87 protein-coding genes and 3 pseudogenes (2 of these 90 only partly in view) are annotated in these 115,343 nt (G+C 69.2%); 37 read left to right on the top strand and 53 right to left on the bottom strand.

Annotated elements, in window-relative coordinates; genetic code table 11:
• The 3 genes in view from ACYU7G_RS03490 to ACYU7G_RS03480 are tightly spaced (at most 7 nt apart) and all read left to right on the top strand, a layout consistent with a single transcriptional unit that may run on beyond the window.
• Nucleotides 1–591, top strand: the 3' portion of a protein-coding gene (locus ACYU7G_RS03490) for an ABC transporter permease (RefSeq protein ID WP_461104802.1). Its footprint begins 426 nt before the window's first position; the window shows 591 of its 1,017 coding nt (coding positions 427–1,017); its start codon lies off the left edge, out of view; the stop codon is at nt 589–591.
• 7 nt (nt 592–598) lie between these two features.
• Nucleotides 599–1,819, top strand: coding sequence for an iron chelate uptake ABC transporter family permease subunit (locus tag ACYU7G_RS03485; protein WP_461104800.1), 1,221 nt, complete (start codon nt 599–601; stop codon nt 1,817–1,819).
• On the top strand, nt 1,816–2,574 hold the full coding sequence (locus ACYU7G_RS03480; RefSeq protein WP_461104798.1) for an iron ABC transporter ATP-binding protein: 759 nt from the start codon (nt 1,816–1,818) through the stop codon (nt 2,572–2,574). The genes ACYU7G_RS03485 and ACYU7G_RS03480 overlap by 4 nt, the downstream gene beginning before the upstream one ends.
• Nucleotides 2,575–2,736: 162 nt before the next feature.
• Here the strand turns inward: ACYU7G_RS03480 and ACYU7G_RS03475 are convergent, their stop codons facing one another.
• From ACYU7G_RS03475 to ACYU7G_RS03465, 3 genes and pseudogenes are all read right to left on the bottom strand, one after another.
• Nucleotides 2,737–2,868, bottom strand: coding sequence for a putative transporter small subunit (locus ACYU7G_RS03475; RefSeq protein ID WP_461104796.1), 132 nt, complete (start codon nt 2,866–2,868; stop codon nt 2,737–2,739).
• Nucleotides 2,868–4,580 carry a sodium:solute symporter family protein gene (locus ACYU7G_RS03470; protein WP_461104794.1) on the bottom strand — a complete coding sequence of 571 codons (1,713 nt, stop codon included), beginning with the start codon at nt 4,578–4,580 and terminating at the stop codon, nt 2,868–2,870. Before ACYU7G_RS03470 ends, ACYU7G_RS03475 begins: the two co-directional genes overlap by 1 nt.
• Before the next feature lie 351 nt (nt 4,581–4,931).
• Nucleotides 4,932–6,010: pseudogene (locus ACYU7G_RS03465) on the bottom strand (MFS transporter).
• A gap of 195 nt (nt 6,011–6,205) precedes the next feature.
• Here ACYU7G_RS03465 and eccD point away from each other — a divergent pair.
• The 3 genes from eccD to ACYU7G_RS03450 are packed head-to-tail and all read left to right on the top strand — an operon-like array spanning nt 6,206 to nt 8,775.
• Nucleotides 6,206–7,612 (top strand): type VII secretion integral membrane protein EccD, encoded by a 1,407-nt coding sequence (gene eccD / locus ACYU7G_RS03460; RefSeq protein ID WP_461104792.1) that lies wholly within the window; start codon nt 6,206–6,208, stop codon nt 7,610–7,612.
• A gap of 31 nt (nt 7,613–7,643) precedes the next feature.
• Nucleotides 7,644–8,261, top strand: a complete 618-nt coding sequence (locus ACYU7G_RS03455) for a hypothetical protein (RefSeq protein ID WP_461104790.1) — start codon at nt 7,644–7,646, stop codon at nt 8,259–8,261.
• Nucleotides 8,254–8,775, top strand: a complete 522-nt coding sequence (locus ACYU7G_RS03450; protein ID WP_461104788.1) for a hypothetical protein — start codon at nt 8,254–8,256, stop codon at nt 8,773–8,775. The genes ACYU7G_RS03455 and ACYU7G_RS03450 overlap by 8 nt, the downstream gene beginning before the upstream one ends.
• 9 nt (nt 8,776–8,784) lie before the next feature.
• Here the strand turns inward: ACYU7G_RS03450 and ACYU7G_RS03445 are convergent, their stop codons facing one another.
• Nucleotides 8,785–9,717: a sugar-binding transcriptional regulator gene (locus ACYU7G_RS03445; protein WP_461104786.1), complete on the bottom strand. Its 933-nt coding sequence runs from the start codon at nt 9,715–9,717 to the stop codon at nt 8,785–8,787.
• A 195-nt stretch (nt 9,718–9,912) separates the two neighbouring features.
• Between ACYU7G_RS03445 and ACYU7G_RS03440 the strand changes: the two genes are divergently transcribed.
• Nucleotides 9,913–11,529 (top strand): alcohol dehydrogenase catalytic domain-containing protein, encoded by a 1,617-nt coding sequence (locus tag ACYU7G_RS03440; RefSeq protein ID WP_461104784.1) that lies wholly within the window; start codon nt 9,913–9,915, stop codon nt 11,527–11,529.
• Nucleotides 11,530–11,739: 210 nt separating this feature from the next.
• On the opposite strand, the gene ACYU7G_RS03435 is transcribed toward ACYU7G_RS03440, so the two are convergent.
• A complete protein-coding gene (locus ACYU7G_RS03435) occupies nt 11,740–16,398 on the bottom strand; it encodes a lamin tail domain-containing protein (protein WP_461104782.1) in 4,659 nt (1,552 codons plus the stop codon).
• Between the two features lie 175 nt (nt 16,399–16,573).
• Here ACYU7G_RS03435 and ACYU7G_RS03430 point away from each other — a divergent pair, with 175 nt between their 5' ends.
• Nucleotides 16,574–16,759 (top strand): DUF5302 domain-containing protein, encoded by a 186-nt coding sequence (locus tag ACYU7G_RS03430; protein ID WP_461104780.1) that lies wholly within the window; start codon nt 16,574–16,576, stop codon nt 16,757–16,759.
• Between the two features lie 229 nt (nt 16,760–16,988).
• Nucleotides 16,989–18,008: a methylmalonyl Co-A mutase-associated GTPase MeaB gene (meaB, locus tag ACYU7G_RS03425; protein ID WP_461104778.1), complete on the top strand. Its 1,020-nt coding sequence runs from the start codon at nt 16,989–16,991 to the stop codon at nt 18,006–18,008.
• A 364-nt stretch (nt 18,009–18,372) separates the two neighbouring features.
• Here meaB and pfkB read toward each other — a convergent pair whose 3' ends face one another.
• From pfkB to ACYU7G_RS03405, 4 genes and pseudogenes are all read right to left on the bottom strand, one after another.
• Entirely contained in the window at nt 18,373–19,299 is a 927-nt protein-coding gene (gene pfkB, locus ACYU7G_RS03420; protein WP_461104776.1) for a 1-phosphofructokinase, read from the bottom strand.
• Entirely contained in the window at nt 19,296–20,084 is a 789-nt protein-coding gene (locus ACYU7G_RS03415) for a DeoR/GlpR family DNA-binding transcription regulator (protein WP_461104774.1), read from the bottom strand. The genes pfkB and ACYU7G_RS03415 overlap by 4 nt, the downstream gene beginning before the upstream one ends.
• 18 nt (nt 20,085–20,102) lie before the next feature.
• Nucleotides 20,103–21,149, bottom strand: a complete 1,047-nt coding sequence (locus tag ACYU7G_RS03410) for a zinc-dependent dehydrogenase (protein ID WP_461104772.1) — start codon at nt 21,147–21,149, stop codon at nt 20,103–20,105.
• Between the two features lie 3 nt (nt 21,150–21,152).
• A pseudogene (locus tag ACYU7G_RS03405) lies at nt 21,153–23,070 on the bottom strand (PTS mannitol transporter subunit IICBA).
• Nucleotides 23,071–23,625: 555 nt separating this feature from the next.
• Here ACYU7G_RS03405 and ACYU7G_RS03400 point away from each other — a divergent pair.
• From ACYU7G_RS03400 to ACYU7G_RS03370, 7 genes are all read left to right on the top strand, one after another.
• The gene (locus ACYU7G_RS03400) at nt 23,626–24,354 is read left to right on the top strand and encodes an FhaA domain-containing protein (RefSeq protein ID WP_461104770.1); all 729 of its coding nucleotides are present in this window, start codon (nt 23,626–23,628) and stop codon (nt 24,352–24,354) included.
• Nucleotides 24,355–24,816, top strand: coding sequence for an FHA domain-containing protein FhaB/FipA (locus ACYU7G_RS03395; protein WP_461104768.1), 462 nt, complete (start codon nt 24,355–24,357; stop codon nt 24,814–24,816).
• A gap of 4 nt (nt 24,817–24,820) precedes the next feature.
• The gene (locus tag ACYU7G_RS03390) at nt 24,821–26,221 is read left to right on the top strand and encodes a PP2C family protein-serine/threonine phosphatase (RefSeq protein WP_461104766.1); all 1,401 of its coding nucleotides are present in this window, start codon (nt 24,821–24,823) and stop codon (nt 26,219–26,221) included.
• Nucleotides 26,221–27,612, top strand: a complete 1,392-nt coding sequence (locus ACYU7G_RS03385) for an FtsW/RodA/SpoVE family cell cycle protein (RefSeq protein WP_461104764.1) — start codon at nt 26,221–26,223, stop codon at nt 27,610–27,612. The genes ACYU7G_RS03390 and ACYU7G_RS03385 overlap by 1 nt, the downstream gene beginning before the upstream one ends.
• Nucleotides 27,609–29,039, top strand: coding sequence for a peptidoglycan D,D-transpeptidase FtsI family protein (locus ACYU7G_RS03380; RefSeq protein ID WP_461104762.1), 1,431 nt, complete (start codon nt 27,609–27,611; stop codon nt 29,037–29,039). Before ACYU7G_RS03385 ends, ACYU7G_RS03380 begins: the two co-directional genes overlap by 4 nt.
• A gap of 66 nt (nt 29,040–29,105) precedes the next feature.
• A complete protein-coding gene (pknB, locus tag ACYU7G_RS03375) occupies nt 29,106–31,301 on the top strand; it encodes a Stk1 family PASTA domain-containing Ser/Thr kinase (RefSeq protein WP_461104760.1) in 2,196 nt (731 codons plus the stop codon).
• Between the two features lie 183 nt (nt 31,302–31,484).
• On the top strand, nt 31,485–32,129 hold the full coding sequence (locus ACYU7G_RS03370) for an aminodeoxychorismate/anthranilate synthase component II (RefSeq protein ID WP_461104758.1): 645 nt from the start codon (nt 31,485–31,487) through the stop codon (nt 32,127–32,129).
• 122 nt (nt 32,130–32,251) lie between these two features.
• Here the strand turns inward: ACYU7G_RS03370 and ACYU7G_RS03365 are convergent, their stop codons facing one another.
• A complete protein-coding gene (locus ACYU7G_RS03365; protein WP_461104756.1) occupies nt 32,252–32,995 on the bottom strand; it encodes a DUF881 domain-containing protein in 744 nt (247 codons plus the stop codon).
• Between the two features lie 102 nt (nt 32,996–33,097).
• Here ACYU7G_RS03365 and ACYU7G_RS03360 point away from each other — a divergent pair, with 102 nt between their 5' ends.
• Both ACYU7G_RS03360 and ACYU7G_RS03355 read left to right on the top strand, forming a co-directional pair.
• Nucleotides 33,098–33,379: a cell division protein CrgA gene (locus ACYU7G_RS03360; protein ID WP_461104754.1), complete on the top strand. Its 282-nt coding sequence runs from the start codon at nt 33,098–33,100 to the stop codon at nt 33,377–33,379.
• Complete coding sequence (locus ACYU7G_RS03355; protein ID WP_461104752.1) at nt 33,376–34,029, top strand: HAD-IA family hydrolase; 654 nt, start codon at nt 33,376–33,378, stop codon at nt 34,027–34,029. Before ACYU7G_RS03360 ends, ACYU7G_RS03355 begins: the two co-directional genes overlap by 4 nt.
• 97 nt (nt 34,030–34,126) lie before the next feature.
• On the opposite strand, the gene ACYU7G_RS03350 is transcribed toward ACYU7G_RS03355, so the two are convergent.
• From ACYU7G_RS03350 to ACYU7G_RS03335, 4 genes are all read right to left on the bottom strand, one after another.
• Complete coding sequence (locus ACYU7G_RS03350) at nt 34,127–35,032, bottom strand: NADP-dependent oxidoreductase (protein WP_461104750.1); 906 nt, start codon at nt 35,030–35,032, stop codon at nt 34,127–34,129.
• Between the two features lie 71 nt (nt 35,033–35,103).
• On the bottom strand, nt 35,104–37,107 hold the full coding sequence (locus ACYU7G_RS03345) for a heavy metal translocating P-type ATPase (protein WP_461104748.1): 2,004 nt from the start codon (nt 37,105–37,107) through the stop codon (nt 35,104–35,106).
• Between the two features lie 70 nt (nt 37,108–37,177).
• Nucleotides 37,178–37,414, bottom strand: coding sequence for a heavy-metal-associated domain-containing protein (locus ACYU7G_RS03340; protein ID WP_461104746.1), 237 nt, complete (start codon nt 37,412–37,414; stop codon nt 37,178–37,180).
• A 106-nt stretch (nt 37,415–37,520) separates the two neighbouring features.
• Nucleotides 37,521–38,219 (bottom strand): Crp/Fnr family transcriptional regulator, encoded by a 699-nt coding sequence (locus tag ACYU7G_RS03335; RefSeq protein ID WP_461104744.1) that lies wholly within the window; start codon nt 38,217–38,219, stop codon nt 37,521–37,523.
• A 105-nt stretch (nt 38,220–38,324) separates the two neighbouring features.
• On the opposite strand from ACYU7G_RS03335, the gene tal reads away from it, so the two are divergent.
• Nucleotides 38,325–39,431: a transaldolase gene (tal, locus tag ACYU7G_RS03330; RefSeq protein WP_461104742.1), complete on the top strand. Its 1,107-nt coding sequence runs from the start codon at nt 38,325–38,327 to the stop codon at nt 39,429–39,431.
• 29 nt (nt 39,432–39,460) lie between these two features.
• Here the strand turns inward: tal and ACYU7G_RS03325 are convergent, their stop codons facing one another.
• Complete coding sequence (locus tag ACYU7G_RS03325) at nt 39,461–40,030, bottom strand: YbjQ family protein (RefSeq protein ID WP_461104740.1); 570 nt, start codon at nt 40,028–40,030, stop codon at nt 39,461–39,463.
• A 59-nt stretch (nt 40,031–40,089) separates the two neighbouring features.
• Here ACYU7G_RS03325 and lysS point away from each other — a divergent pair, with 59 nt between their 5' ends.
• Entirely contained in the window at nt 40,090–41,601 is a 1,512-nt protein-coding gene (gene lysS, locus ACYU7G_RS03320; RefSeq protein ID WP_461104738.1) for a lysine--tRNA ligase, read from the top strand.
• A 244-nt stretch (nt 41,602–41,845) separates the two neighbouring features.
• On the opposite strand, the gene ACYU7G_RS03315 is transcribed toward lysS, so the two are convergent.
• Complete coding sequence (locus tag ACYU7G_RS03315; protein WP_461104736.1) at nt 41,846–46,864, bottom strand: Ig-like domain-containing protein; 5,019 nt, start codon at nt 46,862–46,864, stop codon at nt 41,846–41,848.
• A 241-nt stretch (nt 46,865–47,105) separates the two neighbouring features.
• Here ACYU7G_RS03315 and ACYU7G_RS03310 point away from each other — a divergent pair, with 241 nt between their 5' ends.
• Genes ACYU7G_RS03310 through ACYU7G_RS03300 form a run of 3 tightly spaced genes read left to right on the top strand, consistent with a single transcriptional unit; the run spans nt 47,106 to nt 51,426 of the window.
• Nucleotides 47,106–47,687 (top strand): TetR/AcrR family transcriptional regulator, encoded by a 582-nt coding sequence (locus ACYU7G_RS03310; RefSeq protein WP_461105140.1) that lies wholly within the window; start codon nt 47,106–47,108, stop codon nt 47,685–47,687.
• Nucleotides 47,684–49,426, top strand: a complete 1,743-nt coding sequence (locus ACYU7G_RS03305) for an ABC transporter ATP-binding protein (protein ID WP_461104734.1) — start codon at nt 47,684–47,686, stop codon at nt 49,424–49,426. Before ACYU7G_RS03310 ends, ACYU7G_RS03305 begins: the two co-directional genes overlap by 4 nt.
• Nucleotides 49,423–51,426, top strand: a complete 2,004-nt coding sequence (locus tag ACYU7G_RS03300) for an ABC transporter ATP-binding protein (RefSeq protein ID WP_461104732.1) — start codon at nt 49,423–49,425, stop codon at nt 51,424–51,426. The genes ACYU7G_RS03305 and ACYU7G_RS03300 overlap by 4 nt, the downstream gene beginning before the upstream one ends.
• Before the next feature lie 246 nt (nt 51,427–51,672).
• Here the strand turns inward: ACYU7G_RS03300 and ACYU7G_RS03295 are convergent, their stop codons facing one another.
• On the bottom strand, nt 51,673–52,485 hold the full coding sequence (locus tag ACYU7G_RS03295) for a hypothetical protein (RefSeq protein WP_461104730.1): 813 nt from the start codon (nt 52,483–52,485) through the stop codon (nt 51,673–51,675).
• Nucleotides 52,486–52,567: 82 nt separating this feature from the next.
• On the bottom strand, nt 52,568–53,485 hold the full coding sequence (locus ACYU7G_RS03290; RefSeq protein WP_461104728.1) for a hypothetical protein: 918 nt from the start codon (nt 53,483–53,485) through the stop codon (nt 52,568–52,570).
• Nucleotides 53,486–53,627: 142 nt separating this feature from the next.
• Here ACYU7G_RS03290 and ACYU7G_RS03285 point away from each other — a divergent pair, with 142 nt between their 5' ends.
• The 3 genes from ACYU7G_RS03285 to ACYU7G_RS03275 all read left to right on the top strand — a co-directional run bounded on the left by ACYU7G_RS03285 (nt 53,628) and on the right by ACYU7G_RS03275 (nt 55,564).
• Nucleotides 53,628–53,873: an AbrB/MazE/SpoVT family DNA-binding domain-containing protein gene (locus tag ACYU7G_RS03285; protein ID WP_461104726.1), complete on the top strand. Its 246-nt coding sequence runs from the start codon at nt 53,628–53,630 to the stop codon at nt 53,871–53,873.
• A complete protein-coding gene (locus tag ACYU7G_RS03280) occupies nt 53,870–54,250 on the top strand; it encodes a type II toxin-antitoxin system VapC family toxin (protein WP_461104724.1) in 381 nt (126 codons plus the stop codon). The genes ACYU7G_RS03285 and ACYU7G_RS03280 overlap by 4 nt, the downstream gene beginning before the upstream one ends.
• Nucleotides 54,251–54,373: 123 nt before the next feature.
• Nucleotides 54,374–55,564: a PPK2 family polyphosphate kinase gene (locus tag ACYU7G_RS03275; RefSeq protein ID WP_461104722.1), complete on the top strand. Its 1,191-nt coding sequence runs from the start codon at nt 54,374–54,376 to the stop codon at nt 55,562–55,564.
• 57 nt (nt 55,565–55,621) lie between these two features.
• On the opposite strand, the gene ACYU7G_RS03270 is transcribed toward ACYU7G_RS03275, so the two are convergent.
• Nucleotides 55,622–56,686: an LLM class flavin-dependent oxidoreductase gene (locus ACYU7G_RS03270; RefSeq protein ID WP_461104720.1), complete on the bottom strand. Its 1,065-nt coding sequence runs from the start codon at nt 56,684–56,686 to the stop codon at nt 55,622–55,624.
• A gap of 123 nt (nt 56,687–56,809) precedes the next feature.
• On the opposite strand from ACYU7G_RS03270, the gene ACYU7G_RS03265 reads away from it, so the two are divergent.
• The 3 genes from ACYU7G_RS03265 to ACYU7G_RS03255 all read left to right on the top strand — a co-directional run bounded on the left by ACYU7G_RS03265 (nt 56,810) and on the right by ACYU7G_RS03255 (nt 63,270).
• Entirely contained in the window at nt 56,810–58,102 is a 1,293-nt protein-coding gene (locus ACYU7G_RS03265; protein ID WP_461104718.1) for a glycosyltransferase, read from the top strand.
• A 159-nt stretch (nt 58,103–58,261) separates the two neighbouring features.
• Nucleotides 58,262–61,408: a beta-N-acetylglucosaminidase domain-containing protein gene (locus ACYU7G_RS03260; protein ID WP_461104716.1), complete on the top strand. Its 3,147-nt coding sequence runs from the start codon at nt 58,262–58,264 to the stop codon at nt 61,406–61,408.
• 845 nt (nt 61,409–62,253) lie between these two features.
• Nucleotides 62,254–63,270: a Gfo/Idh/MocA family protein gene (locus ACYU7G_RS03255; RefSeq protein WP_461104714.1), complete on the top strand. Its 1,017-nt coding sequence runs from the start codon at nt 62,254–62,256 to the stop codon at nt 63,268–63,270.
• Nucleotides 63,271–63,424: 154 nt separating this feature from the next.
• Here the strand turns inward: ACYU7G_RS03255 and ACYU7G_RS03250 are convergent, their stop codons facing one another.
• The 3 genes from ACYU7G_RS03250 to ACYU7G_RS03240 form a co-directional block, all read right to left on the bottom strand.
• Nucleotides 63,425–64,552 (bottom strand): transglycosylase family protein, encoded by a 1,128-nt coding sequence (locus tag ACYU7G_RS03250; protein ID WP_461104712.1) that lies wholly within the window; start codon nt 64,550–64,552, stop codon nt 63,425–63,427.
• A 164-nt stretch (nt 64,553–64,716) separates the two neighbouring features.
• The gene (locus ACYU7G_RS03245; protein WP_461104710.1) at nt 64,717–66,927 is read right to left on the bottom strand and encodes a heavy metal translocating P-type ATPase; all 2,211 of its coding nucleotides are present in this window, start codon (nt 66,925–66,927) and stop codon (nt 64,717–64,719) included.
• A 45-nt stretch (nt 66,928–66,972) separates the two neighbouring features.
• Nucleotides 66,973–67,182 (bottom strand): heavy-metal-associated domain-containing protein, encoded by a 210-nt coding sequence (locus ACYU7G_RS03240; RefSeq protein WP_461104708.1) that lies wholly within the window; start codon nt 67,180–67,182, stop codon nt 66,973–66,975.
• A 493-nt stretch (nt 67,183–67,675) separates the two neighbouring features.
• Between ACYU7G_RS03240 and dnaB the strand changes: the two genes are divergently transcribed.
• Nucleotides 67,676–69,046 (top strand): replicative DNA helicase, encoded by a 1,371-nt coding sequence (gene dnaB, locus ACYU7G_RS03235; protein ID WP_461104706.1) that lies wholly within the window; start codon nt 67,676–67,678, stop codon nt 69,044–69,046.
• Nucleotides 69,047–69,120: 74 nt separating this feature from the next.
• Nucleotides 69,121–70,455 carry a Fic family protein gene (locus ACYU7G_RS03230; protein ID WP_461104704.1) on the top strand — a complete coding sequence of 445 codons (1,335 nt, stop codon included), beginning with the start codon at nt 69,121–69,123 and terminating at the stop codon, nt 70,453–70,455.
• 8 nt (nt 70,456–70,463) lie between these two features.
• On the opposite strand, the gene ACYU7G_RS03225 is transcribed toward ACYU7G_RS03230, so the two are convergent.
• Nucleotides 70,464–72,179 (bottom strand): cation:proton antiporter, encoded by a 1,716-nt coding sequence (locus ACYU7G_RS03225; RefSeq protein ID WP_461104702.1) that lies wholly within the window; start codon nt 72,177–72,179, stop codon nt 70,464–70,466.
• 111 nt (nt 72,180–72,290) lie between these two features.
• On the opposite strand from ACYU7G_RS03225, the gene ACYU7G_RS03220 reads away from it, so the two are divergent.
• Nucleotides 72,291–72,572, top strand: coding sequence for a DUF2277 domain-containing protein (locus ACYU7G_RS03220; protein WP_461104700.1), 282 nt, complete (start codon nt 72,291–72,293; stop codon nt 72,570–72,572).
• Here ACYU7G_RS03220 and ACYU7G_RS03215 read toward each other — a convergent pair.
• The 11 genes from ACYU7G_RS03215 to ACYU7G_RS03165 form a co-directional block, all read right to left on the bottom strand.
• Nucleotides 72,554–73,003, bottom strand: a complete 450-nt coding sequence (locus ACYU7G_RS03215; protein ID WP_461104698.1) for an NUDIX hydrolase — start codon at nt 73,001–73,003, stop codon at nt 72,554–72,556. The genes ACYU7G_RS03220 and ACYU7G_RS03215 overlap by 19 nt on opposite strands.
• Nucleotides 73,004–73,012: 9 nt before the next feature.
• Entirely contained in the window at nt 73,013–75,643 is a 2,631-nt protein-coding gene (locus ACYU7G_RS03210; RefSeq protein WP_461104696.1) for a DEAD/DEAH box helicase, read from the bottom strand.
• 147 nt (nt 75,644–75,790) lie between these two features.
• Nucleotides 75,791–76,762 (bottom strand): sugar-binding transcriptional regulator, encoded by a 972-nt coding sequence (locus ACYU7G_RS03205; RefSeq protein ID WP_461104694.1) that lies wholly within the window; start codon nt 76,760–76,762, stop codon nt 75,791–75,793.
• A 55-nt stretch (nt 76,763–76,817) separates the two neighbouring features.
• On the bottom strand, nt 76,818–77,795 hold the full coding sequence (locus ACYU7G_RS03200; RefSeq protein WP_461104692.1) for a TIM barrel protein: 978 nt from the start codon (nt 77,793–77,795) through the stop codon (nt 76,818–76,820).
• A gap of 1 nt (nt 77,796) precedes the next feature.
• The gene (locus tag ACYU7G_RS03195; protein WP_461104690.1) at nt 77,797–79,194 is read right to left on the bottom strand and encodes an FGGY-family carbohydrate kinase; all 1,398 of its coding nucleotides are present in this window, start codon (nt 79,192–79,194) and stop codon (nt 77,797–77,799) included.
• Entirely contained in the window at nt 79,191–80,120 is a 930-nt protein-coding gene (locus ACYU7G_RS03190; RefSeq protein ID WP_461104688.1) for a transketolase family protein, read from the bottom strand. Before ACYU7G_RS03190 ends, ACYU7G_RS03195 begins: the two co-directional genes overlap by 4 nt.
• Nucleotides 80,117–80,995, bottom strand: coding sequence for a transketolase (locus ACYU7G_RS03185; protein ID WP_461104686.1), 879 nt, complete (start codon nt 80,993–80,995; stop codon nt 80,117–80,119). Before ACYU7G_RS03185 ends, ACYU7G_RS03190 begins: the two co-directional genes overlap by 4 nt.
• Nucleotides 80,996–81,144: 149 nt before the next feature.
• The gene (locus ACYU7G_RS03180; protein ID WP_461104684.1) at nt 81,145–82,197 is read right to left on the bottom strand and encodes a substrate-binding domain-containing protein; all 1,053 of its coding nucleotides are present in this window, start codon (nt 82,195–82,197) and stop codon (nt 81,145–81,147) included.
• A gap of 73 nt (nt 82,198–82,270) precedes the next feature.
• Complete coding sequence (locus tag ACYU7G_RS03175; RefSeq protein WP_461104682.1) at nt 82,271–83,392, bottom strand: ABC transporter permease; 1,122 nt, start codon at nt 83,390–83,392, stop codon at nt 82,271–82,273.
• Nucleotides 83,389–84,969, bottom strand: a complete 1,581-nt coding sequence (locus ACYU7G_RS03170; protein WP_461104680.1) for a sugar ABC transporter ATP-binding protein — start codon at nt 84,967–84,969, stop codon at nt 83,389–83,391. The genes ACYU7G_RS03175 and ACYU7G_RS03170 overlap by 4 nt, the downstream gene beginning before the upstream one ends.
• Complete coding sequence (locus tag ACYU7G_RS03165; RefSeq protein WP_461104678.1) at nt 84,966–85,628, bottom strand: DUF2291 family protein; 663 nt, start codon at nt 85,626–85,628, stop codon at nt 84,966–84,968. The genes ACYU7G_RS03170 and ACYU7G_RS03165 overlap by 4 nt, the downstream gene beginning before the upstream one ends.
• A gap of 313 nt (nt 85,629–85,941) precedes the next feature.
• On the opposite strand from ACYU7G_RS03165, the gene ACYU7G_RS03160 reads away from it, so the two are divergent.
• Nucleotides 85,942–87,093, top strand: a complete 1,152-nt coding sequence (locus tag ACYU7G_RS03160; protein ID WP_461104676.1) for a baeRF3 domain-containing protein — start codon at nt 85,942–85,944, stop codon at nt 87,091–87,093.
• A 115-nt stretch (nt 87,094–87,208) separates the two neighbouring features.
• Here ACYU7G_RS03160 and ACYU7G_RS03155 read toward each other — a convergent pair whose 3' ends face one another.
• The gene (locus tag ACYU7G_RS03155) at nt 87,209–89,104 is read right to left on the bottom strand and encodes a DUF1593 domain-containing protein (RefSeq protein WP_461104674.1); all 1,896 of its coding nucleotides are present in this window, start codon (nt 89,102–89,104) and stop codon (nt 87,209–87,211) included.
• Nucleotides 89,105–89,447: 343 nt separating this feature from the next.
• Here ACYU7G_RS03155 and ACYU7G_RS03150 point away from each other — a divergent pair, with 343 nt between their 5' ends.
• Entirely contained in the window at nt 89,448–89,912 is a 465-nt protein-coding gene (locus ACYU7G_RS03150; protein ID WP_461104672.1) for an aminoacyl-tRNA deacylase, read from the top strand.
• 296 nt (nt 89,913–90,208) lie between these two features.
• Here ACYU7G_RS03150 and ACYU7G_RS03145 read toward each other — a convergent pair whose 3' ends face one another.
• The 7 genes from ACYU7G_RS03145 to ACYU7G_RS03115 are packed head-to-tail and all read right to left on the bottom strand — an operon-like array spanning nt 90,209 to nt 101,266.
• Nucleotides 90,209–93,655: a GH36-type glycosyl hydrolase domain-containing protein gene (locus ACYU7G_RS03145; protein ID WP_461104670.1), complete on the bottom strand. Its 3,447-nt coding sequence runs from the start codon at nt 93,653–93,655 to the stop codon at nt 90,209–90,211.
• Nucleotides 93,656–93,665: 10 nt separating this feature from the next.
• Nucleotides 93,666–95,597 (bottom strand): glycoside hydrolase family 3 protein, encoded by a 1,932-nt coding sequence (locus ACYU7G_RS03140; protein WP_461104668.1) that lies wholly within the window; start codon nt 95,595–95,597, stop codon nt 93,666–93,668.
• Between the two features lies 1 nt (nt 95,598).
• Entirely contained in the window at nt 95,599–97,161 is a 1,563-nt protein-coding gene (locus ACYU7G_RS03135; protein ID WP_461104666.1) for a glucoamylase family protein, read from the bottom strand.
• A 44-nt stretch (nt 97,162–97,205) separates the two neighbouring features.
• Nucleotides 97,206–98,027, bottom strand: a complete 822-nt coding sequence (locus tag ACYU7G_RS03130; protein ID WP_461104664.1) for a carbohydrate ABC transporter permease — start codon at nt 98,025–98,027, stop codon at nt 97,206–97,208.
• Nucleotides 98,027–98,953: a carbohydrate ABC transporter permease gene (locus ACYU7G_RS03125; protein WP_461104662.1), complete on the bottom strand. Its 927-nt coding sequence runs from the start codon at nt 98,951–98,953 to the stop codon at nt 98,027–98,029. Before ACYU7G_RS03125 ends, ACYU7G_RS03130 begins: the two co-directional genes overlap by 1 nt.
• Nucleotides 98,954–98,957: 4 nt before the next feature.
• Nucleotides 98,958–100,238, bottom strand: coding sequence for a sugar ABC transporter substrate-binding protein (locus ACYU7G_RS03120; protein WP_461104660.1), 1,281 nt, complete (start codon nt 100,236–100,238; stop codon nt 98,958–98,960).
• A gap of 8 nt (nt 100,239–100,246) precedes the next feature.
• Entirely contained in the window at nt 100,247–101,266 is a 1,020-nt protein-coding gene (locus tag ACYU7G_RS03115; protein ID WP_461104658.1) for a LacI family DNA-binding transcriptional regulator, read from the bottom strand.
• Nucleotides 101,267–101,683: 417 nt separating this feature from the next.
• Here ACYU7G_RS03115 and ACYU7G_RS03110 point away from each other — a divergent pair, with 417 nt between their 5' ends.
• A complete protein-coding gene (locus ACYU7G_RS03110) occupies nt 101,684–102,430 on the top strand; it encodes a sulfite exporter TauE/SafE family protein (protein WP_461104656.1) in 747 nt (248 codons plus the stop codon).
• Nucleotides 102,431–102,555: 125 nt separating this feature from the next.
• Here the strand turns inward: ACYU7G_RS03110 and ACYU7G_RS03105 are convergent, their stop codons facing one another.
• From ACYU7G_RS03105 to ACYU7G_RS03095, 3 genes are read right to left on the bottom strand one after another with little or no spacing between them, the layout of a single operon-like run.
• Nucleotides 102,556–102,939, bottom strand: coding sequence for a hypothetical protein (locus ACYU7G_RS03105; RefSeq protein ID WP_461104654.1), 384 nt, complete (start codon nt 102,937–102,939; stop codon nt 102,556–102,558).
• Nucleotides 102,940–102,987: 48 nt separating this feature from the next.
• Nucleotides 102,988–104,043 (bottom strand): non-homologous end-joining DNA ligase, encoded by a 1,056-nt coding sequence (gene ligD / locus ACYU7G_RS03100; protein ID WP_461104652.1) that lies wholly within the window; start codon nt 104,041–104,043, stop codon nt 102,988–102,990.
• Between the two features lie 25 nt (nt 104,044–104,068).
• A complete protein-coding gene (locus ACYU7G_RS03095; RefSeq protein WP_461104650.1) occupies nt 104,069–105,058 on the bottom strand; it encodes a sugar ABC transporter substrate-binding protein in 990 nt (329 codons plus the stop codon).
• Between the two features lie 119 nt (nt 105,059–105,177).
• Between ACYU7G_RS03095 and ACYU7G_RS03090 the strand changes: the two genes are divergently transcribed.
• Complete coding sequence (locus tag ACYU7G_RS03090) at nt 105,178–107,493, top strand: RecQ family ATP-dependent DNA helicase (RefSeq protein ID WP_461104648.1); 2,316 nt, start codon at nt 105,178–105,180, stop codon at nt 107,491–107,493.
• 332 nt (nt 107,494–107,825) lie between these two features.
• Here ACYU7G_RS03090 and ACYU7G_RS03085 read toward each other — a convergent pair.
• The 7 genes and pseudogenes from ACYU7G_RS03085 to ACYU7G_RS03055 all read right to left on the bottom strand — a co-directional run bounded on the left by ACYU7G_RS03085 (nt 107,826) and on the right by ACYU7G_RS03055 (nt 114,312).
• A pseudogene (locus ACYU7G_RS03085) lies at nt 107,826–108,569 on the bottom strand (FUSC family protein).
• 358 nt (nt 108,570–108,927) lie between these two features.
• Entirely contained in the window at nt 108,928–109,371 is a 444-nt protein-coding gene (locus ACYU7G_RS03080) for a hypothetical protein (protein WP_461104646.1), read from the bottom strand.
• A 51-nt stretch (nt 109,372–109,422) separates the two neighbouring features.
• Nucleotides 109,423–111,783: an alpha-amylase family glycosyl hydrolase gene (locus ACYU7G_RS03075; protein ID WP_461104644.1), complete on the bottom strand. Its 2,361-nt coding sequence runs from the start codon at nt 111,781–111,783 to the stop codon at nt 109,423–109,425.
• Nucleotides 111,784–111,845: 62 nt separating this feature from the next.
• Nucleotides 111,846–112,580, bottom strand: a complete 735-nt coding sequence (locus ACYU7G_RS03070) for an early set domain-containing protein (RefSeq protein WP_461104642.1) — start codon at nt 112,578–112,580, stop codon at nt 111,846–111,848.
• Complete coding sequence (locus tag ACYU7G_RS03065) at nt 112,577–113,176, bottom strand: signal peptidase I (protein ID WP_461104640.1); 600 nt, start codon at nt 113,174–113,176, stop codon at nt 112,577–112,579. The genes ACYU7G_RS03070 and ACYU7G_RS03065 overlap by 4 nt, the downstream gene beginning before the upstream one ends.
• A gap of 9 nt (nt 113,177–113,185) precedes the next feature.
• Nucleotides 113,186–113,740: a hypothetical protein gene (locus tag ACYU7G_RS03060; protein WP_461104638.1), complete on the bottom strand. Its 555-nt coding sequence runs from the start codon at nt 113,738–113,740 to the stop codon at nt 113,186–113,188.
• A 38-nt stretch (nt 113,741–113,778) separates the two neighbouring features.
• The gene (locus tag ACYU7G_RS03055) at nt 113,779–114,312 is read right to left on the bottom strand and encodes an alternate-type signal peptide domain-containing protein (RefSeq protein WP_461104636.1); all 534 of its coding nucleotides are present in this window, start codon (nt 114,310–114,312) and stop codon (nt 113,779–113,781) included.
• A gap of 558 nt (nt 114,313–114,870) precedes the next feature.
• Between ACYU7G_RS03055 and ACYU7G_RS03050 the strand changes: the two genes are divergently transcribed.
• Nucleotides 114,871–115,293: a hypothetical protein gene (locus tag ACYU7G_RS03050; RefSeq protein WP_461104634.1), complete on the top strand. Its 423-nt coding sequence runs from the start codon at nt 114,871–114,873 to the stop codon at nt 115,291–115,293.
• Here ACYU7G_RS03050 and ACYU7G_RS03045 read toward each other — a convergent pair.
• Nucleotides 115,269–115,343, bottom strand: the 3' end of a protein-coding gene (locus tag ACYU7G_RS03045) for a response regulator transcription factor (RefSeq protein ID WP_461104632.1). It continues 828 nt past the right edge of the window; 75 of the gene's 903 nt are visible here — the last part of the coding sequence; the start codon falls outside the window, past its right edge — the gene reads right to left on this strand; its stop codon occupies nt 115,269–115,271. The genes ACYU7G_RS03050 and ACYU7G_RS03045 overlap by 25 nt on opposite strands.

Raw genomic sequence — 115,343 nt, 5'->3', positions numbered from 1 at the left:
TTCCTGCAGCGCGTCACGCTGCGCTCGTCGCTGATCGTGCCCATCGTCGGCATCATGCTCGGCGCCGTGGTCGGGTCCGTGTCCACCTACATCGCACTCGCCACCGATGCGCTGCAGAACCTGGGGGTCTGGTTCGCCGGCAGCTTCATCTCGGTCATCAAGGGCCAGTACGAGGTGCTGTGGATCGTGCTCATCGTCGTGGTGGCCATCTTCCTGGTGGCCGACCGGCTCACCGTCGCCGGCCTCGGCGAGGACATCGCCACCAACGTCGGGCTCAACTACCGCCGGGTGGTGCTGCTGGGCACCGGCCTGATCGCCGTCGCCACCGGCGTGGTCACCGTCGTGGTGGGCAACCTGCCGTTCCTCGGCCTGATCGTGCCGAACATCGTCTCGATGTTCCGCGGCGACAACCTGCGCAGCAATCTGCCCTGGGTGTGCCTGCTGGGCATCGCGATCGTCACCATCTGCGACCTGATCAGCCGCACCATCATCATGCCGTTCGAGGTGCCCGTGTCCCTGATCCTGGGCATCGTCGGCGCCACGGTGTTCATCATCCTGCTGCTGAGGCAGCGTCGTCGCGGGAGCATGTGAGGAAGCCATGACCTACACCCCGAACCGCCCCAGGACCATCCGGCTCACCGTCGACGAGGACGCCTACGCCCTCGTCGACGACACCTCGCCCGAGGTCCAGTTCAGCCCTGCGGAGCCCCTCGAGGCGGCGACTGCGTCCCCGCACCTCGGGGAAGGTTCGACCGGCCCCAGTCGCCCTGAGGTGCGAGGAACGAGCCTCGACGGGCCGCCCTCCCACATCGCCGGGGAACGCCGCTCCGGCTCGTTCCACACGCGCAAGTCCCGCCGTCGCTACTGGATCATCCTCACTGTGCTGGTGGCGCTGGCCGTGTTGTTCTCGGCCGGTCTGCTCGCCTACGGCAACCCGATGGAGTTCGGCACCAAGGGGTTCTGGTTGATCGCGGAGCGCCGCGCCAACAGCGTGTTCGTGATGCTGCTGGTGGCAGTGGCACAAGCCATGGCCACCGTCGCGTTCCAGACGGTCACCCACAACCGCATCATCACGCCGTCGATCATGGGATTCGAGGCCCTGTACCGGGCCATCCAGACCACCACCGTCTACCTGTTCGGGCTGGGCGGGCTGGTGGCGTTCACGGGGATCGGGGCGTTCGGGCTCCAGACCGCGCTCATGATCGGACTGTCGCTGGCCCTGTTCGGCTGGCTGCTGTCCGGCAAGTACGCCAACCTGCAGATCATGCTGCTCGTGGGCATCATCATCGGCGGCGGGCTGAGCTCCGTGTCCTCCTTCATGCAGCGCCTCCTGACCCCCAGCGAGTTCGACGTGCTCGCGGCACGCACGTTCGGCTCGGTCAACAACGCGGACCCGAGCTACTTCCCGCTCGCCGTGCCCATCGTCGTGGTGGCCGCGGCGCTGCTGTGGCTGCGCTCGCGCCAGCTGAACACCATCGCGCTCGGCCGTGAGGCCTGCACCAACCTGGGCGTGAACCACAAGCGCAACGTGGTGATCGTGCTGATCCTGGCCTCGGCCCTGATCGCCGTGTCGACGGCGCTGGTGGGGCCGATGACCTTCCTCGGTTTCCTCGTCGCGACGCTGGCCTACCAACTGGCCGACACCTACGACCACCGCTACGTCTTCCCGATGGCGATGCTGATCGGCTTCGTGGTGCTCACCGGCGCCTACTTCGTCATGAACCACATCTTCTACGCCCAGGGCGTGGTCTCCATCGTCATCGAGCTGGTCGGCGGCAGCCTGTTCCTGTTCGTCATCCTCAGAAAGGGTCGCCTGTGATCACGCTCAGCGACGTCAAGAAGGCCTACAGCGACGAGGTCGCGATCGGGCCCATCGACCTCGAGATCCCGCAGGGCGGCATCACCGCACTTGTCGGCCCCAACGGCGCCGGCAAGTCCACGATGCTGACGATGGTGGGGCGCCTGCTCGGCATGGACCAGGGCGCGATCGAGGTGGCCGGCATGGACGTCGCCTCCACCAAGTCGCGCGACCTCGCCAAGGTGCTTTCCATCCTGCGCCAGGAGAACCACTTCATCACGCGGCTGACCGTGCGCCAACTGGTGGGCTTCGGCCGCTTCCCACACTCCCAGGGCCGCCTGACCGCCAAGGACGAGGAGGTCATCAGCCGCTACATCGACTTCCTGGACCTGCGGGAGCTCGAGGACCGCTATCTGGACCAGCTCTCCGGCGGGCAGCGACAGCGCGCCTACGTGGCCATGGTGCTGTGCCAGGACACGGAGTACGTGCTGCTGGACGAGCCGCTGAACAACCTGGACATCGCCCACTCGGTGCGGATGATGAAGCACCTGAAGCGGGCCGCCGAGGAGTTGGGCCGCACCATCATCATCGTGCTGCACGACATCAACTTCGCCGCCGCCTACTCCGACTACATCTGCGCCGTGAAGAACGGCCGGATCGCCCGGTTCGGCTCGCCGTCGGAGATCATGCGCGACGACGTGCTCACGGAGATCTTCAACACCGAGATCACCGTGGTCGAGACCCCCGGGCGGCGCCCGGTGGCGGTCTACTTCTGAGGCCCCTCCCCGCTGAACGGCACGGACCCCTGCGCGATCGGCTCGCGCAGGGGTCCCTTGCGTCGGGGTACTTGCCCCCTGGTGACCAGCGTGAACGACACGCCGCGTTCAGGCTCTGGAGAGCCGCGACGAGGCGTGTCGTTCACGCCTGTCACCACCGGGTCAGATGATGTCCTCGCCACGACGGCGGGCGTCGCGCCACTCCTTGTAGAACGCCCGGCTGATCACGGCCAGGACGATCGCCACGAGGACGGGCCACACCAGTACGTAGATGGTCATTGCGGTGGTTGTCATCATGACTCCTTGCTGGTTTCGGAGGTGGACTCGTCGAGAGCGGCCTCGGCCTCCCGGACGACGTCGGCCTCGTCGGAGGCCTCGTCGAAGTTTCCGGTGACGTCCTTGACGATGCTGAAGTCGAAGCGCTCCTTGTTGCCCACGGACATGGAGAAGCACACGATGGTGCTGACCGCGTAGGCCACCAGAGAGGCGCTCAGCGTTTCGTAGTCGTGCAGGAACCCGATCACGAACGGTGCCGACGCCAGTGCGGCCACCACGCCGACGATCCGGGCGACCTTCAGCCCGAAGAACCCGAAGCTCATCAGGCCGAGCACTACACCGATGCCCACCACCGACAGCACGTCGACGACGATCCCGACCGGGCCCACCATGGGGATCAGACCGAAGCGGACGGGGATGAACAGCGCGACGGCGGCGATCACGGCAGTGGTGAAGGCCTTGTTGGTGACCTTGTCCCAGTAGAAGCTGGCGAGCACCGGGAACACCAGCGCACCCCACAGCGCCCCGACGAACACCAGCAGGTCGAGGATGTTGAGCTGCAGGCTGGCGAACGCGATGGCGATCGCAGTCGCCACCACCATCGTGATGCGCCCCACGAGCAGCATCGTCTTGGGGTTGGCGTCCTCCTTGGTGGAGACGTTCTGGCCGTAGATGTCGGCCATCGCGATGGACGACAGCGCGGACAGGTCAGAGTCCGCGGTCGAGGAGAGCGCACCGATGATCATGACGAAGAACAGAGCCAGCAGCACGGGCGGCAGGTAGGTGGCCGCCATCTCCGGGATCAGGTTGTTCAGGTCGCCGCCGGTGGGCTCGAAGCCCAGGTAGAGGGCCAGCACGCCGAGCATGCCGACGCCGATCACCATTGCGCCGTAGCCGACGGTGGCGGTGATGAAGGTAGGCTTGATCAGGTCCTCGCGCACCGCGAACAGGCGCTGGGCGATGGTCTGGTTGCCGATGGCGTAGGCGAGGACGGCCGCGATGTAGGGGGCGCCCTGGCCGAGGAAGGCCTCGCTGGAGAAGAAGTTGCCCTGCTGCGGGGTCAGGTTGGCGGCACCGGTCTCGAACGCGGCGGGGAACCCGGCGGCGAAGAAGATGAACGGCACGATCACCGCGACGGCGCCCAGCATGGCCACCACCTGCACGAAGTCGGTGAGGACGGAGGCGCGGAACCCGGACCACAGCGTGTACAGCAGCACGCCGCCGGCCACGCAGAACACGCCTTGGATGAACGTGAACGGCGAGAGCATGGAGATCAGCACCCCCCCGGCGATGAAGTTGGACATCAGGGAGATGACCGAGCCGACGACGTTGGAGCCGGCCAGCATCAGCTGGCTGGAGCGGCCGTGGCGGGCGAACATCACCTCCGCGAGGGTGTGCGCGCGGGGCGCCACCTCACGGATCCGCTTCCCGAAGGGGTAGATGAACAGGATCATCAGCGCGCCCCACAGGCCGTAGTGGATGGGGCCGGAGATGCCGTAGGTGTAGCCGGAGGTAGCCGACGCGTACATGGACGAGGCCCAGATCCACGTGGCGGTCATGCTGGCCGCCGAGATCCCGAACCCGATGTTGTTGCCGGCAGTCATGTAGCCGTCGGCGTTCTCCTCCTTCTTCCCGATGCGGGTTGAGATGAGGAATGTGCCTCCATAGAAGAGGACGAGTAGAAGTACAACAACGACGGCGCTGAACTGTGCCGTGTCAAGGTCACCCATGGCGCCACCTCCCTTTCGACGTAGTCAAAGAAATCGCAGCGACACCGTCGTCGGTGTGCGCATGCTTTTGTCCTGCACGTCTGGCACCGCGGGGGCATTGCTCCACGGGCAATCAGATTTGACGCGCTCGAGCCCTCAGCCCAGCGACCACCCAACCTTCCTCACTCGGGCACCCGCGCCACGTCGGCCCTCCTGGGTGCGATTGGCGCACGCGGGCCCGTCGGTCAGAGATCGGGGTGCCGTCCCACACCGTTCGGGCGGGACAATCCTCGTCGCAGGCCAAGGGGCCCGGCAAACGGTTCCAGACCTTAACAGATCGACGCGGCGAATTCAGGTCGGAGGAGGCTGCGCTCAGCCCTCCTGAGCGATCCGACGGCGCGCGTGGCGGCCGTGCACGAGGTGGTAGAACACGCCGCTGAGCAAGGCCAACGCGGCCAGAACGGCGTACATCGTGCGGTAGTCGACGTGGCCCAGCAGCCAGCCCAGGATGATGGGCCCGGTGCCCATCCCGATGTCCACGAGCAGGAAGTAGGTGGCGACGCTGCGGCCCACCTGCGAGATGTTGGCACGGGACACGACGATGGCCTGGCCCGCGGACATGATGGTGCCCCAGCCCGCGCCGAGCAGCGCCGCGGCGAGCAGCAGCACCGCCCCGTGCCCCGCGAGCGACATGGCCAGGTAGCCACCCGCGCACAGCAGGACCGCGGGAAGGATGACCAGGTTGTCGCCGCGCAGGTCCTGCAGCCGCCCCACAGCCGGGCGGGTCGCCAGCACCACCACCGCGTAGACGAGGAAGAACACGGCGGCAGCGGCCGACAGCCCGATCTCGGCGGCATACGAGTTCAGGAACGCGACGACGCCCGAGTAGGCGATGGCGCACAGGGCCACGAAGCTGCCCATCGGGATGGCCGTGGGCTCGATCGGGGAGCGCGACGGCGTCACGGCCGGCTGCGACGAACGGGGCGGGAGGCGCAGGAAGAACGCCGCCCCCAGCGCCACCACCGAGAACACCAGTGCAGCGACGAACAGCCACACGTACTGGCCCGTGTTGAGCACCAGGACGGCCAGGAACGGGCCGAGCGCCGTCGCCAGGGTGGTGCTCGCGCCGTAGTAGCCGGTGCCCTCCGCTCGGCGGGACGCGGGGATCAGGGACTGGACGATCGCACTGGAGGCGGTGTGGCGGTACCGAAGGAGATTCCGTGGCAGAGCCGCACCACGAGCAGCATGCCCAGCCCGTCGACGGGCAGGTAGGCCAGGGCGGCGAGCAGCGAGACCACGAGCGCCACCAGCAGCACCCGGCGCTTGCCGAGGCGGTCGACGGCGATGCCCGCCCCCAGCCGCGCCACCACGGCGCCGATCACGAAGATCGACGAGGCCATGCCCGCCATCAGCTCGCCGGCGCCGAACTCGGTGGCCGCGTACAGGGCCATGGAGGTCATCAGCAGGTAGAACACCGTGGACAGCAGGAACCCGACGGCCAGCCCGAGGGCGTAGGTCCGGGTCCACAACCTGTCCTTCAAGGGGGTTCCTCTCCGTGTTCGGGGCCGCCCTGCGACGATACCTTTCATCCGTCCGGGCGATGGATTCCTTGGTCGGTGACCGCGTGGCCCATTACGGTAGGGGCCGTGAGCAGCACCACCGAGGAGGACCTGTCCCGGGTCACGATCATCTCGCAGTCCCGACGGGTGGACCTCGCGCTACCCGGATCCGTCAGCCTAAGTGAGTTGCTCCCGAGCATCCTGAGGTTCTCCGGGCTCGAGGCCAACACCCCCACCGACGCCGTCCACGCGTGGGTGCTGCAGCGGTTCGGGTCAGACCCGTTCGACCTCTACACCCCAGTCTCCAAGCTGAACATCCGCGACGGCGAGACGCTCCACCTGCGCCAGCGCGAGAACGCCATCCCCGACGCAGCCTTCGACGACGTCGTCGACGCCGTCGCCGGCGCCACCAACTCCCGTCCCTCCTGGGCCGCCCGCCACAGCCGCACCATGGGCCTGGTCCTGATGATGGTGCTGATGATCGGCGCTCCCCTGCTGACCGTCCAGGGTGCGATGGACGTGCAGGGGCTCCCGCTGCTGCTGGCGATCGCGCTCAGCGGCTTCCTCAGCTTCGCCGCCTTCATCGCTTCCGTGTCGCTGGCTCGCGCCGCCGGCGAGGCCCCGACTGCCACGTGCCTGGCCTGGGCCTCCGTCGCGCTGGGCGGCATCACCGGTTGGTACCTGCCCAACCTGATCAGTGTCGAGCCGATTCCCCTGCCCATCCGGATCCTGATCGCGGGAGCGTTGGTGCTGGTGACGTCGGCCGCCTGTGCGCTGGCCGCGCGGGTGCAGCCCATGGCCCTGTTCGCCGTCGCGCTCACGGCCGGGTTCATGCTGATCAGCGCCAGCGCCATGGCCCTGAACTACGGCATGGAGATCGAGGTGGCCGCCATCACCATGGGTGTGATGGCCGTCCTGACCGGCTTCCTGCCGGCGTTCAGCTACCGGCTGGCCGGGATCGCGATGCCCAACCTGCCCGTAACCACCGAGGCGATCCTCGCCGACGAGACGCCCGTCCAGTCCGACATCGTCGCCCGTGCGCTCCTCGCCGACAAGATCCTCGGCGCCCTGCTGGCCTCCACCACCGCCACCGCCGTGCTGTGCTCCCTGATGGTGCTGCAGCAGGGCAGCCTGTGGGCGCTCGGACTGTGCATCTGCACCGGCCTCGCGTTCCTCCTGCGGGCCCGCGCCTTCGTCGGCCTCGCCCAACGGATGGCGCTGCTTCTGGGCGGCACCCTCGTGACCGCGTTCGCGCTGTTCGCACTGGGGATCAGCGCCACCCAGTCCATCACCGGTGTCCTGGTGCTGTTCGGCTGCGTCCTCGGTATCGGGTACGTGTTCGCCCACTACTCCGCCGCCACCTACACCAAGATCATCTCCCCCACCTGGGGACGCTGGGGCGACATCTTCGAGTGGCTGGCCATCATGGGCATCGTCCCGTCCCTGCTGGGTGTCCTGGACCTGTACTCGTACTTCCGCTCGCTGTTCGGCTGACCACCCGCTCCCACCTCGCTAGGGTCTGGGCATGGAGGACATCGAGGTCGACATCCCGGAGGTCCCGCAGCAGCCACCCAACCCGGTACTGCGGGCAGGTTTGTTGGCCGCCTTGTTGATCGTCGTGGGTCTGGTGGGCTGGCTCGCAAGGCTGCAACTCCCCAGGTCGGACAGTTCGCTGTTGTGGTTCCTCTGGGCGGAGCTGGTATTTCAGGTGATGCTCTTCACGGGTGGCGTGTTCGGGGCCTTGGCCATCTGGGCGCGCCTCGCCACCGGGCGACGCGCCGGCCTGGGAGCAGCTCGGGGATTGATCTGGACCGGCCTCGTACTCGTGGCCTTCTACATCGCCTTCATCGGGACGATCCAGGCCATCGTGCACCAGCTGACCTTCGACGCCGTCTCCTACTCGCCACCGCCCTACCTCGTCACCATCATCCACACGATCGGCCAGCCGCTCGCACTGGCGATTCTGGGACTCGGGGCGGCCCTGTTGGCATTCGGGTCCTGGACACGGTGGACGAGCGCCGCGCACGTCCTCACCGGCGGGTCCGACGACGCCACCCCCGGTGACGAGGCGGGCGAGGTCCCCGAGCAAGACCCCCTGGACCCGGAGCAGAGCTTCCGTCCCGAAGGAGCACGGCATGGCTGACGACATCGACACGCGCTTCAACGACATCGTCGCCGATCGTCGGGACGGCTCGCTGGCCGCCGGCATCGCGGCGGTGGTCTGCATCCTGCTCGCTGCTGCCCTGCACGTCTGGCAGGGCTCCTTCGTGTCGACGCCCAGCGCCGCAGGACTGCAGGTCTGGGTGGCGCCGCTCACTTCAGCGCTGGTCATCGCGGGCGGTGTTCTCGGTGGTCTGGCCGTGTGGGAGAGGACAACGGGTGCGCGGGCCGCGGGATCACCCGCACGGCGTCGTAGTAGCGCCCGCCGACTGCTGTGGGTGGGGCTGGCGCTCGTGGCTGTGTTCGTAGCCTGGCAGGTGGTGGACTTCCTGCTCGTGGTCGCAGCGATGCAGGACCTGGGCAACCCTGCCGGGATCCACCCGGCGCTGCAGTGGCTGTCGCTGCTCACTATGTGGCTGCCGACGGTGGTGCTCCAGTTGGGGCTCACACTCGTTGCGCTCAGTCTGTGGGCGCGCTGGTCCACGTCGCTCCCCTGAGCGCTCCAGTCATACGAGGAGGCGCTCGGCGGTGGGCTCGTCGGTGACCAGCACGTTCAGGTAGCCACCCGCGACGGCGCCGCGGATGGCATCCACCTTCTCCTGGCCGGCGGCGACGGCGACGACGTTGGGCAGCGCGCGCATCTCTTCGAGGCGCAGGCTGACGGTGCGCTCGGACACGTCGCCGCGCACCACGTCGCCCCGGATGTCGAACCACTGGCCCAGCATGTCGCCCACGGCGCCGCGCCGGCCGAACTCGGCCACCTCGTCGTCGGTCACCATGCCGGTGCGCACCGCCGACGACCCGGGTCGCACGGCACCGACGCCGGTGAGGGTGATGGAGGCGCCTCTGGCAAGGTCGAACACGCTCGCGACGGGGTCCTCGGCCAGCAGGGCCGCCGCCGTCTCGGCGCTGGAGACGAACAGCGGCGCGGGGACGGTGCGCAGCCGTCGCACCGCCTCGGGGTTCTCGGAGACGAGGGTGGCGACGTTGTCGATGGTGCCGGCTGCGGAGGCGAGGGTGACGCCGTCGAGGGATTCGGCGGACAGCATGGTGAGCGCGCGGGCGACGCTGTCGGCCCAGCTCACGCCCACGACGACGCCGGGGTGCAGGTGGCGGCGGACGTAGGCGGCGGTGGCGGCGGCGACGCGTTCGTTGGTGCGCTCGCGGGACAGGGGGCCGTCGGAGGTGGGGACGACGACGGCGTCGTCGAGGCCGAGCCGCTCCCGCAGCCGGGTGGCCAGACCCATGGCGGTCAGGTAGCGCGCGTCCATCTCGATGCGCACGATGCCGTGCTGGCGGGCGGACTCGAGTAGCCGCCCGACGCTCTGCCGCGAGACGAACAGCCGCTTGGCCACCTGCGCCTGCGTGAGCCCGTCCTCGTAGTAGAGCCAGGCGGCGCGCACGACGATGTCGAAGTCGTCGCCCTGCGGTGTCAGCACCTCACGCCCTCCTCCCGACACCTGCCTTGTCCCCCGTCACCTGCGTTACAACGCAGCTGTCCGTGGACGACGCAGGTGTTCCGCGTCAACGTCTCGTGGGCCGATGCCCAGAGTTCTCCCGCCACCTTCTCACGCCGCAACCCCCGGGCCAGAATGGAGCCACGAACAACCGCAGGCATCGATGAAGGAGTCAAAGTGGCCGAGATCCCCACCACCCAGCACGCAATCCAGATCACCGGGGTCGACGAGATCCTCCACAACAAGTCCAAGCCCGTGGACCCGGTGGGCCCGACCCAGCTGCTGCTGCAGGTGGAGGCCTGCGGCATCTGCTTCTCCGACACCAAGCTGCTGCACGCCTTCGACTCCCACCCGCGCAAGGCCGAGGTGGTGGCCGGGATGGATCTGGGCGCGCTGCCCGAGATCCCCGGCTACAAGCCCGGCGCAGAACCGACGGTTCCCGGCCACGAGCCGGTCGGCCGCATCGTCGCGGTGGGTGACCAGGTCTCGCACTTCAAGGTGGGCGACCGTGTCCTCGTGCAGGCTGACTGGAAGCACCTGCGCACACCCAAGTCCAACGGCGCCTTCGGCTACAACTTCGAGGGCGCGCTGCAGGAGTACGTCGTCATCGACGAGCGCTGCGTCGTGTCACCGTCGGGCGAGGAGTTCCTGATCCACGTCTCCGACGGCCCGTCCGCGGCGGCCATCGGCCTGATCGAGCCCTGGGCCACCGTCGAGGGCTCCTACGCGTGGGCCGAGCGCAACCACCTCGCCGACGGCGGCCGCCTCCTGGTGGTCACCGACGGCGACGCCAACGGCCTCTCCGCCCTCACGGCCCAGCACCGGCCGGGCGAGACCGTCACCGTCGCTCCCGGCGACGTGGCCACCCTCGAGGGCACGTTCGACGACATCATCTACTACGGCGCCGACGCCGACGTCGTCGAGGCCCTCGCGCCCCTGCTCGGCACGCGCGCGACGTTCGCCGTCGTCCTGGACGGCAAGTCCATCCAGCGCAACGTGAAGCTGGACATCGGCCGCGTGCACTACGACTTCATCCGCTTCATCGGCACCGTCGGCTCCGACCCCGCCGACGCCTACGCCTGGGTGCCCGCCACCGGTGAACTGCGCAACGACGACAAGGTGGCCATCATCGGCGCCGCCGGCCCCATGGGGCAGATGCACACCATGCGCGCCGTGACCTCCGGCTTCGACGGGATCACCGTCGCCGCCACCGACCTGAGCGACGAGCGGCTGGAGCACCTGCGCTCCATCGTCGGCCCGGTGGCCGAGGAGAACGGGGTGCCGCTCGAGGTGATCAACACCGGCAACGAGGAACTGCAGCCCGGCTACACCCACATCAGCTGCATGGTGCCGGTGCCGGCGCTGGTAGCGCAGGCCGTCGACCTCGCCGCCGAGGACGCCATCATCAACGCGTTCGCCGGCATCCCGGCGGGCACCCTGGGCGAGTTCGACCTGCAGGGCATCGTCGAGCGCCGCGTCTTCATGCTCGGCACCTCCGGCTCCGACGTCTCCGACATGCGCACCGTGCTGGACAAGATCGAGAAGGGCATCATCGACACCCACATCTCGCTCGACGCCGTCACCGGCATGGCGGGGTTCCAGGACGCGATCGACTCCGTGATCAACCGCACCTCCGGCGGCAAGATCATGGTCTTCCCCATGCTGCACGACCTGCCGCTGACGAGGCTCTCCGAGATGCCCGAGAAGTTGCCCCACGTGGCCGCCAAGCTGGCCGACGGCGTGTGGACCAAGGAGGCCGAGGCCGCGCTGCTGGCCGGACCCACCGCCGGTTGAACAACCGGGCCGGGTCTCGACACGGGCGCCGGGCGCCCTACCCGACCAACGGTGGGACCTATCCGAAACCGCTGGTCGACGGTGGAGGGCAAGCCGAAACCGCTGGTCGAGTAGCTCGCCCAGCGAGCGTGTCGAGACCGGGCCAGCGACGTCACGACCGGTCTCGACACGGGCGCCGGGCGCCCTACTCGACCAACGGTTGAGTGAGCCTCAGCCCTTGAAGCGGACCATGTTGTTGAACACCCACTGGGTGGTCCAGCGGTAGGTGCGCTGGCCGTCGACCACGTCCGAGGTGACCACCGACGCCTCCACCCAGGTGCGGCAACCGCCCCGGCCGGTGGCCGCGGTGTCGCACTCGGTGCGCCAGCGGCGTCCGTCGGCGGCGGTCCACTCACCGGCGTGGCCGAGCGGGTTGGACGCCCACGCGGCACGCGACTGGTACGGCAGGTAGGTCATGTTGTTGAAGACCCACTGGTTGGCCTGCTGGAAGCCGTCCTCGCCCTGGACCACGGTGGTGGCCCAGATGCTGGTGGTGCAGCGGATGGTCTGCGAGTAGGGCTCGCACTCGGTGAACCAGCGCCGACCGTTCAGCTCGTGGAATCCCGGCACCTCGTAGGGTGCCTCGAGACCGCTGTCCGGAACACCCGGCCGCGACGGCGACGTGGTGGGCGCGGCCGTGGGCGACGCCGTCGCCGTCGGGGTGGGTGACGCGCTGGGTGTCGGCGACGGGGAGGCAGCCGTGACGCTCACGGTGCGGACCTCGCTGATGGCCTCGCCACCGAACCCGTCCCGGACGACGACGTACCAGCCGGCGTCGGCCGCGGGCTCGGCCCAGGTGGCGGTCACGGTGGATCCGGCGGCCACCTCTTCGAAGAAACCGATGACCTCGGTGGTGAGGATGTCCGCGGTGAACGAGGTGGTGCTCAGCGACTTCTCGGCCGGCTCGATCCCGAGGGTCTCGTAGCTGATCTCGAAGCTCTGGTGCTCGTCGTCCAACGTGGGGTCCTCCGCGTTGAAGTCGGACAGCGACGGCGAGTAGGTGCGGATCCGCAGCTCCCCGGCCTCGTGGTCGTAGTGCTGCAGACGCAGGTAACCGAGGCCGCCCTCGGGCAGGCCCTGGTAGTCGAACAGCATGGACACCACGGTGCGCTCGTCGACGCCGTCGCCGTCGTCGTCGAAGTTGTCGATGCGGGTGAAGGCGTCGTGGTAGTGCCCGGACTGCACCATCCGCACGTTGGGGTTGGTGGCGACCACCTCGTCGAGGATGCGCTGCGGCAGCGCCCCGAGGCCTCCGGTGGTGAGCATGTACTCGTGCAGGTCGACGACGGCGATGCGCTCCGGGTACGCCCCGAGCACGTCGTTCATCCACTGGATCTGCTCGTCGCCGGCGCCCCATCCCATGAACACGTGGATGAAGTCGATGCCGCCGGCGGAGAACAGGTCGTAGTGGCCGCGGTTGTCCAGGTGCGAGCCGCCGTACCAGGGGTTGTCGGCGAACCGCGCCTCGCCGAAGTGCTGCGAGTACTGCGTGTAGTCGTTGGTGGCCTGCGAGACGTCATGGTTTCCGGCGAGCACGCCGTAGGGCAGGCCCGCGTCGTCGAACAGTCCGTAGGCCGGGTTGGCGCGTTCCCACTGCACGGGGATCTCGTTGTTGTCCACGATGTCGCCGGTGTGCGCCACGAACTGCAGGTTCAGGTTCTCCCGCTGCGCCATCAGGAACTCGTTGATGGCCAGCTGGTGCGGGTGGTAGTCGCCGTTGGCGTTGTAGTACTGGGTGTCGCTGATGTGCGCGACGGTGAAGTCGTAGGAGGAACGGGCCTCCGCCTCGTCGTGGAACGCCTCGACGTCGTCGCCGCGCTGGGTGAGGTTGCCGCCGGCCCAGCCGTCGGTGTGCTGGATGAGCACCTCGATGCTGCCGTCGACGGCGTGCTCGGCCGCCGGGACCAGCGCCTCCAGCGCCACCTCCACCAGGCCGTCGCCGGCCGGGGCCACCTGCTCCGCCACGCGGTCCCAGGTGCCGTCGGTGGTGAGCACACTCATGCTGACCCGCTGGCCGGCGTTGAGCTCGCCGACCCACGCGAGGCGGGCACGGTAGTCGTCACCGGCGCCCTCGGGCACCTCGACGCTCACGATCTCGTAGGGCAGGAACTCGTCGCTGGTGACGGCCTCGCCGAGCTCGACGGCATCGGCGCTGCGGTCGGTGGCAGCGGCGTCGGAGGTGACGCCGCCGGTGAGGGCCACCTCGCCGTCGGCCGCGGTGAGGCGGTGCCCGACGTTGAAGGAGCCGGACAGGACGTCACTGGTGGGGTCGGTGACCAAGGCGGAGAGCTCGACGCCCGCTGCCACCTCCGCGCCGTCGGCCGGGCCCTCGAGCCCGATGCCCGGTTGCTCGTCGGGCGTGGTGAAGGAGACGGTGGTGACCGAGGTGTTGCCGAGCGCGTCGGCCGCGGTCACCTCGAGCACGTGCGAGCCCGCGGGCTGCAGCAGCGACGAGGTCTCGTACGGCGTGGTGATGACCGTGCCGTCGAGGGTGACGGTGACGTCGGCCACCCCGGAGCCCGCGTCGGTGACGGTGGCGTCGACGGTGAACTCGCCCTTCTGGTCCGAGCCGTCGGCGATGCTGGTGGTCACCTCGGGTGCGGTGTTGTCCACCACCACCTCGGCGGCGGCGCTGTCGTCCCCGAGGGTGGCGACGACGTCGTGGGCGCCGTCGGCCACGGCGGTGGTGTCCCAGGTGTGGCCGAGCCCGGAGAAGGCGTCGGCGGGAACGTCGTAGGTGGCCTCGTAGAACTCGTACTTGCCGGCGGAGTCCCCCATGCGCAGGACGGTTGCCGGGTCGACGAAGCCGGCGTCACGCAGGGTGCGGCCGTCGGGCAGGACCAGGCGCAGGTTGCGGACCTCGAAGTCGTCGTTGTTCTCGTCCGGGTCGATCTCCGGGGCCTTCTTGGTGCCCGCCCAGATCTCGACGGTGAGGTCCTCGCCCTGGGTGAGGTAGGCCTCGTCGACGGGGACCGAGACGGTCACCCACTCGCCGTAGAAGCCCTCGTCGAAGATGTGCAGGACGTCGCCGTCGACCAGGACGCCGTTCTGGAAGTACGCGTCGGTCTGACTGGCCTCGAACACGAAAACGGGCTCGCCCTCGAGGGCGGGTACCAGGGTTGCGGTGACGTCCTCACCGGCGACGGACAGGGCGACGCCGTCGGTGCCGTCCTCGGCCCCCACCACGATCGGGGTGGCGCCGGAGACGAACTGGCCGTCGGTGACGTTGAGGCGCACCGGATCCGTGTTGACCCCGTCGAGCGCCACGCGGGTGGGCTCGGTGGTGGCGGTGTTGGTGCCGTCGGTGGTGGTCAGCCAGTAGTCGTAGTGGCGCTTGCCGGTGAGGTCGGCGGCGGGGATGGTGAAGGTGTAGGTGTCCTCGGCGCCCAGCAGCAGGTTGTAGACCAGCGGCGCCGCGTCCACGTTGCTCTGTACGTGCAGCTCGGCAGTGCGCACGAGGGTGTCGTCGGTGATGGTGTGGACGATGTCGAAGTCCACGCCGGGTGCGATGACGTCGGCGGTCTCGTCGGTGACCTGCGGCGCGACGGTGTCCGCGGCCACGGGCATCAGGCCGGCGGGCACCTGCGTGCCGAACTCGACGCGGCCGGGCGTGGCGGCGGAGATCTCGAGGATGTCCTGGACGGCCTTGTCATCGGTGCCCGTGTAGTGGATGCCCAGGTCCGGCTGCGTGTGGTCGATGCCGGCGACGTGGTTGTAGAAGCTGCGGCTGATGGTGACGCCCGTGTTGGTGATCACGTCGACGCCACGGAGGCTGCCGTTGGCCATGCCGCCGGAGCTGATCTCCACCAGGTCGGTGCCGGCCACCAGGGAGGTGCCGAACTTGGCGTTGAAGTCGTCGGCGGTCAGGGCGTCGTTGGCGCCGTTCTTGATCCAGAGCACCAGCGTGCCGCCGGCCGGGACCACGACGTCGGCGGGCTCGGAGGGCCACAGCGCGGAGCTGCCGATGCTGAGGTCCGCGTTCGGGTAGAGGTAGTTGATCTTGAAGTCGGAGAAGTCGACGTCGGCGGTGGTGGGGTTGTAGAGCTCGATGAACTCGTACGCGTCCGAGCCGCCGACGTTGCTGCTGTCGGGCAGCAGTTCGGTCACCTGCAGCAACGCCACGTCGAGCGCGGGGTCCGGGGTCGGCGAGGGCTGCGGCGACGGCTCTTGGGTGGGTTCCTCGCTGGGCTCCGTCGACGGGTCCGGGGACGGCGCGGGAGCGCCGAGCTGGGCCGGGTCCACGACCCCGGGAGTACCGGGCGCGTCCGAGGCGAACAGTGCCTGCGACTGCCCGTCGGTGACCGCGAAGTGGGCGGTGCCGGAGGTGGAGACCGAACCGGGCGGGTAGTGCGACCACACCATGGAGCCGTCGGGCGCGGTCAGCCGGATGCCCCGGTCGCCGCCGTTGGCCATGCCGTTCTGTCCGGTGGCGTCGAGGATGGTGTAGGTGCTTTCCGCGTCGCCCCACTGGGCGCGGAAGTCCGCGTCGTCGAAGACGGAGGTGTCCACGTTTCCGTTGGTGTAGCGCAGCCAGACCGCGACGGTGCCGCCGACGGGGATGACGGCGTCCTCGACGGTGAGGGCGACGTCGCGGCTGGTGTCGTCGGAGTCGGAGTAGGTGTAGGCGACGTCGTAGCCGGCCAGGTCCACGGGGGCGTCGGTGGTGTTGGTGATCTCGAAGAACTCGAAGTTGTCATAGCTCGGGTGGTCGGACGCGATCTCGGTCACCACCAGCGCCGGCACCTCCGCGGCGCTCGCCGGGACCACCATCGCCGCCACTGAACCGACGAGCATCGCCGATACTGCGGCGATGACACCTGTCTTCCTCATCCTGTTCCTCCATGATCTGACCCCGGACACCGATGGTCGGGTCACATCCAACGCCTCCCCGGTGACGGATCGGGCAACTGTGGGCCAACAACGGGTTAACGGGAACTGAACGTGGGTCGTCGGAGTTTGCGCTCCCAGCCCTTGTCCGGCCCAGGAGCGAAGTACGCTTGCTGGCATGAGTGATTCCAACGACACAGCAGCGCCGCTGGACCCGAAGGAGGCCATGCGTCAGGCTCTGGAGCGCAAGAAGGCTGCAGAGCACGAGGGACGGGCCCGGGTCGACGCGGAACGTGAGACCGGTGGTCACGCCCACGGACCGGCGGGCGCCAAGCGCGTCTTCCGCCGCAAGTCCGGGGGCTGACCGCACAACCTGGAAGGGACTCGCGGGCCCGGTTCGTCGCCAGACGGCCGGGCCCGCGTCGCGTCTCCGGGAGGGGTGGTCCCGGGCGACCTTGACGGGAGGGGTGGTGACTAATTCCGGCGACACGCCGAGTGGCTGGCCTCCAGTGCAGCTCCCGAGGCGTGTCGCCGGAGCTGGTCACCACCCACCCCGGGCCCCTCGCCAGAAGTGCCGACGATAGGCTGGCCACGTGCGCAATCTCAGTGTGGAAGAGCTGGCGGAGAAGGTGGCGGAGGGGTCACGCGGACACGTGGCGCGCGCCATCACGCTCGTGGAGTCCACCAAGCCCGAGCACCGGGAGCGGGCACACCAACTGCTGAAGCTGCTGGCACCGCGCACGGGCGGCGCGTTCCGCGTCGGCATCTCCGGTGTCCCGGGCGCGGGCAAGTCAACGTTCATCGACGCCATGGGCGTGAAGCTGATCACCGAGCACGACCACCAGGTGGCGGTGCTGGCAGTGGACCCGTCGTCGTCGCGGACCGGCGGTTCCATCCTTGGCGACCGCACCCGGATGGCGGACCTCGCCAACCGCCCCGAGGCGTTCGTGCGGCCCTCGCCGTCCGCGGGACACCTGGGTGGCGTCGCCCGGGCCACGCGGGAGTCGATGCTGGTGCTGGAGGCCGCGGGCTACGACGTCGTGCTGGTGGAGACCGTCGGGGTCGGGCAGTCCGAGGTGGCGGTGTCCGGGATGGTGGACACGTTCCTGATGCTGCAGGTGGCCCGCACCGGCGACCAGTTGCAGGGCATCAAGCGCGGCATCCTCGAACTCGCCGACGTGATCGCCATCACCAAGGCCGACGGCGACAACGAGACCGCCGCCCGCGTGGCGGCGCGCGAGCTGAGCATCGCGATGAAGCTGGTCACCTCGGACAACGAGAAGCGCCGCGCCCCGGTGCTGACCTGCTCGTCCTACACCGGTGCCGGGCTCGACGAGGTGTGGGACGCCGTCGTCAAACACCGTGACGAGCTCGACGCCGACGGCGGGCTGGCCGAGCGTCGCCTCGCACAGCAGCGCGACTGGCTGTGGAACATGGTGCGGGAGGAACTGCTCGAGTCCCTGCGGACCTCGCCCGAGGTGCGCGGGGTGGCGGCCAAGGTCGAGGCCCGCGTGGCCGACGAGTCGTTGAGTGCACTGGAGGGGTCGCAGGAGATCCTCGCCGCCTATGCGCGCGCCATACATGACTTCCCTTGGGCGACGCTCAACGCCTGAGCTGCTCGCCCTTCCGGCGGAAGTCGGCGAGCGGTCTACTCGGTGATTCCCTGCTGGTGCCGCATTCTCTCCCTTAGAGAGCGCTCTCTTCGCGATCAGGTCCAACGAGTGCTCTGATATCAGGGAAACGTCGTTTCCCTTGGTGCGGTCCGACAGGCCGGAGTGTCCGAAGCAGTATGAGCCGGCGGATGGGCCACCGGAGCTGGACACCGCGCCGCCGTGGCGGGATGACCGCCCACGCAACACTTCCCTGATATCAGAGCGCTCATTGGACTTGACGCCACCGAAAGCGTTTGCGGAGCCGCGAGATTGCGCCATAAGCAGGGAATCGCCAAGTAGAGCCATCCGACGAACAGCGGGGGGCTCAGTCCGTCAGGGGCAACGCGTCGTCGATCTCCAGGGCCGCGACGGCGATCCGCTCGATGTCGGCGGGACCCGGGACCTGGCTCCCCGGCAGGGAGACGGCGGCCGACCCCCACGCCACTCCGCGGGCGATCACCTCGGCTGGAGGCAGGTCCGCCGCCAGCGCGGAGAGCACCCCGGCCAGCAGGCAATCACCGGCACCGACGGTGGACAGCGGGTTCTCGACGGGCGCTTTGGCCAGCCAGGCGCCGTCGGCGGTGGTCAGGAGTGCACCGTCGGCTCCGAGGCTGGCCACCACGACGGCGATGCCACCGGCCACCAGTTCCCGGCACGCCGCCCGGACGTCGCCGAGTGTGGCCAGGCTCCGCCCGACCAATTCCTCGAGCTCCTCCCGGTTCGGCTTGACCAGGTAAGGGGAGGCGGCCACGGTGGCGGCCAGCGGCGGTCCTGAGGTGTCCACCACCACCCGGCCCCGATGACCGGCCACCAGGTCGGTGAACAGCGTCACGTCGGTGCCGCGCGGCAGGCTCCCGCACAGCACCACCCACTCGGCGTCACTGGGGATGGCGGCGCGCAGCGCGGCCACCTCCACCTCGCTGAGCTCTGGCCCCGGCTCGTTGACCTTGGTGGTGCGGCCGCGCGGGTCGACGATCGCGACGTTGGTGCGGGTGTTGCCGTCGATCCCGACCGCCGCGTGGGCCAGGCCCGCGGCGTCGAGAAGGGAGCTGTGGAGATCGCCGTCGGGACCTCCCAGGGGGAGGATGGCCAAGGTCTCGGCCCCGTTGGCGGCCAGGGCGCGCGAGACGTTGACGCCCTTGCCGCCCGGGTCGATCAGGACGGAGTGGGCGCGGTTGACCTCGCCGACTTCGAGGTGGTCGACGGCGATGGTGCGGTCGATGCTGGGGTTGGGGGTGAGGGTGACGATCATGCTCTGAGCACCTCCGCGCCGGCGTCCTCGAACGCGTCGACCGTTTCGTCGTCGAGGCGTTCATCGGTGATCAGGAGTTCGATGTCCGACGGCGTGGCGAACCGCTGGAAGTGCACCTGGCCGGCCTTGGTGGCGTCGGCCAGCACGATGGAGCGGCGCGCCGCAGCCACCATGGCCCGCTTGACGTCGGCCTCCACCTCGTCGGGGGTGGTGAAGCCCCGGTCCAGGGTGAAGCCGTTGGCGCCGAGGAAGACGACGTCGATTGCGAGGTCCGCCAGCGCCTTCATGGCCCACGAGCCGACGGCGGCACCGGTGCGGCCCCGGATCCGGCCGCCCAGCACGTGGACGGTGAGGTTGGCGCGTTCCATCAGCGTGGCGGCGATGGTGACGGAGTTGGTCACCACCGACAGGCCGTGGCGGTTGGGCAGCACCCGTGCCAGGGCCAGCGTTGAGGTGCCCGCGTCGAGCAGGATGACGCCCTCCTCGGGGAGCTCCTGGACCGCCTTCATGGCGATCCGTTCCTTCTCCGCGGTGCTGCGCCCCAGCCGTTCGGTGACGGTGGGTTCGTGCTCGGTGAGCGTCACCGGCAGCGCACCGCCGTGGACGCGCCGCACCAGGCCGCGCCGTTCGAGGAGGGTGAGGTCGCGCCGGACGGTCTCCGGCGTGACCTTCAGCCGCTCGGCCAGCCCGCTGACGTCCACGCGCCCCTCCGCGCGCGCCTCGGCCACGATCCTGTCGTGCCGCTGCGCCGCGTAGAGGTGGCGGATGTTGCTGGAGCTGGTCATTTGCGCTGCCTTCCCTTGTCAGGGCTCGACGGTCACCTTGATCGCCTCGCCCTTTGCAACGATCTCAAACACGTCCATGACTTGCGAAAGCGGGACGCGCTTGGTGATGAGGTCGGCGACGGGCACCTCCCCCGAGGCGATGTAGGCGAGGGCCCGCTTGTTGTGCTCGGGCGCGGACCCGTTGGCGCCGTGGATGTGGAGCTGCCGGTAGTGGACGACGTTGGAGTCCAGCGAGATGATCGGATCCGTCTTCGGCAGGCCGCCGAAGAAGCTGATCCGGCCGTTGCGGGCAGCCATGGCCACGGCCTGCTCCTGGGTGACGTTGGCCGGCGTGGCGGTGATGATGACGTCGGCGCCGCGGCCGTCGGTGAGCTTCATGACCTCCTCGACGACGTCGGTCTCGGCGCTGTTGATGACCACGTCGGGCTGCACCGCGTCGGCGCTCATCTGGAGCCGTTCGGCGTTGATGTCGACGAGAATGACCCGCCCCACCTTGTGCACGCCGCGGGCGATCCGGACGTGCATGCAGCCGATCGGGCCGGCGCCGAAGATGACGACGGTGTCGCCCTCCTCGATGCCGAGCTGCTCCTGCGCGTTGATGGCGCAGGCGAACGGCTCCGCGGCAGAAGCCTCGGCGAAGCTGACGCCGTCGGGGATGCGGTTCATGCCGTCCACCTTGAGCACCTCGCGGGGGACGATCATGTACTCGGCGAACCCGCCGTCGTACTGGTAGCCCACCGAGGTCTGGTTCTGGCACACGGCCATCCAGCCCTTGCGGCACTCGTGGCAGTCACCGCACGGGACGGCTGCGATCACCTGGACGCGGTCCCCCACGTTCCAGTCGCCGGCGACGTCGGCGCCGATCTCGGTGATCTCACCGGCGATCTCGTGGCCGATGGTGCGCGGCGGCGAGAGGTTGGGGTGGCCGTTCTTGCGGATCTTGACGTCGGTGCCGCAGGTGGAGCAGTTGCGGACCCGGATCTTGACCTCGTCGGCGGCGGGTGTGGGCTCGGGGACGTCCTCCAGCCGGAGGTCTTCTGGTGCGTAGAAGCGCAGTGCCTTCATGACTCAGTCCTCCGATCCGATGCCGCCCAGCAGGCCCAGCACCTCGTCGACGCTGCCGGAGCTGCGGAGCTTGGCGGCCTTGTCCGGGTCCATCAGGACCTCGGCGAGGGCGGCCAGAATGTCCACGTGTTCGTCGGAGTTGCTGGCGATGGGGATGCAGACGTTGACGGTGTTGCCCGCCCAGTCCACGCCGTCGGGGAACTGGATGAACCCGAGGGCGGTCTTCTTGATGTGGAGGCGGGACTCGTTGGTGCCGTGCGGGATGGCCACGCCCTCGCCGAGGAAGGTGGAGACCTGCTTCTCGCGGTCGAACAGGGCCTCGGCGTACTCCTGGGAGGCGGCGCCCAACTCGACGAGGAGGGCTCCGCACTGCCGGATGGCGTCGTCCTTGTCCGTGGCGCTCTGGCCGAGCCGGATGGACTGGGCGGTCATGACGTCATTCAATGTTCTCTCCGTTCTTGATCTGCTCTTCGAGCCTTGCGAAGGCGGGGTCTCCGACGAACTGTTCGAAGGGGACCACCACGGCGTTGGGGGCGATGCCGCGGACCCGGTCCACCAGCCCGGACTGGCACATCACCAGTTCGGTGTCCGGCGGGAGGTCGTTGACCGGTGAGTGCCGCACATCAATGTCGTAGGGCTTGAGCCGCTTCTTCATGGCGCCGGTGACCATCACCGACGAGCCCATGCCCGCGTCGCAGGCCACGACGAGTTCCTTCACGTCCTTGCCGTTGATGGAGCGGGTGGCGGTGGTGGTGGCGGCGTGTGCCGGCTCGACGTCACCGGAGGCGGCGGCCGTGGCGGAGGCTGCGGCGGCACCGGCGGCCTCAGCGGTGGCGGCGTCCACCTCGTCGTCGCCCTTGCGGCCGAACCCGAGGAGCAGCGAGGCCACCACGAAGGACACGATGGCGGCGGCGGCGACGGCGGCCAGGACCGGCACGAATCCGCCACGCGGCGTGACTGCCAGGTAGGCGAGGATGCTGCCGGGCGAGGCGGCCGAGACCAGGCCCGCGTTCAGGATGCCGCCAACGAACAGGCCGGACATGCCACCGGCGATGGCGGCGACGATCAGGACCGGCTTGGCGAGGATGTAGGGGAAGTAGATCTCGTGGATACCGCCGAGGAAGTGGATGATGATGGCGCCGGGGGTGGAGCCGCGCAGGGCCTTGGGGCCGAACACCAGGAAGGCGCACAGGATGCCGAGGCCGGGGCCGGGGTTGGACTCCACCATGAACAGGATGGACTTACCCAACTCCTGGGACTCGGCGGCGCCCAGCGGCGTCAGCACGCCGTGGTTGATTGCGTTGTTGAGGAACAGCACCTTGGCGGGCTCGACGAAGATCGACGCCAGCGGCAGCAGGCCGTTCTCCACCAGGAAGCCCACGCCCGAGCCCAGCCAACCCACGAGGGTGTTGACGACGGGGCCGATGCCGAGGCGGCCGAGGATGGCCATCAGCATGCCGAGGATGCCGAGGGAGAAGTTGTCCACGAGCATCTCGAAGCCGCTGGCGATCCTGCCCTCGATGAGCTTGTCGAACTTCTTCAGCAGCCACGCCGAGATGGGGGCGATGATCATGGCGCCGAGGAACATCGGCACGTCCGAGCCGACGACGACGCCCATGGTTGCGATGGCGCCGATGACGGCGCCGCGCTGGCCGTGGACGATGCGGCCGGCGGTGTAGCCGATGAGGATCGGCAGCAGGTAGGTGATCATCGGGCCGACCATCGTGGCCAGCGTCTCGTTGGGCAGCCATCCGTCTGGGATGAACAGTGCCGTCAGGAGGCCCCATGCGATGAAGGCGCCGATGTTGGGCATGATCATGCCGGCGAGGAAGCCGCCGAACTTCTGGACGCGGGCGCGGAAGCCCCTGCCCTCGAGGTTCTTGTTGACTCTCGCATCTGGCAGTACGTCGGTGGGTGCCATTGCGCTCACCCTTTCTGAACTTCGCTGTTCCGGACTGGTAACCGCCCCCACATCGGAGCGATACGGACATCCTCACCTTTGTTTGTGTCCGTGTCAAGGGTTTCTCGGACTGATTCAGACATGAACCCACATTTGCCTTTGCGTGACCCTCCGGCACCCCGCGACGGGGCATGCCCGCAACGCGCAACCCCACCGTCGCACCAGCTTGACACGACTCGCCGAGTGGAATCGTCGGAAGGGGCACCGGTGCCCCTTCCGCTGGAAATCTTCGGCGTGTCGGGTCGGGCCACTGGGCGACGGCGCGGCCGCAGGCACCGACCCACGCCGTCGGACCGAGGTCCACGAGCAGGGAGACCTGCGTCGTGGCGACGGCGGGGGCAGGCACGACGCAGGGGCCACGGCACTGGGAGCTGCTCGGTCGCGACTAGGACTTATGCGCTGTGGGCAGAACCTCGACCAGTGGTTCAGGTGACGGCGCGTCGCGTGGCTGATTCCTGTGCGAGGCAGGGGTCTGGGTAAGCTGAAAGCCGGTGTGACCGCTGGAAGGGGGTCAGGATGGGTGTGTTCGACCGCGCCGAGAAGAGGATCGGCGCCGCTGTCGACAAGGTGTTCGCGCGCGCTTTCAAGGGCGACGTGCAGCCGGTCGAGATCGCTGCCGGCATCCAGCGTGAGCTCGACGCGGAGGCGAAACTGCTGAGCCGGGACCGTCGCTTGGTGCCCAACGACTTCACCATCTCCCTGTCGCCGCACGACTACAACCGGCTCTTCCCCTACTCGAAGACGCTGAACGCGGAGATCGTCCCGGGCCTGCGCGAGCACGCCGCCGAACGGCAGTACGTGTTCAACGGCCCGATCTCCATCAACTACGAGCTCGACAAGTCGCTGCCCACCGGCCAGTTCAAGGTGGCCAGTGAGGCGGTCTCCGACTCATCGGGCGACGGCGCCGGCGCCGGTGAGCGCACCCCCGCGTCGCTCCACCGTCCCGCCCGCGGCCTGGTGCTCGAGGTCAACGGCGTGCGCCACCCGCTGCGCCCGCCGGGCCTGGTGATCGGACGCGGCTCGGAGGCGGACCTGCGCATCAACGACCCGGGCGTGTCCCGTCGCCACGCGCTGGTGACCGTCACCGGCACCCCCGACGCACCGTCGGTCTCCATCGAGGACCTCGGCTCAACGAACGGAATCATCGTCAATGGCAGCCGAATCCAGGAGATCCAGCTCTTCGACGGCTCGCGGATCGAGATCGGCAACACAAGGATGCTGGTGCACTCTCCGTCGGAGCAGTGAATGAGTGACCTCATCGTCGCGGCGATCCGAATCGTCTTCCTGATCCTCCTGTGGCTGTTCATCCTGTTCGTCGCAGACGTCATCAGGCGGGACATGTTCGGCAAGCGGGTTAGGGCGGACACGCTCAAGGCCCATCCCGCCGACGGCCCGGGCCACGGCCGGCGCTCCCGCACCCCCACCCGGTTCGCCGTGACGCAGGGCACCCAGCAGGGCCTGTCCGTGCCGATCGAGCCCACCATCAACCTCGGCCGCGCCGCAGACAGCACGTTCAACCTCGACGACGACTACGCCTCGGCACGCCACGCCCAACTGGTGCAGGCCGACGCCATCACCTGGGTCCTGACGGACCTGGGCTCCACCAACGGCACCTACGTCAACGGCCGCCGCGTGAGCGAACCGACCCCCGTGACCGTCGGTGACGTGATCCGCATCGGCAAGACCCTGATGCGGCTGGAGGTCTGAGCCAGTGGCATTCTCCCTCGACTTCCGCGCCCACTCCGAGGTGGGCAGGGTGCGCAAGAACAACCAGGACGCCGGCTACGCGTCACCGAACATGCTGCTCGTCGCCGACGGCATGGGCGGCGCGGCTGCAGGTGACCTGGCCTCGGCGGTGGCCGCGGTGGAGGCCAGCCGCTCCGACGAGCGCCTCGAGGGCGACGCGATGGTGGACCACATCAAGGACGTGGTCACCCGCGCCAACGCGAAGCTCGCCGAACTGGTGGAGGCGGACCCCACCCTCGACGGCATGGGCACCACCTTCTGCGGCGCCATGTTCTCCGGCACGCAGTTGGGCATGGCCCACATCGGCGACTCCCGCTGTTACGTCCTGCGCGACGGCGAACTCACCCAGCTCACCCACGACCACTCCTGGGTGCAGTCCCTGATCGACTCGGGCCGCCTCACCCCCGAGCAGGCCGCCACCCACCCGCACCGCTCGCTGATCCTCAAGGTCCTCAACGGGCACGCGACGATGACCCCGGACTACTCGACGGTGGACGTCGAGCTCGGGGACCGGTTCCTGTTCTGCTCCGACGGTCTCAGCGGCCTCATCGACGACGACGAGATCGCCGAACTGCTGGCCCTCGATGACCTGGACCGTGCCACGGCGGACTTGGCGGAGGCGGCCAACAACGCCGGCGGCCACGACAACATCACCGTGGTGCTGGCGGAGGTGGTGGACGTCGACGAGGCCCTCGACGCCGTCGCCCCGCTGCTGGTGGGCTCAGCGATCGAGCGCGACATCCCCGATCCCGACGAGCTGGCAGACGAGTACCGGCACACCGCCTTCCCCGACTCCCCGTCCCCGGAGGACTCGCCGGCGGAGGCCGACGATGACGACGACCACGACGAGTCCGAGCGCGCCCGCTACGCCCCCGACCCCACGCCGCACCGGCGCTGGCCCGGGATCCTGGCCGCGGTGCTGGCCATCGCGCTGGTGCTCGGCGGCGCGGCCTGGGGCGTGACCGCCTACGCCAAGTCCCGCTACTTCCTCGCCGACGCCGAGGGCTTCGTCGGCATCTACAACGGCCTGCCCGGCTCGCTGCTAGGGCAGGAGCTGAACGTGCTGGTGGAGGTCCGCGACACGCAGGTGGCGGACCTGCCGACGTTCTACCAGCGCGCCGTCGCCAACACCATCGGCGTCCCCAGCCTGGAGCGGGCGGAGGCCACCGCGGACCAGCTCGCCGACTTCGCCGCCCGCTGCGTGGAGGCCCGTGAGGAGCGCGACAACCGCCCCGACCCGACGCCCAACCCCGAGCCGCAGCCCTCGCCGTCGGGGCTGTCGACGGGACAGCCGAACTACCCCACCTACCTCGCGCCGATCACCCCGACCGCCACCGAGGAAGCCGATCCGGAGGCCTGCCGGTGATGTCCGTCACCAAGCAGCCGGCGGCCACGGGGGACGTGGTGGTGCACCGCCAGTGGCGCAACGCCGAACTGCTCCTGATCCTGTTCGCCCAGACCTTCGGCCTGGGCGGCTGGGTGGTGACCCACCTCACCCTCTACAGCGCACTCCCCGAGAACCTCGCCGTGGCCGCCGGCATCTGGTTCGGCATGGGCATCCTCGCCCACCTCGCGGTCCGGATCCGGCTGCCGTGGGCGGATCCGTTGATCCTGCCGTGCGTGTTCCTGCTCAACGGGCTGGGCCTGGCCATGATCGCCCGCATCGACCAGATCCCCGACGTCATCCGCCACGACGCCGAGCAACAGCTCGTGTGGACCGGTCTGGGCGTCGCCCTGTTCATCGGCGTGCTGGTGGTGCTGCGCGACCACCGCCGCCTCCAGCGCTACCCGTACCTGCTGTTCATCGCCGGCCTGGTCCTCCTGCTGCTGCCGCTGGTGCCGGGCATCGGGCGCGCCTCGGGCGGCGCGCAGATCTGGATCAACGTCGCCGGGTTCAGCTTCCAGCCGGCCGAGGTGGCCAAGATCGTGCTCGCCATCGCGTTCGCCGCCTACTTCTACGAGAAGCGCGACGTCCTGGCGCTGGCCGGCAAGCGGTTCGCCGGGCTGGAGCTGCCGCGTGCCCGGGACCTCGGCCCGATCGCCGTGATGTGGCTGCTGGCGCTGGCCGTGATGGTGTTCCAGAACGACCTCGGCACCGCCCTGCTGTTCTTCGGCCTGTTCGCCGTGATGATCTACATCGCGACGGAGCGGCCGGCCTGGCCGATCCTCGCCGGCCTGGGCTTCGCCGTCGCGGGAGTGCTGGCCTACAACTTCACCCACCACGTGCCCCGCCGCGTCAACGCCTGGCTGGACCCGTTCAGCAACTACGACGCCAACCTGCAGATCATCAGCGCCCAGTTCGGGTTCGCGTGGGCCGGCCTGTTCGGCCGTGGCTGGGGCAACGGGCGCCCGGGCCTGACCCCGCTGCCGAAGAGCGACTTCATCGCCGCCAGCCTCGGCGAGGAGATCGGCATCGTCGGCTTCATGGCCATCATCATCGTCTACGCCCTCATCATCGCCCGCGGCATGAAGGCGGCCCTGACCTGCCCCGACGGCTTCGGCAAGCTGCTGGCCGGCGGGCTGGCGTTCACGTTCGCGCTGCAGGTCTTCGCCATCCTCGGCGGCATCACCCGCCTGCTCCCCCTCACCGGCCTGACGACGCCGTTCATGTCCCAGGGCGGCTCAAGCCTGGTGGCGAACTGGATCATCGTCGGCATCATGCTGGTGATCTCGCACCGGGCGCGGATGCCGCAGGCCGCCACCGCCACGCCGCAGGAGCTGGTGGGCGACGACTCGACGATGGTGATCGCCAAGTGAACGGACCCCTGCGCAAGGTGAGCATCTTCGTCGCCCTAATGATGGCGGCGTTGCTGCTGAACATGACCTACATCGCCGTCGTCGCCAGCGACGACCTGAACGCGCACTCCCGCAACCGACGCGTCCGCGACGCCGAGTTCGCACAGAACCGGGGTGCGATCCTCGTCGGCAACATGCCGATCGCCATCACCAGTCCCTCCGACAACTCCTCCTTCCGGTGGATGCGCGAGTACCCCGAGCCGGACCTGTGGAGCTCGGTGACCGGTTGGTACTCCTACGACTACGGCCGCAGCAACCTGGAGCAGCAGTTCAACGAGGAGCTGTCCGGCACCGGCTCCGTGCAGGCGTTCCAGCGCATCCTGGACATCCTGGCCGGCCGCACCCCGCAGGGCGCCAACATCTCCACCACCCTCGACCCCGACGCGCAGGCCGCTGCCGTCCGGGCGCTGGGCGACCAACAGGGCGCCGCCGTCGCCATCGACTACACCACCGGCGAGGTGCTCGCCCTGGTCTCCACCCCCACCTACGACCCGAACCTGTTGGCCTCCTTGGACCGCGGCGCCGCCCGCGATTCGTGGAACACCCTCCTGAACGCCCCCGACGAGCCGCTGAAGAACCGCGCTGTGCGCGAGGTGTTCCCGCCCGGGTCCACATTCAAGCTGGTGACCGCTGCGGCGGCGCTGGAGAACGGCTGGACCATCGACTCTGTCCTCGACGCCCCCCAGTCGCTGCCCCTGCCCAACTCCACTTCCACGATGGGCAACTCCACCAACTGCGGCGGCACCGAGGTGTCCCTCGAGCAGGCCATGAAGACCTCCTGCAACACGGCCTTCGGCACCCTCGGCCTGGAGGTGGGCGCCGACGCGCTGCGCGACACGGCCCGCGCCTTCGGCTTCGACTCGGACCTGGGCATCGACATCCCCTCGGCCTCGTCCCGCTTCCCCGACGAGCTCGACGAGGCGCAGACCGCGCTCAGCTCCATCGGCCAGTACGACGTCGCCGCCTCGCCGCTGCAGATGCTGATGGTGGTGGCCGCCATCGCCAACGACGGTGCCATGATGCGCCCGCACCTGGTCCAGGAGGTCACCTCACGGGACCTGCGCGTGCTGGAGTCCGTGGCACCGGCGGAACTGACCCGCCCCATCTCGGAGAGCACGGCGGTGCAGCTGCAGCAGATGATGCTGGCCACCGTGGCCGACGGCACGGGCACCCCGGCCCAGGTGGACGGAATGACGATCGGCGGCAAGACTGGCACGGCCCAGTCGAGCCCGGACCGCCCCAACTACGCCTGGTTCGTCGGGTACGCCGAGGAGCCGACGGTCGCCGTCGTCGCCTTCGTGCAGAGCACCGACGTCCAGCCCGACGACATCTCGGGGGGCCGCGTGGCCGCCCCGATCTTCACTGCAATCATGGAGGCGCTCCGATGACGCGTTTCCGCGAATGACGGGTACATGGGAAACAATGGACCCTGACCTGATGAAAGGACCCAAGCGATGACAGAGCGAGGCACGGTGCTCCAGGGGCGCTACGAGCTCGACCAGATCATCGGCCGAGGGGGCATGGCCGAAGTCTGGCGTGCCCGTGACCGCCGCCTCGTCCGCGACGTCGCAGTCAAGCGTCTGCGCGTGGACCTGGCCAGCGACCCCACCTTCCAGGCACGGTTCCGCCGGGAAGCCCAGTCCGCCGCAGGTCTCAACCACCCCAACATCGTCGCGGTCTACGACACGGGCGAGGAGGTGGACCCGTCCTCGGACGTGTCCGTTCCCTACATCGTGATGGAGCTCGTCGAGGGCGTCACCCTGCGTGACGTGCTGCGCGACGGCCGCAAGGTGCTGCCCGAGCGGGCGCTGGAGTTCACCAAGGGGGTCCTCGACGCCCTCGCCTACAGCCACCGCGCCGGCATCATCCACCGCGACATCAAGCCCGCCAACGTGATGCTGACGCCGTCGGGATCGGTCAAGGTGATGGACTTCGGCATCGCCCGCGCCGTCGCCGACACGTCCGCGACGATGACGCAGACCGCCGCCGTGATCGGCACCGCGCAGTACCTCTCCCCGGAGCAGGCGCGCGGCGAGAAGGTGGACAACCGCTCCGACATCTACGCCGTCGGCTGCCTGCTGTACGAGCTGCTCGTCTCGCAGCCCCCGTTCAAGGGCGACTCGCCCGTCAGCGTCGCCTACCAGCACGTCCGCGAGATCCCGGTGCCGCCAAGCCAGCTGGACTCCGAGATCACCCCGGACATGGACGCCGTCGTGATGAAGTCCCTCGCCAAGGACCCGGGCGACCGCTACCAGGACGCCCGCGAGATGGCCGCCGACGTCACCCGCGCCATCAACGGCGAGTCCGTGCACGCGCTGCTGGCCCCGGTCGGGATGGAGCAGCAGACCGCGGTGCTGGGCAACCACTCGGATGCCCCAACGCACGTGGCCCAGCGCGCCGCCGTCGCAAGCGCCCCCAGCCCCACGCCCACCCCAGGCGAACTGGAGGAGGACGAGGAGGAGCCGAAGTCCCGCAAGGGGGTCATCATCCTGGCCTCCCTGGCCGCCGTGGTGGTGATCGGCATGGTCATCGCGCTGATCGCGCTGCTCAACCCCGGCACGCCGCGGGTGGAGATGGTCACCGTCCCCAACGTCATGGGTGCCAGCGAGGTGTTCGCCAGCGGTCAGATCGAGGCGGCCGGGCTGGTCCCGGTGGTGGAGCGGGAGCCCGGCACCGAGGACAACGAGGGCGAGGTCATCCGGCAGAGCCCCGAGGGCGACACCGAGGCCGAGAAGGGTTCCGAGGTGGTGATCGTCGTCAGCACCGGCATCGAGCTGTTCACCGTTCCCGACAACCTCGTCGGCATGCCGCGCGCCGACGCCGAACGCGTGCTCGGGGACGCCGGCTTCACCAACGTGACCGTCCGTGATGCCGACCCCGCCAACCGGCAGGAGGAGCCGGTCGACGCCGTGGCCGGCACCGTGACCGTCGTGGACCCGGCCGAGGGTGCCGAGATCCCCGCCGACGGTGAGCTCGAACTGGTGATCGCCACCGGCCGCTCCCCCATCCCGGACCTCACCGGCCGCACGCTCGAGGTGGCCATGGACGAGGCCAAGGACGCCGGCTTCACCGAGCCGCTCGAGGTCACCTACGAGGAGACCAGCGAGGTCTCCCCCGGCGTGGTGTTCGACCAGACCCCGCAGGCCGGTGACGCCCCGGACCGCAGCACGGTCATCCACGTGAAGGTCGCCGAGGCCGTGGACACCACCATCCCCGTGCCGAACCTGGTGGGCAGCACCCTCGAGGAGGCCCGCGCCATCGCGTTCGACGCCGGGTTCACCGCCGCGCTGACCGTGACCGAGGAGCAGACCGACGAGGCCGAGCCCGGCACCGTGATCCGGCAGGTTCCGGTCGAGGGCGAGCGGATCGAGCCCACTGTCGCCATAGAGGTGGTCGTGGCAGTAGGGCCGCAGCTGAACGAGGTGCCCAACCTCCTCGGACTGTCCCAGGACCGTGCGTCCGCGGACCTCGACGAGGCCGGGTTCACGAACTACCGCTTCGTCGACGAGCAGACCAACTCCGAGCCCGCGAACACGGTGATCGAGCAGAGCGTCGCCGCCGGAGAACAGGTGGCCCCCGACACGGAGATCGTGGTCACCATCGCCCGAGCCCCCGGCAACCAGCCGACCAGCAGCGAGACCCCCGACTGACCCCTCGCCGGTCCCCGTCGGCCACCCCCGCCGGTCGAGTAGCGCCGTGTCTCCGCTGGTCGAGTAGCGCCCGCGAGGTACGAGCGGGCGCGTGTCGAGACCACGAGCATCGAGAGCACCCCACCCGCCGAGCAGTGGCGAATTGACGGAGCGGTGGCGCAATGGGCGTGACAGAATTGGCCCGTGGCAAGAATCCTCGTGATCGACAACTACGACTCGTTCGTTTACAACATCGTCCAGTACCTGGGCGAGATCGGCGCGGACGTGGAGGTCTGGCGCAACGACGACGCCCGCTTCGGCCATCCCGAGTGGCACACCGGCTTCGACGGCGTGCTGTTGTCACCCGGCCCCGGCACCCCCGAGCGCTCCGGGGTCTGCATCGACGTGATCCGCACGCTCGGCCCGTCGAAGCCCATCTTCGGCGTCTGCCTCGGGCTGCAAGCCATGGGCGTCGCCCTCGGCGCGACGGTGGACCGCGCTCCCGAGCTGCTCCACGGCAAGGTGTCCCAGGTCTTCCACGACGCTACCGGCATCTTCGCCGGGCTGCCGTCACCCATCCGCACCACGCGCTACCACTCGCTTGCGATCGTCGCCGAGACCCTGCCCGACGAACTGCTGGTCACCGCCCGCACCGACTCCGGCGTGATCATGGCCGTCGAACACGCCGAGTGGCCGATGGCCGCTGTGCAGTTCCACCCCGAGTCAGTGCTCACCGAGGGCGGCTACCAGATGCTCGCCAACTGGCTGGTCCGCTGCGGCGACGCCGACGCCCCCGCGCGGGCCGCTCACCTGTCACCCCTGGTGCAGGCGAACATGTCGCGCGCCTGAGGGTCTCGACGCGGGTGGTCTCGACACGCGCCCACTCGTACCTCGCGGGCGCTACTCGACCAGCGGGGGGGAAGCGCGGGCGCTAATCGACCACCGGGAAGCTCGAACGCCGCTCCACCGCCTCACCGCGTGATGGTGGCCTCGGAGACGTTGAGGGCACCGACGAAGGCGGGAAACTCGGCCCGCTCGAAGGTGGACTGGGCGAACCCGAGGCCGTAGGCCTCGACGTACTGCAGGTAGATCTGCACCGCGCGGGACTCGTCCAGGGAGGTCTCCATCGCCTCGGTGGGGCCGATGGCCTCGATCACGTAGGGCGGTGCGTACGGGACGCCGTGGAGGACCACGGAGTTGCCCACGCACTTGATTCCTGTGGTGGCGATGACGCGCTGGCCCTGGATGGTCATGGCCTCGGCGCCGGCGGCCCACAGTGCGTTCACCACCGCCTGGATGTCCTGCTGGTGCACCACCAGCGCGTCGTCGGCCACGCCGGCCGGACGCACGTCGAGCGGCGCGTCGGTCAGCACCACCCGCACGCCAGGGCCCGCGACGGGGAGGGTGGAGGCGACGTGGCCCGCGGCGGTCAGGCCCCGGGTCAGTTCCTCGTCGACGCCCTGCTCGGCGGCGAGCCGCTCGACGTCGGCACGGAGGGACTCCGCCTCGTCCCGCAGGTCCTCGTTGGTCATGGCCTGGGCGGCGACCAGGTCCTGCAGGCTGGCGTTGCGCTCGGAGCGCAGATCGGTGCCCCGGGCCGCGACAGCCGAGACGGTGATCATGAAACCGGCCAGCACGAAGATGCCCACCGACGTGAGCCGCCCGAAGCCTCCCCCCTCCTTGCGGGGGGCTGCGGGGGTCTCGTCTGCGCTCACATCCCCAAGCCTACGCGTCCCAGAGGTGTTCACCACGCGTCCCGATGGTGCTCTTTGCCGCCGCCTCGATTAACCTTGTTCACCGATGCAAGGAGTGTGATCGTGCCCGAGTCCAAGGTTCGCGACAGCGCGAAGAAGAAGAAGCAGGCCAAGCAGGCCGGTGAAGTGGCCGAGCGCCGCCAGGAGAAGGACGCGCTCGCCAGCACGCGCAACTGGGTGCCGTGGCTGTTCATCCCGGTGGGCCTGCTGGGTGTGCTGTGGATGGTCGTCTACAACCTCGCCGGCAGCGCCATCGGTTTCATGCGCTTCCTGGGCGACTGGAACGTCGTCATCGGCCTCGGCCTGATCATCGCCAGCTTCTCGTTCATGACACTCTGGAAGTGAGTATCGCGGGGAGCCCACTGGAGGGCAGGATCTTCGACGCCGTCATCTTCGACCTCGACGGGACCCTCATCGACTCGCACGCCGCGATGATCCGTGCCTACTCCCGCTGGGGCGAGGAGTTCGACGTCGACCTCTCCGTCCTGCCCGGCCTTCTGGGCATGCCCAGCCGCGTGACCGCGGAGATGCTGCTCGACGCTGCCCGGGTCGAAGCCGGCATCGCGCGGATCGAGGAACTCGAGGTGACAGACACCGACGGCGTGATCGCCCTCCCCGGCGCCGTCGAGTCGCTGCAGTTGCTGGGCTCCCGCGCCGCTATCGCGACGTCGTGCACGGCCCCCCTGCTCAAGGCCCGCGGCACCGCCGCCGGGCTGCCGTTCCCCAGCGTCCTCGTGACGCGGGACCAGGTCACCGACGGCAAGCCCCACCCGGAGTCCTTCCTGCTCGCCGCGGAACGCCTGGGCGTGGACCCGGCGCGCACGCTGGTGGTGGAGGACGCCCCGGCCGGTGTCGCGGGTGCCCGGGCAGCAGGCGCCGCCGTGCTCGGGATCCTGAGCACCAAGACCGCGGCCGACCTCGAGGCCGACGCCCACGTCGCCCACCTGGCCGACGTCACCTGGGAGGTCACCGAAGAAGGCGTCCGCCTCCACTGAACCGGTCCCGGGGCCACCGGCCGCAGGGCCGGGACAACTGAGCCCGGACACGGCAACCGGGAGCTCCGCTGTCGGAGCCCCGGTCGGTCGGGGAACGTCAGGGCACGACGACCACCTTGCCGGCGGCGTGCCCGCCCTCCACCTCCGCGATCCCGGCGGCAGCCTCCGCCAGCGGGTAGCCGGCGGTGACGGTGGGATCGACGATGCCGTAGCTGACCACGCCCGTGATCTTCGCCAGGCCCTCGGTGGTGCGCTCCACGACCCGCGCCCCCACCTCGCGCGCCGTGTCGACGTCGGCCGCGGTGATCACGAGGGACGGCTCCTTCGCGATCGGGGCGACGGCGCGCAGGGCATCGCCGCCGACCAGGTCGACGACGAGGTCGGCACCCTCGGGCAGGAGCTCGCGGAGGCGCTCGCCCACGCCGTCGCCGGACTCGACGAACTTCACGCCGAGGGACTCCACCAGTTCCCGCTTCCCAGCGCTGGCCACGCCCACGACGTCGAACTTGTGCACCTTGCCGATCTGCGCGGCCATGCGGCCGATGCCGCCACCCGCACCGATCACGACCATCGACTGCCCCTCCTTGAGCTCGACCTGGTGGGTCAGGTCGTAGGCGGTGGCGCCGGCGACGGGGAGAGTGGCCGCGTCCTCGAACGAGATCTCGGCGGGCTTGGCCACCGTCTGGTCCGCGGCCAGGACGGTGCGTTCGGCGAAGGCGCCGTGGCCGGCGGCGACCAGACCCAGGACCTCGTCGCCCACCGCGAAGCCCTCCACGCCGTCACCGACTGCCGTCACGACGCCGGAGGCCTCGCGCCCCATCGGCATCGGCAGGGGCCCGTGCTTGCCCAGCAGCCCCTCCCGGATCTTCCAGTCGACGGGGTTGACGCCAGCGGCGCGGACGTCGATGGCGATCTCGCCGGATCCCGGGGCTGCGATCTCGCTCTCGATGAGCGCCTGCTTCTCCGGGCCGCCGAAGTCCGTGAACGCGAAAACTCTGGTCATGCTTCTCCTCCTGCATCAAGTGTGTGGTGGTGGGGCCGGCGACGGCGTGGCGCCGCCGCCGGCCCGGTGGCTCAGGCGTGGCTCGCCTGTGCCTGGGTGTGGGGCTCGGGGACGGCCCGGACCCTGCGGGGCCTGCCGGCAGTTCCGCCGGGGTTGCGCAGCAGCCGCATGGCGTTGGCGATGACCAACAGCACGGATGCCTCGTGGACCAGCATGCCGAGGGACATCGTGACGCCACCGGCGAAGACGCCCGCCAACAGGGCCACCACCGTCACCAGGGCAACGGCGATGTTCTGCTTCATCACGCCGACGGTGCGCTTGGCCAGGCCGATGGCCTCCGGCAGCTTCAGCAGGTTGTCGCCCATCAGGGCGATGTCCGCGGTCTCGACGGCGACGGCCGAGCCAGCGGCCCCCATCGCCACGCCGATGTCGGCGGTGGCGAGCGCCGGGGCATCGTTCACGCCGTCACCGACCATCGCGACGGTGTGGCCCTGTGCCTGCAGCGCGGCGACGGCCTCGAGCTTGTCCTCCGGAAGGAGCCCGGCGTGGATCTCGTCGATGCCCGTGGCCGAGCCGATGGCCTCGGCCACCAACCGCGTGTCACCGGTGAGCATGACGACCTTGCCAACCCCTGCGTCGTGCAGGCGGCGGACCATCTCGGCGGCGTCCTCGCGGACCTGGTCCGCCACGCCGATGATCCCGATGACGCGGTCCTCGACGGCGACGACCATGGGCGTGCGGCCCAGCGCGGCCAGTTCCCTGGCGCGCTCGGTCGAGCCCGCGTCGTCGGCGATCCCGTAGCGCTCCAGCAGCGCCGCATTGCCGATCAGGACGCGCGCGCCGTCGACATGGGACACGATGCCCATACCGGGCACGGGGGTCACGTCGGTGGGCAGGTCGGTGGGGGCGACGCCCTCGTCACCGGCGGCCTCCAGGATCGGGCGGGCCAGTGGGTGCTCGGAGCCGGCCTCGGCGGCGGCGGCCCAGCGCAGCACCTCGCTGCGGTTCGACGCAGGGTCGAGCACGATCACGTCGGTCAGGCGCGGGGTGCCCTCGGTGAGGGTGCCGGTCTTGTCGAGTGCGACGGCCGAGATCTTGGCGGAGGTCTCCAGGTACTCGCCGCCCTTGATCAGGATGCCGTTGCGGGCCGAGCGGCCGATGCCGGCGACGATCGCCACCGGGATGGAGATGACCAGGGCGCCGGGGCAGCCGATCACGAGCAGCGTCAGCGCAAGCACGACGTCGCCGGTGACGAGGCCGGCAACCAGTGCGAGCAGCATGACGCCGGGCGTGTACCACTTGGAGAAGCGGTCGATGAAGGCCTGGGTTTTCGCCTTGGCGTCCTGCGCCTCCTCGACCCGGTGGATGATCCGGGCGAGCGTGGTGTCGGCGCCCACACCGGTGGCCAGCACCTGCAGGAACCCGCCGCGGGAGACGGTGCCGGCGAACACGGCGTCGGACATAGACTTCTCGACCGGGATGGACTCGCCGGTGATGGACGCCTCGTCGATCGCGCCGGTTCCGGCGACGACCTGTCCATCGACCGGGACCTTGGCGCCGTTCTTGACGAGCACGATCTCGCCCATGCGCACCTGGTTGGCCGGGATCTCCTGCTGCTGCCCGTCGCGCATTACGACGGCGACGTCGGGGGCGACGGCCACCAGTTCGGCCAGTGCGGAACGGGTCTTGTTCAGGGTGGCTGCCTCGAGGGCGTGGCCGACGGAGAACAGGAAGGTGACGGCTGCAGCTTCCCAGAAGTTGCCGATGATGATCGCGCCGATCGCGGCGACGGAGACCAGCAGGTCGATGCTGATGTGCTTGACCAGCAGCGAGTTGACCGCCTTCACGACGATGCCGTAGCCGGCGACGATGGCCGCGGCGAGCATGAAGGCGTCGGAAAGGGCGAAGATGGCGTTTCCGGTGGCGTGGGCGCCGGCGTCGACCCACCACTGCGGGGTCAGGGCGGGGTTCCAGGCGCCTCCGATGCCACCGACCACCCAAGACGCGACGATCAGCAGGCCGGAGATGACGGGGACCGTCCACCTGCCGTGCAGCCGACGATGCAGTCGGTTCATTTCAGTTCATTCCTCTCGGGGATCATTGTTGAAGGGGTGGGCGCCCGCCCGGGTGGGCGGGCGCCGCGGCTCAGAAGGCGGCAGGGGTGGCGGTGTAGCCGGCCTTGGCCACTGCCGCGATGATGTTGTCGACGGAGGTGACCGACGCGTCGTGGTCGACCTCGATGCGCGAGGAGGCGAACTTCACGTCCACGTTCTCGACGCCCTTCAGCCGGCCGACCTGCTTCTCGATCTTGGTGACGCACGAGGGACAGGAGAAGTCCGTGGCGCGCAGGACGGTGTGGGTGGTGGTGGCTGAGGTGCTCATGATGATCCTTTCTCGGCGCCCTGGGGGCGCCAGTGGTACTTCGATGACTCGAATGTACGAAGGATCGACTCTTGCTTCCTTGACGCAGGTCAAGTCCTGCGATGTGTCAGGATTCCGCCGAGAGGGCCATCAGAGCGTCCAGGTCGGTGATGACGATGCGGCCGCGTGGGAGTTGCTGGATGACGCCGGAGTCGGTGAGGCTGCGCAGCTGGCGGCTGAGTGACTCGGGCGTGGTGTCGAGCAGGGAGGCGATGTCCTTCTTGGGCAGCGGCAGTTCCACGCCGAGGCCGCCGGGCCCGCGGCGCGCGGGAAGGCCCAGAAGGTAGTCGGCCAGCCGCGAGGACACGTCGCCCGCGATCACCGACGCCAGTCTGGTCTCGACCTCGCCCAGGCGGGCGCTGATCTCCTGGAGCATGTGCATACCGATGCTGGGGTGCTGCCCGATGAGGCCGCCGACGTCGGAGTGGCGGAACACGCACATGCTGCCCGCCTCGAGTGCGACGGCGTGGTGGTCGGGGCGCTCCCCCGTGAGGAGGGCGGACTCACCGACGAAGTCCCCCGGCTCCAGGATCCGGACGATCTGCTCGTGGCCGTCCGCGCTGATGCGGCTGATCTTGAGCCTGCCGGTGTGCACCACCAACAGCTGCGACACGTCGGAACCGGCGGTGTAGACGGCCTCGCCGCGCCGGGTGCGGATCGGACGCGCCAACTCTGCGACCTGCTCCTGCTCCGCGCGGCTCAGCCCACGAAACAGCGGGACCCGTGCCACGCACAGGTCGTCGGACAGCACCGGCAACGATTCCACAGTTCCCCTCCTGCCGTCAGCTTATCCCGGGCCACTGGCGCCAACCCCACCACCCCGAGCCTGTGCCGCCTAGTCTGGAGGACGAGACCGACGAAGGAGTGGCACATGACAGACCGACTGAAGGAACTGAGCCGGGCCGGGGTTTCCATCTGGCTCGACGACCTCTCCCGCGAGCGCCTCGAATCCGGGAACCTCGCCGAACTGACCCGCACGCACAGCGTCGTGGGCGTGACCAGCAACCCCAGCATCTTCGCCAAGGCGCTGTCCGAGGGCGACGCCTACACCGCGCAGCTGCGCGGGCTGAAGGCCGCCGGCGAGACGGACCCCGAGGACGTCATCACCTCGCTGACCACCGACGACATCCGCAACGCCTGCGACCTGTTCCGTCCCATCCACCACGCCACCTCCGGCTTCGACGGCCGCGTCTCCCTCGAGGTGGACCCGCGCCTGGCCCACGACCTGGACGGCACCGTCGCCCAGGCCAAGACGTTGCACGCGCTGGTGGACCGCGAGAACCTGCACATCAAGATCCCCGCCACCGAGGCCGGGCTGGCGGCCATCACCGCCACCATCGCGGCCGGCATCAGCGTGAACGTGACCCTGATCTTCTCCGTGCAGCGCTACGAGCAGGTCCTCGACGCCTATCTCTCGGGTCTCGAGCAAGCCCAGCGCGACGGCCTCGACCTCAGCCGGATCCACTCCGTCGCCTCCATCTTCGTGTCCCGCAACGACGTCGAGGTGGACAAGCGCCTCGAGGCCATCGGCTCCGACGAGGCCCTCGCCCTGCGCGGCAAGACCGGCCTGGCCATCTCCTGGCTGAGCCACGAGGCCTACGCGAAGGTGATCGCCTCCGAGCGCTGGCAGGCGCTCGCTGCCGCGGGAGCCAACGTGCAGCGTCCGCTGTGGGCCTCGACGGGCACCAAGAACGACGCCTACAGCGACGTCCTCTACGTCGAGGAGCTCGTCACGCAGGGCGTGGTGAACACCATGCCGGAGGACACCCTGCAGGCGTTCGCCGACCACGGCGAGGCCCGCGGCGACACCGTCGTGGGGCGCTACGAGGAGGGTCGTCGCATCCTCGACGCCGTCCGCGCCGCCGGGGTGGACCTGGACGACGTCACGGCCACCGTGGAGTCCGAGGGCGTGCAGAAGTTCATCGACCCGTGGGTGGAGCTGATCGCCACGATGCAGCAGCAGCTCGACGCCATCTGATCCCCAGGTGCGAGTTCCCTCAGTTGTCCTCAGCGGGCGAGGATGACCGCCGTGCCGTAGGCGGTCACCTCGGTGACTTCCTCGGAGACCCGGCCGCCGTCGAAGGTGAGCCCGATCACGCCGTCGGCGCCGGCCTGCCGGGCCTGCTCCACCATCGCCGCGACGGCGTCCTGCCGCACAGAGGTGTTGACGAACGCCATCTCGGGGTTGTGGGCCAGGTCACGCGGCCGGGTCACCACCCCGAATACCACTCCCACCATGCGCTCGATCCCTATGCCCGGCAGCTCCCCCGTTGTGGACACGGGCATCGCGAACTGGCGGAACTCGGGATCACGCGGCTCGACGTCGCGGCCAGCGGTCGGGGGGATGGGCTGCGACGGCGGCTCGCTCGGCGCAGAGGGGCCGGAACCGTCGGGGCGGCCGGGCCCGGGGGTCTCGGGCCTCGGCGGCGGTGCCGATGGCTGCGTGGAGCCCTGTGGCGGCCCGGGGCGCCGAGCCGGCGCGGGCTGGATGGGGCGCGGCGGACCGCCGGGACGCGACGGGGTCCCCGGACCGGGCCATGGGCCCGGCATCCCCGAGGACTGCTGCGGCTGGGTCATGTGGTGAAGCCTACCGAGCCGCCGCGGGGCCCCGGACGCCAACCGGTAGGATTCGGGGCGTGACTGAGCAGACTCCCACCCCGACCAGCAGCGATTCCGAACAGACCGCCATCCGCAAGGAGAAGCGCGAGCGGCTGATCAGCGAGGGGCACCAGCCCTACCCGCCGGACCTGACCCGCAGCCACACGCTGCGCGAGGTCCGCGAGCAGTGGGGGCACCTCGAGGCCGGGGTAGAGACCGACGACGTCGTAAGCATCGGCGGTCGCATCGTGTTCGTGCGCAACACCGGCAAGCTCTGCTTCGCCACGCTGCAGGACGGCTTCACGCTGGACCACAACGGCGAGCGCCTGCAGGTGATGCTGTCCCTCGGCGAGGTGGGCGAGGAGAAGCTGGCGGCCTGGAAGTCCGACGTCGACCTGGGTGACCACGTCTGGGTCACCGGGCGCGTCATCGCCTCCCGACGCGGCGAGCTGTCGGTCATGGCCACCGACTGGCGCATGGCCAACAAGGCGCTGCGCCCCCTGCCGGCGCTGCACAAGGACCTGTCCGACGAGGCGCGCGTGCGTCGTCGCTACGTGGACCTGATCGCCCGCGAGGAGGCCCGTGAGATGGTGCGCACCCGCGCGCTCATCAACCGCTCCATCCGCGAGACCCTCCACGAGGAGGGCTACATCGAGGTGGAGACGCCGCAGCTGCAGCTGATCCACGGCGGCGCCGCGGCGCGCCCGTTCGAGACGCACCTCAACGCGTTCGACCAGAAGATGAGCCTGCGCATCGCGCTGGAGCTGCACCTGAAGCGCACCATGGTGGGCGGTGCGGACCGCGTCTACGAGATGGGGCGGGTGTTCCGCAACGAGGGCATCGACTCGTCGCACTCGGCCGAGTTCACCATGCTCGAGGCCTACATGAGCTGGGGGGACCAGAAGACCATCGCGGACCTGCTGCAGCACATCATCGTCAGCGCCGCCGACGCCGTCGGCACCCGCCAGGTGACCACAGACAAGGGCGTCATCGACCTCGACGGCGAGTGGCCGTGGCTGCCGGTGTTCCCGGCACTGTCGGAGAAGGTGGGCGAGACCGTCACCGTCGAGACCTCCGTCGCGGACCTGCAGCGGATCGCGGACGCCAACGAGGTGGAGTACGACCCGAAGTGGGACGAGGGCAAGCTCGTCCTGGAGCTGTTCGGGGAACTCGTCGAGCCGGACCTGATCCAGCCGACGTTCGTCTACGACTACCCCGCCATCGCCCAGCCCCTGGCCCGGCAGCACCGCTCCGAGCCCGGCAAGGTGGAGGCCTGGGACCTGATCATCGGCGGCATGGAGCGCGGCACGGGCTTCACGGAGATGATCGACCCCGTCATCCAGCGCCAGGTCCTGACCGACCAGTCCATGCGCGCCGCCGCCGGCGACCCCGAGGCGATGCAGCTGGACGAGGACTTCCTCGAGGCCCTCGAGTACGGCGTCCCGCCGATGGGCGGCCTCGGCCTGGGCATCGACCGGCTGGTGATGCTGTTCACCGGTGCCGGCATCCGCGAGACCATCCTCTACCCGCTGCTGCGCCCCCAGGCCTGACTGCCCCGGGCAGGGTCTCGACACGGGCGCAGGGCGCCCTACTCGACCAGCGCAACACCCGTTGGTCGAGTAGCGCCCGCGAGGAACGAGCCGGCGCGTGTCGAGACCCCCCTGACGCGCCTGGAGCGGACGGCTCCGTCTCCGGCGCCGTCCGCTCCAGCCACATGCCCCGCACAGATGAGTGGAGCGCTCGGCTCCGTCTCCGGTGCCGAGCGCTCCACTCAACTGTTTCTCGCCCGTGTCATCAGCGGAAGCGGACGATGTTGTTCACCACCCAGTCGGTCTTGACCGAGTAGCTCCAGGTCCCGTCGGCGGCCTTGGCGGCGGCCACCAGCTGGGACTGGACGAACGAACGGCAGCCGTTGCGGCCCGTGGCAGCCGTGTCGCACTCGGTGCGCCACTTGCGGCCGTCGGCGGCGGTCCACTCACCCGTGTGACCCAGCGGGTTGGAGGCCCACTGCGCCCGCGTCATCAGCGGCAGGTAGGTGAGGTTGTTGAACTGCCAGCCGTTCTTCTGCACGAACCGGCCGTCCTCCTGCGCCACGGTGGTGCCCCAGATGGTGGTGGTGCAACGGATGGTCTGCGAGTAGGGCTCGCAGGTGGTGTGCCACCACCGGCCGTTGACGTTGTGGAAGCCAGGCTTCGAGTAGAGGTCACCCTCCAGGTTCGGCACCGTCGGGCTGGTGGTCACCGTGGGCGACGGCGAGGGCTGCTGGGAAGGCGTCTCCGACGGCTCCTGCGAGGGCTCCTCGCTGGGTTCCTCGGAAGGCTCCTCACTCGGCTCCTCCGAAGGCTCCTCACTCGGCTCCTCCGACGGCTCCTCGCTCGGCTCCTCCGAAGGCTCCTCACTGGGCTCCTCCGAAGGCTCCTCACTCGGGTCCGTCGGCTGCACCACGGTCAGGGTGAGCGTGGTGGCGACGGTGCCGGCGTCGCTGACGTAGAAGGGCAGGACCAGGTCACCGTTGATGGTGTACTCGCCCGGGGTCTGCACCACGGACTCGTCGAAGTCCCACTCGACGCCGACGGCCTGGTTGTCCCGGGAACCGTCGTTGTAGGAGACTTCCACCTTGGTGGGCAGGTGCGGCAGCTCGCCCACCTCGACGGTGATCTCGAACGACTCCGCGCCCTGGATGGCGATGCCACCCTCGGACAGCTCGGGCCGCACGTAGACCTTCGCCTCGGCGATCAGGCCGTAGGTGGAGTTGGTGCCGAACACGGAGAACGGTTCGACGTTGGTCTCGGCCACCATCTCCGGCGTGATCTCCTGCCACTCGAACGGCAGGGTGCCGCGCAGGCCGCTGGTGTAGACGACGTCCAGCTCGGCCGGCAGTTCGGGAACCGTACCGGTCTGGGTGCGGATGATCACCGGCTCGTCCACCTCGTTCACGAGGTCGCCGTTCACGCGCCAGCGCAGCACTCCGGTGCCGCCGGCATCGCCCTGCACGCCCCAGACGCGGAGGCGCAGTGCGCTGGCCTGGACCGGTTCGAACGCGAGGTGGTTGTACTGGTTGCGCACCAGCGCGTCGGCGTAGGAGGAACCGTCGGTGAGGGTCACCGGCTCCCAGGTCTCGCCGTCGGTGGTGTATTCCAGCGCCCAGGTGTCGGCCTGCGGCATGCGGGTGCCACCGTTGTCGTCATACCAGTAGATGTCAGTGGAGGCCACCAGGACCGACGAGTCCCACGTGTACTGCAGCCAGGCCTGGCGGGCCTCGCTGGTGCCGTTGGCCTCCTGGCCCCAGTTGCCCCAGCCGTGGCCGGCGCCGGGCGCCGAGGATGCCGGGGTGTCGGGGGCGTTGACCTTGGTCGGGTCCTCCCAGCCGGCGGCGCCGCTGGTGCTGATGTCGGCGCTGGCGCCGAACTCGGCGGACATCTCCTGCTCGGCCAGTTCGACGACGAGCTCGCGCTCGGTGCGCAGTTCCCCGTCCTCGGCCCAGAAGGTGAGCGTGTAGCTGCCCGCGACGGTGCCGGTGACGGTGGTCTCGAGCGAACCCGGGGAGCTGAGGATGACGCTGGCACCCTCGGGCGAGGAGGTCACCGTCCAGCCGTGGCTGAGGGCGCCGTCCTCGGGCAGGCCGTCGTCGACGGCGGTGGCACGCACGACGGCGGACAGGTTGCCGGCGCGCTCGGCGTCGGTCTGCACGCTGACGATCGGTGCCTCGTTGACCACGGCGGGAACCTCGCGGCCGGAGTTGAACGCCTGGATCTCGGAGATCGCGGTGTACTTGCCGGGCGCGTTGGTGAAGGCGACGCGGATCCGGTCCGTGCTGACGGTCTCGAAGAGGGTCTCGTTCAGCTTGTCACCGGGGATCTTCGGGGTCTTGTGCACGTCGGTGAGGGTGGTCCAGCCACCTGCACCGTCGGGAACCTGCAGGGAGTAGCGCTGCGGCTGCGAGTAGCCGCCGGCCTGGCGGTCGCTGACGAAGAAGATCTTCAGGTTGTCCAGTTCCACCTGGGACCCGAAGGCCAGTTCGATCCAGCCCTGCTCCTGCGTGGTGCCGTGGTTGCCCCAGAAGGGCTCGTTGGCGGTGATGCCGTCCACGACGGCGTCGGTGCTGACCTCGCGCTCCGTGGTGGCGATGGCACCCGGGGTGTGGTTCATCGAACTGGTGGACCAGCCCGGGGTGTGGAAGTTGCGCCACGGGGTCTCGCGCGGGCCTTCCTGGGTGAAGTCGGCGGTGACGGTGGCACCCTCGGCGAGGTTCGCCGTGGTGTGCTCCAGGTCGATGCCGACCTTCTTCAGGTAGTCGACGACGCGGGCGTCGGTGATGGCGGTGTCCACGGCCGTCGGGAACGCGGTGCCGGACTCGGCCTGCACGGTGACGGTGATGTCGTCGTCGGCTTCCACGACGGTGTTGGCGTTCGGGTCGTAGACGAACCGGCCCAGCGCGTCGGCGGAGGCCTTCAGGTCACCGTTGATGAACAGGCTGTACCCGGCGCCGAGGCCGTAGTGGGAGCCGTCGGGGTCCCACACGATGGTGACGTCGTTGCCGTGGTAGCGCAGGTTGTTGACCATGAAGTGCTCGTAGCCGAAGTCGATCGGCCACAGCTCCACCAGGTCGTCGGAGCGGGTCTGCAGGCCACCCATGTCCTCGACCATGATGTAGTTCATGTTGCCGAGCATCACGTGGTTGGGGTTGTTGCGGTTGAACGACTTGTCCGCCGCGTTCCAGTTGGAGTAGTACTCCGCCTGGTTGGCGATGGCCGCGTTCCCGTTCGGGTAGATGCTCCACGCCATCCAGTCCAGCAGGCGGGCGGCGTAGTCGCCGTCGAGGTACTTCTCCTGCGGGTCGTAGTGGCGCAGGCCGGCGCGCACGCCGCGGTACTGGACGGTGAAGTTGATGTTGGAGAAGTTGTTCGAGCCGCCGATGCCGAACTTGGCGCGGTCGTACTGGTTGGCCGTGTAGAACGGGAAGATCGGGAAGTTGTCGCCGTAGCGCAGGAAGCGGTAGCCGTCGACGTAGGTCTCCCAGTCCTCGTAGGGGATGAGCTCCTCGGCGTAGATGTCGTAGAGGTTGGTCTCCTTGGCCGGGATCAGGTCCCGCTCCGCCTCGGACAGCGGGTTCTGGCTGCCGCCGGAGGTGGCGCCGTGGGAGGTTCCGGTCAGGAACATCCTGGTCTCCTCGCTCCACAGGCGGTCAAGGATGGAGTCGCGGATGGCGTCGGCCTGCTCACCCATCTCGGCCACCTTGGACTCGTCGGCGCCGGCGATCTCGTAGAGCTGGCGGGCGGCGTCGAAGTCACCCCAGACGTAGGCGGACTCGGGACGCTCGATGGTGCGGGCACCCGGCGCGGACGCGTTGTCCTTGGGGTAGCCGAAGCTGATGGCGTCCGAGTCGTTGCCCGGCATGTAGTTGGTGTCGTAGGCGATCAGCAGGTCGTCGTTGCCGTCGTAGTGCTCGAGTTGGCCCACGCCGTCGTACTCGAAGTAGGTGGCGAACTTCTCGGCGAGCTCGGGCCCGCCGCCGTGCACCTGGTAGGCCTCGAGGCCGGCGGTTCCGAGGTACTGCGAGTAGTGGTTGTTCCACGACGTGTGGCCGGGGCTGTCCAGGAACGCCGAGGAGCCGGAGAGCTCACCGACGTTGAGGACCTGGCCGTAGCCGAGGTAGGGGTTGCGGATCCACTTGGTGTCCTGCAGGTGCATCGGCTGCGTCAGGACCACCGAGTTCTGGTACAGGTTCACGCCCTCGATGGTGGTCGGGAACTGGTAGACGTAGCCCGACTCGTTGGCGTCGAGCACGTTGTAGCGCTCGCCCCACCAGCGGTACACGATGGCCTTCTCGAGCGCCGGGTCCGGCACGTCGATGTAGGGGATGTCCTCGGCCCAGCGCTGGTTGAACTCGGTGACGCCGGTGCGGAACGCCTCGTCGGGGCTGAGCGCGGCGTAGGCCTCGAACTCCTCGACGGACTCGGGCATGGTGGCCGAGTACAGCACGCCCACCACGGACAGGTCGACGGAGCCGCCGGCCGGGACGGTGACCTCACGGACCAGAGCGCCGTCGGCGACGGTGAAGCCGGCAGCCTTCAGGCCGACGGTGATCTTGCTCCAGGCGGTGTCCACCAGGCCGTTGTTGGAGCCGCTGGTGAGGTTGCGGCTGCCCACCAGTTCGTCGTCGGCCTCGCCGAGGGCGGTGGCGATCGGCGACTCGGCGCGCAGCGTGAGGGTGACGTCGGAGCCTCCGGGGTTGGTGAACTCCAGTGCGGCGACGGCGACGTTGTCGTGGGTGATGAACTTGCGCTGCTGCGCGGTCACGCCCGTCTCGCCGACGGTGTAGCTGGTGCGGGCGTGGCTGGGCGCGTTGAAGCGCTCGGAGCCCACCTCGCTGACCTGCTGGTCCGCGATGTCGATGGTGAAGAAGTCACCAAGGTTGTTGGGGCCACCGGCGTAGGCGGTGCCCGCGAACCCGAGGCGGTTGAAGCTGGCGTTGTTGGCGCCGCGCATGTACAGCGTGCGGCCGCGGGTCTGGAGGACGTTGTTGGACTGGGTGCCGGTGACGCCGAGCACGCGGTCCAGGTAGTAGTCCGTGCCGCCGGCGGCGACGTCGGCGTCGAAGATGCTGCCGTGCATGCTGTCCGCGGTCCAGGCGACGCCCGGCTCCAGTGCGGCCTGGACCTGGTCCAGGTTGGTGTAGACCGGGTCCCCGATCTCCATCACGTCATGGAGTCCGTCGGTGTAGACACCGACGTCGGACTCGTTGCCCGGGATCACCTCCGCTCCCGCCGGGGCGGTTCCACACACGAGCAGTGCCGCGCTGGTGAGCGCCACAGTCGTGAGTCTGCCGAGTCGTTTGATCATCTGCCTTCCCTCTCCATCGAGCTGTTGCCTCGTCGGTTCCGCGCAGCTCATCGCGCGCCACCGAAAGCTTTCGCAAGCCTTTTCAGTGATCCTAGACGCGTATTCAGTGGATGTCGACACCCGAGCCTTCGAAAGACTTTCGAGCCGCGCCGGGCAGAGTTCACCACGGGAGCTTGATGAGTGAGTGCTCACTCATTACACTGGCCCGGTGATGCGCGCACGACCGATGCCCCCGGACCAACGGCGGGCGGCCATAGTGGAGGCCGCCCTCGCACTGCTCGAGGAGCACGGCCCGGAACTCACCACCCGGATGGTCGCCGAGGCCGCAGGGGTGGCCGAGGGCACCATCTTCCGGGTCTTCCCCAGCCTGGCCGACCTGATGGCGGCCACCTACGTCGAGTACCTCTCCGAGGAGCGGCTCGCGGCCCGACTGGCCGCCGTCGACCCGGGTGAGAGCCTCGAGGACGCGACGTCGGCCGCACTGCAGGCCCTGTCCGGCTACATCGAGTCGGTTCACTTCGCCCTGCACCCGCCGCAGCGCCCGGACATCAAGCCCACGGCGCACGTCAAGGAGGCCAAGGAGCAGTTCAAGGCCCGGTTCCGCGACCTCCTGGACTGGCTCGTGCGCACCTTCGAACCGCACGCCGCCGACATGACCATCACCCCGCAGAGCTACGCACACTTCCTGTTGACCCTCTCCCTCGGCCGGCACATGGGCCGCCCTGCGGGACTGGAACTGCCCGAGATCACCGAATTCGCGCTCAACGGCGCCCGACGAAGGACCACCAAATGATCGGTCAGCTTGCCAGGTTGATCACCCGATACGTCCGCCCGTACTGGGCCCTGCTCCTGATGGTGGTGGTCCTGCAGGTGATCGCCACCCTGATGTCGCTCTACCTGCCCACGCTCAACGCGCGGATCATCGACGAGGGCGTCGTCACCGGCGACGTCGACTTCATCTGGGGCACCGGCGGCATCATGCTGATCCTGTCCCTCGTCCAGGGCCTGGCCCAGGTGGGCGCCGTCTACTTCGGCGCCCGCTCCGCCATGCTGTTCGGACGCGACGTCCGCGGCGCCATCTTCGGGCGCGCCCTCAGCTTCTCCGCGAAGGAACTCAACCAGTTTGGAGCCCCGTCGCTGATCACCCGCACCACCAACGACGTGCAGCAGGTCCAGATGCTGGTGCTGATGGTCTGCGTCATGCTCGTCGGCGCCCCCATCACCATGGTGGGCGGCGTGTTCATGGCGCTGCGCGAGGACGCCGGCCTCAGCTGGATCATCCTCGTGGCGGTGATCATCCTCGCCGCCGGGATCACGGTGCTGCTGGTCAACATGGGCCCGCTGTTCCAGGTCATGCAGACCCGCATCGACAACCTCAACCGCGTGCTGCGCGAGCAGATCACCGGCATCCGGGTGGTGCGCGCCTTCGTCCGCGAGCAGCACGAGAGCGTCCGCTTCGACAAGGCCAACTCCGAACTCACCGACACCACGCTGACGGTGGGCCGCTGGATGGCCTTCCTGTTCCCGTTCGTCGGCTTCGTCATGAACATCTCGACGGTGGGCGTGATGTGGTTCGGCGGCCTGCGGATCGATTCCGGGGACCTCCAGATCGGGCAGCTGACCGCCTTCATCTCCTACCTGATGCAGATCCTCATCTCGGTGATGATGACCACGATGCTGATGGTGATGGCGCCCCGCGCGGCCGTCTGCGCGGACCGCATCATGGAGGTGCTGAACACCGAGACCTCCGTCGTCGTCCCCACCAGCCCCGTCACCCCCGGCGACGAGCGCGGTCACGTCGTGTTCGACCACGTCAGCTTCGCCTACCCCGGCGCCGAGGAGCCGGTCCTCAAGGACCTCAGCTTCGAGCTGCGGCCCGGCCGCACCACCGCCGTGATCGGCTCCACGGGTGCCGGCAAGACCTCGCTGGTCAACCTGGTGCCGCGCCTGTTCGACGCCACCGGCGGCACGGTCACCGTCGACGGCGTGGACGTGCGCGAAGTGGCCCCCGAGGAGCTGTGGGAGCGAGTGGGCCTGGTGCCGCAGAAGCCGTACCTGTTCAGCGGCACCATCGCCAGCAACCTGCGCTACGGCAAGCCGGACGCCACCGACGCCGAGATCTGGCGGGCGCTCGAGATCGCCCAGGCACGTGACTTCGTCGCCGAACGCGACGACCAGTTGGAGTCCGCCATCGCACAGGGCGGCACCAACGTCTCCGGCGGCCAGCGGCAGCGCCTGGCCATCGCGCGGGCCCTGGTGAAGGACCCCGAGATCTACATCTTCGACGACTCCTTCTCCGCCCTCGACGTCGCCACCGACGCCCGCCTCCGGGCGGCGCTCGAGCCGACCATCAACGACAAGGCCGTGCTGGTGGTGGCCCAGCGCGTCACCACCATCCGGAACGCAGACGAGATCCTCGTGCTGGACCACGGCGAGATCGTCGGCCGCGGCACACACGACGAGTTGCTAGCCGGGTGCACCACCTACCAGGAGATCGTCGAGTCCCAGCTGAGCGCGACGGAGGCAGCATGAGCGAGAACGAAGTGGCCGAGAACCAGGCCCCCGGCACGCAGCCGGTGAAGGCGAACGAGCGCCCCGACGCGCCCCCACCGTCCCGCGGTCCCGGCCACGGCCCCATGGCCGGCACGGGCGAGAAGGCCGCCAACTTCAAGCAGTCGCTGAAGCGGCTGCTGGGCGAGTTGAAGCCCGAGCGGGTGGGCATGATCAGCGCCATCGTGATCGGCGTCATCTCCGTGGCGCTGAGCGTCGTGGGCCCCAAGATCCTGGGCCGGGCCACGGACCTGCTGCTGGCCGGCTGGATCAGCAAGGACATGCCCGAGGGCATGACCCGCGAGCAGGTCATCGAGGCCACCATCGCCTCCGGCAACGAACAGTTGGCCGAGCTCCTGCGTCGGCTGGACTTCGTGCCCGGCCAGGGCATCGACTTCGGCGCCATCGCGATGGTGCTGTTCCTGGTGCTCGGCCTGTACGTGGCCTCGGGACTGTTCTCCTTCGTGCAGGGCTGGGTCCTGAACACCGCAGTGCAGCGCACCGTGTACCGGATGCGCCAGCAGGTTGCGAGCAAGCTGGAGCGGCTGCCGCTGTCCTACTTCGACAAGCAGCCGCGCGGCGAGATCCTCAGCCGCGTCACCAACGACATCGACAACGTCTCCCAGACGCTGCAGCAGACGCTCTCCCAGATGCTGAACTCACTGCTGATGGTGATCGGCGTGCTGGCGATGATGTTCTGGATCTCCCCCACCCTGGCGCTGATCGCAGTGGTCAGCATCCCCATCGCGATGGTGTTGGTCGGCATCATCGGCAAGCGTTCCCAGAAGCTGTTCGCCCAGAACTGGAAGTCCACCGGCGAGCTGAACGCCCACATCGAGGAGGCCTACACGGGGCACTCGCTGGTGAAGGTCTTCGGCCGCCAGAAGGAGGTCGAGGCGGAGTTCGCCAAGCGCAACCAGGAGCTGTTCGAGGCCGGCTTCGGGGCCCAGTTCATCTCCGGGATCATGATGCCCGTGATGATGTTCGTCGGGAACCTGAACTATGTCGTGATCGCCGTGGTCGGTGGCCTGCGGGTGGCGTCGGGCACGATGAACATCGGCGACGTGCAGGCGTTCATCCAGTACTCGCGGCAGTTCACGCAGCCGCTGACGCAGGTGGCCTCGATGGCCAACCTGATGCAGTCCGGCGTCGCCTCCGCCGAGCGCGTGTTCGAGCTGCTGGACGCCGAGGAGATGTCCACCGAGCCCGAGGGCCGCACGCTGCCGCCCACCCGTGGCCACGTGCAGTTCAGCCACGTCGACTTCTCCTACTCCCCCGACAAGCCCCTGATCGAGGACCTGAACCTCGAGGCCCAGCCCGGCCAGACGGTGGCGATCGTCGGCCCGACGGGTGCCGGCAAGACCACCCTGGTAAACCTGTTGATGCGGTTCTACGACCTCGACGACGGAGCCATCGTCCTCGACGGCGCCGACATCTCCCGGGTCCCCCGCGGCGACGTGCGCAGCAAGATCGGCATGGTCCTGCAGGACACCTGGCTGTTCGGCGGCACCATCCGCGACAACATCGCCTACGGCCGCCCCGACGCGACGGAGGCCGAGATCATCGAGGCGGCCACGGCCACGTTCGTGGACCGGTTCGTGCACTCCCTGCCCGACGGGTACGACACTGTCATCGACGAGGAGGGCAGCAACGTCTCCGCCGGAGAGAAGCAGCTGATCACCATCGCCCGCGCCTTCCTGGCCGACCCGGCGCTGCTGATCCTCGATGAGGCCACCAGCTCCGTCGACACCCGCACCGAACTGCTGCTGCAGCAGGCGATGTCCGCCCTGCGCACCGGTCGCACCTCGTTCGTGATCGCCCACCGCCTGTCCACCATCCGCGACGCGGACCTGATCCTCGTCATGGAGGAGGGCAGCATCGTCGAGCAGGGCACGCACGCCGAACTGCTCGAGGCCGAGGGGGCCTACTACCGGCTGTACCAGTCGCAGTTCTCGGCCCCGGCGACGGAGGAGGCCGCCTGAGCGCGCCTTCGCAGGGCAATCCACCCCGGAACGCCCGCCCCACCACCGCGGTGGGGCGGGCGTTCCGCGTCGGTGGCTCCGACCCGTTCGCAAGAGACTTGCGTTGGGGTCGGTAGACCGACCCTTTTGCAACACTCTTGCGAACGGGACACCGGCCCTTGCGCAACAGTGTTGCGTTGGGCGCGGCAGACGGCCGCTTTCGCAACAGTGTTGCGCTGGCGTCAGGGGGTTGGTGCGGCCCCGAGGTCAGAATCCGGGCCTCAACGTCCGCGCACCCGAGCGCGCATGGGCGGCCTCCGCGGGAATCGGCCCGTCGTTCGCCTCGAAGGTCAGCTCCACCCGGACGACGTCGTCCTCGACGGTGATGCTCGAGATCCGTTCCGACTCCAGACTGTCAGCGTAGTCCTGGGCGCCGTCCGGGACCCAGACACAGGACCAGGCATGACCCTGCGCGTCCTCGTCGACCCGCGCTGCCGTCGCGAATGCGTTCTCCACGAACGGGGGTGATGCAGCCAGCATCGAGACCACGTGCGCACCTTCCAGACAGGGAAGCAGCGCCTGGGCCGTGGGCGTGTCCAGCATGGACTCGTCGACGGCAGGCTCCCAGGCGACCCCACCGGTCTGGAGGACGATCAGCTCATCGTGGAACTGCAGGTTCCACCCCGAGGACGAGGTGTGTTCGCGCGTGGCCTCGTGCATCTCATCGGGAGCCTTCATCACGCTCGCGTTGAGGCCGTGGTAGACCCAGTCGACGTTGGTGCTGGGGATGATCCGATCATCTGCGGACCCGGAGGGGACCACATCGAGCACCACGCCTACCGCCCAACGGTCGGCCTCGTCCCAGGACTCGGTGTTGAGGGACTGGGTGAGGTCGACAGGCTCACGTCCGACGGTCTCCCGGATCCCGCGTGCGTCGACGAAAGCCATGGCGACGTACCCCTCCATGCCGATCAGTTCACTCGCGAGAGCCTCCTCCACGGGAGTGGGTCCAGCGCCGGCGGAGCAGGCGGTCAGCAGCAGCGTCGTAGCGACGCCGATGGACAGCAGGGGTTCGCGCATGACGGAAGATTAGCCAGCGGCGGGGTCGGTGGCTGCCGGTGGCAGGCAGCGACGCCCCGACGCCGGCTGCCGGCACCAGGGGTCAGGAACTGAGCCGATCGCGTAGCCACGCCAGCGCCACCTCACCCTGCGCACGCTGGTAGGAGCGCAGGTGCGGGATTGCCGGCGGCGGGGGCTGCACACTGCTGTAGACGAAGTAGCCGGTGATCCCGGCCAGCACCTTGGTGGCCGCCTCCTGGTCGGCCGCTTGGCCGAGCGGGTGCTCGGACCAGAGCCGGGCGGCGGAGCCGGCACCCTCGAGTTCGGCACTGGGCAGGAAACCCAGCAGGTCCACCCACGCCGCAGCACCGACGGCGAACGGCCAGTCCACGAACAGCAGTCGGCCGCCGCTGCGGACCATGTTGTCCGCCCGGGCGTCCCCGTGGCTGAGCCGGTCCCCGGCCGCGGCCTGCGCCCAGTGATCGGTCAGCGCGACGAGGCGGGGCAGGTTGCCTGCCACCCAGGGGTCCCGCGAGGACAAGTCGGTCCCCTCGTCGGCGACCTGCCGCCAACTGGGCATCCCCGCCAGCGAGTCCACCACGGAGCCGTAACCGTCGGGCACAGGGATCCGGCCGATCTCGTCGAACGCCTCAAGCGCGGCGCTGAGGTCAGCCGGTTGCCATGGCACCTGCACCGACGAGTCGGCTGCGTCGAAGGCGAGGACGATCCACTCGCCGTCGTCGAGGCTCCACCGCATCCGCGGGGCCGGTGCTGTCGCCGGCAGCACCAGGTTGACCTTTGCCTCCTCGCGGTACATCTCAGCACTGCGCTCGTGGAACGACGTTGAAACGGCCTTGACGAAGAGTCGGCCACCGTCGGCGGTGGTCAGCGTGGCCGCCATGCCCGGCGAGTAGCCGCCCTCGTGGCTCGTGGCGGCGACGACGGAGCCCGCGCGCTCCTCGATCCCCCGCCTGATCTCGTCGGGGAGTGCCGCCCATGCGAGCCTCGAGCGTCCTGCCATCTGGGTCCTCCTCTTGCGTCTGCGGTGGCCCCCAATGATGCCGCGGACTCGTCCAGCCAGACCCCGCGGCACAAAAGCCGAAAGCTGTCCCACTTGGCTGCACCCATTCCCACCCGACACTCCTTGATGGTATTCTGGACTCATGGACATCGGATACAGCACCACGCTGGGAGACAGGGGTCGCCTCGTTGTTCCACAGGTACTGCGCGAGCGCCAGCACTGGGAGCGGGGAACCCCCTTGCTCTTCCTCGAGACCGAGCACGGCGTCATCCTCACGACTCGCACCCAAGCCAGAGATCTCCTGCGGGAACAATTGCGAGGAGAGAGCCTGGTGGCGCAGCTCCTCGCCGAGCGCCGTACTGCGGCGAGCAGTGAGGACCGAGCGTGACGGTGGTGCTCGACGCCTCAGCGGTGCTGGCGTTCCTGCAGGGTGAGGAGGGCGCCCAGGAAGTGGAGACCCATCTGGAGACTGGCGCGGTGATCGGGGCCGCGAACTGGTCGGAGGTGGCACAGAAGGTCATCGCCCGCACCGGCAACTGGACGGTGGCGAGCACTCTCCTGGACAGCTACCAAGTCGAGGTGGAGCCGGTCACCCGGGCAGACAGTGAACTGGCCGCTGCGATGTGGCAGCGTGGGTCCGGACTGTCCCTCGGCGACCGCCTGTGTCTGGCTCTAGCCTCGCGCTTGGCACTCCCCGTCCTGACGGCAGATACGCAATGGGCTGACGGTGGGGCGCTCGGCCCGACGGTCCAGCAGATCCGTTAGGGACAGCCGTCAGAGCTGTTCTACCCGACGAAGGGGTGTCTGGGGCCGGTTCGTGACACTTCGCCCGCAGGCATCCTCCCCGATGGAAGAATGAACCACCCGATTCCTCCGGAAAGGCACCCCATGGGCAAGAGCAACCAGTGGAGCGACGACCCGCGGACACTCCTGCGGCCGGGCAAGGACTTCGACCTGGCCACCTTCGACCGGGGCGGCACGCCGGGTTGGGAGGGTGACAAGGCCGAGGCGCAGGAACTGATGGACGCCCGCGGCGCCCTGCTGTACGAACTGCAGGAGCGGCTCTACGCCGAGGGGCGCTCGGGCGGCAAGCGCTCGGTGCTGATCATCGTCCAGGGTCTGGACACGGCGGGCAAGGGCGGCATCGCGCGACACGTGATGGGCTACGTCGACCCGCAGGGCGTGCACCTGCGCTCCTTCGGCGTGCCAACCGAGGAGGAGCGCAGCCACCACTACCTGTGGCGCATCGAGAAGGAACTGCCCAAGCCGGGCCGCATCGGACTGTTCGACCGCTCCCACTACGAGGACGTGCTGGTGGTGCGGGTGGACGAACTGGTGGAGCAGAAGGTGTGGGAGCCCCGCTACGACGAGATCAACGAGTGGGAGAAGAAGCTGGTGGACTCCGGCACCATCGTGCTCAAGTTCGCACTGATGGTCTCCCACGACGAGCAGGGCCTCCGGCTGATGGAGCGGCTCGACCGCCCCGACAAGCACTGGAAGTACTCCCCCAACGACCTCACCACCCGCGCCAAGTGGGACCAGTACCAGGAGGCCTACCAGGCCGTGTTCGAGCGCACGGACACCGAGCACGCGCCCTGGTACGTGCTGCCCGCGGACCGCAAGTGGTACTCGCGCCTGGCCGCCACCGAGATCATCACGCGCACCCTGATCGAGATGGAGATGACCTGGCCGCGCGTGCGGTGGAGCGACGACGTGCAGCGCCGCAAGCTGGCCGCCACGATGACGACGGCGTCGCTGGCCGAATCGCTGGAGGCCACCGAGGAGACGGTCCGCTCGGCCATCGAGGAGAGCATCGAGGTCAAGCTCGAGGCGGCCGAACTCGTCGGCCACGACGACGAGACCACGCGTGAGCGCGCCGACAGCAAGCGGCAGGAACTGCTGGCCGAGATGGAGCAGAACATCGCCCACAAGCAGGAACTCCTGGCCGCCCGCGACGACGCGCCGACGTCCACGGACGCAGACCCGGACGCGGACGACTCCAAGCCCAAGAAGTCCAAGAAGAAGGACAAGAAGGGCAAGGACAAGAAGAAGTCCAAGGGCAAGAAGGGCAAGAAGTGACCCGGGCCGGATGAGGGCTCATGCCCCCGGCCGACCCCGACCCGAGTGGCGCGACGCTCAGGCCACCGGGTCCCCCTGCACCGGCCCCTGGGTGTTCGGCACCCAGCCGATCTCCGGGGCCACGTGTCGGGCGAAGTTCTCCAGGATCTGCAGGTTCAGCTCGACGCCGACCTGCGACGGGATGGTGAGCATCAGGGTGTCGGCGGACTGCACCGCGGCGTCGGCCTGCAGCAGTTCGACGAGCTGGTCCGGGGAGCCGGTGTAGGTCTTGCCGAAGGTGGAGCGGTGGCCGTCGATGACACCGATCTGGTCGCTGCCACCGCCGGCGCGTCCGAACAGCATGTGGTCCTGCTGCGTGACGATCGGGAACACGCTGCGCGAGACCGACACCCGCGGGGCGTGGGTGTGCCCGGCGTCGCGGAAGGCGGTGCGGAAGCGCTCGATCTGCTCGGCCTGGAGGTCTGCGAACGCTGCGCCGGTGGCTTCGGTGAGCAGGGTGGAGCTCATCAGGTTCAGCCCCTGCCTGCCCACCTGCTCCGCGCTGTCCCTGGAGCCGGCGCCCCACCAGATGCGGCGCACGAGGTCCGGCGAGTGCGGCTCGACGCGAAGGCCGGAGCCGGGGGTGACGGCCGCACCGTAGGGGTGCTCCGCGGCGCGCGCCATCGGCTCGCCGTGGATGGCCCGCAGGAACAGGTCGAACTTCTCGCGGGCGATGTCCGCGCCCCGCGGGTCGGTCGAACCGGTGTAGCCGAAGGCCTCCCAGCCACGTTCGGCCGGCTCCGGGCTGCCACGGGAGATCCCCAGCGCCAGCCTGCCGTCGGCGATGAGGTCCAGCGCCGCGGCCTCCTCCGCCAGGTACAGCGGGTTCTCGTAGCGCATGTCGACGACGCCGGTGCCCACCTCGATCCGTTCCGTGCGGGCGGCCACAGCCGAGAGCAGCGGCATCGGGGAAGCCGACTGCGTGGCGAAGTGGTGGACGCGGAAGTAGGCGCCGTTGACCCCCAGCTCGTCCGCACCGACGGCGATGTCCATCGCGTCGTGCAGCATCTGGCGGGCGCTGAGACCGCCCCGCCCGGGGCTGCCGCCATAGTGGCCGAAACTGAGGAATCCGAAGGCTCGCATGCCACCACATTACTCGATGATTGAAACCTGAACTAGTGCCCCCGGCGGGTCCACCCCGGGCCCACCACGCGCTCCGACCACGGGCTGACGCCCCTCGGGCACCCCGTTCGGTACAGTGACCACGTGACCAGCCACTTCTCACCCGGTGCGTCGTCGCGTCGGCTCAAGGTGGCCCAGTTCACCGACAACTACGGTCCCGGAAGCAACGGCCTGATGTTCGCGGTGCAACAGCTCGAGGGCAACCTGCTCGACGCGGGCCATGAGACCGTCGTCGTCGCTCCCCGCGCCAAGGGCCCCAACCCGCACTTCGGGCGCGAGGGCCGCACTGAGATCCGGCTGCCGTCGGTGCGGGTCCCGAGCCTGCCGACGCGCGTGGCCAATGGGCGGCACTTCGAGCGCACCATCGAAGAGATCGGCCGCATCAAACCGGACGTAATCCACGTCCACGGCTTCGGGCCGGTGGGGGTGCTGGGCGTGTGGGCGGCCAAGCGCCTGGGCATCCCGCTCATGCTGACCTGGCACACGGACTTCGACGCCTACGCCAACCACTACGCAGCTATCCTGCCGCTGCTGACGCAGGTGGTGAAGGCGTTCATGGGCCTGTCCCGCGGCGAGCTGTTCGACTCGCAGGACCTGCGCGCCGCCGTCATCCGGTTCGAGGACCGCGGCAAGTCCACGGCGTCGCTGCTGGGCATCTGCCAGAAGATGCTGGAAACCGCGGACCTGATCACCTCGCCGTCGCCGAAGACCGCGGCGCGCTGCCGGGAGATCGCGCCCGGGGCGAACGTCGTCGTCGTGCCCAACGGCGTGGACGCGCTGCCGCCGGGCCCGCCCCCGATCCCGAAGCCGGACGGTCCGCTGGTGCTCTACGCCGGCCGGATCGCCCCGGAGAAGGACCTGCCGCTGCTGGTCAACGCGTTCTCGCTGGTGGCCACGCAGCGTCCCGACGCGCGTCTCATGGTGGTGGGCGACTGGCAGCAGCACCCCCGCGTGAAGCGCGTTCTGGCCGACGCCCGCGCCACCGGCAAGGTCATCCTGCCGGGCGAGCAGCCGCGCGACCTGCTGGGCGCGTTCTACCAGATGGCCGACGTGTTCGCGTTCCCCAGCCAGACCGACACGCAGGCGCTGGTCCTGCACGAGGCCGCGCTCGCGGGCCTGCCGATCGTCTCGGTCGACCCGGGCCTGACGCTGGTGATCGAACCCGGCGTCAACGGCGAACTCGCACGCCCCACCCCCGCCTCGATGGCTGCCGCCCTGCTCCGCGTGATCAACCGCCTGGACGACGAGGAGTGGCTGGCTGGGGCGGCCGCGACGTCGAAGCGGCTGGCCTCCCAGTGGAGCATCGAGTCCCAGGCCGCCGAGATGCTGCGGCTCTACGGTGAGGTCGCCGTCATGCGGGACGCCGTCGCCGCCTAAACGCTTTCGCGCAGCACCGCCGTTCACTTTCCAGCGGCAGCATGCCCAATTCTTCCGGAGTCCCCCGCTATTCACGGACAGCTCCTTAGAGTGGCGTTGCGGATTCCGTGCGGCACCTCGTCGTCGAGCGTGCCTCCCAGCTCTCCCAAGGAGATCCCAGTGACTGAGACCCCGACCAAGCACAACCGCTGGCGCCCGCTGCTGGCGCTCGCTGCATGCGCTTCCCTGGCCCTTGGCGGCATCGCCGCCCCCGATGCCTCCACCCCGGCTGCCGCAGACCCACCGGGCGAGGCGGTGGAACCTGCCGTGTCCCCGGTGCCGCAACAGGCCACCTACTCCGGTGCCACCCTCCAGCTACCTGCCGAGGTGCTCCTGACCACCTCCCCCGACGTCGACGGACCCGCGCTGGCCGAGCTCCGAGCGCTCCTGGGGGACCATGGGGTGACAGTGCGGGAAGCCACCCGGTCCCCAGCGGCGGAAGACGTGCTGGTGGTGCTGGGAGACCGCGGTGACGATTCCGTCGCCGCCGGACTGGATGGGCTGCAGCTTTCTGTTCCCGACGCTGACGAGGCCTACGCACTCGGCGTCGACGCCGACAGCCGGACCATCGTCGTGGCTGGCAGCGACGGCGCCGGCCAGTTCTACGGCGTGCAGACGCTGCGGCAGCTGTTGGCAAGCGGGGACGACGGCGCGGCCACAGCCACAGAGGCCAGGATTCAGGACCACCCGGCAATGCCGCTGCGTGGCACGGTCGAGGGCTTCTACGGCCCCCGTTGGAGCCACGCGGGCAGGCTGGACCAGTTCGAGTTCTACGGCGACACGAAACTCAACACCTACATCTTCGCCCCGAAGAACGACCCCTATCACCGCGCGCAGTGGCGCGACCCGTACCCGGCCGACCAGATCGCCGAGATCGGCGAGTTGGTGGCGGCGGCGGATGGGAACCACGTGCACTTCACGTTCGCCCTCTCCCCCGGCCAGTCGATTTGTTACTCCTCCGAGAGTGACTATGAGGCGCTTGTGGCCAAGCTGGACCAGGCATACGCCGTGGGCGTGAGGTCCTTCTCCGTCCCGCTCGACGACATCACGCTCAGCTCCTGGCACTGCGACGCGGACCAGGAGGCCTTCGGCAACCCGTCGGCCGGCACCCACGGTGCGGCCCAGGTGCAACTCCTAAACCGGCTCAACGCCGAGTTCGTGGGGACCCGCGATGATGTGGAACCGCTGCAGACCGTGCCCACCCAGTACAACAACGTCACCGAGAGCCCGTACAAGACTGCTTACCGCACGGGTCTCGACAAGGACGTCGTGGTGATGTGGACCGGCACCGCAACCGTCCCCGTCCACATCGGCGTCGACGATGCACAGGACTTCCTCGACGTCTACGGCACGCAGGCCTTCCTTTGGGACAACTACCCCGTCAACGACTTTAAGCGGGCCGCCGGCCGGCTCCTGCTCGCCCCCTACCAGGAGCGCGAGGCGGGGCTCGGGAAGGTCCTCGACGGCATCGCGTCGAACCCCATGAACTACCCGGCAGCGAGCAAGCCGGCCCTCTTCACCATCGCGGACTTCACCTGGAACGACGCCGCCTACGACCCCGCCGCCTCGTCGCGCCGGGCCGCCGAGTACCTGGCCGCCGGTGACGCCGCGACGGCGGACGCGCTGATGCTGCTGTTCGACCTCAACTCCTTCGGTCCGGGCTGCACGCCCAAGTGCGCCGACGCTGAGGGACCGGGCTGGCTGCCACCGGCACCGGAGCTCACCCGCAAGATCGCCGAGTTCGAGGACGCTTGGGCACGGGGCAGGCACGCCGAGGCCATCGCAGGACTGCGCACCGTCGCGGCCGCGATGCAGGCCGCCCCCGTCACCATCCGGGCCGGGGTCTCCGACCAGTTGTTCCTGGAAGAGACCGCACCCTGGCTGGACGCCACCAATGGGTGGGGACTCGTCCTGGAACAGGTACTCGACGCCCTGGCCGCAGCCGTGGACGGTGACCTCGACGCCGCCGCAGCAACCGCCGATACCGCCGAGGCAACCATGGTGAGCGCCCAGAGCACGGTGATCGGCAAGGACCAGTTGTTCTACGCCGGCCGCCTAAAACTCGCCGACCAGGTCCTGGACCGCTTCGCCGTGGATGCCCTGCTGCGGGTGCGCAACTGGGACCTGTTCGACGGGAACGTCCGCAACCTGGCCGCTGGATCGAACGTGTCCGCGTCCAGCGCCTACGGAGACCAGGACAAGTTCCGCCCGGCCAACGCGATTGACAGCACGTGGCTGCCGAAGGGCGTCATCGACGAGCGATGGGGTTCCCAGTACACGAAGAGCGACCCCTCGCTGCACGACGACGAGTGGCTGCAGGTGGAGCTGGCCGAGCCCAGCGTCGTGCCGCGGGTGGAGATCCGCTGGGAGGGTGCCTGTGCCACGACCTTCCAGATCCAGACCTCGCTCGACGGCGCCGACTGGACCAGCACCGAGTTCTCGGGCGTGGACGAAGGCAACGCCTGCATCACGCCACAGGTGATCGACATCCCCGCGGACGAGCCGGTTCTCTTCGTCCGCATGCAGGGCGTAGAGGCCAGGACGAACTACGGGTACTCGATCTTCGAGTTCATGCCCATGGGTGTGCCCGCCGTCGAGGACCTCGCACGGACGGCCAGCAGCACTGCTGCATCCTCCGTCGAGTACGACAGGGTCGACTTCCAGCCGCAGTACGCCATCGACGGGGACGTCCACACACGTTTCTCCTCATGGCGCAGCGACGACGAGTGGCTGCAGCTCGAGTTCGACAGGCCGATCCGTGCGGACCTGGCCCGGCTGTCCTGGGAGGTCGACGGAGCCTGCGCCGCGGCCTACAAGATCCAGACCTCCAGCGACGGCCAGAACTGGACCGACGTCGCCGACGTCTCGGAGTCGACCTGCGCCACGGACGTCGTGGCCCTGGAGGAGACCGGGCCGGTGCAGTACGTGAGGATGCAGGGCGTGGAGCGTGCCAGCAACTACGGCTACTCCGTCTTCACGTTCTCGCTGTTCGCGATGCAACCCGTCGTCGTGACGCCGGCAGCCCCGGAGTTCGTCGACGAGCCGGGACGCGGCCAGGACCGCTACGTCATCCCCGCCACGCAGGGCGTCGAGTACCTCGTCGGAGGCGAGGTGGTCGATGCCGGAACCTACCGGAGCAAGGAGGACGTCACGGTGACGGCACGCACGTTCGACGGCTGGGTCATGGACGAGGCTGCCAAGAGCGAATGGGGATCCGAGTTCTCCACGGGCCGGCCGGGCGGCTGGACCCCTCCGGGCCAGCGCTGACCCGGCACCGCTGCCCCGGCGACGGTCCCCGCGCACCCAAGTGGGGCTGTCGCCGGGGCAGCGGCGTCCTTGCACCGTGGGAAGCGCCCGAAACGGGCAGCCAGCGCCCCTGTTGTCGCCCGGCACACCCACCATGAGATCGTCGCCGTCGGCTCCGGCGCCGAACGCATCGCCGAGTCCGCCGTCCGCTTCGGCAACATGCCGAACTCCAACTTGCTCCCCCATCGAGTCAGACTCAACTCCTAGAGTGGTCGTACTGAATCCCCGCGACACGCCTCATCGTCGAGACGTACCTCTCCGCCGTCCTAAGGAGGCTCCAGTGCGCACGACCCCGGCCGAGCACCGCAGCCGGCCCCGGACACGCGCAGCCTCAGCATGCGCCGAGCCCCTCGACCCACCCGTGGCCCGTCTCGTAGACGGCCTCCCGAGGAACCCGCGACAGATTCTGCGGGCCCACTCGTTTGACTGGTTGGAGGAACCAGATCCCCTTGGGCGCGAGCCCTCCTGGTTTCCCCGCCCGACGACGGGTCCCCGGACCACCCCCGGGGACCCGTCCTCCACCGGTCCGGCAATGCGGCCGGGCCCGGTGCCGCCACGGACGAGGGAAGTGACATGACCAGCGCCTCCGCCGACGTTCCCGAGGAGGACCAGGGACTCCGACGGCACCCGCACGAGTGTGCCGTGGTGGATCCTGCCGCTGCTCGGCGGCAGCACCGCCATCCTCCTGCTGGCACGGCCCCGGCGGGCCACACGGACCCCGCGGTGACGCCTCGCCTTGCGAGGGCCGGAGATCCCGTTTGGTGGGCACCCTGCCCGCGTCCACGAACACTGCATAGTCTCGTCCCATGACTCTTCCGCTGCCCCGCACCCCGCACCCCTCCGAGGCGCCTGCCATCCGCTGGGGCATCCTCGCCCCGGGCGGGATCGCGAACGCCTTCGCCGACGCTATGCGCAAGCACACCCGACAAGACATCGTCGCCGTCGGCTCCCGCTCGGCGGAGCGCTCGGCCGAGTTCGCGGCCCGCTTCGAGATCCCACGCCACTACGGCTCCTACGAGGAACTGGTGGCCGACGACGCCGTCGACGCCGTCTACGTCGCCTCCCCGCACAGCCACCACGCGGAGCAGGCGCTGCTGGCGATCGCGGCCGGCAAGCACGTGCTGGTGGAGAAGGCGTTCACGCCCACCGCGGTGGAGGCCCGACGGGTGGTGGAGGCCGCCCGCGCGGCCGACGTCACGCTCATGGAGGCGATGTGGGCGCGCTTCCTTCCCCACTACGACATCATCCGACAGCTGTTGGCCGACGGTGCGTTCGGCGAGCTGGAGGTGCTCACCGCGGACCACGGCCAGTACTTCCCCCTGGACCCGCAGCACCGCCTCTACAACCCCGCGCTGGCCGGCGGCGCGATGCTGGACCTCGGCGTCTACCCGGTCTCGTTCGCGTCGTTCGTCCTGGGCACCCCGGGCAGGGTCAACGCGACCGGCACCCGGGCCGAGACGGGCGTCGACAGGCAGGTCTCGATGGTCTTCGACGGCTACGCCGACCACCCGCACGCCCACGCGCTGCTGAACACCACGCTGCACTCCCGCACTCCCACCCGCGGGGCGATCAGTGGCTCGGACGGCACCGTCGAGCTGGCCAACGGCTTCTACGGGCCCTCGCCGATCCGCTGGGTGCCGCGCGAGGGCGAGCCCGAGTGGTCGGCCGAGCCGGAGATCCGGGGACATGAGGGGCTGGCGTTCCAGGCAGCGCACTTCGCGCGGCTGGTGACCGATGGACGCCGCGAGTCGGACCTGCTGCCACTGGCCGAGACCATCGCCATTGTCGAGACGATGGAGGAGGCCCTGCGGCAGGTGCCGTGAGGCAAACAGGAAGGCACTGCACCACTTTCGTGGGCAGTGCCTCCTCCGCACTCTCGTACGGATAAGCCGGGCCCCGACGGTGCGGGGGAACACTCGCCGGGGCCCGACAGCTCAATTGAACCGCGAGATGCGGTCAAAAACCATGGTGGTTTCCTCAGGCGCAGCTCCAGGGCTGGGTTCCGCGCTTGGCGTAGAGGCGATTCGCGACGGTGATCTGCTCGGCGCGGGTGGCCTGGTGCGGGTAGGCGGCGAAGTCCTGGCCGTTCACGGAGCGCCAGGTCTGCAGGTCGAACTGGAGGCCGCCGTAGTAGCCGTTGCCGGTGTTGATGTTCCAGCGGTTGGTGGACTCGCACTGCGCGATCCGGGTCCACATCGCCTCCCGGGACAGGTCCAGACCGGCGCCGGAGGACGAGGACGACGAGGAGGAGCTGGTTGCGGCCGGGGCCTGGACCACCTTCGTCCCCACGGTGGTCACCTGGTGCACGGGCTGCACCGAGACGACCTTCTCCGCGAGGGTGGAGTCCACCAGGACGCCGTCCTCGTAGGTGTCGGTCCAGGTCTCGCGGAAGGAGCCCTCGACGCCCTTGGTGGTGACCTTTTGGGTGCCCTTGGTCAGCTCGTCGGACTTGACCTCGTGCTTCTCGAACGCGATCGGGGTCATCTCCGTGCGGGCCTTGGCCTCGACGTCGACGAAGACGATCTCCATGCCGTCCTCGAGCACCGTGTCCGCGGCGGGGGTGAGCTTGTCGTCGTCGTCAGGGGTGATGCCGGCCTCGGCGATCACGTCGCCGACGGTGCCCGCGATGGTGAGCTGCGACGGCTGCCCGGCGACGGTGAGCGTCACGTCCTTGGCGGTGGCGATCTCCACGGACAGGCCCTCGCGGCCGATGGCCGAGGAACGGGAGGTGGAGTACTTGGAGTCGTCGGCGTTGAGGTTCAGGTAGCTGAGGGCCTCGTCGAGGGTCTGCGCGGTGGTCCAGACCTCGCGCTTCTCACCGTCGACGGTGACCTCCAGCGGGCGGCCGTAGTTGACGGTGATCTCCAGGTCCTGGGTGACCTTGGAGTCCTGCGCGGGCAGGACGACGTCGTGCTCGCCGATGGTGATGCCCTCGAGTTCGAGGACCTGGGCGACGGTGTCCTCACGGACGGCCATCGAGGTGGCGACGCCGTCGACGACGAGGACGACGTCGTTCTTGTGCAGAGCCGTGGCGACGCCGGCGGTGCCGACGAGCGCCAGCGCTGCCACGCCGGCTGCCACGGGGATCCAGATCTTCTTGGCCATACGGGTACTACTCCAGTGAATCTGAGGGGGTGCCGGAGTCGTCCGGCCGTATCAGGTTAACCCGAACCTGAGGGATTCCCAAACTCTTTCTGAGAATCTCTCAGCATCACGCCCCGGGTGCAGACGGAGCCGAGCGCCCCATCCGCAGGCCAGGCCGGCGGAGGCTACCGCTGCTCGGCGCGGAACGCCTTCAGCCGGAGGCTGTTGAGCACCACGAAGACGCTGGAGAACGCCATGGCCGCGCCGGCGATCATGGGGGTCAGCAGGCCCACTGCCGCGATCGGGATGGCCGCGACGTTGTAGGCGAACGCCCACACGAGGTTGGACTTGATGGTGCGGTCCGTGGCGCGGGAGAGGCGCACGGCATCGACGACGGAGGCGAGGTCGTCGCGCATCAGGGTGATGTCGCTGGCGGCGATGGCGGCGTCGGTGCCCTGCCCCATGGCGATCCCGAGGTCGGCGCTGGCGAGGGCGGCGGCGTCGTTCACGCCGTCACCCACCATGGCGACGTTGCGGCCCTCGGCACGGAGCTCGGCGATCACCTCCGCCTTGCCCTGCGGGAGGACGTCGGCGTGGATGTCGGTGACGCCCGCCTCGTCGGCCACCTTCTGCGCGGCGTGGCGGTTGTCGCCGGTCAGCAGCACGGGGCGCAGGCCCAGTTCGCGCAGCCGGGAGACGGCGGCGGCCGCGCCGGGCTTGAGCTCATCCCCGACGACGATGCGACCGAGGTAGCTGCCGTCGAGGGAGACGAGCACCTCGCTGCCCACGACGTCGCTGGCGGCGGCTTCGGCGTTGGTGACGAGCCGGGAGTTGCCCACCCGAGCGTCGCCGGTGCGGCCGTCGATGGTGACCCGGGCGGTGACGCCCTGGCCGGCGATGATCCGGAAGCCCTCGGCACGGGCGCCGTCGGCCCCGGAGGCCCGGGCATGCTCCACGACGGCGCGTGCAATGGGGTGCTCGGAGCCGGCCTCGACGGCGGCGGCCACGGCCAGGAGTCGTTCGGGGGCGACGTCTTCGGCGGGCTCGGTGGCCAGCACGGCCATGGTGCCGGTGGTGAGGGTGCCGGTCTTGTCCAGGACGATGGTGTCGATCCGGCTGGCCTTCTCCAGCGACTGCGCGCCACGGATGACGGTGCCGAGCTGGGCGCCGCGGCCGGTGCCGGCCAACAGCGCGGACGGGGTGGCCAGCCCGAGCGCGCAGGGACAGGCGATAATCAGGACGGCGATGGCGGCGGTCAGCGCGAAGGTGAGACCGTTGCCGAGGAGCAGGTGCGCCAGGAAGGTGACGGCGGCGACGCCGATCACGGCGGGCACGAACCAGCCGGTGACGCGGTCCGCGATGCGCTGGGCGTTGGACTTGTCGGTCTGCGCCTCCTCCACCAGGCGTGCGATCTGCGCCAGCTGGGTGCCGGCGCCGACGGCGGTGGCACGCACGCGCAACAGCCCGGTGGTGTTGAGGGAGCCGCCCACCACCTGGGTCCCCGGCGCCACCTCCACGGGCAGCGACTCCCCGGTGATGATGGACGCGTCCACGGCGGAGTGCCCCTCGACCACCTCGCCGTCGGCAGCGACCTTCTCCCCCGGCCGCACGACGATGACGTCATCCACCGCGAGCTGGTCGACGGCGACGGTGACCTCGGCACCGTCGCGCAGGACCGTGGCCTGCTTGGCGCCCACCTCGAGCAGGGCCCGGACCGCAGCACCGGCCTCCTGCTTGGAGCGGGCCTCGATCCAGCGCCCCAGCAGCAGGAAGGCGATGATGGCCGCGGCGGCCTCGAAGTAGATGGCTTCGAGGGGGTCGGTGCTGCCCAGGGACAGGGTGAACTCGTGGCGCATCCCGATCATGCCGGCGCTGCCGAAGAGCATCGCAACGAGCGACCACCCGAAGGCGGCGATCGTGCCGATGGACACCAGGGTGTCCATGGTGGTGGAGCCGTGGCGCAGGTTGTTCCAGGTGGCGGCATGGAAGGACCGGCCGCACCAGAACACGATCACGGCGGTGAACACCAGCGCCGCCCACTGCCAGCCCGGGAACTGCAGCGGCGGCACCATCGAGACCGCGACGACGGGGATGCCGAGCGCGAACGCCAACAGCATCCGGGGGCGCAGGACCTGCGCCTGGTCCGGCCGGACGACGTCGGGGGCGGTGGGCCTGGCGTCGTAGCCGGCGGCGCGCACCACCTCGACGAGTTGCTCGGTGGTGACGCCATCCGCGGCGCGGACGCTCGCCCGCTCCGTGGCGAAGTTGACGGTGGCCGTGACCCCACCCACCTTGTTGAGCCGCTTCTCGATCCGGTTGGCGCACGACGCGCAGGTCATGCCCTCGATGTCGAGCGAGACGGGACTGCCCGTCGGCTTCTCTGTGGTGCTGGTCACAACTCTCTCCTAAGTGCGCCGCTGGAGGCGCGAAGGTCGTTCCTGTCAGGCTTGGGCGACGACGTACTCGCCGGCCTCCTCGACCGCGGCGACGATGTCGGTGAAGGCGATGGGGGCCTCGGACTCGACGGCCATGGTGCCGCCCTCGAGCTTCACCTCGACGTTGTTGACGCCGGGGATCTCGGAGACCTCCTCGGTGACGTGGTTGACGCAGTTGCCGCAGGTCATTCCGGTGACGGTGTAGTTGGTGATCATGCTCTGGTTCCTCTCGTCGGGGTTGCTGGGGGCCGGCTGGGTCCGGGACCCGTTGCCGATGGTGCCACCTCTCAAACCAACTATACCCCCAGGGGGTATGAACGCAAGACGGCCCGCACGCCATCAGGTTCTCCACACCCGCCCGAGACCCTGTGGAGAAACCAAGGGTGGCGAAAGTGGCAGCGAAACCGCCATGACAGGCCCTTCAGCCCCGGCCCCACAGGCTCCTATGCGCAACGACGGATGGTTTATAACGATTCGGTAACGCTGGTCCCGGCGTGTCGGGATCTTCTTTCCACAGCCCCCACGCCTGCGAATCCACCGCTTCCCACAGCGCTTCAACAGACTAATCCACGCCGCCGGGCAGGTTGTCCCCAGCTTGTCAGTGGTGACAGGTAGACATGGGGGAGGGTCGCCGGGCGTGGACTAACGTGGGCCTTTTCCGGCACACGTGGCCCGGATAGAACACGACTGATCAGGAGGGTCACGCAGGATGTCGGTACAGCACATCAACACTGGTGGCGGCGGCGCGGCGGTCAACGAGCTGGACCGCACCCCACCCCAGGACCTCGCCGCGGAGCAGAGTGTCCTGGGCGCCATGATGATGAGCAAGGACGCCATCTCCGACGTGGTCGAGGTACTGCGCGGCGTGGACTTCTACCGGCCCAACCACGAATCCATCTTCGAGGCCATCATCAACCTCTACGGGCGCGGCGAGCCCGCGGACCCGATCACGGTGGCCGGTGAACTCGGCAAGCAGGGCGAGCTCAGCAAGATCGGCGGCGCCGTCTACCTGCACGACCTGCTGGCCTCGGTCTCCATCGCGGCCAACGCCTCCTACTACGCCGAACTCGTGCGCGAGAAGGCCATCCTGCGCCGGCTCGTGAACGCCTCCATCCGCATCGCCCAGCTCGGCTACATGGGCCAGGGCGAGGTGGACAACATCGTCGACGAGGCCCAGCAGACCCTGTTCGAGGTCACGGAGAGCAAGTCCTCGGAGGACTACAAGAGCCTGCGCGAGTTGATGGAGCCGACCTTCGACGAGATGGAGGCCATCTCCAACTCCGGCGACGGCCTCTCCGGTGTCCCGACCGGGTTCATCGAGTTCGACCGCATGACCAACGGCCTCCACGGCGGCCAGATGATCATCGTCGCCGCCCGCCCGGGTGTCGGCAAGTCCACCTTCGCCCTGGACGTGTGCCGCTCGGCGGCCATCCACCACGACATGGCCACCGCGTTCTTCTCGCTCGAGATGAGCCGTACCGAGATCGTGATGAAGGTGCTCTCGGCCGAGGCCTCGGTGCCGCTGAAGAAGATCCGCGGCGGCAAGATGGACGAGTCGGACTGGCAGCGCATCACGGACAAGTCGGTGCAGATGACGGACAAGCCGTTCTTCATCGACGACTCCCCCAACCTGACGATGATGGAGATCCGCGCGAAGGCTCGCCGCCTCAAGCAGCGCCACGATCTCCGGTTGATCGCCATCGACTACATCCAGCTGATGACGTCGGGCAAGAAGGTCGAGTCGCGCCAGCTCGAGGTCTCCGAGTTCTCCCGCCAGATCAAGCTCCTGGCCAAGGAACTCGAGATCCCGGTGATCGCGCTCAGCCAGCTGTCCCGAAACACCGAGCAGCGCAAGGACGGCATCCCGGCCCTCTCGGACCTGCGAGAGTCCGGCTCGCTGGAGCAGGACGCGGACATCGTGATGATGCTGCACCGGCCCGAGATGTACTCCCAGAACCCCACCGACGAGGAGCGCGGGATCGCGGCCTTCCACATCCCCAAGCACCGAAACGGCGAGACCGGCAAGATCGACGCCCTGTTCCAGGGCCACTACTCGAGGTTCACCAACCCGCCGTTCTGACAAACTGTCAAACTTCACGGCACTGACTGTCAATTGACTGTCAAAGTCACACACTTTGACAGTAGAGTGGGTGGATGGTTTCTCAGCCCACCACTCCCCCGAACTGGCGTGCACTGCTGCAGACGACGCCCGGGCCGTTGCTACTCCAGATCATGGAAGCCGGCAGGGGTGACGGCGACTACGCCCCTTGGGACAAGGTTCGCCGTCGGAGGGCTCCCGACGGACTCACATCCGAGCAGTGGTGGCTGGGGATCAAGCTCAGCCGGACACAGCAGTACCGGGAGGTCGAGTTCAGCGACGTCAAGGGCAATCCCTTCGTCTACGGGCTGCCCGACACCGTTCTCTCTGCGCTTGACGACGTGAGTCGACGCGCAGGCGGCACGGTGATGGCACCAGAGTTGGTGGCGAACCACGCGACCAGGGATCGCTACCTGATCAACTCCCTGATCGAGGAGGCCATCACGTCCTCTCAACTCGAAGGTGCGGCCACCACCCACCGCGTGGCCAAGGACATGCTGCGCACGGGCCGCCCCCCGCGAAACCATGGCGAGAGGATGATCGCCAACAACTTCAGAGCCATGCAGTTCGTCCGCGACAACGTCTCCGAAGAGATCACTCCTGCGATGGTCTCGGAACTGCACAGGATCGTGACCGAGGGCACACTCGAGAACCCCTCCGACGCCGGGCGGCTCCAACTGCCGGGCGAGCCACGGGTCGGGGTGTGGAGCAACACGGACGACGTGCAGGTCCACGTGCCGCCACCGGCCGAGGAACTCCCAGCCAGGCTCGACCGATTGTGCCGGTTCGCCAACGGGGCTGGTGACCACCGGTGGATGCACCCCGTCCTGCGGGCCATCATCGCGCACTTCATGGTGGGCTACGACCACTACTTCACAGACGGGAACGGGCGAACGGCGCGCGCCCTGTTCTACTGGGTCGCTCTCAAGAACGGGCTCTGGCTCATGGAGTTCGTGGCAATCTCACGCATCCTTCGCGACGCACCAGCACGCTACGCCCGCGCCTACCTGCACACGGAGAGTGACGACGGTGACTTGACGTACTTCGTGCTCCACCAATTGGGTGTGATCCAGCGATCGATCGACGACCTCCACGAATACCTCACTCGCAAGGCACGCGAGGTGCATGAAGCCAGGCAGCTGGTCTCCGGCCTCTCCCTGAACCACCGACAGATCGCCGTGGTTGAGGGATCCCTGCGGGACCCGTCGCTCGTTGCGACAGCCGCCTCGCACGCTGCCAGCCACGGTGTGGCACTCGCAACCGCCCGCAGCGACCTCAGGAGCCTGACCGAACTGGGTCTACTGGAATCCCACCATCGGGGAAGGGCTGAGGTCTGGCGGCCCGTGCCGCACCTGGTCGCCGTTCTGGAGCGGCGCCGCTCCCAGCGGTGACGGGGCCCTCACCCCCGGTCGCCGTGGAGGATCGAGGTGTCCATCGCCAGTTCCTCGGCGTCCAGGCCCCTGAGCACCTCGCGCATGACCTCCTCGTCGATGGTTCCGCTGTCCCGTTCCCGCACCAGGACCTCGCGCTGGTGGCGGATGAGCTTGCGGCGCAGTTCGGAGATGTCGGCCACCGCGGGCCGTCCGAGGGCGTCGTCGGCGACCTCCTGGAGTGCGTCGTCCTCCTGTCGGTCGGCGCGCGTGTGCATCAGCTCCAGCATCCGCTCGATCCGCTCGGCGCCGAACTTGGCTGTCAGCCGTTCGCGCCCGGACTCCAGGAACTCGATCCCCTCGGCCGCGGTGATCCGCATCACCTCGCGCTCCTGGGCGCGGTCGCGACGCTCCTGGTCCGGGTCGCTGACCCCCAGCGACTTGATCACCAACGGGAGCGTGAGGCCCTGCAGCAGCAGCGTGCCGATGGTGACGAAGAAGGCGACGAAGACAATCAGGTCGTGTGCCGGGACCGGGATGCCGGAGTCCGTGATGGCGGGCACTGCCGCGGCGGCGGCAAGGGTGACCACGCCCCGCATCCCGGTCCAGGACACCACGAACAGTTCGCGTGCCGTCATGGGCGGTTCCGGTCTCAGCAGGGTGCGACGCCCGCGCCACCGGACGTCGAGCGTGCCGTCGGCCTCGGCCTGCGCCCGCCGCCGCAGCATCCGCTGCCGGCGACGCTCCTGCGCGTCCCCCTGGAGCCGGGAGAAGTAGTAGGTGGGGTAGATGAAAGCGGGCCGGACGAGGACCACGACCGCCAGCACCACCGCCGCCACCCCCATCGGCACCCAGACACCGCGGCCGCCGTCGGCGAGGCCTTCCGCGATGGGCTTCATCTGGAGCCCGATGAGGGCGAAGACGAATCCCTCCAGCAGCAGGTCGACGGCGGACCAGACCGGCCGCTCGGTGATGCGGGCGGCATAGCCGGTCTTGGGCGAGTTGTAGCCGATCCAGAGGCCCGCGGCGACGACGGCGAGCACGCCCGAGCCCTGCAGTTCCTCGGCACCGATGTAGGCCAGGAACGGGACCAGCAGCCCCAGCAGGGTCTCGACGACGGGGTCCTGGATGCGCATCCGGATCCAGTGGAACACGACGCCCAGCACCAGCCCCACTGCGATGCCCACGGCGACGGCGAGCGCGAAGATCCCCAGGTCCTCCCAGACCGTCAGCGACGCGCCGCCGATGACCAGCAGGAACACCTTGAACAGGGTCAGCGAGGCGGCATCGTTGATGAGGCTCTCGCCGGAGAGCACCGTCATCACTGGCCGCGGCAGGCCCAGCTTGCGGCCGATCGCGGCGGCCGAGACGGCGTCGGGAGGGGCGACGATGGCGCCCAGCAGGAGCGCGGCGGGCAGCGTCATGTCCGGCACCAGCAGCCACGCCACCAGTCCCACCACGCCTGCGGTGACCACCACCAGGAAGATCCCCAGCCGCGTGATGTGTTTGCGGCTGCGGGCGAAGTTCAGCAGGGAGACGTCCAGGGCAGCGGAGTAGAGCAGCGGCGGCAGGACGAGAGTGAGGATGACGTGCGAGTCGATCTCGAACTCGGGAACCCCCGGGATCGCGGCGACGACGAGCGCCACGCCGGTGACCAGCAACGGCGCCGGCCAGCCCTTGTGCCTGGCCACCGCCGTGAGCCCCACGCAGGCGGTGAGGAGCAGGATCATGGGTAGGAACTGCACTGGCGCTCCGATCTGTCGGTCGATCGGCGCCCGCACCAACTCGTCGCCCGTTTGGGCACCGAATCGATCCTACGACGCCTCCCACCGCTGCCTGCGGCGTAGCGTGGAGGCATGTGCCGAAACATCCACACGCTCCACAACTTCGAGCCCGCGGCCACCTCCGACGAGGTGCACGCCGCGGCGCTGCAGTACGTGCGCAAGATCGCGGGCACGACGAAGCCGTCCAAGGCGAACCAGGAGGCCTTCGACAAGGCCGTCCACGACGTCGCCCACGCCACCCAGCACCTGCTGGACGCGCTGGTCACCAACGCGCCGCCGAAGAACCGCGAGGAGGAGTACGCCAAGGCGCGGGCGCGGGCCGAGAAGTCCGGCCGCTACGCGACCGCCCGCTGAGGACCGGCCGCGAGGGCGACGTCGATGATCCCCGCGTGCGGCAGGCCGGGGAGGTCTGCGATGGGGATCCACCGCGCGTAGTCCGTGGTGCCGTCCACCTCGGTGGTGCCGAGCTCGCCCCCGACGACGGTGGCGGCCAGGACGAACCGCTGCGAGCGGAAGGGCTTGTGGCTCAGCACGGAGCGTTCCAGTGTGAAGTGGTCCTCCGCGATGATGGGCCCCACCTCGACGTGGTAGCCGGTCTCCTCGTACACCTCGCGCACGACGCCGTCGTGGAGGGTCTCGTCGAACTCGATGCCGCCGCCCGGCATGGTCCACGTCGGCTCGGAGCCGCTGACGCTGCCGTTGAACCAGCTCAGCAGGATCTCGCCGGCGTCGTTGGTGATCAGCGCGTAGGCGGCCAGTCGGGTGTCGTACTCGGTGAAATGCACCCCACGACGTTACCCCAACAGCCGCTCCCGTTCGGCGGCGACCACCTGTCTGGCCAGTTCGGCCTCGGTGATGTCGAACGCCTCGGGGGCGCTGTGGGCGAGTTCGCTGACGCGGGCGAAGTCGTCGAACACAGCACGCTTGTCGGCCAGGAGTTCGGTGATGCGCTCGTCGACGCCCTCGTCGGAGAGCAGTCGGTGCACCTGGACCGTCTGCAACTGGCCCATCCGGTGGGCGCGGGCGATGGCCTGCCACTCGGTGGTGGGGGCGAGCTGGGGCTCGCAGATGACCACCACGGACGCGGCCTGGATGTTGAGCCCGACGCCGGCGGCGACGATCTGGGCCACCAGCGCCGCACCGCCGGGAGCTGCGGCGAACTGGTCGATGATCGTCTGCCGCTCGCTCGGCGGGATGGAGCCGGTCAGCGGCCCGAAGACCGGTCCGGGAAGCAGCTCGGCCACCTGGGAGAGCACCTCGCGGAAGTGCGAGTACACGATCACCCGACGGCCGTTGTCCTCCGCCTCCGCCACGATCTCCAGCAGGCGCCGCAGCTTGCCCGACGCCTCGCCCTGCGTGCAGGCGGCCTGCCGCATGGCCATGAAGTTGCCGTCCTCGACGGCGCTCCGGTAGACGGCCTGGTCCGCCGCCGACATCGGCACCCATTCGTCCACCTCCACCAGTTCGGGCAGTTCAGTGAGGACGTCCTCCTGGTTGCGCCGCAGGTAGACGGGTGCGACGGCCTCCCGGAATTCGTGCGCCGTCGGCAGCTCACCCAGGCCCTCCAGCAGGTCCGGCCGGGCGTGGGCCACCAGGGCGCGGAACTCGTCGAGCCGGTTGGCCAGCGGGGTGCCCGTCATGAGGACGACGCGTGGCACCTGCCCCAGGATCTCGGCCGTGCGGCGGGAGCGCTTGGCGTCGGGGTTCTTGACGTAGTGGGCCTCGTCGACGACCACGCAGCCGATCCGCTCCAGCGGAGGTTCCTGCCGCATCACCCAGCGCAGCGTGCCGAAACTGGTGACCGCCACCCCGCCGTCGCGGCGCCACTGTTCGAGGGCCTCGCGCCGACCGTCCCCGTGCAGCCGGTGCACGGCCAGTTTGGTGTGGACCGGCACCTCCCGGACCCAGTTGGTGACGACGGCGGCCGGGCTGATCACCAGGAAGTGGGTGTCCCCCTGGGCGCGCAGGTGCGCCAGCGCGGCGAGCGCCTCGACCGTCTTGCCCAGCCCCATCTCGTCGCCGATGACCACCCGCTCCTGCACCAGCGCGAACTTGGCGGCGAAGTCCTGGTAGCCGCGCAGCGAGGCGTCGAGGTAGGTGGTGTTCAGTTCGAAGGCGCGGATGGAGTCGACGACGTCGGATGGGACGTCGCCGGAGAACTTGCCGCCGTGCTCGGACAGGAACCCCAACTCCGAGAGCAGGGCGTAGTAGTGCGCGGGGCGGGCGAGGAAGTCGATCCACGGATCCTCCGGAAGCTCTGCCACCGCAGGCACCCGGGCTGCGGCGGCCCGTTGCGCCACCGTCGCCAGCTCCTCCCCGAGTTCCGCGACGGTGTGCTCGCCGGAGCAGAACACCGCCAGTTCGGTGTCCCCCGGCCCGACGGCCCCGAGCACGCGGTTCATCGCCTCGGCGCGGGCCAGGTCCGCAGCCGGGTCGGTGCTGGTGCGGGCACCGTCCCAGGCGGCGAGCCGGCTGAGGAGGGCGGTGGTGTGGGCGGGGCGGGCGACGGCGTCGATGTGGACGGGCGTCGTGTCGTAGGTGGTGTCCCACAGCGTGGTGGCGGCGGCTCGGATGCGGTTGGCCGACATCTGTCCCACCCCCGGGAACTGCTCGAGGTCCGGCAGCCGGGCGTGGACGTCGAGCACGGTGCTGATCCCTTGGCTTGCCAGGGCACCGACGGGGATCCGTTCACGGCTGGCCTGTCTGATGGCCTCCACGGGCATGTCCGCCAGCACCGCGCGGGCCTCCGCCAGCCGGATGTCCTCGCAGGCCCGGCGCGCGGCGTCGCGGAACGCCATCTCCGTGTGCAGCGCGATCAGGAGCGTGGCCACCGCGGACCGCAGGCCCGCCAGCTCGCTGACCGGCAGCAGGCTCTGCTCGCCGTGGTGCGGCTCGATCCGGGCTCCCAGCCCGATGCGCGGCCGTAGTGCATCGGCGACCAGCACCGACGGCGCCCCCGCGTCCTCGGCGAGCCCGGGGAGCTTCGTTATCAGGTCCGTCGCAGCACGCACCTCCTGGTGGAGGCCCTCCAACTGCTCAGCGGCCACCCGGGCCCGCTCCCTGGCGCGGCGGCCGGTGAAGAAGCGTCTCCAACCGGTGAGGTTGCGCACCTCGTCGAGTAGTGGTGGAGCCTGGCGGTGGATCCGTTGGACCATGTCATCCTCGTGCGCCGCCAGTGCCGGGAAAAGTCGTTCGCGCAACAGCGCGCCGAGGGCGGGTTCGTCGTCGGGTCCGAGCGGGAGGACCGTCCAGGCGTGCTCACCGTTGAGGGGGACGTCGACGGAGTCCTCCCGGAACCGTGCCGCCGCGGCGTCGGCGTCGGCCATGATCGCCTCACGGTGCGCGACGACGCGCCCGACGAGTTCCGTCATCGCCTCCACACGCGTGGCGATCCGCCGGAGCTGCTGCCGCGCGTCGGAGTCCATGGGGACGAGCCTAGGGGCGACCCGGGGCGGCGCGGACGGCAGGCGTCTGGACCGGTGGTGACCAGCTCCGGCGAGCAAACGCTTTCTCTGCTCTGTAGTGCAGAATCATCGGCGTGTCGCCGGCGCTGGTCACCGCGGCCACAGCGACTACTGCTCCACCAGCGCCCGCGCCGTGTTCGAGTCGGTGATCAGGACGTCGCACCAGCCGCCGAGCAGGGCGGCGCGGATGGCAGCCAGTTTGCGGGGCCCGCCTGCCACCCCGACACGCCGTGGCACCGCCTTCAGCGTCTCAGCGTCGATGCCGAGCGTCCTGCCGACCAGGTCCGAGTCCACCAGTACCCCCTCGGCGTCGAAGAAGTTCAGGCAGACGTCACCGACGGCCCCCTGGTCCGCGAGGCGGTGGAGGTCGGCGTCGGGGAGGGTATTGCCGGAGGAGACGAGCAGCGGTGAGGGTTCGGCGCTGCCGATTCCCACCAGCGCCATCGTCAGCTCGGACCACGAGTCCCGCACGGAGGAGATCTGCGGGTCGGTGAGCAGGGAGTCACGTACCTCCTGGCTGGCCACCACACCGGGCGCCGGGAAGTACTTCACGGAGGCGCCGGTCACCCGGCCCAACCGCTCCGCGAGGCGGGTGGCCTGCACCTGTGCGCGAGGATCACCCACACCGCCGATGACCTGCACGATGGACTCCGCCGTGCGCATCGAGCGAGGCGTCATCGCCTCCACCAGCGCCAACAGTGAGGTGGACCACGATGAGAGGCCGACGTGGTCCGTGGGCAGCATCGTCGACTCGAGGTAGCGTGCACCGGCGGCACCGATCGCACTGAGCACCTGGGGGTCGTTGCCGGCATCTTCCACGGCCACGCCAGCCACGACGACATCGCGCAGGCCGTAGGCCTCGCGGACCTCGTCCTCCAACGCCGAGAACAGTCCCGGTGGCTCGACGACGATGGTGCGCACGATCCCCTCCGTCGCGCCCTCCTTGAGGAGGCGGGAAACCCTGGACTGGGACATGTTCAGGCGCGCCGCGATCTCGGGCTGACGCAGCCCCTGCTCGTGGTAGAGACGGGAGACCTTGACGATCAGCGGGAGACGCTCGGAGTAGTCACGTGTTGGCATCACCCGAAAGTTAGCACCTGAATGGCTATTCATGGCAGCACCAAGGCTGAACCGGTCACGCCCCGTACAGCGCCTGCTGCACGAGTCGGTTGGCAGTCACAGCGTCCTGGGCTTCCTGCGCGGCGGCCAGCGCGTCCTCGTCAAGGCGGTCGAGGGCGACGTCGACGCGCTTGAGGAAGTCGATGGCCAGGTTGGCGGCGTCCACCGGGTCCTCGCGGAACGGGAACTGGTCCAGCTGCCAGACACCCTCCCAGTTGTTGCGACGCAGCACGTGGAAGAACTCCATCAGTTCGATGGGGTGGACGGTGCCGGCGATCATGTCATCGTCCCATGCGCGCAGGTTGTCGTTGACGTCCATGCCGAACAGGCGGCCGTAGTCGATGGCGAGCTGAGCGGAGTCCGCCGGGGACTCGCCACCGTAGAGCGCGTGGCCGAAGTCCAGCAGGATGCCGATGTTGGGCAGGCCGATCTTCTCCAGCGCGAGGAGGGTGCGCGAGACCGAGTCGAAGGCCATGTGGACGCGGGGTTCACGGGGCTTGTACTCGACGACGAACTTCAGGTCCGGGTTCTCCGAAGCGACGGCGCCCAGCCCGTCGAGCGACAGCTGCCAGTGCTTGCCGTGGTTGACCTGGAACGGGTAGTCCCAGCCGTCCTGACCGGGCCACAGCTTGACGTAGTCGGCCCCGAAGAAGCGCACCACGTCGGCGGCCTCGTTGATGAGCTCGTTGGCGAGGCGACGCACGCCCGGGTCCGGGTTGGTGAAGGCGCCCTTGCGGAAGACGTTGGTGTACATCTCGGGCGTGATGCCGATGACGGAGAGGTCCTGGGCGTCGAGGGCAGCCTTGACCTGCTCGTTGCTGAAGTCACCGCCGAAGAAGGGGTAGTTCAGGTCGACGACGGACAGGTCGTCGACCTTGCCGGCCAGTTCGATGGCGTCGAGGATGCTGCGGGGCTCGCCGTAACCGTCGGTGGCGTAGCGATCGACGTAGGTGGCGAAGTGCCAGATCCCGGCACCGAAACGAGGGGTGGACATGTCAGTTCTCCTTGCGTGTGAGGTTGAGTGCGCGGGACCACCGGGCACGCGCTGCCCGGTGGTCGCGTGCGGGGTTGAAGTTGGTGGACTCGACGTCGCCGAAGGAGCCACCGAGCGATTCGGCCGCCAGCTGGGCCGCGCCCCGGGCCGACAGGCCCGTGAGTTCCGGGCGACGGACGGCGCGCGCGGCGACGTCGGCCTGGAGTTGCATCAGGAAGTCGTCGGCGGCGGGTGCACCGTCGGCGAGGATGACGTCGATGGGAGCGGCCGCCGCGGCCGCGTCGAGGACGTCGGTGATCTGGTGGGCGATGGCCTCCATGGCTGCACGGGCAAGGATCGCGGGATCAGTGCCGAGGTCGAATCCGTGCAGCACGGCACGGGCCTCCGGGTCCCAGTGCGGCGCACCGAGTCCGGACATGGCCGGGACGAGCGTCACACCGTGCTCCGCGGGGACCTCCCGCGCGAGAGTGGTCAGTTCGGCCACCGGGCGCCCGAGCAGCCGGGATAGCCAGGCCAGCGTGGCGCCACTGGCGAGGATGTTGCCCTCGAACGCCACCTGGGTGACCCCTCCCCGACGCCAGGCGACGGTGCCGACCAAGCCCGCCGGGATGCTGCCCGAGTCCGCCGTCAGCCCCATCACGGAGGACCCGGTCCCGTAGGTGGCCTTCACGGCCCCGGGGTTGCGGACCCCGTGCCCGAACAGGGCGGCGTGGGAGTCGCCGAGCACCCCGTGGATCCGCCTGCCGGGCAGGTCGTGCAGTTCGGCGCTGGGCTCGTCGGATGCCACCACCGGTGGCAGCACGGCGGCCGGGATGTCGAACAGCTCACAGAGCTCGTCGCTCCACGCCCCGGTGGCCAGGTCGAGCAGCTGGGTGCGCGACGCGTTGCCGGCCTCGATCCGGTGCTCTCCGGTGAGCGAGGCCACCAGCCAGGAGTCGACGGTTCCGACGGCCAGTTCGCCGCGCCGGGAGCGGGAGCGGTCCGGGTCCACCCGGTCCAGCAGCCACGCCAGCTTGAGGGCGGAGAACATGGGGTCCAGCGGGAGCCCCGTGATCTCGCGCACCCTGGCGGCGTGCCCTGACAGCTCGGCGACGCGGGGTGCGGTGCGACGGTCCTGCCAGCCGAGCATCGGCCCGACCGGCTCCCCCGTGGACCGGTCCCAGACCAGCGCGGACTCGCGCTGGGTGCTGAGCGCCACGGCGTCGACCGGGTGCGCTGCGGCCACCTCGTTGATGACGCCGCGGACGCCGTCGAGGATCTCGGAGGCGTCCTGCTCCACCCAGCCGGGGCTCGGGTGTCTCTGGCCGAGCGGCACCGAGGCAGTGGCCACGGGCGCGCCGGTCTCGTCGAAGAGCGTTGCCTTCGTGGAACTGGTGCCCTGGTCGACGGCGAGGATCACAGCGATTCCCGCGCGACCCTGGCGATGTTGTCCCCGGTGAGGCCGAAGTGCTCCAGGAGCCAGTCGGTGCTGCCGGTGGGTGCGAACTCGGTGAGCCCGATCGGGATCACCTTGGTGGCGATTCCCAACTGTGCCACCACCTGGGCGACGGCGGCGGACAGCCCGCCTGCGATGTTGGCCTCCTCCGCCACGACGATGGCCTTGGTCTCCTCCGCTGCGGCGACGATGGCGTCGTGGTCAAGCGGCGAGACCCAGGCGGCGTTGAGCACGCGGGCGGTGAGACCGTCGGCGGCGAGCAGGTCAGCGGCCTCGATGGTGCGGGAGACCGTGGTCCCCAACCCGATGAGGGTGACGTCGTTGCCATCGCGCACGGTGCTGAACCTACCGCGCTCCCAGACCGAACTCTCATCGGTGACGGCGGGAACCTTGTGGCGTCCGATCCGGAGGTAGGTGCCCCGGGGCTCGGCCACGAGCGCCTCGAGGGCCTGCCGGGTCTGGCGGGGGTCGGCCGGGACGGCGACGTCGAGGTCCGGCAGTGCCCGCATCCAGGACAGGTCCTCCACGGAGTGGTGGGTGGGGCCGAGTTCGCCGTAGGCCATGCCCGGGCTCATGCCGCACAGGATGACGTTGTGGCCGGAGTAGGCGACGTCGGCCTTGATCTGCTCGGTGGCACGTCCGGTGAGGAAGGGGCCGGCGGAGCACACGAACGGGATCAGGCCCGTGGCGGCCAAGCCTGCACCGACGCCCACCATGTTCTGCTCGGCGATGCCGACGTTGATCAGCCGGTCCGGGAAGGCCTCCTTGAAGCCACCCAGGTTGGACGAGCCGACGGAGTCGTTGCACACCGCCACGACTCGTTCGTCAGCTGACGCCAGTGTGATCAGGGTCTCGGCGAATGCCTTGCGGTTGTCGAACGTCTCGGTCATGCGAGCTCCTCCAGTGCCAGTGCGACCTGCTCCGCCGTCGGCACCTTGTGGTGCCACTCGACACGGTCCTCGATGAATGAAACGCCCCTGCCCTTGGTGGTGTTGGCGACCACGGCGACGGGCTTGCCCGTGGTGGACGGCCCGAAGGCCTCCAGCAGCTGCGCGATGTCGTGTCCGTCCACCTCGCGGACCTCGCACCCGAAGGCGGCGAGGCGCTCCGGCAGCGGGTCCAGACCGTTGGTGTCCTCGGTGCGGGCGCCCTGCTGCAGGCGGTTGCGGTCCACGACCAGCGTCAGGTTGGCCAGCCCGAAGTGACCGGCGGCCATGAGCGCCTCCCAGTTGGAGCCCTCCTGGAGCTCGCCGTCACCGGTGGCGACGAAGACGCGTGCGTCCAGCCCCTGGATCCGCAGCCCGATGGCCTCGCCGACGGCCACGGGCAGGCCGTGGCCGAGCGGGCCGGTGTTGGTCTCGATACCCGGGACTTTGTTGCGGTTGGGGTGGCCGTTGAGGGCGGAACCGGGGGCCATGAAGGTGGTCAGTTCGTCCTCGGAGAAGTAGCCGACGCGGGCGAGGGTCGAGTAGAGCGCTGCCGCGCAGTGCCCCTTGGACAGGATGAAGCGGTCCCGCTCCACCTGCTCACCGTGGGCCGGGTCCAGGCGCAGGACGCCGAAGTAGAGGGTGGCCAGCACGTCGGTGATGCTCAGGTCTCCACCGATGTGGCCGGCGCGGGCCGCGTCAATGGTGGTGATGATGTGGCGGCGGATGATGCGGGCCTGGTCTGCGATCAGAGCTTCCCGCTCTGGGGTGCCGGCGGCGTCGATCTGCCGGCGGAGTTCTCGCCAGCCCTCGGCCCGGGTTTCGTCTGTCTGGAGCATGGAAGTCCTTTGCATATCCATTCAGTAGTGAATGTTTGCCTCCAGTCTACCCGTGGCTGGCCACGTGTCAACACCGGAGAGAGGCGGTTGGAGAGAGCGGGGAGGCGGCCGGGAACGGCTCGCCTCCCCGCCCCCTCGGGGTTCCGAGGTCAGCCCTCCATGCCGAACAGCGTGTACTGGTCAGCGTTGGAGGCATCGATGAGGATGCAGTCGACGGACTGCTTCTCGGGTGCGCCGGTGTCACCGGTGCGGATGTAGGAGTCCGCCTGCTCGACCGCCATCTGGGCGATCTGGACCGCGGGCTGCAGGCCGGTGGCCAGGAGGGTGCCCTCCTTGATGGCGGCGGCGGCATCGGGGGCACCGTCGAAGCCGGCGACGATGATCTGGTCACTCTTGCCGGCGGCGGCGACGGCGGCTACGGCACCCAGGGCCATGGTGTCGTTGCCGGCGATGATCCCGTTGAGGTCCGGGTAGCGCTGCAGCAGCGTCTCCACCTTGGTGAAGGCCTCCTGCTGGTCCCAGTTGGCGGTCTCCTGCGCAACCATCTCCATGTCCGGGTACTGGTCGAGGATGGCGTGGTAGGCCTCGGAACGCACCGCGGCGTTGGTGTCGGTCTCGCGGCCGAGCAGTTCGACGTAGGTGCCCTGGCCCTCGAGCGCGGCACCGAAGGCCTCGCCGACGAGGCCGGCACCCTGGGAGTTGTTGGCCACGATCTGGGCCTTGGCGATGCCGGTGGCGTTGATCTCACGGTCGATGAGGAACACCGGGATGCCTGCGGCCTCGGCCTTCTCGACGGCACCGATGGTGACGTCGGCGCCCGCGTTGTCCAGGATGATGGCGACGGCGTTGTTGGAGATGGCCGAGTCGATCAGCTGGGACTGCTTGTTCGGGTCGTCGTCGTGCGAGTCCGAGGTGGTCTCGTAGCCGAGTTCCTCAGCCTTGGCGACGGCGGCGTCAGCCTCCGCCTTGAAGAACGGGTTGGAGTGGGAGGGCGTGATGACTGCGATCAGGCCGCCCGCCTCGGCGGCCGGCTCGGTCTCCTCGGGAGCCTCCTCGGTGGTCTCCGCCGGGGTGGTCTCCGGGGCCGCCTCGGTGCTGGGATCCGGCGTCGGCTCCGCCTCCGTGCCGCCGGAGCAGCCGGTGAGTGCGAACGCGCCGACCACCATGGCGATGATCAGTTTCACGAACACGTTGTTGCGCATGATTCTCCTTCGAATGTGATGCTGTTTGGTTGGTTGTCTCGGGGGATGGGGGTTCTGGGGGGAATGGGGGCGATCAGGTGGATTGGGCCGCCACCTCCTTCTCCTTCCTCACGCTCGCCGCGGCCGCGGCCGCCGCCCTGGCGGTGGAGAGCCGTTCCTGGACCTGGTCCAGCATGACTGCGAGCACGATGACCGCACCCTTGATGAACACCTGCCAGAAGCTGGAGACACCCACCAGGACGAGACCGTCGGAGAGGAAGCCGATGACGAACGCGCCGATCAGGGTGCCCTTCACGCTGCCTCGGCCGCCAGCGAGCGAGGCACCGCCGATCACGACGGCCGCGATGGCGTTGAGCTCGAACGTCTCACCGGCCTGCGGTGCGGCCGACGTCAGTTCGGAGGCGATGATCAGACCCGCGAGGGCCGCGCAGGCACCGGAGATCATGTAGACGCGGGTGGTGACGCGCTTGACCGGGACGCCGGAGAGCTCCGCGGCGCGGGGGTTGCCGCCGGTGGCGTAGAGCCAGCGCCCGAACGGCGTCCTCGCCACCAAGACCCACACGAGCAACGCGACGATGACCATCAGCCAGATCTGCGTCGGCACGCCGAGCGGCCGGCCGGTGCCGATGAACGAGAACCCGGTGTTGCCCAGCGCCTCGCTGCCGCGCAGGTTGGGGAAGGTGGAGCCGTTGGAGATCAGCAGGGCCGCGCCGCGGGCCATGTAGAGGGTGCCGAGGGTGGCGATGAACGGGGCGACGTTGAACCTGGTGATCAGGACCCCGTTGATCCAGCCCACGAACGTTCCGACAAGGACTGCGACCAGCACCACCACCAGCACAGACGGGTAGGCGGTGACGTTCAGCAGGTCCCCGAGGCTGAGGTTCATGCCCTTGAGCATCACTCCGGCGACGATTCCGGAGAGACCGACGATGGAGCCCACTGACAGGTCGATGCCCGCGGTCAGGATCACGAGCAGCATGCCGAGCGCGAGGATCGCGTTGTAGGCGACGTGCCTGGTCATGGTCACGAGGTTCGAGCCGGACAGGAAGGTGTCCGAGAGGCTGGCGAACACGACGATCAACACGATCAGGGCGATGAATGCCCTCTGGTCGAGGATGAACTCGCCCACCGAGCGGTTGCCGAGGATCATCTGCGCCGCCCGGTTACGGGTGGGCTGCTGGGCTGCAGCGCTCATTCGGCTGCTCCTTCCATTTCCATCTGCTGGTGTTCGAGCTCCACGAGCTCGGAGTCGTCTGCTGCGGCGAGGACGGCCTCGCGGGTTGCGTCGCCGGGCGAGAACTCGGCGACGATGCGGCCCCGGGACATGACGAGGATGCGCGTGGTGGAGTTGAGCACCTCGGCCACCTCGGAGGTGGCGAACAGCACCCCGACGCCGCTCTCGGCCAGTTCGGCCATGAACTTGAAGATGTCTGCCTTGGCTCCGATGTCGACGCCGCGGGTGGGTTCGTCGAGGAGGATCAGGCGGGGTTCGGTGAGGAGCGCCTTGCCGACGACCACCTTCTGTTGGTTTCCGCCCGAGAGCGAGCCGATGGGGGCGCGCTGGCTGGCGGCCTTCACTCGCACCGAGGCGATCACGTCGTCGTTGCGACGGCGTTCCACCTTGTCACGCGTGAGCCCGGCCCGGGTGCAGCGGGTCACGGAGGCGAGTGAGAGGTTGGCGCCCACGGACTGGCCCTGGACCAGGCCGTCCTTCTGGCGGTCCTCCGGCACGAGGTACATGCCTCGGGAGATCCGTTCGCGGATGCTGGCGCCGGTGACGTCGCGCCCGAAGAGCTGCACCGCACCGCCCTGGGAGCGGTTGCGCCCGATGAGGGTCTCGAACAGTTCGGTGCGGCCGGCGCCCATGAGCCCGTAGATCCCGACCACCTCACCGGCGCGGACGCTCAGGGAGAGGTCGTCGACGGCGAGCCGGCCGGGCTGGGTGGGGTCTGCGACGGTGAGTTTGTCCACCTCCAGCACAGTGTCCCCCACGGGGGCCTCGATGACGGTGAACATGTCGTCGGCGGAGCGTCCCACCATGGCGGAGACGATCCACTTCAGGTCGATGTCTGCCATCTCGGCGGTGGCGACCAGTTCGCCGTCACGGAACACGACGGCGTGGTCTCCGATCTCGAGGGTCTCGTCGAGGTGGTGGGAGATGTAGACGATGGCGACACCCTTGGCGGTGAGGTCGCGGATGACGCGGAACAGGACCTCCACCTCGGTGGCGGAGAGGGCCGAGGTGGGCTCGTCCATGATCAGGACGCGGGCGTCCTCGTCGAGTGCGCGGGCGATTTCCACGAGTTGCTGCTGCCCGAGGCGCAGGTTCCCGATGGTGGCGCGGGGGTCGATCGGCTCCTCGAGCCGGTCCAGGACGGCCTGGGTGCGTCGGACCTGCTCCTTGTTGTCCACGAAGCCGAAGCGCTTCAGCTCACGGCCGAGGAAGACCGATTCCGCCACGGTCATGTTGGCGCTGAGGTTGAGTTCCTGGTGGATGATGGCGACGCCGCGCTCCTCCGCCTCGGAGGGGCTGGCGAAGCTGACCTCCTCACCGTCGAGGGTGAGGGTGCCGGCGGTGGGGGTCTCGACGCCGGACATGATGCGCATCAGCGTGGACTTGCCGGCACCGTTCTCGCCGTAGAGGACGGTGACCTTGCCGGCGCGGATGTCGAAGTCGACCCCCTTGAGGGCGCGGGTGCCGCCGTAGACCTTGGAGATGTTGCGCGCCGACATCACCACGTCGTCGTCGGCGGGCAGTTCCTCGGCGGTCACTGGTCTGCCTCGATCTGGATGGGAGTGATCGTGATGTGGGCGGCGTCGTCGTAGGTGATGGCGCCCAGCACGGTGATCTCGGATCCCATGAGCGCCTCGAAGTCCGTCTCCGCGAGCACGGTGGCCTTGACCTGGTTGTTCAGCTCGGTGGCCACTGCGGCGAAGTCGATCTGGTTCAGGAACATCTCGAAGGTGACCAGACCCGTGGCGTCGCGCACGGCGGTGCCGGTGATGGCCGGACCGGTCTGCACGCCGACGGTGACGTCGCCCGTGTCCTCCACCTCCAGACCGGCCTCGCCGAAGGCTCCCTCGACGACGGTGCCCGTGACCCGGACCGGGTAGGAGAAGGGCGAGTCGCCGTTGCGGTGGCCGTGCTCTGCCCCTGCCTGCTCGGGGTCCGCGGCGATGGCCTCCAGCAGCGTGACCAGGTCAACGGCGTTGTCGGTGATGTTGGGCACCACCTGGGCCTCGTAGATCTCCTGCGCGTAGGCGACGGGATCCACGATGTAGTTCTGCTCCCCGGCAGGCTCGTCCGCTGGCTCGGTGCCCGGGGCGTAGAAGCGCGTGCCTCCGATGATCACCGCGACGACCGCGATCCACATCAGCGACTTCCACAGCAGGGTGCTCTTCCAGAACGGGCGCCCAGAGGCTTGGCTCATCTTTGATCCTCGTCATCCTTGACCGATGCATATTGATTCAGCATCGCACTGGTATGCAGCGAATGTACCGTTCAGGTTCCGCAGAAGTCAATGCGGCGCTGAATCGTTATGAATCAGTGATGCGGCCGGAGGGACTGTCCTGCCCCCGGCCGACCCGACTCGCCGACGATTTCGGCCGGCAAGGGTGCGGGCCACCCCCTCCTCGACGATCTTCTCCGGCGTGTCGGGTCGAGCAGGCCAGCCTTGGCGATTCGGGTACCCGCTCGCAGAGGCCGGACTAGGGTGGATTGTCCAACCGAACCAAGGAGGACCAATGGACCTGCTGAATCGGAACGACATCCAGGCCCTGGCCACATCGAGGGCCGAGGGCATCCACCTCTCGCTGTTCATCCCCACCCATCGCGTCGGCCCTGAGATGCAGGGTGACCAGGTGCGGTGGAAGAACCTCGTCAACGGTGTGGAGGCCATGCTGCTGGAGGAGATGAGACGTCCCGACGTGGAGGCGCTGCTGGAACCGGCACGCGAACTCCTCAACAACTCCCCGGCCTGGCAGCGAATGGGCGACGGCATGGCCATGTTCCTGCGCCCCGGCTGGCACCAGACCTACCGCATCCCCGCATCGCTGCCGATCCTGGCCACCGTCGGGGACCACTTCGTGACCGGTCCGCTGATGCGGCTGCTGTCCGGCGACGAGCACTTCTTCCTGCTGGCCATCAGCCAGAGCAAGGTGCGCCTGATGGACGGCAGCCGCCACACCGTCGAGCAGGTGGAGCTCGGCGACGTCCCCACGGCGGTGGCGGACGTGCTGGAGCCACCGGACCCTGAGAGCGGCGCCCTGGTGCGACCGATGAGCGGCAACCGTGGCGGGCTGGCCGTGTTCCACGGGCATGGCGCCGCCGCCGAGGACGCAAGGAAGGACGACCTGCTGTTCTTCCTGCGCCAGGTCTCCTCCGGCCTCGACGAAATCCTGCGCGGGCAGTCGGCCCCCTTGGTGCTGGTGGGGCTGGAGCAGAATGTGGTGGCCTACCGAGAAGTCGACAACTATGGCAACACCCTGGCCGAGGCCGTGCACCACAATCCCGATGACCTGTCCGTACAGCAGTTGCACGACCTGGCGTGGCCCATCGTCGAGGCCCGACTGCGGAGCGAGCGCGACGATGTGATCGCCCGGGCGCGCCAGCTCGACGGCACCGGCCGGGTCTCGAGCGACCTCACGTTCATCCGCGAGGCCGCCCAGCAGGGACGCGTGGAGACGTTGTTCATGCGCGCCGACCCATGGTGCTGGGAGGAGGCCACGGGAGACACCGGCGCCGACGTGGTGCGGCTCGGCGGCGACGACCGCTACGTGGTGTGCGAGCACGTGGACCAGTCCGCCGCCGACACACTGGCCAACGGCGGTTTCGTCTACGCCACCTCGCAGGCCGTCGTGCCCGACAGCCCCGTCATGGCGATCCTGCGCTACTGACTACTCGCATGAGGGGTTGGACCTGCACGCCGCAATCGAAGCACCGATATGAGTGGAGCACCTTGTGCCGACCCAGTGGAACTGGGCCGGCACAAGGACTCTGCAGGGCTGGAGGTCAGCGGAAGCGGACCTGGTTGTTGAACACCTCCTTGTTGACCCACTGGTAGCCGTCACCGACGCGCTGGATCACGTCGGCGGTGGCGTAGGTGCGGCAGCCACTGCGACCGGTATTGGCGGTATCGCACTCGGTGCGCCACTGGCGACCGTCGTCACCGGTCCAGGAGCCGGCATGCCCCAACGGGTTCGTGGCCCAGGCAGCACGGCTTCCTCCGACGTAGGTGAGGTTGTTGAAGTTCCACCCGTTGGTCTGCACGAACTTGGAGCCAGCCTGCTGCACAGAGGTGCTCCAGATGTAGGTCCAGCACCTGTCCACCACGGTCGAGTACGGTTCGCAGACGGTCATCCAGTCACGGCCGCTGCTCTTGTGGAATCCGGGGGTGTCATAGATGTCGCTGCCGTTCGGCGGTGTCACTGTCACCGTCGGCTGCGGCGAGGGCTCAGCCGTGACCGTCACCGTCGGCGTCGGCTCGGGAACAATCGGCGGATCATTCTGCTCAGCCACCGTGACGACGACGCGCTTGTAGTTCATCAGCGCCGGCTCGGCATCATCGGAGACCTTGGCGATGATGTGGATGGTGCTTCCGATGGGCGCGTCGGCCGGGACGACGAACGTCGTGCTCAGGCCGGCGGTCGCGGACAGGTTCACCTTCCCTGAGTAGGTGTCCGCCTCCTCGTACTGCCACCACGAGACGTTCGTCTTGTCACCGTCCGGGTCGACGACGCTGGCATCCAGGGTGACAACGCTGCCGGGCCGACGGTCCAGGTCCACGCCCTGCTCGATCGTGATCTCCGGGTGGTGGTTGGCGTCGGCGTACTCGGAGGTCACGCTCCACTGCAGACGGGTCGCGAAGTCATTCTGGAAGTCTGAGAACCAACGCGCAGCTGCCCAGTCATTGCGGGGCTGGCCGTCCGGACCGATGTCCTGAACTCCCCGGTTGGTCCAGGAGACCGGATCGTCGCCGCTCTGCTGCTGGCGGCCTCCCCAGCCACCCCAAGTGGGATCCTCCCAGTTGCGCAGGCCGTTCTCGATGAGGAGAGCGAAGTTGGACGAGTCACCCTCGGAGATCCACGCGCCCTTCGGTTGCGGCGCGGTCCAGACGAAGAACCCCATCTCCTCGAGTTCCTCACGTGTCATGTCTGCGTATCCGAAGTAGTCCTCATCGTCGAATCCGTCAGCCATGAACTTGCCGTCGCCCCAGACGCGGTACTCAGCTCCGATGGGACCCACGTCCGAGACGTTGGCTGCAGTCCACTCCGGCGCCAACATGAAGGCCTCCGCCTCCAGGACCGAGCCTCGAGCGCCGTAGCCCCAGATCGACGTGGCCACCTCGCGGTTCTCCAACTCCGGCCAGTTCGGCTTCACGTAGTCACGGAAGGTGGTGTCCTGCTGGCCCCAGCTGGTGATCACTGCCTTGTCGATGACCTTGTCGTAGATCGCGTCCCAGTCGTCGGTTCCCTTGTACTCGTCCTCGATGGACTTGAGCGCACGCGAGATGGTGTTCGGTCCGCCCCACGCCTGCAGGAAGACCTGTCCGGGTTCATCATCCAGGAGGACTTCCTTGATGAAGTCTGATCCCTCCGTGTCAGATGCCATGTCACCGACGTTCTCCACGTTTCCCCAGTAGATCTTGTCGCGGAGCTCATCCGGGGTCGGATAGTTGGGGTCGTGCTTGACGAGGTTCGGGTAGACCTCCTCGTAGGCGTTCACGGCCGTGTCGATGTGGAACACGTCATCCGGCGCGGGCCAACGGTGAGGTTCGACGTCGTCACCGTTTCCGGAGTAGTGGTGCTGGCTGGCGGAGTAGACCAACCCCTCGATGTCGATCTCGTTGCTGTAGAGCAGCATCCGCAGGAGTGAGTTCAGGTCGTCGAGCTCAGGGTCGGTCGTCACGATCGTGCGTGGACCGTCGGGTTCCTGCACCCCGGGGTCTGCCGCTGAACCTCCGGCCGCTACCACCGAGAGCACCAGGGCACTCGCAGCTGTCAGTCCCCCCAACCGTGCGGCGAGACTTCTTGGTTTCGAACTCATCTGTGAGCCTCCGTTCATTCGCATGCGGCAACCCATCAACCTTGATGAATAGCTATGCGTGCATGCATGTATATGACTGCTCCATTGTAGTTCTCGCAGATCAGAACGGTCAAGGGTTGGACATCATTCCCCCCCCGGCGTCAGACGAGGACTGCCCTCCCGGGACAGCGGAGCCCCTTGCCAAGTGGCGCGTACGCTTGCACCCATGGATGGTGAGACCAGGGTCATTGCAGCTCTGCAGGAACACGGCATCGAGCACACGATGACCCGGCACGGCCGGGTGAGCACCCTCGAGGAGGCGGCCGCGGCACGCGGGATCGAACCGCGCGACCTGATCAAGACGCTCGTGGTCCGCCGCGGCGACGACGACTACCTGTTCGTCCTGGTCCCCGGCGACCGTGAGTTCTCCTGGCCCAAGCTGCGCGCCCTGCTGGGCGTCAGCCGCCTCTCCATGCCGGACGCCGACACCGCCCGCGACGTCACCGGCTACGAGCGCGGCACCATCACCCCTTTCGGCGCACTGCACCCGTGGCCGGTGATCGCTGACGAGGCCATCGTCGGGCACACCATCTCCATGGGAGGCGGCGCACACGGCGTGGGCGTCACCGTCGCCGCCGACGACGTCATCCGCGCCTACGAAGCCACCGTGGCGGACGTCTCGGACGCCTGAGCCGACCCGTACGCCGGTTGAGCCGGTCCGAGGCACCTCCCCCCCCCGGTCGAGCCGCCGCGAAACACCTCCCGCCGGTTGAGCCGCCGCGAAACACCTCCCGCCGGTTGAGCCGGCCGCGCGAGGGACGAAACAGACTTCCCCACCAAGTCTCCCTGAGGTGCGGCGACGCAGTCGACGCCTCGAAGGGCCTGGTGACGGTTACCGGGGACTCTCGCCAGGCCCTTCGAGGCTCGCTGCCGCTCGTTGCCTCCGGGAGACTGCGATGGGTTTGCCACCAACAGTGTTCCCGGGGCTCAGGGGATCTGGGAGCCTCCGACGCGGACGCGGAGCGTGACCTCGCCGTCGCAGACCAGGTCCTGCCAGGCCGTGGCCGGGATGCGGACGCCGCCGGGGCGGTAGCGACGTGGCGCCGGTTCCGTGGGCACGGGCACACCGTCGGCCTCGATCGCGGTGACGCCGTGGCCGGGGGCCGTGACGTCGTAACGGACGTCGACGCGGACACCGTCGAGGTACACCGTCGCCTCGAGAGCACCGGCCGGCAGGACCGGGTCCATGACGACGCCGTCGCGAGTGCCACGCATCCCCAGGAAACCCTCCGTGACAAGGCGCAGCACCAGACCGGGCCCTGAGGAGTAGACCCGCCAGCCACCTTCGAAGCCGAACTCCGGGTCGAACATGGATTCCGCGTTCGCCTCGGCGTCGGCGCGGTCCCGGAACGCGGTGTCGACGGACGAGAAGTAGCAGTTGGACTGCCGCGGCCGGGCGCCCGGCACGTGGGCCGTCAGCCCATCGGGGAGCACGACGTCGAGGGTCCGCCAGGCGCGGTCGGCCTCCCCGAGCCGCAGCAGCGCCTCGATCCAGCGCAGGTGCGCGTGCGTGTACATCAGGCCGACCTCCCGGCCCCAGAACGACGCCGCCTCGGCCCGCAGGAAGGTGTGGGTCTCGCCGCCGTGGTAGTCGACAGGGCGGTCGAACAGGTAGATCCCCACCGGCCCGTCGAGGTGCTCGTCGATGACGCGGACGTGCGCCGCCGCCTCCTCGGGGGTGAGCTGTTCGTCGGCGATGGCGTGGATCATCTGCAGGGAGCCGTGGTGGAGACCGGTGCGCCCGTCGTGGGGGTGCACCAGCGGTTCCACGCCGTCGGGGGTGACGACGGCATAGCCGCAGAGCTCACCGTCCACCAGCAGCGAGTCGTGCACCGCCTCGGATGTGGCGCGGGCGATGCCGCGGAGGCGTTCCACCTGCTCGGGCTCCGCGTCGCCCAGGCCGATGGCGAGTTCCTCCAGCGCCTTGATCTCCAGGCCGGCGGTCCAGGTGGAGACCAGTTGCGCGGCGAGCTCGGGGCTCGCCGGCTGGAGCGAGTCGTTCCAGTCGCCGTGGCCGTAGGCGGGCAGTCGGGGGTCGGCGCTGCGGGCGCCGAGCAGGTGGTCGACGGCGGCGACGACGTGGGCGCGCACCGCGGTGCCCGGCAGCAACTCCTCGGCACCAACCCAGCCCACCTCCTCGTCGAGGATGGTCAGGTCGCCGGTGGCCTGCAGGTACTCCCCCAATGCGAGCAACGGCCAGTAGACGATGTCGCCGTGGCTCTCCCGGTGGCCGGGCGCGCGGTGCGCCTTGAGGTAGTCGAACCACTGCGGCCAGTCACCGTCGTCCTGCTGGGCGGCGAACACCTCGAGCAGGACCTGGCGCACCACGTCGAGCCGGCCGGTGGCCACCAGCAGCCCGATCGGGCCCTGGCAGACGTCGCGCGTCCCCCACGCACCGCCTGTGAACTGCTCGAGCCCGCGCGGGGCGAGGTAGTGGACGTAAGCGTCGTGCTCCAGCCAAGGCAGCAGCGCGGCCAGTCTGCGGGTGGTGGCCGAGGCATCGTCGGTGGAGCGGACGGCTCCGTCTCCGGTGCTGTCTGCTCCGCGCACCTCGGGGCGGCCTGAGCGTGGAGCGGATGGCTCCGTCTCCGGTGCTGTCCGCTCCAGCGGGATCGCACGGACCAGGGACGAGGCACTGGGGACGACTTCCGCGCGCCAGTCGCCGTCACGGGTCACGCCGTCGGCGAACAGCGGCGCGGAGTCACCGCCGAAGCCCTGCTCGCCGGTGGTGACCACGAGCAGGTCCAGCGGGTCGCCGTCGACGGTCACCTCGAGCTTGAGTTCGGCGAGTGCGAGCGACGTCGTGGCCCTGATGGTGCGGCCGTCGGTTCGGTACCACCACGTCGCCGACGTCTGGTCCACCGCCCACGCACTCGGAACGCCCAGGAGGCGCCAGTCCCGGGGTTGCGACGGCGCGGCGCGGCGTGCGGACGGGTTCGGCTGCGAGGTCGCGATGGTTTCGACGACGCCCTGACTCGTTCCTCGTCGGGGCTGCTCAACCGACGGGGTGGGGGTGCGGACCAGGATGCGGACGCCGTCGGCCTGGGTGAGGCCGAGGTAGCTGCGGCGGACCGAGAGCAGCGGGTGCGCCGAGGCGTGGCCCGCGGTCAGTTGCGAGGCAAAGTTGCCGTTCATCCAGGCGGTGACCGCGACGGTGTGGTCCTGCGGGAAGGGACCCTCCGAGACGCGGATCACGTGGCCGTGGGGTCGGAGCACCGCGGCTTCCTTCGCCGCCGCGACGACGTGGGTGCCGTCGGCTCTGAAGGACCAGACGTCGGCGTCAGGGCCGCGTTCCACCTGCTCCGGTGACGGGAGCAGCGCGAGGAGTTCGTCCTCCGGGAGCGCGTCGCCGTGGACGAAGTGCGCCGGTCCGAACACCGTCGGCACCGCGGGCTGGCCGGTTGCGGCGGGGCCCTCGTCCCCGACGCCAACTCCTGGCGCCAGCGACGTTCGGGAGGTGTCGGCGGCCACACCCCTGGTGCCGTCCCCACCCACCGAAGAGTTCCAGCCATCGATGAACGCGTCCCGGAGGCGGGCGGCGTCGTCGTCGGAGGAGGCGGAGGGATGGTCGGCCTCGACGATCCCGCGGAATCCCACCACCCCCTCCTCGCCGGGCGCGAGCATCCACGCCTCGGCCTGCAGCCCCGCGAGCGTGTGCTCGTGCTGGAGACGCTGGGAGGGGAGGTCGGAGGTGAGGTCGAGGCCGGTGCCCGGGACGCTGGGGCGCAGTTGCAGCGCGTCGGTGCACCAACCCACCACAGGTCGGGTGGCGCCCAGTGCCAGCCACGGGTTCACCACGCCGGGCATGTTCTGGCGGACGGCCAGGCGTAGGTCCTCGCCGTCGCGGATGGGGGTCAGGTCGAGGTACTGGGAGACGTAGAACTCGTTGCGACGCAGCGCGTCCCACTCCGTCAGGGCTGCGTCCACCGTCCAGACCGCGTCCAGTTCGACGGGGTCGTCCCCGGTGTTGGTGAGCTTGAGTTCCCAACCGAACCGGCCGTCGCCCGGTTGTTGCCAGCGGAGCTGCCAGCCGATGTTCCAGCGGGTGCCGGTGATGACGGGGCCTTCGAGACTCGCCCCGCGAGTGGTCTCGACACGCACCTCCTCGTCCCTCGTCGCCGCTACTCGACCAACAGACGATGCGGTCTCGACACGCACCTCTTCGCCCCTCGTCGCCACTACTCGACCAGCGGAGGAGGGACCGAGGAGGGGAATGGCTTCGTGGCCGGTGGGTGAACGACGGCGCAGCCAGACCTGGTGCGGGCCGGGCTCCAGTTCGGAGGCCGGGTACTGCAGCAAGCTGAGGTCTCCCGCGAACAGACGCGCCAGCGCCCCGGACGACGTGAACTCGGCACGGATGGGCAGGGGGGACACTTCGATCACCTCAGGGGGTTGGTGGTTGCTCGGTACTGCCGTTTTCGTCAGTGCTGCCGTTGTCGTAGGTGCTGCCGCTAGCTGTCAGTGCTGCCCCTGTATGGGCAGCATTGACAGACAGCGGCAGCGTTGAGGCGCGGTGGCCGGCGGGGAACAGCGGGTCGGCGTCGCCGGCCACGTCCGCGCGGCCGGCTCGCACCGCCGCCATGGACCTGGGGAACGACACCGGCAGCCGGCCCTCCGGCGGCACCTCACCAGTCACGGCCAGCAGCCAGGCACCGTCGCTGACGCCGAACGAGGCCGTCAGCGCCCGCGCCACAGGCAGCAGGGGGGTGAGGACGGCAGGCCGGTCGGAGCGCACGTCCACCAGCAGCGGGCAGGGGATCCGGGCCAGGCGGTGCGCCAGTCCGGGCTGGAACTCGAGGCTGCCCTGGTGGAACCAGGCCTCGAGGAACAGGTCGTCGCGCGGCTCGAACGGCGCGTGCAGGCGGACCAGGCCGACGTTGGCGTCCTCCGGCCGATCCACCACTGTCAGCCCCGGGCCCACTGCATCGGCGGCCACGCCGTCGAGCCAGACGCGGGTACCGGGCCGCAGCGGCAGCAACCCGTCGTCGGCGCAGACGACGACGGAGCGGGCCTGCGTCCGAACGCCCAACTCCACCGCCTCGGGCGTGCCCACCAGCGAGGGCGCGGCGTCCTCGTCGACGAAGGGGTCGTCGAACAAACCCAGCTCGAACTTCACGCGCAACAGTCGTCGCGCGGACGCCTCCAAGCGCTCTCGACCGACCCGCCCCGAGTCCACCAGTCCCAGCAGCAGGTCGGTGCACTCCTCGCCGCCGAACTGGTCGATGCCGGCGTCGAGCAGCTTCAGCATCCGCTCCTCGGGGCCGAGGTCCTCGACGCCCCAGGCGCGGGCGGGCAGCACCTGCTCACCGACGAGGTTGTCGTTGACCAGTTCCCAGTCCGAGAGGATCACGCCGTCGTAGCCGAGGCGCTCCCGCAGCAGTCCGATGAGGACCTGCCGGTTGTACCCGAAGCCCACCTCCTCCACGGGTTCGCCGTCGAGGACGAGGCCGACGGGGCGGCCGTAGTAGGGCATGATCGCAGCGGTGCGTGCGGCGATGGCGGCCTCGAAGGGGCGCAGGTGCTCGTCGAAGCGGCCGCCGGGATAGACCTGGTCTCGCCCGTAGGGGAAGTGCGCGTCCTCGCCGTCGGCCTGCGGCCCGGCGCCGGGGAAATGCTTCGTGGTGGCGCTCACCGAGTCCGGTCCGAGCCGCTCCCCCTGCAGCCCCTCGACGGCTGCGACCGTCAACCGGGAGGCCAGCTCGTGGTCCGCCCCGAACGTCTCCCGCTGCCGGGCCCAGCGCGGTTCGGTGGCCAGGTCCGCCGTCGGGTGGAGGGCGGCGCGGATGCCGACGGCGACGTACTCGCGCCGGACGACGTCGGCGAACCGCCGGACCAGGTCCTCATCGCCCAGCGCGGCGAACCCGAGCGCGTCGGGCCACTGCGAGAAGAACCCCGAGGCCCAGCTGGTGCCCGCGTTCTCGGCGGCGGCGTGGCGGGGGTCGGTGGAGATGGTCACGGGGATGGAGTGGGGCGTCTCGCAGGCCAGAACCTGGAGCCGGTTGGCCCACACCGCAGCCTCCCGCGCACCCGCCAACGCGTGCACGTTGAAGTGGTTCATCGCCTTCCCAACGACCACGCCACGGGTGCCGGACTTGGAGATCCGGCCGGGCCCGGCGAGGAGTTCCCCGCCGGGGCCGGCCTCGATCACCGTGTGGAACATCAGACCCGCCAACTCCTCGAGGGAGAGCCTGGGCAGCAGGTCCTCCACCCGCTGCGCCACGGGCAGCCGGGGGTCCTCGAACGGGTCGAGGCGGCCGTCGTGGTTCAGGTCTCGGAAGGCCACGCCGTCGGATTCCAGGAGCTGGGTGCGGGTCATGTCAGGCGCCTGCGTTGAACTCCTCGAGCGCCAGCACGGGCTTCAAGGTGCGGGCGACGTCGCGGCTGGCGAAGTAGCGCTGGACCCGCGAGTCGAGCAGCACGTTGCCGAGCGAGCCCATGATCATCGCCTGGTCCAGCGAGAGGTGGCGGTGGGCCACCTGCCCGCTGCGGACGGCGACGGCGTCGTGGAAGCCGCCGGGGCCGTAGCAGTCGAAGTCCTCCTGCAGCTTGGCGAGGTTGGCGGTGGCCTCCTCCGGCTCGTACATCATCCCGAGGAACGCCGCGTGCGGGGTGACCACGCCGTCGCCGTAGCTGGTGGGCGGGTCGTCCCAGCGGTAGTCGGTGTTCTCCTGGTCCGAGAAGTAGCCGTCAGGGTTCAGACCCAACGCGTCGACGCCGTACTCGCGGTAGCCGCCGGCCGGGTTGGAGCAGGGCGAGAAACCCCAGTAGCCGTAGGCGGCGTCGTCCAGACCGTGCTCGCGCTGCGCGCGCACGTGCAGCGGGTGCTGCTTGCCCCAGGACTTCGGCCCCCACTTCGCCTCGGGGACGAAGATGTCGGGCATCAGTTCCTCGAACATGGAGCCGCCCCAACCGGGCACCACCTGGAAGCCGCGGTAGGTGTAGGCGCCCTGGTAGACGGGGACGCCCAGGTGCCCTTCCCACTCCCCCACCGGCGGCATCTCCTGCCAGTCGTACTCCGGCGGGAACGTGCGGAACGTGGAGAAGTACGCCTTGGCCGGGATCTGGCCGCGGATGATGCCGAGGTAGGTGGCCATCCGGGCCTCGGAGATGGCCGTGTCGTAGTGGTGGTTGACCGTGTAGTACAGGTCCGGGCCCTCGCCGATGGTGGGCGGCAGCAGCCCGACGTCGTCGCGGCCCGGGTCCTCGACGTAGAAACCACCGTAGAGCCCACCGCCGTCGCGGAACGCCTCGTCGTAGAAGATGTCCCAGCGCAGCCCCTCGTAGAGGCGACGGGCGCGGCGCCGGTTGGACGGGTCGGCCTCCGCGACTAGGTGCAACGCGGCCCCGAGCCAGCCCATGTCCACGCTGGAGACGAACGGGACGACGACGTCGCCGCTGTCCGGCCAGACGCGCAGCACGTTGCCGGTGGCCTCGTCGTACCAGTTGAAGTACATGCCGCTGGCGTCGTGGCGTTCCATCCGCTCGAGCGTGCGCAGGGTGCGGTTGATGAGGTTGCGGCAGTGGCCGGGGTTGATGATGCGCAGGTCGCGGGCAACGATGGCGCTCCACAGCAGCCCGCCGATGTTGGTTGGCGAGGTGTAGCCGCTGCGGGTGGTGAGTTCGGCGTCGATGTTGTCGGCCACCAGGCCGGTGTCCTCGTCGGTCATGGCGGCCAGCGAGGCCCAGGTGTCGCGCGCCCAGGTGAGCAGTTGCTTTTCGTGGCGGCCAGGCTTCCCGGGCTTGCCGGGCCGGCCACGTCCGTCGTCGCGCCGGTCATCCCGGCCGTCGGCGACGGCGGGGAGGCTGCCTGCGACGGCGAGCGCTCCGGCGCCCGTGGCCGCACCCAGCAGGGCTCGGCGGGAGAGGTTGTCGTGTTGCATTTCGAACTCCTCGGGTTCTGGCTCGCGGCGGGGGTACCGCGGGCTCACTTGATTCCGGTGGTTGCGATGCCCTCGATGAAGTAGCGCTGGAAGAACAGGAACACCAGCAGGATGGGCAGGACGACGACGCACGCGCCGGCGAGCAGCAGCCCGTAGTCGGTCTGGTTCTGTCCGGTCGACACGAGGGCGAGTGCGACGGGCAGGGTGTAGGTCTTCTCCGTCGAGGCCACCACCAGGGGCCACAGGAAGTTGTTCCAGGACCCCAGGAAGGTCAGGATCCCGAGCGTTGCGAGCGCGGGCCCGGCCAGGGGCAGGAACAGGCGGAAGAAGATCCCGAGCTCGCTCGCGCCGTCGAGGCGTCCGGCCTCGAGCAGGTCGCGGGGCATGCCCAGGAAGAACTGCCGCATCAGGAACACGCCGAACGGTCCGGCCAGGAACGGCAGGAACAGCGCCGGCAGGGAGTCGGCGAGGCCGAGGTTCACCACCAGCACGAACTGCGGGATGAACGTGACCAGACCGGGGATCATCAGGGTGCCGAGGACGGCACCGAAGATGATCTTCTTGCCGGGGAAGCTGAGGTGCGCCAGCGCGTAGCCGAGCATCGAGCAGAAGACCAGGTTGGCGACGGTGACCACCACGGCCACCACCGTCGAGTTGAAGAAGTAGCGTCCGAAGTCCAGGCGCTGGAACAGTCGGACGAAGTTGTCCCACGACGGCGCCTCGGGCAGGAACGTCGGCGGGACCTGGAGCAACTCTCCCTGCGACTTGAAGCTGCCGAGCACCATCCAGATGAACGGCATGATCACGATCAGCAGCAGGATGGAGAGGATGACGTAGAGCACCGCCATCGAGCGTGACTGCTTCATCACTTCTCCCTCGTCACTCGGAACTGGATGACTGTGACCACGAGGATCGCCAGGAACGTCAGGTACGCCATCGCGCCGGCGACGCCGTAGTTGCCGAAGCCGAACTGCTGGTAGGTGTACATCGACGCGGACAGGGTGCTGTTCAGCGGCCCGCCCTGGGTCATCACGAACGGCTCCTCGAAGAACTGCAGGTAGCCGATCGTGGTGGTCACCATCACGAACAGGACGGTGGGCCGCAGGATGGGCAGCGTGATGTGCCAGAACCGCTGCCACACGGACGCACCGTCGATGGCGGCGGCCTCGTGCAGGCTCCACGGCACGGCCTGGAGCCCGGCGAGGAAGATGATCATGCCGGTGCCGAAGTTGCGCCACACGGCCATCACCACCAGCGAAAGCAGCGACGTGCGGGTGTCTCCCAGCCAGTTGGGGCCGTCGATGCCCACCCAGCCGAGCACCGTGTTGACCAGCCCGGAATCGGGCTGCAGCAGGAAGCGCCACACGACGGCGACGGCGACGATGCTGGTGATGACCGGGGTGTAGAAGCCCACCCGGAACACGCTTCGGAACCGGGTGATGCCCTTGTTGAGGGCCACCGCCGCGGCCAGCCCGCAGGCGAGCGTGAGCGGAACTCCCAGGACGACGAACACGCCGGTGTTGAGGGCGGCGCGCCGGAACACGGGGTCGCCGAGCGCCTTGGCGTAGTTGTCGAAGCCGATGAAGTTCACCTGGAACGGCGTCCGGATGTCCGTGATGCGGGTGTCGGTGAAGCTCATGAACATCGACTGCAGCACCGGCCACAGCGTGAACACGGAGAACAGCACCACGAACGGCAGCGCGAGCAGCAGCCCGGCCCTGGCCTCGGCGGCGTTCCGCTTCCCGGAACGCCGCCGCTGCGCCGTTGGTGCGGGGGCGACCTTGGTGGTCATGGGACTAGCCCAGACCGATCGAGGTGGCCTCCTGCTGGATGGCCGCCATGGCCTCTGCCGGGTCCAGATCGGCCTTGGCCACCTGCTCCACCTGGGAGTCGAACGAGTTGGCGATCTGCTCCCACGTCTGGATCGACGGCGGGGCGAACGCGGTCTCGAGCTGCGTGCCGAACTTGGAGAGCTTCTCGTTGCCGGAGAGGGCCTCGTCGTCCCAGGCGGCCTGCACCGACGGGAGGTCCGTGGTCAGGCCGAACCAGTCCACCTGGGTCTGCCCCTGGGTGAGGAAGTCGACGAACTTCCACGCGGCGTCGCGGTTCTCGGTGTTCTTGAACACGGCGAGGTTGGAGCCGCCGATGAAGGAGGCGCTGATCTCCGCCGTCGGCATGGGCATGACGTCGTACTTGTCGGCGAAGCCCTCGCCCCCGGCAGCCTCGACCGCGGCCATCATCCAGGGACCGGAGATGAACATCGGCACGGCGCCCGAGGCGAAGTCGGACTCGGTGGTGCCGTCCACCGGTGCGGTGTTGGCGATGCCCTCGGTGAAGTAGGACTGGAAGTAGGTGAGCGCCTCGATGTTCTCCTCCGAGTCGAAGGTGAACTCGGTGACGTCCTCGTTGGTGATGGTGCCGCCGTTGGACCACATGAACGGCAGGACGGTCTGCCACGAGCCGGTGCCGCCGGGCTGCAGGTTGATGCCCCACTTGGCGCCGCCGGCCTGGTAGGCCTTGGCCATCTCCTTGAGGCCCTCCCAGTCATCGGGGAGGTCGGTGATGCCGGCGGCCTCGGCAAGGTCCGTGCGGTAGAACACGAGGCGGGTCTCCACGTACCAGGGCACGGCGTAGGAGGCGCCGTTCACGACGGTGGTCTGCTGCGCGCCCTCGAAGAACTTGCCGGGATCGATGAGCGACGGGGTGGGGTCCAGGGCGTCGAGGGCGACGAACTCGCCCATCCAGGTGGTGCCCACCTGCGCCAGGTCAGGCGCGGTGCCGGCGGCGATGGAGGCGGTGAACTTGTCGTGCGCCGAGTCCCACGGGACGGGGGTGACGTTGATGTTGACGTCGGGGTTCTCGGCCATGAAGGCCTCGGCCAGTTCGGGAAGGGCCTCGCCCTCCGCGCCCATGGCCCAGACCTCGAGGTCGCCGGTGGCGGGACCCTCTGCAATCTCGGAGGCCTCGCCGCCGGGGTTCTCGCCTGGATCGGTGGTGTCGTCGCGACCGCAGGCGGCGACGCTGAGCAGCGACAGTGCTGCCGTGAGTGCCACTAGGGCACGTTTCCTCGTGAACATTTTGATCCTCATTCCCTTCTGGGGGTGGTGGTGAGGGGGCTGCCGGGGGGACAGCCACAGGACTCGCGGTGGACGACGTCGGCCGCCAGGACCGTGACGCCGTCGACGGAGTCACCGGAGAGCATCCGGTGCAGGAACTCGGCCGCCATCGCGCCGAGTTGTGCGACGGGCTGGCGCACCGTCGTGAGGCCGGGCCTCAGGTAGCGGGAGACGCGGATGTCGTCCCAGCCGACGACGGCCACCTGTTCCGGCACCTCGACCCCCAGTTCCTGGAGTTCGAAGACGACGGCGGCGGCCACCTCGTCGTTGCCGCAGACCAGTGCGTCGTGGGGCAGCCCTTGGTCGAAGAGTCGGCGGGCCAGGCTGCGGCCGGCGTCCTCGTCGAGTTCGACGTCGATACTGGGTGGGACCTCGAGACCGGCCTCGGTGAGGGCGCGGGCGAAGCCGCCGTAGCGGGCGGCGATGTCCGAGCCGTCGTCGGTGGGGCCGACGAAGACGAGCCGCCGTCGGCCGTGCTCGATCAGGTGTTGGGTGAGGGCGTGGGCCGGTTCCTCGGACTCGGCGTAGAGGGCCGGGTGGCCGGAGACCCGGCCACGGGCGACGGTGACGGTGGGGCGGCCCTTGCCGACCTTGACCACAAGGTCGTCGGGGATGACGCTGCGGGCCATGAACGCGAGCGCGTCCACCTGTCCCGCGAGCCGGCGGACCGCGGAACGCGAGTCCGCCGCCGGGTCAGCACGCAGCAGCAGGACCGAACAGTCCAACTCGCTGGCGCGAGACTCGAATCCGACGGCCAGTTCGGCGTAGTAACTGCCCCGCAGGTGCGGGAGCACCATCCCGAGGGACCTGGTGGCTGAGCCGGCAAGGGCTTGGGCGGCTGCCTTCGGTACGTAGTGGAGGTCGTCCGCTGCCTGCAGCACCTTCTCCCTCGTGGACTGCGTGATTCGGGGGTCATCACGCAGCGCTCGCGAGACCGTCGCCGTGGATACTCCCGCACGGCGGGCCACTTCGTAGATCGTTGCAAGCATTCCGGAGGTCCTCCTCGACCTGTGCAACCGCTTAACCAGACTCTAAACCGGATCTCGTCCACATGCAAGCGCTTGCATGAGATTGGTGGTGGGCGGGGCGCGTCGGCCGCCGGCAGAGAGCGGGCCCTGGGGGCTGGCTAAGTGGGGTTGATCTGCGGGTACACCAACACAACGACCCCAATCAGGTGCGACTCGGGTCGGGGTCCGCCCCCGCGTCGCGACCCCGAGCGCTGATTGTGGAGATTCCGACGGTGCTCCAGCACAATCACCACACCGAGCGGGTCGGCCCCGACGCCCCACGCCCCACGCCCTGGCTGAGTGGGTCGATCTGCGCGTACACCAACACAATGACTCCACTCAGGCACCACCCGGCTGGCGGCCGGCCACGCACCGGCGACGTTCTCCTAGAGTGGGTGCGTGATCGACCTCCCCGCACTCTCCTGGGTGGTGCTCGTCGCCGCGTCGCTGCTGATCGGGGTGGTGAAGACGGCACTGCCGGGCGCAGGCACCCTCGCCGTCGCGGCCTTCGCGGCGGTGCTGCCGGCACGTGAGTCGACGGCGGCGCTGCTGGTGCTGCTGATCGTCGGGGACCTCACCGCAGTCTGGGCGTATCGCCGCGACGTCGACTGGCGGGCGCTGTGGCGGCTGTTGCCGACGGTGTTCGTGGGCCTGGTGGCGGGCATGGCGTTCCTGGGTTGGGCCGACGACGACACCATGCGGCGCACCATCGCGATCATCCTGCTGGTGCTGATCGCCCTCACCCTGTACCTGATGCGACGGGGGACGCTGTCCGCGGAGGACACCCTCACCAATCCACGGGTCAGGGGTGTCTACGGCGTCCTGGGCGGGTTCACGACGATGGCCGCCAACGCCGGCGGGCCGGTGATGAGCATGTACTTCATCGCCGCCCGGTTCGACGTGCTGGCGTTCCTCGCCACCCAGGCGTGGTTCTTCTTCATCGTGAACGTGATCAAACTGCCGTTCTCCATCGGGCTGGGACTGCTGCGCCCCGAGATGCTGCCGATGCTCGGCCTGCTGGCGCCGCTGGTGCTGGTGGGGGCGCTCGCCGGGCGGCTCTGGGTGAAGCGGCTGGACCAGAAGCTGTTCACCCGGATCATCATCGCGCTCACCGTCGCCTCGTCGCTGTACCTGCTGCTGGGCTGAGGGGCCTTCGAGGCGGCGACTGCGTCCCCGCACCTCAGGGAAACTGGTTGGCCACGACTGCGTCCCCGCACCTCAGGGAAACTGGCTGGCCACGACTGCGTCCCCGCACCTCGGCAAAACCGGGGTCAGTCCACCTGGTCGAAGCCCGTGACGACGGCGCGGATGCTGTGGTGCGGGGCCCAGCGGAGGGTGGCCAGCACCCCGTCGTCGGTGCGCTCCACCCGTTCCAGGAGCACCGACGCTCCGCGGTGCAGCGGCAGCAGCAACCGGAGCAGGGCGCTGCCCTCCGGGGAGTGGGCGATGACCGAGAGCCCGTCGGCGAACCGCAGCCGGGCGGTGTCCTTGATGGGCGAGGCGCCGACACTGCGCAGCGGGCACTGTCGGTTCAGGACGGTGACGAGACGGCACACGAGGAGAGCATCGAGGTCGCCGCGCAGTTCGACCTCGATCTGCTTGAGGGACCGCTCCAGTTCGTCCACCTCGGGGTCCCAGGGGGTAGCCCGTCCCATGCAAGAAGTATCCCCCAGATGGCGGGGCAGCAAAAGGGCTTGGCGGCCTCAGCCCTTGTCCCGTTGCTCCCGGCGGACGCGGGCGACGTGGCCCCGAGCCACCTGCTGGCGGGACTTACCCTTGCCCGCGCCCCCGTCGTCGCGCGGCGGTGGTGACGCCTGGGAGGCGGGGTCGGCATCGTCGCGGTCGGCCCATTCCAAGAGGGTCTCGAGGCGGAATGCCTCGTCGTCGATGCCCTCATGCAGGTCGCCGAGTTCGGCGAAGCGGGCGGGCATGCTGGCGAGGTTGAGCTCCGCGGGTTCGACGGCGTCGAGCTCGTCCCAGCGGATGGGGGCGGACACCGTCGCGCCGGGGACGCCGCGAAGGGAGTAGGCGGCGGCGATGGTGTGGTCGCGGGCGTTCTGGTTGTAGTCGACGAAGACCGCGGCCGGGTCCCGGTCCTTGCGCCACCAGGCGGTGGTGACGTCCTCGGGAAGGCGCCGCTCCAGTTCGCGCGCGAAGGCGTGGGCGGCGCGGCGGACGTCGTCGAACTCCCACTCGGGCGCGATCCGGACGTAGACGTGGAGGCCGCTGCCGCCGCTGGTCTTCGGGTAACCGGTGATACCGAGTTCGTCAAGGAGGTGGTGGGCGGCGTCGGCGACGGTGCGGACCCGGCCGAAGTCGGCTGCCGGGCCGGGGTCCAGGTCGATCCGCCACTCGTCGGGCCGGTCGACGTCGGCGCGGCGCACGTTCCAGGGGTGGAACTCGACGGTGCTCATCTGGACGGCCCACAGCACCTGGGCGGGTTCGGTGACGCAGAGCTCGTCGGCGGTCAGCTCGTAGCGCGGGAAGAACAGCTCGACGGTCTCCACCCAGTCCGGGGCGCCGCGCGGGATGCGCTTCTGGTGGACCTTCTCCCCCGCGAGCCCGTCGGGAAACCGGTGCAGCATGGTGGGCCGCTCGCGCAGGGCGCGGACGATGCCGTCGGCGACGGCCAGATAGTACTGCGCCACGTCCAGTTTGGTGTGCCCCGGCTCGGGGAAGTACACCTTGTCAGGGCTGGAGAGGCGGACGGTGCGTCCGCCCACTTCGAGTTCGACCGCCGGCTTCTTCGCACTGGGCATGGGCCCCATCCTCGCACTGAACGCGTCACTCCATCAGGTACTGGTTGACGTTGGTGGCGTCCACCCATTCGGCGCCGGGCACGAAACTGTTGGCCTCCACCGGATCACCCAGCACCAGGGCCGAGGCCACCTCGACGGCGCGGATGCCCAGTTCGTGCTGGCTGGTCCACACGGTGCCGCCGGGGGCGCCCTCGAGCAGGGCGTTGAGGGTGGCGTCGGTGGTTCCGATACCGACCACGCCGATGTCGTCGCGGCCCTCCTCGGCCAGCACCTCGCGGGCGGCGTCGGCCATCAGGTCGTTCTGGGCGACGATGAGGTCGAGTTCCGGGTCCTCGGTCTGGTTGAGCCAGCCCCGGACGTCGTCGGCGGCCTGGCTCGGGCTGCCGTTGGCCGCTTGCGTGAAGACCACCTCCACACCGGTGTTCTCCCACAGCACCTCGTCGTAGCCCTCCTCGAACGCGTAGTAGAAGGGGGTGCGCGGCACGACGGTGAGCACCGCGATCCGACCCTCCCCCTCCAGCAGCGAGACGACGCCGTTCATCTGGACGCGGGCGAGTTCACCCGGGTCCGGCCCGACGTAGGAGTTGGCGTCGCCGAGGGCATCGGCCTGCCGGCCGACCAGGACGAAGGGGACGCCCTCCTCCTTGGCCTTCTTCGCAACACCCTCGAGCCCGTTCCAGTAGAGGGGTTCCACCAGCACGGCGTCGAAGCCGGCCTCGATGGCCGATGCCACCAGGTCCGGCAGGCGGTCCTCGTCGCCCTCCGCGTCGAAGGTGGCGATCTCCACCCCGAGCGTCTCGGCCTGCTCGATGGCGGCGTTCAGCAGCTGCACGGAACCGGCCGCGGAGGCGTCCACCAACATCAGCGCGAACCGGGCCCCGGCCACCGACGGCGAGGCCGACGGGGAGTCGGATTCAGTCGGCGAGGCGGTCGGCGTGGTGGGGTCAGTCGTCGGCGTGCACGCCACGAGGAGGGACCCCACGGCCACGAGGACGCAGATGATCAGCTTGCGCATGGATGCAATTGTTCCATCGACGGGGGCCGGACCCCAGACCCCGCGGGTCCGAGTGGGTTTTCCACAGCTGCGGGGTCGGGGGTGACGCGATGTCACCGGGACGTGACAGGGTTGGGCCCATGACTGATCGAGCGTTCTGGGACGACGAGCCGCCGCCGGAGGAGTGGGAGCTGCCGCCGGACCCGTTCGACGACGCTCCCGCGCCCGCCGACGACGCTCAACCGCCCGCCGGCGCGGCACCCGCAGAGCCGACGCGGCCGGCTCCGGTGGTCGAGCCCGCGCGCCGGATCGAGCGCGGCGCCGAGGGCCTGCGCGAGGAGGCGGAGGCGGTGCTGCGGGACCTGACCGGCAATCCGGAGGCGCAGTTCCACGCCGGCCAGTTCGAGGCCATCCACGCGCTGGTGGCGGACCATGAGCGGGCGCTGGTGGTGCAGCGCACGGGGTGGGGAAAGTCCGCGGTGTACTTCATCGCATCGTTGCTGCAGCGCCGGGCGGGGGCCGGGCCGGCGCTGATCGTCTCGCCGCTGCTGGCCCTGATGCGGGACCAGGTGGCTGCCGCGGAGCGGGCGGGGGTGCGGGCGGTGGCCATCAACTCGGCCAACGTGACCGAGTGGGGCCAGATCGAGCAGTTGCTGGCCGACGACGCCGTCGACGTGCTGTTCGTCTCACCGGAACGCCTCGTCAACCCGCGGTTCCGGGCCGAACAGCTGCCCCGGCTGCTGTCTGTCATGGGGCTGCTGGTGATCGACGAGGCGCACTGCATCAGCGACTGGGGCCACGACTTCCGGCCGGACTACCGCCGCATCCGGGACCTGATCGCCGAGCTGCCGTCGACGGTGCCGGTGCTGGCCACCACCGCGACGGCCAACGAGCGGGTGGTGGCCGACGTCGAGGAGCAGATGGGTGCCGGCGGCCACGAGGTGTTCACTCTGCGCGGGCCGCTGGCGCGGACGTCGCTGCGGCTGGGCGCGCTGGACCTCAAGACCACGTGGCGACGGGTGGCCTGGCTCACCCAGCACTTGGACTCGCTGCCGGGCAGCGGCATCATCTACTGCCTGACGGTCTCGGCCGCCGAGGACACGGCCGCGGCGCTGGCGAAGGCCGACCACCGGGTGCTGCCCTACACGGGGCGCACGGACGCTGCCGAGCGGCTGGCGGCGGAGGAGGCGCTGAAGGCCAACGAGGTGAAGGCGCTGGTGGCCACATCGGCGCTGGGGATGGGCTTCGACAAGCCGGACCTGGGCTTCGTCGTGCACCTGGGCGCCCCCAGCTCGCCCGTGGCGTACTACCAGCAGGTGGGCCGCGCCGGCCGCGCCACGGACAACGCCGACGTGCTGCTGCTGCCGGGCCCGGAGGACCGTGACATCTGGCACTTCTTCGCCACCAACGCGATGCCGACGCAGGCGCGGGCGGACGCGGTGATCGGCGCGCTGGCGGCCTCTGACAAGCCGCTTTCCGTGCCCGCGCTGGAGGCGCGGGTGGACCTGAAGCGGGGGCAGCTGGAGCTGCTGCTGAAGGTGCTGGCCGTCGACGGCGCCGTCGAGTACGTGCAGGGCGGCTGGGTGGCCACCGGCGCGGAATGGACCTACGACAAGGACCGTTACGAGCGGATCGCGGAGGCCCGCCGGGCCGAGCAGGACGCGATGCTCACCTATGAGCGGGGCGAGTCCTGCCGGATGGCGTTCCTCACCGAGCAGCTTGACGACCCGCACTCGGCACCCTGCGGCCGTTGCGACGTGTGCGATTCCGCCTGGTACCCCACCGAAGTGGCGGTGGAGCAGCAGGAGTCCGCGCAGTCGACGCTGGACCGGGTGGGCGTCCCACTGGCGCCTCGGGCGCTTTGGCCCAGCGGCCTGGACCAGTTGGGGGTGCGCGCCGACGGCAAACCCGTCAAGGGCAAGGTGCCGCCCGGCGAGCAGTTCCTGGAGGGTCGCGCGGTGGCACGCCTGACGGACCTGGGTTGGGGCGGGGCGCTGCGGGAGCTGTTCCGAAGCGACGCCGACGGTCGCCCCGTCGACGCCGAGGTCCCCGCCGAGCTGGCCCGCGCCGTCGTGCGGGTGCTGAAGGAGTGGGGCTGGGACGAGCGGCCCGCGGCGGTGGTGTGGCTGCCCAGCCTCTCGCGGCCGCAGCTGGTGGAGTCGCTGGCGACGGGGATCGCCACCGCCGGACGGTTGCAGCCCCTCGGCCCGCTCGAGCTGGCACCCGGCGCCGGTGAGCTGACCCGCTCCACCAACAGCGCCTTCCGGGTGCGCGACGTGTGGGACCGGTTCGTGGTGCCGCCCGCCATGGCCGACGTGCTGCCCTCGCTGGCCGGGCCCGTCCTGCTGGTCGACGATCTGGCCGACTCCCGCTGGACCCTCACCGTCGCCGCTCGGCTGCTGCGCCGGGCCGGGGCGCCGTCGGTGCTGCCGTTCACGTTGGCCGCCGCCGGCTGATTCGCGGGGCGCGCGTCAAGGAATTCCTGAACCGGATGTATCAGGAACGGGCCCGGGCGCTCATGAATGTCGAGAACCCTGTGAAGGGGGCTCATCCACGAGGAAGCGTGACGAGCAGGATCCTGCCGTCCACCGCTGCGGGTCCGAGGACCTGCGGCCCGACCGTCGGATCGGGGGACCGACCGGTCGGGGCGGTGGCCGCACCGTCGCCCGCGAGGGCTCGACGCTAGCGTCACCTCCGCTTGGAGCCGGTCCGCCGATCGGGGGACGGTTGGGCCGGGAGTCATCGGTGGGGCTGCGCGTCAGCCCCACCGATGATGTCTGCCCCGGGCTCACTCAGGCTCGACGTCGGGGGTGCCGGCCGCGGCCAACCGGAGTCGGCGTTGCTTCGCGAACCACCACGCCGCCACGGCCACGGTCATGCCGACCACCGCGCCGATGGTGGTCTCGATCAGCCGGTCCCACAGGAGGTTCCAGCCGATCCCGCCGGCCAGGCCGACGCCGATGATGGCCATGGGCGTGACGAACATCTGGCCCAGGAAGTAGTTGCGGGCGATGTAGGTCTCGGCTCCCACCTGTCACAGGCCGATGATCAGCACCGCCACCCACAGGCTGGGGTCGATCAGGATGATGACCACGATGAACCCGAGCCCGACGTAGGTGCCGAGAATCCTGTGCACGCCGCGGGCGAGGCGGTGCCGGGTGGTGTGCCCGACGAGCGGGACGACGGCCGCCACCATGGCCCAGTACTGGTGCCCGGTGGAGAACAACGGCTCGGCCACGATGGCGATCGCACCCGCAGCATCCGCCGCCACCAGCGTCGCGAGCGAGTCCAGCCAGATGGTGCGCTGCTGCTCCCTGCTCAGCGGCTGGTTCTCGAGGCGTTTCCACTCGGTGCGACGACGGGGCGAGAACCGGCCGAGCTGCCCGACCACGATGGACAAGACGATGGCCAGGAACGCCGTGAGCATGCCCTCGGCCACCGGCGGCAGCGTCGGCGAGGACGCGATGGCGGCGTAGGCGAAGATGTGGAACAGGGAGCCGCCGGGCCGCAGCCGCAGGTAGCCGGCGAGCACCGAACCGATCCAGGCGACGAAGGTGGTCAGCCCCACCACCGTCCACAGTCCGGCACGGGTGCCGTGGTCCACCAGCTGCGACGACGTCAGCCTGGCCGCCAGGATGACCACGAAGAACAGCGCGCCGCACCGGGTCTGGGCGACGAGCCTGTCGAGGTGGCCGCGGTTGCGGCCGTAGATGCCGGTGAACGCGCCGAAGATGGCGAACACGGCGAGGTCGAGGCGATCGATGCCGCGAGGACGGCGAGCGGCAGCAGGACGCCGACCCCGGCGCGCAGGCCGAGCCAGTGGTACTCGTCATTGGGCCCGAGGCGGAACAGCTGCCGCCAGTGCAGCGGGCTCTCGGCGGGCCGGGTCGTCAGTGCTGCCCCTTGCCCTTGTACAGCTGCGAGTGGGCGACGTTGACGCCGACGATGGCGGCCAGCGTCACCAGCAGCGCGAGGAACTGGCCGTTGACGCCCAGCGCGATCGAGATCGGGATGAACGACACCAGCGAGATGATGCCGAGCGCCAACTGCTGGCCACCGCCGACCACCGGGGCGGGGCCCTGTCGCAGGGGCACGGCGCCGTGGCCGTGCTGGGTCTGGAAGTGGTACTCCCCCGGCTGCTGGGAGCCGCCCCGTCGGGCCAGTTCGGCCGAGACGCGCGCGTCGATGGCGGCCTCCACCTTCTCCGCGAAGTTGTCCAGCAGCGCCGGCTCGTAGTCCGCTCCCAAGTCACTGCGCGTCGCCGCAAGCGCCTCGATGTCGCTGCGGCTGACGCCGTCGTCAGGGGCGCCTGCCGAGGCCTTGCCTGTGCTCATCGGTGTCTCCATCCAGTCAGCGCAAGCCTATACCGGGGTGTGCTCGTCCCACTACGACTCCGTGGGGCCGAGCAGGTCGTCGGTGATGGGGTTGTCGTGCCACACGACGATCGACCACGGCTCCACGATCACGCCGTGGCGCACCACCATGCCCTCCCCCTCGGGCCAGAAGTTGTGCGCGGGTTCGGCCCAGGTGGCGGTGTCGATCAGGAGCCGCCACACGCGTCCCTCCTGCGCCTCGGGGACGTCGAACTCGACCGGCTCGGAGGCCATGTTGACCATCAGCCAGAAGTCGTCGTCGGGTGAGTTGATGTGCACCGACAGCGCGCGGTCGCCGTCGACGGGGTGGCCCTGCATGCTGGGCGTGTGGAACAGGTAGGAGACGTCCTGGTTGTCCGGGATCAGGTCCCCGTAGCTCTCCTGGCGCAGCGACTCGTGGCGGCGGCGCAGGTTGGACACGAACGTCGCGAACCGGAACAGGCCGTTGACGTTGGGGGCGTTGTGGAAGCGGCCGAAGTTGTCGTGGTACTCGCCCGCGACCTGGGGTGAGATCATCACGCGGTGCGGCGTCGACTTGTTGATCATCGCGTAGTTGTTGGTCATGGCGACGCTGTCCAGCGCCCACGGGTTGTTGTTGCCGTTCTGGGTGCGGCCGAACTCGTCGCCGGCCACCACCATCGGGACGCCGCGGGAGAAGAACAGCAGGGTCCACAGGTTGCGCACGCGCTGGCGCCGCAGCGCCCGGGAGCCGCCGGAGTCCCAGGAGAGGTTGTCGTCGGTGCCGCCGTCGGAGGGCCCGAACGGGTAGGGCTGGTCGTTGACCTTCTCCTGGTAGCTGACCAGGTCGGCCATGGTGAAGCCGTCGTGGGCGTCGACGAAGTTGATGGTCTTCTGGGCGCCGTCGTTGTCGTGGAAGTGGTGGTGGTCACCGTTGAGCATGTCCAGGAAGGCCGACGTGTTGCCGTCGCCCTTGGTGAAGCGGCGCACGGCGTCGCGGTAGCGTCCGTTCCACTCGCCCCAGCCGCGGGGGAAGTTGCCCACCTCGTAGCCCCACAGGTCCCACGCCTCCGCGATCACCTCGACGTGCTCCTTGCGCGCCCACTCCGCGATCCCCGTCAGCAGGGGGTGGTCGGTGAAGAAGCGCTTCTGGTGCTGCCAGTCGTCGGGATCGGCCTCCTCGGGCTTGCGGCCGAGCACGGTGGCGAGGTCGAAGCGGAAGCCGTCGACCCCCATCACCCGCGACCAGTAGGCGAGCGAGTCCAGCACCAGCTGCTGGGCCGCGTCGGAGGAGAAGTTGAGCTGGTTGGAAGTGCCGGTGGCACCGTCGACGAGCATCTTGTCGCCAGTCATGACGTAGTAGTCCGACGCCGCGAACCCGCCCAGGGTGGTGAAGCCGACGGTGTCGACGTCGCCGTTCCAGTTGCCGCCCTCGGCGCTGTGGTTGTAGACGACGTCGAGGTAGACCTCGAGCCCGCACTCGTGGAACGCGTTGACCATCTCCTTGAACTCGCGCGTGGGGCCGCCGACGCTGCGGTCCGACGAGAACCGCCGGCTGGGCGCGAAGTAGGACAGCGTCATGTAGCCCCACTGGTTGGTGAGGCCCGCGCGGCCGGACTCGGACACGTTGGTCTCGTGCACGGGCAAAAGCTCGATGGTGGTGAAGCCGAGCGCCTTGAGGTATGGCGCCATCATCCCGGCGCCCTTGTATGTGCCGCGCAACTCCTTGGGGATGTCGACGACGTCGCCGTAGCCCGGCTCGTCGGCGAGGATCTCCGAGAGCCGGCTCACCGACGGGTGGCCGGTGAGCTGTTCCACCTGCACCTCGTAGATCGCGGACTCCTTGCCCTTGATCCGCGGCTTGGCCACCAGCGGCGTGGTGTCGGCCATGACCACGCCCTTGGGCGCGTACCGGCCGGTGTCCCACTGCCGCCGGGGACGCCCGCGGTAGTCGTCGCCGCCGGTGCCGAAGATGCCGTTGTCCATGCCCTCGTCCGCGATGACGTCGGAGTACATGTTGTGGGTGATCTCGTAGGCGTACGGGTCGAACAGCACCTTGTTCGGGTTGAAGCGGTTGCCGTGCTCGTCCATGTCCGCGACGAAGCCCGCCTCCGAGCCCGGGGTCCAGTCCGGGTGGTGGGTCCAGTTGGCGCCCCAGACGCGGAAGGCGTAGAGGTCGCCGAGTCCGACGCCGGTGAACTTCGCGCGCCACGTGCCGTCGGCGCCCTTGGCGAGCAGGAAGCCGGCCGCGGCGTCGGTGCCCGTCGCCGCGGTGTAGAACTCGAGCTGGACCCTGGTCGCCAGGGGTGCATGGACGGCGAAGGTGGTGCCGTCCGGGCGGGGATGGGCACCCAGTTGCCAGTCGACGCCGCCCCACAGTTCCTGCTCGACGGGCAGGATCGATTCCACGTTCATGCCTGAATGGTCGCACGTGGCGGGCGGGCCGCTAATTTCCGACGGCGTGTCGTGCAGCCGGGTCATGGGATGACCACGGTGATCGCGGAGGTGGTGGCGCCGAACTCGTTAGAGTACTCGGCCACCAACTCGTAGCTACCGGCCGCGAGGTGCCCGAGGGCCACGGTGACTTCGTGGCTGCCCCATGGATCCTCGGCGAAGCCTCCGGACGTGATCTCGACACCGTCCTGGAGGATGCGGTAGCTGGTTGCCGGGGTTCCCTGGTAGAGGTTCACGTAGAGGATCTTCGCCGAGCTGTCGTACCGCAGCGTCGGCGTCCCCGGTTTCGCCTCGGTCACTGTGATGACCAGCGGCTGGCTCCTGCGGACCTCGCCTGCGCTGGTGCGCACGAGGTAGGTGAACTCGTAGGTCCCGTCGGGGAGGCCGTCGATCTGCACTTCGGCGTAGGCCCTGTCCGGGTCGACCCGGACCATGCCGAGCGAGGCCCCGTCCTGGCAGAACTCGACCTCGCCAACGGCCTGGCCGCTCCACTGGTGGAACATCAACGTGAAGTGGCCGTCCTTGATCTGGCCCCATCCGAAGGTGCTGGAGAGTTGTCCCGGGGGCAGTTCGCCGGAGGTCGGGGACTCGCACGTGCCGGACTCTGCCCATGTCCCCACGCTCACCGAGGCCTCCGCCGTCGATTCCTGGGCCCAGAGGGCCGCGGCGCCACGCCAGCCGAGCCCCACGCAGAAAACCACCAGGAAGACGACGACGGCGGCTCGCCGGGTCCGTGGCGTCCGGGCGCTGGCAGTCACCGGCTGCCTCCATTCCCACGCGAGGACTCCCCGGCGAGTCGGCGACCCCTGGCCCCGAGACCGACGGTGATCGCTCCGTATCCGATGAGGGCGAACGCCACCACGTTGAGCAGGGCACCACGGTCAGTCCGTCCGAGCGCGTTGGCGAGGTAGCCGGCGTACGGCACGGCGTAGAACAGCGTGCCGCGCACCTGCACCTCCCGAACAGGTTCGGGATCCGCGACGTCGTTGTTGTCTCCCTTGGTGACGAGCATCCGGTTGCCCGCCTGGTCCGAGGCGAAGCCGGTGATGCGGTGCGTGATGACGGCAGGCTTGCCGGACTCGAGCTGGTAGGTGACGACATCTCCCACCTCGAGCGACTCGTAGGGCTGTGGCTTCACCACGATCAGGGTGCCCGGCGGGTATCCCGGTGCCATCGAGCTGGTCAGGACGGCGTAGGTCTGGGATCCGGTGGCGAAGGGGACGACGAGCAGCACCAGTGCCGCGAGCACGCAGGTCCACAGCAGCAGGTGGGACAGCGCGGTGCCGACGAACCGAACGGGGGCCGGCAGCCTGCGCTGCGCGCGTCGTGCGTGTGAGCGGGGTGGCTGGAGCATGTGCGCCTCCTACTGCGTCTGGGTGACCGATACGGGAATGGCGATGGTGGCGGTGGCCCCCTGGAGACTCTCCGGCGCCCCGGGCAGCATCTGGACCTGGACGCAGAACCCAGCTGCGCCTCCCTTGCCGATGGTGGCGGTGGCGGTGGGCGTCCAAGCAGCTACATCGGCACACTTGCCGGAGCCGGGGGCCGGGGCCACCTGGAACCGGAGGTGGTCCGGCAGCGCGGCCACGGATGCCTGCTGCACCTGCGGCGAACCCACGGTGGCCAGGACGGTGAACTCGGCCCCGGCGTCGGTGGGTACGGTGGCGTTGACCGCGGCATGGATCGTGGCCCCGGGCGTCAGCGTCCCGACGTCCCCGAGGGAGACCGTGACGGCCGAGCCGTCGACGATCGTCGGGTTGCCGTTGAGGTTGACCTGGAAGTCGGCGGCCCGGACGCTCTGGGCGCCACTGGCCACTGCCGAGTTCCACAGCGCCCAGGTGCCCTGGACCGCCAGCACCCCCGCCAGCACCGCGATGACCATGACCGCCGTGACGCGGAGCACGTTCCTGGCGGTCATGGTTCAGTCCTTTCGCGGTGTGGTCGGGCAGGTGTTGGTCAGTTCTCGGTGGGGGCCTGCTGCTCGAGCAGGAAACCGATTCCGGAGAAGTCGTACGTGGCGGTCACGCTGTCCCGACCGGAGGTGGTGTCCTTGAACACGAAGCTGACGCTGGCGGTGACCTCGTCGGGCGACTGCTCGGTCAGGACGGTGGTGGGCAGGACCTCACCGGCGGAGTTGGTCAGCGTCGGCTCGGAGACCTCCACGTTCTCGGACTTGAAGTCCTTGTTCACGCCTGTCCCGGTGACGCTCAGCACGGCCTCCAACTCGTCACCGACCAGGACGACGTCCAGGACCTGGCTGTAGGTGAGGGTCTCACCCGGGATCACTCGGTACTGCGCGATGTCGGCGACGACGCCAGAGAGGTTGGATTCCCACTGGCCGCTCCCTGCGGTGACCTCGAGGTCGCCGGCGACGATGGCGCCAGCATTGGACTCGGCGGCGTCGTTCCAGACTGCGAGGGTGCCCGCTCCGCCGAGGAGCAGCGCAACACCGAGTCCGGCCACTGCGGCTCCCTTGATCATCTTGTTCATGGTTCTCTCCTCTTGTCGTGGGACCACATCCCTGGCTGTTGTTGAACAACTAAACCACTTGATTCCCAAGAACCTGTAAACGGTTACGCAAGATTGCAGAAGCTTTACGTCAACTGGAATCTGTATGTATGGGAAGGGGCCGATTTCAGCGCAGGCGGTCAGCCCGCGACGCCCCGGAATCGCAGCTCGCACACATGACAAAACACGAACAGGCCGGTGACGCCATCCCCACCCGTTGCACCTGCAATCCGCAGGCAACACCTGGTGCTCATTTCCCCCGAAACTTGGGGCGTCAACCGGTCTGCTCGTGTCCTTGGTGGCGGATGGAACCCGGGATTTCCCCCGAGATCCCGGGATTCCTCCGACATCTGGTACTCAACCGTGGACGGCTCAAGGTCCGCGTCAGGTCTGCCAAAAGGTTGCGACAATGTTCACGGCAGACATCAGATGATTTGAACTTGAGTTTAGGTTGAGCCTTGGTAGATCTTGAGGCTCACTTGAGGGGAACCTTCGGGATTACGGGGGCGAGACTCGCGTCTGGGCATCGATCATTGCCCTATGAGCACTGTGCCCGTCCTCGATGCACGAGTACTGGGTCGCCTGGGAGACGATCTCGGCGACCCAGTTCTTCTGTGCACCTTCGTGGACCGGTACGCGGACCTGCTCCAGACTCGGATCGCACGCGTCGAGCACGCCCTCGCCGCCCACGACCTCGAGGACTGGCACGACGCCGCGCTCAGCCTGCGCACGTCGTCGACGATGGCGGGTGCCGCCGCGCTGGCGGAACTTGTCAGCGAACTGCAGCAGACCGTCGAGGAGAACCCCCTCGCCGACGTGGTGTGGCTGTGCAACGACAAGCTGTCCGCCGCGATCCTGGACCTGAAAGTCCTCGCCGAGGAGACCAACGCACGGCTGCGCGCATTTGTGGCCAGTGTGACAGAGCGCACCAGCCGGGGTCAGAGCCCCTGGTCCCCCGCCTGAGGCAGACCGGCCGATCGGTAACCGACGCCGCGGAGGGTCTCCACCCAGCG

Source organism: Tessaracoccus terricola, from assembly GCF_054776555.1.
This window is presented reverse-complemented; position numbering and strand designations above follow the sequence as displayed.

What these genes read in the sequence shown, in the direction of transcription:
- ACYU7G_RS03350 (WP_461104750.1), bottom strand. Translation starts at nt 35,032, where the DNA reads ATGACCAGAGTTTTCGCGTTCACGGACTTCGGCGGCCCGGAGAAGCAG.
- ACYU7G_RS03255 (WP_461104714.1), top strand. Translation starts at nt 62,254, where the DNA reads ATGACTCTTCCGCTGCCCCGCACCCCGCACCCCTCCGAGGCGCCTGCC.
- ACYU7G_RS03435 (WP_461104782.1), bottom strand. Translation starts at nt 16,398, where the DNA reads ATGAGGAAGACAGGTGTCATCGCCGCAGTATCGGCGATGCTCGTCGGT.
- ACYU7G_RS03130 (WP_461104664.1), bottom strand. Translation starts at nt 98,027, where the DNA reads ATGAAGCAGTCACGCTCGATGGCGGTGCTCTACGTCATCCTCTCCATC.
- pknB (WP_461104760.1), top strand. Translation starts at nt 29,106, where the DNA reads ATGACAGAGCGAGGCACGGTGCTCCAGGGGCGCTACGAGCTCGACCAG.
- ACYU7G_RS03065 (WP_461104640.1), bottom strand. Translation starts at nt 113,176, where the DNA reads ATGCTCCAGCCACCCCGCTCACACGCACGACGCGCGCAGCGCAGGCTG.
- ACYU7G_RS03060 (WP_461104638.1), bottom strand. Translation starts at nt 113,740, where the DNA reads ATGACCGCCAGGAACGTGCTCCGCGTCACGGCGGTCATGGTCATCGCG.
- ACYU7G_RS03220 (WP_461104700.1), top strand. Translation starts at nt 72,291, where the DNA reads ATGTGCCGAAACATCCACACGCTCCACAACTTCGAGCCCGCGGCCACC.
- ACYU7G_RS03180 (WP_461104684.1), bottom strand. Translation starts at nt 82,197, where the DNA reads ATGCGCAACAACGTGTTCGTGAAACTGATCATCGCCATGGTGGTCGGC.
- ACYU7G_RS03160 (WP_461104676.1), top strand. Translation starts at nt 85,942, where the DNA reads ATGGACCTGCTGAATCGGAACGACATCCAGGCCCTGGCCACATCGAGG.
- ACYU7G_RS03400 (WP_461104770.1), top strand. Translation starts at nt 23,626, where the DNA reads ATGGGTGTGTTCGACCGCGCCGAGAAGAGGATCGGCGCCGCTGTCGAC.
- ACYU7G_RS03135 (WP_461104666.1), bottom strand. Translation starts at nt 97,161, where the DNA reads ATGCAACACGACAACCTCTCCCGCCGAGCCCTGCTGGGTGCGGCCACG.
- ACYU7G_RS03190 (WP_461104688.1), bottom strand. Translation starts at nt 80,120, where the DNA reads ATGACCGAGACGTTCGACAACCGCAAGGCATTCGCCGAGACCCTGATC.
- ACYU7G_RS03090 (WP_461104648.1), top strand. Translation starts at nt 105,178, where the DNA reads ATGACTGATCGAGCGTTCTGGGACGACGAGCCGCCGCCGGAGGAGTGG.
- ACYU7G_RS03140 (WP_461104668.1), bottom strand. Translation starts at nt 95,597, where the DNA reads ATGACCCGCACCCAGCTCCTGGAATCCGACGGCGTGGCCTTCCGAGAC.
- ACYU7G_RS03395 (WP_461104768.1), top strand. Translation starts at nt 24,355, where the DNA reads ATGAGTGACCTCATCGTCGCGGCGATCCGAATCGTCTTCCTGATCCTC.
- ACYU7G_RS03450 (WP_461104788.1), top strand. Translation starts at nt 8,254, where the DNA reads ATGGCTGACGACATCGACACGCGCTTCAACGACATCGTCGCCGATCGT.
- ACYU7G_RS03210 (WP_461104696.1), bottom strand. Translation starts at nt 75,643, where the DNA reads ATGGACTCCGACGCGCGGCAGCAGCTCCGGCGGATCGCCACGCGTGTG.
- ACYU7G_RS03270 (WP_461104720.1), bottom strand. Translation starts at nt 56,686, where the DNA reads ATGCGAGCCTTCGGATTCCTCAGTTTCGGCCACTATGGCGGCAGCCCC.
- ACYU7G_RS03345 (WP_461104748.1), bottom strand. Translation starts at nt 37,107, where the DNA reads ATGAACCGACTGCATCGTCGGCTGCACGGCAGGTGGACGGTCCCCGTC.
- ACYU7G_RS03410 (WP_461104772.1), bottom strand. Translation starts at nt 21,149, where the DNA reads ATGAAGGCACTGCGCTTCTACGCACCAGAAGACCTCCGGCTGGAGGAC.
- ACYU7G_RS03230 (WP_461104704.1), top strand. Translation starts at nt 69,121, where the DNA reads ATGGTTTCTCAGCCCACCACTCCCCCGAACTGGCGTGCACTGCTGCAG.
- ACYU7G_RS03285 (WP_461104726.1), top strand. Translation starts at nt 53,628, where the DNA reads ATGGACATCGGATACAGCACCACGCTGGGAGACAGGGGTCGCCTCGTT.
- ACYU7G_RS03430 (WP_461104780.1), top strand. Translation starts at nt 16,574, where the DNA reads ATGAGTGATTCCAACGACACAGCAGCGCCGCTGGACCCGAAGGAGGCC.
- ACYU7G_RS03325 (WP_461104740.1), bottom strand. Translation starts at nt 40,030, where the DNA reads ATGACCCAGCCGCAGCAGTCCTCGGGGATGCCGGGCCCATGGCCCGGT.
- ACYU7G_RS03340 (WP_461104746.1), bottom strand. Translation starts at nt 37,414, where the DNA reads ATGAGCACCTCAGCCACCACCACCCACACCGTCCTGCGCGCCACGGAC.
- ACYU7G_RS03470 (WP_461104794.1), bottom strand. Translation starts at nt 4,580, where the DNA reads ATGGGTGACCTTGACACGGCACAGTTCAGCGCCGTCGTTGTTGTACTT.
- ACYU7G_RS03095 (WP_461104650.1), bottom strand. Translation starts at nt 105,058, where the DNA reads ATGCGCAAGCTGATCATCTGCGTCCTCGTGGCCGTGGGGTCCCTCCTC.
- ACYU7G_RS03175 (WP_461104682.1), bottom strand. Translation starts at nt 83,392, where the DNA reads ATGAGCGCTGCAGCCCAGCAGCCCACCCGTAACCGGGCGGCGCAGATG.
- ACYU7G_RS03485 (WP_461104800.1), top strand. Translation starts at nt 599, where the DNA reads ATGACCTACACCCCGAACCGCCCCAGGACCATCCGGCTCACCGTCGAC.
- ACYU7G_RS03125 (WP_461104662.1), bottom strand. Translation starts at nt 98,953, where the DNA reads ATGACCACCAAGGTCGCCCCCGCACCAACGGCGCAGCGGCGGCGTTCC.
- ACYU7G_RS03455 (WP_461104790.1), top strand. Translation starts at nt 7,644, where the DNA reads ATGGAGGACATCGAGGTCGACATCCCGGAGGTCCCGCAGCAGCCACCC.
- ACYU7G_RS03275 (WP_461104722.1), top strand. Translation starts at nt 54,374, where the DNA reads ATGGGCAAGAGCAACCAGTGGAGCGACGACCCGCGGACACTCCTGCGG.
- ligD (WP_461104652.1), bottom strand. Translation starts at nt 104,043, where the DNA reads ATGCCCAGTGCGAAGAAGCCGGCGGTCGAACTCGAAGTGGGCGGACGC.
- ACYU7G_RS03165 (WP_461104678.1), bottom strand. Translation starts at nt 85,628, where the DNA reads ATGAGCCAAGCCTCTGGGCGCCCGTTCTGGAAGAGCACCCTGCTGTGG.
- dnaB (WP_461104706.1), top strand. Translation starts at nt 67,676, where the DNA reads ATGTCGGTACAGCACATCAACACTGGTGGCGGCGGCGCGGCGGTCAAC.
- ACYU7G_RS03105 (WP_461104654.1), bottom strand. Translation starts at nt 102,939, where the DNA reads ATGGGACGGGCTACCCCCTGGGACCCCGAGGTGGACGAACTGGAGCGG.
- ACYU7G_RS03050 (WP_461104634.1), top strand. Translation starts at nt 114,871, where the DNA reads ATGAGCACTGTGCCCGTCCTCGATGCACGAGTACTGGGTCGCCTGGGA.
- ACYU7G_RS03415 (WP_461104774.1), bottom strand. Translation starts at nt 20,084, where the DNA reads ATGACCAGCTCCAGCAACATCCGCCACCTCTACGCGGCGCAGCGGCAC.
- tal (WP_461104742.1), top strand. Translation starts at nt 38,325, where the DNA reads ATGACAGACCGACTGAAGGAACTGAGCCGGGCCGGGGTTTCCATCTGG.
- ACYU7G_RS03205 (WP_461104694.1), bottom strand. Translation starts at nt 76,762, where the DNA reads ATGCCAACACGTGACTACTCCGAGCGTCTCCCGCTGATCGTCAAGGTC.
- ACYU7G_RS03055 (WP_461104636.1), bottom strand. Translation starts at nt 114,312, where the DNA reads ATGAACAAGATGATCAAGGGAGCCGCAGTGGCCGGACTCGGTGTTGCG.
- ACYU7G_RS03185 (WP_461104686.1), bottom strand. Translation starts at nt 80,995, where the DNA reads ATGCTCCAGACAGACGAAACCCGGGCCGAGGGCTGGCGAGAACTCCGC.
- ACYU7G_RS03200 (WP_461104692.1), bottom strand. Translation starts at nt 77,795, where the DNA reads ATGTCCACCCCTCGTTTCGGTGCCGGGATCTGGCACTTCGCCACCTAC.
- ACYU7G_RS03150 (WP_461104672.1), top strand. Translation starts at nt 89,448, where the DNA reads ATGGATGGTGAGACCAGGGTCATTGCAGCTCTGCAGGAACACGGCATC.
- ACYU7G_RS03240 (WP_461104708.1), bottom strand. Translation starts at nt 67,182, where the DNA reads ATGATCACCAACTACACCGTCACCGGAATGACCTGCGGCAACTGCGTC.
- ACYU7G_RS03080 (WP_461104646.1), bottom strand. Translation starts at nt 109,371, where the DNA reads ATGAGCACAGGCAAGGCCTCGGCAGGCGCCCCTGACGACGGCGTCAGC.
- ACYU7G_RS03385 (WP_461104764.1), top strand. Translation starts at nt 26,221, where the DNA reads ATGTCCGTCACCAAGCAGCCGGCGGCCACGGGGGACGTGGTGGTGCAC.
- pfkB (WP_461104776.1), bottom strand. Translation starts at nt 19,299, where the DNA reads ATGATCGTCACCCTCACCCCCAACCCCAGCATCGACCGCACCATCGCC.
- ACYU7G_RS03300 (WP_461104732.1), top strand. Translation starts at nt 49,423, where the DNA reads ATGAGCGAGAACGAAGTGGCCGAGAACCAGGCCCCCGGCACGCAGCCG.
- ACYU7G_RS03475 (WP_461104796.1), bottom strand. Translation starts at nt 2,868, where the DNA reads ATGACAACCACCGCAATGACCATCTACGTACTGGTGTGGCCCGTCCTC.
- ACYU7G_RS03305 (WP_461104734.1), top strand. Translation starts at nt 47,684, where the DNA reads ATGATCGGTCAGCTTGCCAGGTTGATCACCCGATACGTCCGCCCGTAC.
- ACYU7G_RS03290 (WP_461104728.1), bottom strand. Translation starts at nt 53,485, where the DNA reads ATGGCAGGACGCTCGAGGCTCGCATGGGCGGCACTCCCCGACGAGATC.
- ACYU7G_RS03250 (WP_461104712.1), bottom strand. Translation starts at nt 64,552, where the DNA reads ATGGCCAAGAAGATCTGGATCCCCGTGGCAGCCGGCGTGGCAGCGCTG.
- ACYU7G_RS03295 (WP_461104730.1), bottom strand. Translation starts at nt 52,485, where the DNA reads ATGCGCGAACCCCTGCTGTCCATCGGCGTCGCTACGACGCTGCTGCTG.
- ACYU7G_RS03120 (WP_461104660.1), bottom strand. Translation starts at nt 100,238, where the DNA reads ATGTTCACGAGGAAACGTGCCCTAGTGGCACTCACGGCAGCACTGTCG.
- ACYU7G_RS03115 (WP_461104658.1), bottom strand. Translation starts at nt 101,266, where the DNA reads ATGCTTGCAACGATCTACGAAGTGGCCCGCCGTGCGGGAGTATCCACG.
- ACYU7G_RS03310 (WP_461105140.1), top strand. Translation starts at nt 47,106, where the DNA reads ATGCGCGCACGACCGATGCCCCCGGACCAACGGCGGGCGGCCATAGTG.
- ACYU7G_RS03075 (WP_461104644.1), bottom strand. Translation starts at nt 111,783, where the DNA reads ATGAACGTGGAATCGATCCTGCCCGTCGAGCAGGAACTGTGGGGCGGC.